This window comes from Escherichia marmotae (genome assembly GCF_002900365.1).
GTDB classification, from domain to species: Bacteria; Pseudomonadota; Gammaproteobacteria; order Enterobacterales; family Enterobacteriaceae; genus Escherichia; species Escherichia marmotae.
The window spans coordinates 2,468,430-2,583,772 of the sequence record NZ_CP025979.1 but is presented as its reverse complement, the minus strand read 5'-3'; the positions used below and the strand labels follow the sequence as shown (position 1 = coordinate 2,583,772).

General features: G+C 51.6%; 102 protein-coding genes, 3 tRNA genes, 4 pseudogenes and 1 other annotated feature (2 of these 110 cut by a window edge). Of the genes and pseudogenes, 61 read left to right on the top strand and 48 right to left on the bottom strand.

From position 1 onward, the window contains the following. The 3 genes and pseudogenes from C1192_RS13275 to hsdR form a co-directional block, all read right to left on the bottom strand. On the bottom strand, window positions 1–431 hold the beginning of the coding sequence (locus C1192_RS13275; protein ID WP_038354907.1) for a restriction endonuclease subunit S. The gene continues 982 nt to the left of window position 1, outside the view; the window shows 431 of its 1,413 coding nt (coding positions 1–431); its start codon is at window positions 429–431; the stop codon falls past the left edge of the window. Then, window positions 428–2,017: a type I restriction-modification system methyltransferase gene (hsdM, locus tag C1192_RS13270; protein WP_038354908.1), complete on the bottom strand. Its 1,590-nt coding sequence runs from the start codon at window positions 2,015–2,017 to the stop codon at window positions 428–430. Before hsdM ends, C1192_RS13275 begins: the two co-directional genes overlap by 4 nt. Before the next feature lie 200 nt (window positions 2,018–2,217). Beyond that, a pseudogene (gene hsdR, locus C1192_RS13260) lies at window positions 2,218–5,705 on the bottom strand (type I restriction-modification system endonuclease). A 187-nt stretch (window positions 5,706–5,892) separates the two neighbouring features. On the opposite strand from hsdR, the gene mrr reads away from it, so the two are divergent. Next, on the top strand, window positions 5,893–6,807 hold the full coding sequence (gene mrr / locus C1192_RS13255; protein WP_001517695.1) for an adenine/cytosine-specific restriction endonuclease Mrr: 915 nt from the start codon (window positions 5,893–5,895) through the stop codon (window positions 6,805–6,807). Between the two features lie 43 nt (window positions 6,808–6,850). On the opposite strand, the gene yjiA is transcribed toward mrr, so the two are convergent. From yjiA to btsT, 3 genes are all read right to left on the bottom strand, one after another. Further along, on the bottom strand, window positions 6,851–7,807 hold the full coding sequence (gene yjiA / locus C1192_RS13250; protein WP_001297640.1) for a GTPase: 957 nt from the start codon (window positions 7,805–7,807) through the stop codon (window positions 6,851–6,853). Window positions 7,808–7,817: 10 nt separating this feature from the next. Beyond that, entirely contained in the window at window positions 7,818–8,021 is a 204-nt protein-coding gene (locus C1192_RS13245) for a YbdD/YjiX family protein (protein WP_038354909.1), read from the bottom strand. A gap of 131 nt (window positions 8,022–8,152) precedes the next feature. Then, window positions 8,153–10,303 (bottom strand): pyruvate/proton symporter BtsT, encoded by a 2,151-nt coding sequence (gene btsT, locus C1192_RS13240; RefSeq protein WP_019841686.1) that lies wholly within the window; start codon window positions 10,301–10,303, stop codon window positions 8,153–8,155. Window positions 10,304–10,863: 560 nt separating this feature from the next. Here btsT and tsr point away from each other — a divergent pair. Beyond that, window positions 10,864–12,525: a methyl-accepting chemotaxis protein gene (gene tsr, locus C1192_RS13230; protein ID WP_038354910.1), complete on the top strand. Its 1,662-nt coding sequence runs from the start codon at window positions 10,864–10,866 to the stop codon at window positions 12,523–12,525. A 42-nt stretch (window positions 12,526–12,567) separates the two neighbouring features. Here the strand turns inward: tsr and C1192_RS13225 are convergent, their stop codons facing one another. The 3 genes from C1192_RS13225 to C1192_RS13215 all read right to left on the bottom strand — a co-directional run bounded on the left by C1192_RS13225 (window position 12,568) and on the right by C1192_RS13215 (window position 15,337). Next, the gene (locus C1192_RS13225) at window positions 12,568–13,833 is read right to left on the bottom strand and encodes a TRAP transporter large permease (protein ID WP_038354911.1); all 1,266 of its coding nucleotides are present in this window, start codon (window positions 13,831–13,833) and stop codon (window positions 12,568–12,570) included. Continuing rightward, a complete protein-coding gene (locus C1192_RS13220; protein ID WP_001210260.1) occupies window positions 13,830–14,303 on the bottom strand; it encodes a TRAP transporter small permease in 474 nt (157 codons plus the stop codon). The genes C1192_RS13225 and C1192_RS13220 overlap by 4 nt, the downstream gene beginning before the upstream one ends. A 62-nt stretch (window positions 14,304–14,365) precedes the next feature. Beyond that, on the bottom strand, window positions 14,366–15,337 hold the full coding sequence (locus C1192_RS13215; RefSeq protein ID WP_038354912.1) for a C4-dicarboxylate TRAP transporter substrate-binding protein: 972 nt from the start codon (window positions 15,335–15,337) through the stop codon (window positions 14,366–14,368). A 730-nt stretch (window positions 15,338–16,067) separates the two neighbouring features. On the opposite strand from C1192_RS13215, the gene C1192_RS13210 reads away from it, so the two are divergent. Further along, complete coding sequence (locus C1192_RS13210; protein WP_001468481.1) at window positions 16,068–17,720, top strand: Na+/H+ antiporter; 1,653 nt, start codon at window positions 16,068–16,070, stop codon at window positions 17,718–17,720. A 122-nt stretch (window positions 17,721–17,842) separates the two neighbouring features. Here the strand turns inward: C1192_RS13210 and C1192_RS13205 are convergent, their stop codons facing one another. After that, window positions 17,843–18,748: a GntR family transcriptional regulator gene (locus tag C1192_RS13205; protein ID WP_038354913.1), complete on the bottom strand. Its 906-nt coding sequence runs from the start codon at window positions 18,746–18,748 to the stop codon at window positions 17,843–17,845. A 138-nt stretch (window positions 18,749–18,886) separates the two neighbouring features. On the opposite strand from C1192_RS13205, the gene C1192_RS13200 reads away from it, so the two are divergent. Continuing rightward, on the top strand, window positions 18,887–19,909 hold the full coding sequence (locus C1192_RS13200; protein WP_052463026.1) for a zinc-binding alcohol dehydrogenase family protein: 1,023 nt from the start codon (window positions 18,887–18,889) through the stop codon (window positions 19,907–19,909). 178 nt (window positions 19,910–20,087) lie between these two features. Here C1192_RS13200 and opgB read toward each other — a convergent pair whose 3' ends face one another. The 6 genes from opgB to C1192_RS13170 all read right to left on the bottom strand — a co-directional run bounded on the left by opgB (window position 20,088) and on the right by C1192_RS13170 (window position 25,802). Next, complete coding sequence (gene opgB, locus C1192_RS13195; protein ID WP_001468482.1) at window positions 20,088–22,379, bottom strand: phosphatidylglycerol--membrane-oligosaccharide glycerophosphotransferase; 2,292 nt, start codon at window positions 22,377–22,379, stop codon at window positions 20,088–20,090. Window positions 22,380–22,638: 259 nt separating this feature from the next. Beyond that, a complete protein-coding gene (gene yjjA, locus C1192_RS13190; protein ID WP_001517700.1) occupies window positions 22,639–23,133 on the bottom strand; it encodes a DUF2501 domain-containing protein YjjA in 495 nt (164 codons plus the stop codon). 48 nt (window positions 23,134–23,181) lie between these two features. Next, window positions 23,182–23,919 carry a replicative helicase loader DnaC gene (gene dnaC, locus C1192_RS13185; protein WP_001468484.1) on the bottom strand — a complete coding sequence of 246 codons (738 nt, stop codon included), beginning with the start codon at window positions 23,917–23,919 and terminating at the stop codon, window positions 23,182–23,184. A 2-nt stretch (window positions 23,920–23,921) separates the two neighbouring features. Next, the gene (dnaT, locus tag C1192_RS13180) at window positions 23,922–24,461 is read right to left on the bottom strand and encodes a primosomal protein DnaT (protein ID WP_001468485.1); all 540 of its coding nucleotides are present in this window, start codon (window positions 24,459–24,461) and stop codon (window positions 23,922–23,924) included. Between the two features lie 106 nt (window positions 24,462–24,567). Then, on the bottom strand, window positions 24,568–25,041 hold the full coding sequence (locus tag C1192_RS13175) for a threonine/serine exporter (protein WP_000538195.1): 474 nt from the start codon (window positions 25,039–25,041) through the stop codon (window positions 24,568–24,570). Then, entirely contained in the window at window positions 25,032–25,802 is a 771-nt protein-coding gene (locus tag C1192_RS13170) for a threonine/serine exporter family protein (RefSeq protein WP_001468486.1), read from the bottom strand. The genes C1192_RS13175 and C1192_RS13170 overlap by 10 nt, the downstream gene beginning before the upstream one ends. A 627-nt stretch (window positions 25,803–26,429) precedes the next feature. On the opposite strand from C1192_RS13170, the gene C1192_RS13165 reads away from it, so the two are divergent. Further along, entirely contained in the window at window positions 26,430–27,155 is a 726-nt protein-coding gene (locus C1192_RS13165; protein WP_000936620.1) for a helix-turn-helix domain-containing protein, read from the top strand. Continuing rightward, window positions 27,113–27,790, top strand: coding sequence for a DNA-binding transcriptional activator BglJ (gene bglJ, locus C1192_RS13160; protein ID WP_038354914.1), 678 nt, complete (start codon window positions 27,113–27,115; stop codon window positions 27,788–27,790). Before C1192_RS13165 ends, bglJ begins: the two co-directional genes overlap by 43 nt. Window positions 27,791–27,826: 36 nt before the next feature. Here bglJ and fhuF read toward each other — a convergent pair whose 3' ends face one another. Continuing rightward, window positions 27,827–28,612 (bottom strand): siderophore-iron reductase FhuF, encoded by a 786-nt coding sequence (gene fhuF / locus C1192_RS13155; RefSeq protein ID WP_016262840.1) that lies wholly within the window; start codon window positions 28,610–28,612, stop codon window positions 27,827–27,829. A gap of 140 nt (window positions 28,613–28,752) precedes the next feature. On the opposite strand from fhuF, the gene C1192_RS13150 reads away from it, so the two are divergent. Continuing rightward, window positions 28,753–28,989, top strand: a complete 237-nt coding sequence (locus tag C1192_RS13150) for a DUF1435 family protein (RefSeq protein ID WP_154663964.1) — start codon at window positions 28,753–28,755, stop codon at window positions 28,987–28,989. Window positions 28,990–29,027: 38 nt separating this feature from the next. Here the strand turns inward: C1192_RS13150 and C1192_RS13145 are convergent. From C1192_RS13145 to rsmC, 4 genes are all read right to left on the bottom strand, one after another. Beyond that, window positions 29,028–29,114: transfer RNA gene (locus C1192_RS13145), tRNA-Leu, on the bottom strand. Between the two features lie 32 nt (window positions 29,115–29,146). After that, window positions 29,147–29,232: transfer RNA gene (locus tag C1192_RS13140), tRNA-Leu, on the bottom strand. Between the two features lie 28 nt (window positions 29,233–29,260). Continuing rightward, window positions 29,261–29,347: transfer RNA gene (locus C1192_RS13135), tRNA-Leu, on the bottom strand. Between the two features lie 311 nt (window positions 29,348–29,658). Further along, window positions 29,659–30,690 (bottom strand): 16S rRNA (guanine(1207)-N(2))-methyltransferase RsmC, encoded by a 1,032-nt coding sequence (gene rsmC / locus C1192_RS13130; RefSeq protein WP_001272304.1) that lies wholly within the window; start codon window positions 30,688–30,690, stop codon window positions 29,659–29,661. 102 nt (window positions 30,691–30,792) lie between these two features. Between rsmC and holD the strand changes: the two genes are divergently transcribed. From holD to C1192_RS13090, 8 genes are all read left to right on the top strand, one after another. Continuing rightward, a complete protein-coding gene (holD, locus tag C1192_RS13125) occupies window positions 30,793–31,206 on the top strand; it encodes a DNA polymerase III subunit psi (protein ID WP_000204034.1) in 414 nt (137 codons plus the stop codon). Beyond that, window positions 31,175–31,621 carry a ribosomal protein S18-alanine N-acetyltransferase gene (gene rimI / locus C1192_RS13120; protein WP_001092453.1) on the top strand — a complete coding sequence of 149 codons (447 nt, stop codon included), beginning with the start codon at window positions 31,175–31,177 and terminating at the stop codon, window positions 31,619–31,621. The genes holD and rimI overlap by 32 nt, the downstream gene beginning before the upstream one ends. Window positions 31,622–31,635: 14 nt before the next feature. Then, window positions 31,636–32,313, top strand: coding sequence for a pyrimidine 5'-nucleotidase (gene yjjG, locus C1192_RS13115; protein ID WP_038354916.1), 678 nt, complete (start codon window positions 31,636–31,638; stop codon window positions 32,311–32,313). Between the two features lie 90 nt (window positions 32,314–32,403). Then, on the top strand, window positions 32,404–33,993 hold the full coding sequence (gene prfC, locus C1192_RS13110) for a peptide chain release factor 3 (protein WP_038354917.1): 1,590 nt from the start codon (window positions 32,404–32,406) through the stop codon (window positions 33,991–33,993). 401 nt (window positions 33,994–34,394) lie between these two features. Then, a complete protein-coding gene (gene osmY / locus C1192_RS13105; protein ID WP_000178899.1) occupies window positions 34,395–35,000 on the top strand; it encodes a molecular chaperone OsmY in 606 nt (201 codons plus the stop codon). Between the two features lie 126 nt (window positions 35,001–35,126). Beyond that, entirely contained in the window at window positions 35,127–35,288 is a 162-nt protein-coding gene (locus tag C1192_RS13100; RefSeq protein WP_000490275.1) for a DUF1328 domain-containing protein, read from the top strand. A 123-nt stretch (window positions 35,289–35,411) separates the two neighbouring features. Further along, window positions 35,412–36,485: a patatin-like phospholipase family protein gene (locus C1192_RS13095; protein ID WP_000531526.1), complete on the top strand. Its 1,074-nt coding sequence runs from the start codon at window positions 35,412–35,414 to the stop codon at window positions 36,483–36,485. Beyond that, on the top strand, window positions 36,482–37,261 hold the full coding sequence (locus tag C1192_RS13090) for a metal-dependent hydrolase (RefSeq protein WP_038354918.1): 780 nt from the start codon (window positions 36,482–36,484) through the stop codon (window positions 37,259–37,261). The genes C1192_RS13095 and C1192_RS13090 overlap by 4 nt, the downstream gene beginning before the upstream one ends. Window positions 37,262–37,361: 100 nt before the next feature. Here the strand turns inward: C1192_RS13090 and C1192_RS13085 are convergent, their stop codons facing one another. Together C1192_RS13085 and C1192_RS13080 are read right to left on the bottom strand one after the other, a co-directional pair. Next, window positions 37,362–38,225, bottom strand: a complete 864-nt coding sequence (locus C1192_RS13085) for a YjjW family glycine radical enzyme activase (RefSeq protein ID WP_001088424.1) — start codon at window positions 38,223–38,225, stop codon at window positions 37,362–37,364. Continuing rightward, on the bottom strand, window positions 38,197–39,747 hold the full coding sequence (locus C1192_RS13080; protein WP_001143195.1) for a YjjI family glycine radical enzyme: 1,551 nt from the start codon (window positions 39,745–39,747) through the stop codon (window positions 38,197–38,199). The genes C1192_RS13085 and C1192_RS13080 overlap by 29 nt, the downstream gene beginning before the upstream one ends. 257 nt (window positions 39,748–40,004) lie before the next feature. Here C1192_RS13080 and deoC point away from each other — a divergent pair, with 257 nt between their 5' ends. The 4 genes from deoC (at window position 40,005) to deoD (ending at window position 44,384) form a co-directional block, all read left to right on the top strand. Beyond that, window positions 40,005–40,784, top strand: a complete 780-nt coding sequence (deoC, locus tag C1192_RS13075) for a deoxyribose-phosphate aldolase (RefSeq protein WP_038354919.1) — start codon at window positions 40,005–40,007, stop codon at window positions 40,782–40,784. A gap of 225 nt (window positions 40,785–41,009) precedes the next feature. Then, on the top strand, window positions 41,010–42,332 hold the full coding sequence (gene deoA, locus C1192_RS13070) for a thymidine phosphorylase (protein WP_000477830.1): 1,323 nt from the start codon (window positions 41,010–41,012) through the stop codon (window positions 42,330–42,332). Between the two features lie 51 nt (window positions 42,333–42,383). Next, the gene (gene deoB / locus C1192_RS13065; protein WP_038354920.1) at window positions 42,384–43,607 is read left to right on the top strand and encodes a phosphopentomutase; all 1,224 of its coding nucleotides are present in this window, start codon (window positions 42,384–42,386) and stop codon (window positions 43,605–43,607) included. A gap of 57 nt (window positions 43,608–43,664) precedes the next feature. Beyond that, on the top strand, window positions 43,665–44,384 hold the full coding sequence (gene deoD, locus C1192_RS13060) for a purine-nucleoside phosphorylase (protein WP_000224873.1): 720 nt from the start codon (window positions 43,665–43,667) through the stop codon (window positions 44,382–44,384). 160 nt (window positions 44,385–44,544) lie between these two features. Here the strand turns inward: deoD and C1192_RS13055 are convergent, their stop codons facing one another. From C1192_RS13055 to C1192_RS13045, 3 genes are read right to left on the bottom strand one after another with little or no spacing between them, the layout of a single operon-like run. Further along, window positions 44,545–44,808, bottom strand: coding sequence for a helix-turn-helix domain-containing protein (locus C1192_RS13055; RefSeq protein ID WP_000566145.1), 264 nt, complete (start codon window positions 44,806–44,808; stop codon window positions 44,545–44,547). Between the two features lie 31 nt (window positions 44,809–44,839). Continuing rightward, complete coding sequence (gene lplA / locus C1192_RS13050) at window positions 44,840–45,856, bottom strand: lipoate--protein ligase (protein WP_001094692.1); 1,017 nt, start codon at window positions 45,854–45,856, stop codon at window positions 44,840–44,842. Window positions 45,857–45,883: 27 nt separating this feature from the next. Beyond that, window positions 45,884–46,528, bottom strand: a complete 645-nt coding sequence (locus C1192_RS13045) for a YtjB family periplasmic protein (RefSeq protein ID WP_000124620.1) — start codon at window positions 46,526–46,528, stop codon at window positions 45,884–45,886. 105 nt (window positions 46,529–46,633) lie between these two features. On the opposite strand from C1192_RS13045, the gene serB reads away from it, so the two are divergent. Genes serB through nadR form a run of 3 tightly spaced genes read left to right on the top strand, consistent with a single transcriptional unit; the run spans window position 46,634 to window position 50,286 of the window. Then, window positions 46,634–47,602, top strand: a complete 969-nt coding sequence (gene serB / locus C1192_RS13040; RefSeq protein WP_001132950.1) for a phosphoserine phosphatase — start codon at window positions 46,634–46,636, stop codon at window positions 47,600–47,602. A 48-nt stretch (window positions 47,603–47,650) separates the two neighbouring features. After that, a complete protein-coding gene (gene radA, locus C1192_RS13035; protein ID WP_038354921.1) occupies window positions 47,651–49,033 on the top strand; it encodes a DNA repair protein RadA in 1,383 nt (460 codons plus the stop codon). Between the two features lie 20 nt (window positions 49,034–49,053). Beyond that, complete coding sequence (gene nadR / locus C1192_RS13030) at window positions 49,054–50,286, top strand: multifunctional transcriptional regulator/nicotinamide-nucleotide adenylyltransferase/ribosylnicotinamide kinase NadR (protein ID WP_000093824.1); 1,233 nt, start codon at window positions 49,054–49,056, stop codon at window positions 50,284–50,286. Window positions 50,287–50,406: 120 nt separating this feature from the next. Here the strand turns inward: nadR and ettA are convergent, their stop codons facing one another. Beyond that, window positions 50,407–52,074 carry an energy-dependent translational throttle protein EttA gene (gene ettA / locus C1192_RS13025; protein WP_000046765.1) on the bottom strand — a complete coding sequence of 556 codons (1,668 nt, stop codon included), beginning with the start codon at window positions 52,072–52,074 and terminating at the stop codon, window positions 50,407–50,409. 210 nt (window positions 52,075–52,284) lie between these two features. Between ettA and sltY the strand changes: the two genes are divergently transcribed. Further along, a complete protein-coding gene (gene sltY, locus C1192_RS13015) occupies window positions 52,285–54,222 on the top strand; it encodes a murein transglycosylase (protein ID WP_038354922.1) in 1,938 nt (645 codons plus the stop codon). 94 nt (window positions 54,223–54,316) lie between these two features. Then, on the top strand, window positions 54,317–54,643 hold the full coding sequence (gene trpR / locus C1192_RS13010; RefSeq protein WP_000068671.1) for a trp operon repressor: 327 nt from the start codon (window positions 54,317–54,319) through the stop codon (window positions 54,641–54,643). Window positions 54,644–54,718: 75 nt separating this feature from the next. On the opposite strand, the gene yjjX is transcribed toward trpR, so the two are convergent. Then, window positions 54,719–55,249, bottom strand: coding sequence for an inosine/xanthosine triphosphatase (gene yjjX, locus C1192_RS13005; protein ID WP_000546619.1), 531 nt, complete (start codon window positions 55,247–55,249; stop codon window positions 54,719–54,721). 51 nt (window positions 55,250–55,300) lie between these two features. Here yjjX and gpmB point away from each other — a divergent pair, with 51 nt between their 5' ends. Further along, window positions 55,301–55,948: a 2,3-diphosphoglycerate-dependent phosphoglycerate mutase GpmB gene (gene gpmB, locus C1192_RS13000; RefSeq protein ID WP_016249587.1), complete on the top strand. Its 648-nt coding sequence runs from the start codon at window positions 55,301–55,303 to the stop codon at window positions 55,946–55,948. On the opposite strand, the gene robA is transcribed toward gpmB, so the two are convergent. Next, on the bottom strand, window positions 55,945–56,814 hold the full coding sequence (gene robA, locus C1192_RS12995; RefSeq protein WP_000371670.1) for an MDR efflux pump AcrAB transcriptional activator RobA: 870 nt from the start codon (window positions 56,812–56,814) through the stop codon (window positions 55,945–55,947). The two genes, gpmB and robA, sit on opposite strands and share 4 nt — an antisense overlap. Before the next feature lie 211 nt (window positions 56,815–57,025). On the opposite strand from robA, the gene creA reads away from it, so the two are divergent. The 4 genes from creA to creD are packed head-to-tail and all read left to right on the top strand — an operon-like array spanning window position 57,026 to window position 61,035. Next, complete coding sequence (creA, locus tag C1192_RS12990; protein WP_000875488.1) at window positions 57,026–57,499, top strand: protein CreA; 474 nt, start codon at window positions 57,026–57,028, stop codon at window positions 57,497–57,499. Window positions 57,500–57,511: 12 nt separating this feature from the next. Then, complete coding sequence (gene creB, locus C1192_RS12985) at window positions 57,512–58,201, top strand: two-component system response regulator CreB (RefSeq protein WP_038354923.1); 690 nt, start codon at window positions 57,512–57,514, stop codon at window positions 58,199–58,201. Then, window positions 58,201–59,625, top strand: a complete 1,425-nt coding sequence (creC, locus tag C1192_RS12980) for a two-component system sensor histidine kinase CreC (protein ID WP_016249588.1) — start codon at window positions 58,201–58,203, stop codon at window positions 59,623–59,625. Before creB ends, creC begins: the two co-directional genes overlap by 1 nt. A gap of 57 nt (window positions 59,626–59,682) precedes the next feature. Beyond that, entirely contained in the window at window positions 59,683–61,035 is a 1,353-nt protein-coding gene (gene creD / locus C1192_RS12975; protein WP_038354924.1) for a cell envelope integrity protein CreD, read from the top strand. A gap of 58 nt (window positions 61,036–61,093) precedes the next feature. Here creD and arcA read toward each other — a convergent pair whose 3' ends face one another. After that, a complete protein-coding gene (gene arcA, locus C1192_RS12970; protein ID WP_001194358.1) occupies window positions 61,094–61,810 on the bottom strand; it encodes a two-component system response regulator ArcA in 717 nt (238 codons plus the stop codon). Window positions 61,811–61,905: 95 nt separating this feature from the next. Between arcA and yjjY the strand changes: the two genes are divergently transcribed. From yjjY to C1192_RS12935, 7 genes are all read left to right on the top strand, one after another. After that, window positions 61,906–62,046, top strand: coding sequence for a YjjY family protein (gene yjjY, locus C1192_RS12965; protein WP_001303782.1), 141 nt, complete (start codon window positions 61,906–61,908; stop codon window positions 62,044–62,046). A 399-nt stretch (window positions 62,047–62,445) separates the two neighbouring features. Next, the gene (locus C1192_RS12960) at window positions 62,446–63,159 is read left to right on the top strand and encodes a tRNA/rRNA methyltransferase (RefSeq protein WP_052463027.1); all 714 of its coding nucleotides are present in this window, start codon (window positions 62,446–62,448) and stop codon (window positions 63,157–63,159) included. 187 nt (window positions 63,160–63,346) lie between these two features. Beyond that, complete coding sequence (gene thrL, locus C1192_RS12955) at window positions 63,347–63,412, top strand: thr operon leader peptide (protein ID WP_001386572.1); 66 nt, start codon at window positions 63,347–63,349, stop codon at window positions 63,410–63,412. Continuing rightward, window positions 63,348–63,467, top strand: a sequence feature (Thr leader region). Its footprint overlaps the gene before it by 65 nt. Before the next feature lie 25 nt (window positions 63,468–63,492). Then, on the top strand, window positions 63,493–65,955 hold the full coding sequence (gene thrA / locus C1192_RS12950; RefSeq protein WP_038354985.1) for a bifunctional aspartate kinase/homoserine dehydrogenase I: 2,463 nt from the start codon (window positions 63,493–63,495) through the stop codon (window positions 65,953–65,955). A gap of 1 nt (window position 65,956) precedes the next feature. Beyond that, window positions 65,957–66,889, top strand: coding sequence for a homoserine kinase (thrB, locus tag C1192_RS12945; protein WP_016249590.1), 933 nt, complete (start codon window positions 65,957–65,959; stop codon window positions 66,887–66,889). Beyond that, on the top strand, window positions 66,890–68,176 hold the full coding sequence (thrC, locus tag C1192_RS12940) for a threonine synthase (protein ID WP_000781035.1): 1,287 nt from the start codon (window positions 66,890–66,892) through the stop codon (window positions 68,174–68,176). 212 nt (window positions 68,177–68,388) lie between these two features. Further along, on the top strand, window positions 68,389–68,691 hold the full coding sequence (locus C1192_RS12935; RefSeq protein WP_052463029.1) for a DUF2502 domain-containing protein: 303 nt from the start codon (window positions 68,389–68,391) through the stop codon (window positions 68,689–68,691). 164 nt (window positions 68,692–68,855) lie between these two features. On the opposite strand, the gene yaaA is transcribed toward C1192_RS12935, so the two are convergent. Both yaaA and C1192_RS12925 read right to left on the bottom strand, forming a co-directional pair. Then, window positions 68,856–69,632, bottom strand: a complete 777-nt coding sequence (gene yaaA, locus C1192_RS12930; RefSeq protein WP_038354926.1) for a peroxide stress protein YaaA — start codon at window positions 69,630–69,632, stop codon at window positions 68,856–68,858. 69 nt (window positions 69,633–69,701) lie between these two features. Further along, window positions 69,702–71,132, bottom strand: a complete 1,431-nt coding sequence (locus C1192_RS12925) for an alanine/glycine:cation symporter family protein (RefSeq protein ID WP_038354927.1) — start codon at window positions 71,130–71,132, stop codon at window positions 69,702–69,704. 279 nt (window positions 71,133–71,411) lie between these two features. On the opposite strand from C1192_RS12925, the gene tal reads away from it, so the two are divergent. Beyond that, entirely contained in the window at window positions 71,412–72,365 is a 954-nt protein-coding gene (gene tal, locus C1192_RS12920) for a transaldolase (protein ID WP_000130186.1), read from the top strand. Between the two features lie 114 nt (window positions 72,366–72,479). Next, on the top strand, window positions 72,480–73,067 hold the full coding sequence (gene mog, locus C1192_RS12915; protein WP_001517716.1) for a molybdopterin adenylyltransferase: 588 nt from the start codon (window positions 72,480–72,482) through the stop codon (window positions 73,065–73,067). A gap of 194 nt (window positions 73,068–73,261) precedes the next feature. On the opposite strand, the gene satP is transcribed toward mog, so the two are convergent. From satP to C1192_RS12905, 3 genes and pseudogenes are all read right to left on the bottom strand, one after another. Further along, complete coding sequence (satP, locus tag C1192_RS12910) at window positions 73,262–73,828, bottom strand: acetate uptake transporter (RefSeq protein ID WP_000528538.1); 567 nt, start codon at window positions 73,826–73,828, stop codon at window positions 73,262–73,264. Window positions 73,829–73,976: 148 nt separating this feature from the next. Next, a pseudogene (locus C1192_RS25695) lies at window positions 73,977–74,090 on the bottom strand (hypothetical protein); the annotation flags it as partial. Window positions 74,091–74,119: 29 nt separating this feature from the next. Further along, window positions 74,120–74,320, bottom strand: a pseudogene (locus C1192_RS12905) (DUF2541 family protein); the annotation flags it as partial. 376 nt (window positions 74,321–74,696) lie between these two features. On the opposite strand from C1192_RS12905, the gene dnaK reads away from it, so the two are divergent. Next, on the top strand, window positions 74,697–76,613 hold the full coding sequence (dnaK, locus tag C1192_RS12900; protein WP_000516135.1) for a molecular chaperone DnaK: 1,917 nt from the start codon (window positions 74,697–74,699) through the stop codon (window positions 76,611–76,613). 88 nt (window positions 76,614–76,701) lie between these two features. Continuing rightward, a complete protein-coding gene (gene dnaJ, locus C1192_RS12895) occupies window positions 76,702–77,832 on the top strand; it encodes a molecular chaperone DnaJ (protein ID WP_038354928.1) in 1,131 nt (376 codons plus the stop codon). A 104-nt stretch (window positions 77,833–77,936) separates the two neighbouring features. Here dnaJ and mokC read toward each other — a convergent pair whose 3' ends face one another. Next, window positions 77,937–78,089, bottom strand: coding sequence for a type I toxin-antitoxin system toxin MokC (gene mokC / locus C1192_RS12890; protein ID WP_042348928.1), 153 nt, complete (start codon window positions 78,087–78,089; stop codon window positions 77,937–77,939). A 583-nt stretch (window positions 78,090–78,672) separates the two neighbouring features. On the opposite strand from mokC, the gene nhaA reads away from it, so the two are divergent. Both nhaA and nhaR read left to right on the top strand, forming a co-directional pair. After that, window positions 78,673–79,839 (top strand): Na+/H+ antiporter NhaA, encoded by a 1,167-nt coding sequence (gene nhaA / locus C1192_RS12880; protein WP_000681378.1) that lies wholly within the window; start codon window positions 78,673–78,675, stop codon window positions 79,837–79,839. Between the two features lie 59 nt (window positions 79,840–79,898). After that, complete coding sequence (nhaR, locus tag C1192_RS12875) at window positions 79,899–80,804, top strand: transcriptional activator NhaR (protein WP_000062876.1); 906 nt, start codon at window positions 79,899–79,901, stop codon at window positions 80,802–80,804. 102 nt (window positions 80,805–80,906) lie between these two features. Here the strand turns inward: nhaR and rpsT are convergent, their stop codons facing one another. Continuing rightward, a complete protein-coding gene (gene rpsT / locus C1192_RS12870) occupies window positions 80,907–81,170 on the bottom strand; it encodes a 30S ribosomal protein S20 (RefSeq protein WP_001274018.1) in 264 nt (87 codons plus the stop codon). Window positions 81,171–81,272: 102 nt separating this feature from the next. Between rpsT and C1192_RS12865 the strand changes: the two are divergent. The 11 genes and pseudogenes from C1192_RS12865 to caiF all read left to right on the top strand — a co-directional run bounded on the left by C1192_RS12865 (window position 81,273) and on the right by caiF (window position 94,766). Further along, a pseudogene (locus C1192_RS12865) lies at window positions 81,273–81,491 on the top strand (DUF2575 domain-containing protein). Between the two features lie 7 nt (window positions 81,492–81,498). Next, window positions 81,499–82,440 (top strand): bifunctional riboflavin kinase/FAD synthetase, encoded by a 942-nt coding sequence (ribF, locus tag C1192_RS12860; RefSeq protein ID WP_000767344.1) that lies wholly within the window; start codon window positions 81,499–81,501, stop codon window positions 82,438–82,440. 42 nt (window positions 82,441–82,482) lie between these two features. Further along, the gene (ileS, locus tag C1192_RS12855) at window positions 82,483–85,299 is read left to right on the top strand and encodes an isoleucine--tRNA ligase (protein ID WP_038354929.1); all 2,817 of its coding nucleotides are present in this window, start codon (window positions 82,483–82,485) and stop codon (window positions 85,297–85,299) included. Continuing rightward, window positions 85,299–85,793 (top strand): signal peptidase II, encoded by a 495-nt coding sequence (lspA, locus tag C1192_RS12850; protein WP_038354930.1) that lies wholly within the window; start codon window positions 85,299–85,301, stop codon window positions 85,791–85,793. The genes ileS and lspA overlap by 1 nt, the downstream gene beginning before the upstream one ends. Before the next feature lie 107 nt (window positions 85,794–85,900). After that, window positions 85,901–86,350: an FKBP-type peptidyl-prolyl cis-trans isomerase gene (gene fkpB, locus C1192_RS12845; RefSeq protein ID WP_000004655.1), complete on the top strand. Its 450-nt coding sequence runs from the start codon at window positions 85,901–85,903 to the stop codon at window positions 86,348–86,350. Window position 86,351: 1 nt separating this feature from the next. Then, entirely contained in the window at window positions 86,352–87,302 is a 951-nt protein-coding gene (ispH, locus tag C1192_RS12840; protein ID WP_038354931.1) for a 4-hydroxy-3-methylbut-2-enyl diphosphate reductase, read from the top strand. Window positions 87,303–87,367: 65 nt separating this feature from the next. Further along, window positions 87,368–88,282 (top strand): ribonucleoside hydrolase RihC, encoded by a 915-nt coding sequence (gene rihC, locus C1192_RS12835; RefSeq protein WP_038354932.1) that lies wholly within the window; start codon window positions 87,368–87,370, stop codon window positions 88,280–88,282. Window positions 88,283–88,448: 166 nt separating this feature from the next. Next, on the top strand, window positions 88,449–89,270 hold the full coding sequence (gene dapB, locus C1192_RS12830) for a 4-hydroxy-tetrahydrodipicolinate reductase (protein WP_000543592.1): 822 nt from the start codon (window positions 88,449–88,451) through the stop codon (window positions 89,268–89,270). Window positions 89,271–89,726: 456 nt separating this feature from the next. Then, complete coding sequence (carA, locus tag C1192_RS12825; protein WP_001517722.1) at window positions 89,727–90,875, top strand: glutamine-hydrolyzing carbamoyl-phosphate synthase small subunit; 1,149 nt, start codon at window positions 89,727–89,729, stop codon at window positions 90,873–90,875. 17 nt (window positions 90,876–90,892) lie between these two features. Continuing rightward, window positions 90,893–94,111, top strand: coding sequence for a carbamoyl-phosphate synthase large subunit (gene carB, locus C1192_RS12820; protein WP_038354933.1), 3,219 nt, complete (start codon window positions 90,893–90,895; stop codon window positions 94,109–94,111). 259 nt (window positions 94,112–94,370) lie between these two features. Then, on the top strand, window positions 94,371–94,766 hold the full coding sequence (gene caiF / locus C1192_RS12810) for a carnitine metabolism transcriptional regulator CaiF (protein ID WP_000333133.1): 396 nt from the start codon (window positions 94,371–94,373) through the stop codon (window positions 94,764–94,766). Between the two features lie 118 nt (window positions 94,767–94,884). Here the strand turns inward: caiF and caiE are convergent, their stop codons facing one another. From caiE to caiT, 6 genes are all read right to left on the bottom strand, one after another. After that, complete coding sequence (caiE, locus tag C1192_RS12805) at window positions 94,885–95,475, bottom strand: carnitine operon protein CaiE (protein ID WP_038354934.1); 591 nt, start codon at window positions 95,473–95,475, stop codon at window positions 94,885–94,887. Between the two features lie 5 nt (window positions 95,476–95,480). Next, window positions 95,481–96,266: a crotonobetainyl-CoA hydratase gene (gene caiD / locus C1192_RS12800; RefSeq protein ID WP_016249597.1), complete on the bottom strand. Its 786-nt coding sequence runs from the start codon at window positions 96,264–96,266 to the stop codon at window positions 95,481–95,483. Between the two features lie 106 nt (window positions 96,267–96,372). Further along, a complete protein-coding gene (gene caiC / locus C1192_RS12795) occupies window positions 96,373–97,926 on the bottom strand; it encodes a crotonobetaine/carnitine-CoA ligase (protein ID WP_038354935.1) in 1,554 nt (517 codons plus the stop codon). Window positions 97,927–97,998: 72 nt separating this feature from the next. After that, entirely contained in the window at window positions 97,999–99,216 is a 1,218-nt protein-coding gene (gene caiB, locus C1192_RS12790; RefSeq protein ID WP_000349948.1) for an L-carnitine CoA-transferase, read from the bottom strand. Window positions 99,217–100,180: 964 nt separating this feature from the next. Beyond that, the gene (gene caiA, locus C1192_RS12780) at window positions 100,181–101,323 is read right to left on the bottom strand and encodes a crotonobetainyl-CoA dehydrogenase (RefSeq protein WP_038354936.1); all 1,143 of its coding nucleotides are present in this window, start codon (window positions 101,321–101,323) and stop codon (window positions 100,181–100,183) included. A gap of 28 nt (window positions 101,324–101,351) precedes the next feature. Further along, window positions 101,352–102,866 carry an L-carnitine/gamma-butyrobetaine antiporter gene (gene caiT, locus C1192_RS12775; protein ID WP_038354937.1) on the bottom strand — a complete coding sequence of 505 codons (1,515 nt, stop codon included), beginning with the start codon at window positions 102,864–102,866 and terminating at the stop codon, window positions 101,352–101,354. A gap of 472 nt (window positions 102,867–103,338) precedes the next feature. On the opposite strand from caiT, the gene C1192_RS12770 reads away from it, so the two are divergent. The 8 genes from C1192_RS12770 (at window position 103,339) to folA (ending at window position 111,237) form a co-directional block, all read left to right on the top strand. Next, a complete protein-coding gene (locus C1192_RS12770) occupies window positions 103,339–104,109 on the top strand; it encodes an electron transfer flavoprotein FixA (protein WP_038354938.1) in 771 nt (256 codons plus the stop codon). Window positions 104,110–104,123: 14 nt separating this feature from the next. Next, on the top strand, window positions 104,124–105,065 hold the full coding sequence (locus C1192_RS12765) for an electron transfer flavoprotein subunit alpha/FixB family protein (protein WP_001091475.1): 942 nt from the start codon (window positions 104,124–104,126) through the stop codon (window positions 105,063–105,065). A 49-nt stretch (window positions 105,066–105,114) separates the two neighbouring features. Next, window positions 105,115–106,401, top strand: a complete 1,287-nt coding sequence (locus tag C1192_RS12760) for an FAD-dependent oxidoreductase (RefSeq protein ID WP_038354939.1) — start codon at window positions 105,115–105,117, stop codon at window positions 106,399–106,401. Then, window positions 106,398–106,685: a ferredoxin-like protein FixX gene (gene fixX / locus C1192_RS12755; protein ID WP_000203750.1), complete on the top strand. Its 288-nt coding sequence runs from the start codon at window positions 106,398–106,400 to the stop codon at window positions 106,683–106,685. The genes C1192_RS12760 and fixX overlap by 4 nt, the downstream gene beginning before the upstream one ends. Before the next feature lie 58 nt (window positions 106,686–106,743). Then, entirely contained in the window at window positions 106,744–108,075 is a 1,332-nt protein-coding gene (locus C1192_RS12750) for an MFS transporter (RefSeq protein ID WP_001183182.1), read from the top strand. Between the two features lie 106 nt (window positions 108,076–108,181). Next, window positions 108,182–108,712, top strand: coding sequence for a glutathione-regulated potassium-efflux system oxidoreductase KefF (kefF, locus tag C1192_RS12745; RefSeq protein WP_000600731.1), 531 nt, complete (start codon window positions 108,182–108,184; stop codon window positions 108,710–108,712). Continuing rightward, window positions 108,705–110,564: a glutathione-regulated potassium-efflux system protein KefC gene (kefC, locus tag C1192_RS12740; RefSeq protein ID WP_001517728.1), complete on the top strand. Its 1,860-nt coding sequence runs from the start codon at window positions 108,705–108,707 to the stop codon at window positions 110,562–110,564. The genes kefF and kefC overlap by 8 nt, the downstream gene beginning before the upstream one ends. Before the next feature lie 193 nt (window positions 110,565–110,757). Next, on the top strand, window positions 110,758–111,237 hold the full coding sequence (gene folA / locus C1192_RS12730) for a type 3 dihydrofolate reductase (RefSeq protein ID WP_000624377.1): 480 nt from the start codon (window positions 110,758–110,760) through the stop codon (window positions 111,235–111,237). Between the two features lie 77 nt (window positions 111,238–111,314). On the opposite strand, the gene apaH is transcribed toward folA, so the two are convergent. The 5 genes in view from apaH to surA are tightly spaced (at most 6 nt apart) and all read right to left on the bottom strand, a layout consistent with a single transcriptional unit that may run on beyond the window. Then, complete coding sequence (gene apaH / locus C1192_RS12725) at window positions 111,315–112,157, bottom strand: bis(5'-nucleosyl)-tetraphosphatase (symmetrical) ApaH (RefSeq protein WP_038354941.1); 843 nt, start codon at window positions 112,155–112,157, stop codon at window positions 111,315–111,317. A 6-nt stretch (window positions 112,158–112,163) separates the two neighbouring features. Further along, window positions 112,164–112,541 carry a Co2+/Mg2+ efflux facilitator ApaG/CorD gene (apaG, locus tag C1192_RS12720; protein ID WP_000610905.1) on the bottom strand — a complete coding sequence of 126 codons (378 nt, stop codon included), beginning with the start codon at window positions 112,539–112,541 and terminating at the stop codon, window positions 112,164–112,166. 2 nt (window positions 112,542–112,543) lie between these two features. Next, complete coding sequence (gene rsmA, locus C1192_RS12715) at window positions 112,544–113,365, bottom strand: 16S rRNA (adenine(1518)-N(6)/adenine(1519)-N(6))-dimethyltransferase RsmA (RefSeq protein WP_001042778.1); 822 nt, start codon at window positions 113,363–113,365, stop codon at window positions 112,544–112,546. After that, window positions 113,362–114,351, bottom strand: coding sequence for a 4-hydroxythreonine-4-phosphate dehydrogenase PdxA (gene pdxA, locus C1192_RS12710; RefSeq protein ID WP_016262859.1), 990 nt, complete (start codon window positions 114,349–114,351; stop codon window positions 113,362–113,364). The genes rsmA and pdxA overlap by 4 nt, the downstream gene beginning before the upstream one ends. After that, window positions 114,351–115,343 carry the 3' portion of a peptidylprolyl isomerase SurA gene (gene surA / locus C1192_RS12705; RefSeq protein ID WP_000800488.1) on the bottom strand. The gene runs 294 nt beyond the window's last position, so 993 of the gene's 1,287 nt are visible here — the last part of the coding sequence; its start codon lies off the right edge, out of view; it ends in the stop codon at window positions 114,351–114,353. Before surA ends, pdxA begins: the two co-directional genes overlap by 1 nt.

Genomic DNA, 115,343 nt, shown 5'->3' with positions numbered 1-115,343 from the left:
TCGAGTTTTTCTGCGATGATTTTTTGTTCGGCAAGTGGCGGGATGGCAATATTAAGATTATATGCATCCTCTCTGTTTAGGCCTGGAATTGCGGTAGAACGATTTAATTTAGTTAACGGTAAAAAGGTTAAGTAATAGTACCAATAATCAATGGGTTGATTGTATAAATCATCGATATAGTAGGTGGTATCTATAGGAAAAAATGGCCCTGTTGATTTTTGCACAACACCATATGAACCTTTTCTTCCAACTATTAAACCCGCACCATTTATTAATGGGGCTGAATGCATTCCCACTATGCCGTTGGAACCATAAACAGGGAAATCTTTTCCATCGCGAGATGGTGCAGCTAATGATTTTCCATATTTGAGTTCAATGATTTTCCCAAGCTGAGTTTCAACCCACCCCTCCGGCAATTTCTCCGAACTCATTCCTTCACCCCACCAAACGCTTCTTCCAGCAACTGACGCTGCGCATCCGCCTCATCGCTCGCCCCCAGTTCACGCATCAGCGCATCCAGTTCGCCCAGCGCCTGCACCAGCTCACCCATCGCTTCTGCCGCTAACACATCCGGCTCCGGTAGGTTGTCGGCATCAATGCTGTCTTTATCTTTCAGCCAGGAGATATCCAACGAATCGGATTTCGCGGTGCGGATCCACTCGCGGCTGAATTTGCGCCAGCGGCTGGTGGCCAGATGCTGATCGGTGTTTTTGTTCTCTTCGCTGTCGGCAATTTCACTTTTTTCTGCGTCGAATTCCCAGTCGCCTTCGCTACGCGGGCTTAAACCGTGCGGGTCTTCGCCATACACGCGCTCAAACGGCTGCAAATGCTCGTCGGTAAACGGCGTGCGTTTACCAAAGCTCGGCATATTGGTACGCAGGTCGTACACCCACACGTCATCGGTGCAGTTCTTATCCTGATGTGGGTTCGCCACCGTGCCTTTGGTGAAGAACAGCACGTTGGTCTTCACGCCCTGCGCGTAAAAAATACCGGTCGGCAGGCGCAGAATGGTGTGCAGATGACACTTATCCATCAGGTCACGACGAATGTCGGTGCCTTTGCCGCCTTCAAACAGCACGTTATCCGGCACCACCACCGCCGCACGACCGCCGGGGTGCAGCGTTTCGATAATATGCTGCATAAAGCACAACTGTTTGTTACTGGTCGGGTGAACAAAGGTGCGGGTAATGTTGGTGCCTGCGGCGCTGCCAAACGGCGGGTTAGTGGCGACAATATGCGCCTTCGGCAGGTTTTCACCGTCGCTACCCAGAGTGTTGCCCAGACGGATTGCGCCGCCGTGGTCGAGGTTGCCTTCAATATCGTGCAGCAGGCAGTTCATCAGTGCCAGACGACGGGTGCCGGGCACCAGTTCGAGGCCGATAAACGCGCGGTGGATCTGGAAATCCTGCGTGTCGCCATCAAGGTCGTCCAGATCATTGGTTTGCGACTTAACGTAGCGGTCGGCTTCAATCAAAAAGCCCGCCGTACCTGCTGCCGGATCCTGCACCACTTCACGCGGCTGCGGTTTCAGCAGATGAATAATGGTTTTAATCAGCGGACGCGGGGTGAAGTACTGGCCTGCGCCAGACTTGGTTTCATTCGCGTTCTTCTGCAACAGCCCTTCGTACATATCGCCGAAGTCATCGCGCGACTTACCGTGCGCACCGTTGTACCAGTCCAGTGAATCCATATTGCTGACCAGCTCGGTCAACTGTTTTGGCTGGGTAATGGTTGTGTTGACGTTCTGGAATACCGCCTGCACCAGCTTTTGATTGTCGGCGCCCAGATGTACCAGCAGGTTACGGTAGAACTGCAACTGCTCCTGGCCGATGCGCGATTTCAGGTCATCCCAGCGGTAGCCTTCCGGCAGGTAATCGGCTTCCTGTCCGGTCTCTTTACACATTTTCAAAAACAGCAGCGAGGCGAGTTCATTGACGTAGTTTTGATAGGAAACGCCGCCATCGCGCAGGTTGTCGCACAGCTTCCACAGCTTGGCGACCAGATCGTTATTGTTCATTGTGAGTTCCGTAAATTAAGCAGCGGCCCGCATGTTCGGGGCCGCAGAAAAAGAAATTGCCGGGGGTAATATACACAAAATCATTCAGGTTGCATCAAGGTGGCAAGCGAGTGAATCCCCAGGAGCGTACAGAAGTACGTGACCGGGGTGAACGAGCGCAGCCAACGCAGAGGCAGCCTGAAGGATGAAGTGTATACGTGTCAGGCGAGTTCATCCCAAATATAATCGCTGAATTTATCGAGCAGGCTGTCGAGATTATCGTCGAAGGTTCTTTGCAGCATTGCCTTCCCGCCGCGACGGTGGAAGTTGCCGGTTTTGAACACATCGTCGTCGAGCACCACTTTCTCTTTCAGCGCCTGCGCTAAACGATCGAGCCAGCTTAATTGCTCGCTGCTCCAGTCGTTTTCGCCCTTAATGCGCGTCAGCGCGTGATCGACACGTTCCTCAAACGGTTTCAGCGCATCGCCCACCGCCGCGCGGCGATATCTTCATTGCGCGTCTCTTTCCACGCTTTGCGCAGGGAAGATTCCTCAAAGTGCTGGCGGTCAAACCACTCCTGTAGCTCGACCAGTCCTTTACGGGTGAGATCGCGCGGGCGATTGATCACCGCCTGCAATGCCGGTTGCGCGTTCGGGGAACGTTGCACCAGCGAGTCAAAGGCTTCGAGGAAATCCTGCGGCGTGTCGTAATCACCGTACAGCGATTTTACGCTCACCACTTCATCGTCAATATCGAGGAAGATCGGCGCATTATTCAGGTTGTTGATGTCGGTTTTCAGCTTTTCCAGACGGGCGATAAAGCCAGGCAGTTTGTTAAAGACTTCGGCGCTCCAGTGCGGCCCTTTTTCCCGCAGGCGCGAGGCGAAGCCGTTAAAGTTCACGCCCGCCGCGTCCTGGCATAGCTCATCCAGACGACGCACCTGTTTGTCTATCGTTTCGCTGCGGTTACGGTTAAACGTGGCCAGGCCGATGATGCGCTGGAGCTTCGCCACCAGTTGTTCATGGCTGTGCTCGGCAAAGCTACGGCCGTCCGCTTCGGTGATTTTATAGGTTCCTGAATCGGTAATTTCGTTGACCAGGGTTTGCAGTTCCACCTTCGGACGCACCACCACCGGACGCATGGTGTCGACGCTCTCCAGCGTGCTGTAGATATCGACGCAGTCGAAAATCTTAAAGCTGGTTTTATTCACGTCCGGGCATAAGCGCGTGGCGCGGCCTTTCATCTGCTCGTACAGAATACGGCTGCGTACTTTACGCAGGAACACGATGTTACATATCGACGGAATATCGACGCCGGTTGTCAGCAGGTCGACGGTCACCACGATATTGGGCAGCCGCTCTTTATTGAAGCGGGTGATCATGGTCTGCACTTTGCGCGCGTCTTTATCGGCATCACCGGTGATCTTGATGATCGCGTCGTGCTCCAGTTGCGGATACTTTTTCTTGAACGCGGTACGCAGCTCTTCCACCACCATATCGGCATGGGCATTGGTGACGCAGAAGACCAGCGTTTTTTGTGACCCGGTCGGGTCAAGGTAGTTGGTGAGTTCGTTACAGACGGCGCGGTTAAACGCCGGGATCACCAAACCACGGTTAAAGTCGGCGACCTCAAAATCCTGATCGTCTTCCAGGGTGTCGTTGATCACTTCCCCCTGCGGGCTGATGCGCTCTACCTGTTCGCCTTTGGAGAGATAAACTCCCTCCTGTGCGTTGCGGGTGGTGATCTGAATCGGCGGATCCTGGTCGATCAGAAAACCGTCGATAACCGCGGTACGGTAGGTGTAACGCTAAACCGGCTCGCCGAAAATCTGCACCGTATGCAGCGCCGGGGTGGCGGTGAGGGCGATTTTTACCGCATCGAAGTGATCGAGAACGCGACGATAGGCAGAAACGTAATCCAGTTGGCTGCGGAACTGCAGTTCGCCTTCGGTCTGCTCTTTATCGAGAATGTAGCCGCGATGCGCTTCGTCAACGACGATACAGTCGTAACGGGCCACCGGCATTGGTTCATCTGATTGCAGGGTGCGTTTCACCAGCGACTGTACGGTGGCTACGTGAATTTTGGTGCTGTCTTCCGGGAATTTATCCGTCAGCCCTTTAATGTCGAAAATGCTGTTGAAAGTGTCGCCGTTAATACGTGTATCTTCAAACGCGCCCAGCGCCTGTTCGCCAAGAGAACGGCGGTCAACGAGGAAGAGAATGCGTTTAAAACGCTGGGACTGGATCAGGCGGAACATCATGGCGATCGCCGTACGGGTTTTACCTGTACCGGTCGCCATTGCCAGCAGGATCTCTTGTTGACCGTTGACGATTGCCTTTTCAACCGCGCGGACAGCATCTTCCTGATAATAACGCAGGCCCAGCTCGCTCATGCCAGGGTTATTGGCAAACCACTGATTCTGTTTTTGCGGTTCGCTGGCGAGCATTTCCAGCAGCTCTTCCGGGCGATGCCACTCGGGTAGGGCTTTCGACATATTGCGGGTATCACGCACGTCGCGATACCAGATGCCACTTTTAGTCTTCATCGCTGCGCGGTATTCGCGCCCGTTGGTCGAGTAGCAGAAAGGGATTTTAAACCGTTGTTGGCCGCTGGTGTCCTGCCAACTGGTTTCATACTCCGGCACCGCTTCATGCACTTCATCCGGTGAATAGTGCTCAAGCAAGGTTTCCCGCAGGAAGCCATTATCGAAACATTTACTGTAGCGATACGACTCATTGAGCCTGGCAGGAACGTCGATATTGTTACGTTTCGCCTCTACCACCGCGATGGGTTTGAGGCCGACAAACAGCACATAATCCGCAAAGCCCTGTTTACCCGTTTCATCTTTCCCGGTCGGCCATTCAGCAATGGCTTTATTGACGCCGGGTTCAGGGCGTGCGCCTTTGGAGAAGCGCAGGGTTTTACTGTCGGCCTGCCAGCCTGCTTTACGCAGTTGGGCATCAATAAGAAAACGGCTCTCTTCTTCGCTAAGGTTGAGCGTGCGCTTGATAGCCTGATCGGTAATTTCTTTGTGGTAAGCCTTACGTTCCTGTTCAGTCTGTTTGGCCAGCTCCGCGTTCTTCTCGGCGAGCTGCGCTTCCAGTGCAGCAAGGCGAGCCCGGGTTTGCGCTTCGGTTTCCTGCTGTTTGCCTTCCAGAATGGCGATATAGCCGTTCAGAGCAACCAGCTTCTGCTGTTGCGCTTCGACTTCTGCCTGAGTCTGCGCTTTTTCTCGCGCCTGCTGTTCAAGCTGTTGTTTTAGCGTCAGCACTTCCTGGTGATAGAGGTTCTCGCCACGTTCTGGCAATACAAACACAGGCACCGGGAAGTCATAATCTTTAGTGACCAGACGGTAGTACCAGACCGCCAGGCGGAACCCGAGTCGCAGGCACATCTGGGCATCGTCGAGATCGTTATGATATTCGTGCACCGCCTGGTTACCAATGCGGCGTAATTTGTGGAATACAGAGAGAATGTTGTCATCAACGAAGGCGATTTTGCCAAGTTCGCGCAGGAGATCGTGTTGGTTCTCACAAGGGGGGATGTTGAGTAACAGACCAAGATGTTTCGGTGTGGCTTCGCCAAACATACGCATTTTAATCAGCGTCGTGTTGGGATCATCCGGGTAGTTATTTTCCGCCGCACAGGCGATGGCATAAGTGAAGTCGTTGACGCCTTTCAGGAATTCAAAATTGGATTTATTCATCATTGTTATTAATCCATTGCTGTGTGGGCCTGTCCAAATATTTAAGGCCCATAACATCTCATCTTAGCTTTCTGTACCTTTCCGGGCAATGACCGCGGTCACAGCAACTGACTCATTTCTAACGTGTTCGTCTATTTTTGTAGTGCTATAGTAGCCGAAAAACATCTACCTGATTCTGCAAGGATGTACTATGACGGTTCCTACCTATGACAAATTTATTGAACCTGTTCTGCGTTATCTGGCGACAAAACCGGAAGGTGCAGCCGCGCGTGATGTCCATGAGGCTGCCGCGGATGCATTAGGGCTGGATGACAGCCAGCGAGCGAAAGTCATTACCAGCGGACAACTTGTTTATAAAAATCGTGCAGGCTGGGCGCATGACCGTTTAAAACGTGCCGGGTTATCGCAGAGTTTGTCGCGTGGCAAATGGTGCCTAACCCCCGCTGGTTTTGACTGGGTTGCGTCTCATCCCCAGCCAATGACGGAGCAGGAGACGAACCATCTGGCCTTCGATTTTACGAATGTCAAACTCAAGTCACAGCCGGATGCCGTCGATTTAGAGCCAAAAGCCGACACTCCCGATCATGAAGAACTGGCAAAGAGCAGCCCGGACGATCGGTTAGATCAGGCGCTAAAGGAACTTCGTGATGCGGTGGCTGATGAGGTTCTGGAAAACTTATTGCAGGTTTCTCCTTCGCGCTTTGAAGTCATTGTTCTGGATGTTTTGCATCGCCTGGGGTATGGCGGCCACCGTGATGATTTGCAGCGTGTTGGCGGTACTGGAGATGGTGGTATTGATGGCGTAATCTCGCTTGATAAACTGGGCCTGGAGAAAGTTTATGTTCAGGCAAAACGTTGGCAGAACACTGTAGGCAGGCCAGAATTACAGGCGTTTTATGGCGCACTGGCCGGGCAAAAAGCGAAACGTGGAGTTTTTATTACCACTTCTGGATTTACGTCTCAGGCGCGTGACTTTGCCCAATCCGTCGAGGGGATGGTGTTGGTTGATGGGGAACGCCTGGTGCACTTAATGATCGAAAACGAAGTAGGGGTTTCTTCACGTTTGTTGAAGGTGCCGAAACTGGATATGGACTATTTTGAGTGAAAAACCTGGCCGGATGCGCTGTGCTTATCCGGCCTACCAGCCCTTACTTCCTCAACCCCGCAAACGCTGCCCTTATCTCTTCCTCCGGCAACTGGATCCCAATAAACACCATCGTGCTATGCGGTTTTTCATCGCCCCACGGTCGATCCCAGTCGGCGCTGTAGAGGCGCTGGACGCCCTGGAACAGCAGGCGGTTAGGTTCGCCGTCAATCCATAGCATCCCTTTGTAACGCAGCAGCTTATCTGCCGATTCCAGCAGCAGGTTTTCCATCACCCGGGAAACTTCGCTGATATCTACCGGGTAATCCAGTTCCACCACAATCGACGAAATATCGTTTTGTTTATCCGCGATAAAGTGGAAACGCGGTTTGGTGCTGACAACGTTCTCTTCCAGCATAAAACCGTTGGTGTTGAACAGCAGACCCAGGTCGATGTCGCCGTGGGTGACGGTGTAGACCGGCGCGCGGGCGTTGATGCGCGCCAGACGTTCACGCAGTTTTTCTGCTTCGCCTGCGACGTCGGTTTTGGTCAGCAGAATACGGTCGGCGTAGCCAACCTGTGACTGGGCGATAGTGAACTGGTTCATCTGCTCATCGGCATGTACCGCATCTACCAGCGCAATCACGCCGTCCAGCAGGTAACGCTGGCATAAAATCTCATGGGAGAAAAAGGTCTGAATAATCGGGCCGGGATCGGCCATGCCGGTGCATTCAATCACCAGACGGTCGAACTGAATATTGCCCTTGTCGAGATTATCCAGCAGGTCGAGCAGCGCATCTTCCAGTTCGTTGGAGCGGGAACAGCAGATGCAGCCGTTGGTCAGCGTTTTGATCTGCGTGGCGCGGTCGCCAATCAGTTGATCATCGACGGAGACTTCGCCAAATTCGTTTTCAATCACGGCAATCTTATAGCCGTGCTGTTCGTTAAGAATATGGCGTAGCAGGGTGGTTTTGCCCGCGCCTAAAAAACCGGTGAGTAGGGTGACTGCAATCGGGTTCATGCTCTCTCCATTAACAACAGCGCATACCGCCTTTACCATCGCCGCCGTAGCGCGCGTTCTGGCGTTCGCGGAAGAATTCTTCATAGCTCATGTACGGCTTGTCGGGATGGTTGGTCTTCATATGCTCGACGTAGTTGTCGTAGTCTGGAATGCCAATCAACATCTTCGCCACCTGGCCGAGATATTTTTTTGCCTGTCCTAAGTTACCAAACATTTTGCCTTCCAGATATGCGTAAAGCCCGGAAGAGCCGGGCCGGGGATTTGCCGGATGCGGCGTAAAACGCCTTATCCGGCCTACGATAGACACTTTGTAGGCCGGATACGCGCAGCGCATCCGGCAACCGGTTAGTGATGCGAAGAGATCTTCACGCCGCCTTCCGGGATTGGAACGTACGGCGTTTCTTTGTCAGTACGTTTGTCACTGTTACGCACCTTCAGCCAGGTTTTGAAACCGTAGAAGATGATGCTGTACACCACAATCAGGAACAGAATACTCAGGCCTGCGTTGGTGTAGTTGTTCACAACGATGTGGTTCATGTTGGCAATCTGCTGTGCCGTCAGGTCAGTACCGTTAGCAATCTTCTCTTTGTACTGGCTTGCCATGTAGAAGAAGCCTTCCATCTGCGGGTTGTTGCTGAACAGTTTCAGACCCAGCGCCCAGGTAGTGCAGATAAGCAGCCATACTGCCGGGATAACGGTAACCCAGATGTATTTAGTGCGCTTCATCTTAATCAGCACCACAGTGCTCAGTACCAGCGCCACGGCTGCCAGCATCTGGTTAGAGATACCGAACAGCGGCCACAGGCTCTTAACGCCGCCCAGCGGATCGACCACACCCTGATACAGCAGGTAGCCCCACAGACCCACACAGCCCGCAGTACCGATGATACCGGCAACCAGAGAGTCGGTTTTTTTCAGGAACGGGATGAAGTTGCCCAGCAGGTCTTGCAGCATAAAGCGGCCAGAACGCGTACCGGCATCCAGCGCGGTCAGGATGAACAGTGCTTCGAACAGAATACCGAAGTGATACCAGAAGCCCATGTCAGCCATCGGCAGCACTTTGTGGAACACGTGAGCGATACCTACCGCCAGCGTCGGCGCGCCACCCGCACGGTTCAGGACAGAGGGTTCACCAATGTCTTTCGCAGTTTGCAGGATCTGTTCCGGCGAAATCACGAAGCCCCAGGAACTGACAGTTGCCGCCGCGTGTGCGGTAACGTCTTTCAGTTGTGCCATGATGACAGGCGCGTTCTCGCCACCCATTTCATGCAGGTTAGGCATGGTGATGCCGAGACCCGCTGGCGGGGTGTTCATCGCGAAGTAAAGACCCGGTTCGATGATGGACGCAGCAACCAGCGCCATAATCGCCACGAAGGACTCCATCAGCATTGCGCCGTAGCCAATGAAACGCGCGTCGGTTTCGTTAGCCAGCAGTTTCGGCGTCGTACCGGAAGAGATCAGCGCGTGGAAGCCAGATACCGCACCACAGGCGATGGTGATGAACAGGAACGGGAACAGAGCGCCTTTCCACAGCGGGCCAGTACCATCAATGTACTGAGTCATCGCAGGCATTTTCAGTTCCGGGTTCAGCACCACGATACCCAGCGCCAGGCCGACGATAACGCCGATTTTCAGGAAGGTTGCCAGATAGTCGCGCGGTGCGAGGATCAACCACACCGGCAGCAGCGCGGAAACAAACGCATAGCCAATCAGCGCGAAGGTAATGGTGGTGTCTTTAAAGGTCAGTGCCGGACCCCAGTAAGGGTCGTGAGCAATCACGCCGCCGAAGTAGATAGAGGCAACCAGCAGCACAATACCAATGACAGAGACTTCACCTACACGCCCCGGACGAATAAAGCGCATGTAGATACCCATAAACAGCGCAATCGGTACGGTTGAGCAAACGGTGAAGACACCCCACGGACTTTCGGCCAGGGCTTTAACCACGATCAGCGCCAGTACCGCCAGGATGATGATCATGATTAAGAAACAGCCAAACAGCGCGATAGTCCCAGGTACTGGCCCCATCTCTTCTTTGATCATCTCACCGAGAGATGCGCCGTTACGGCGAGAAGAGATAAACAGCACCATAAAGTCCTGAACCGCACCGGCCAGCACCACGCCTGCCAGCAGCCACAGCGTGCCCGGCAGGTAGCCCATTTGCGCGGCGAGAACCGGCCCCACCAGCGGACCAGCACCGGCGATAGCGGCGAAGTGGTGACCAAACAACACGTAACGGTTGGTCGGAACGTAGTTCAGACCGTCGTTGTTAATAACCGCAGGCGTCGCGCGCGTGGGGTCGAGTTTCATCACCTTCTGGGCGATGTACAGACTGTAGTAGCGATACGCCACCAGATACACCGACACAGAGGCGACCACGATCCACAGGGCACTGACGTGCTCCCCCCGACGTAATGCAACTACCGCGAGGCAGAATGCACCGATGATTCCGAGAATCACCCAGGGTATGTGCTTGAATATCTTTTTAGTATCCATAGTAAAACCTGGCATGTATTGATTAATAGTTGGCCGAAGCCGTTCTAGGTTTGCGTTGCGTTTGAGGAGGTAAATAGACCGCTATCCTGCAGTGATGTTGCCAGAGTTACGCGCGCGTAAAGTAAGGTAAATAACTGAGCGGTTATATTAGGGATGTAAGCGGTCAGTTTTGCAGTTGAGCGGTATTGGGCGAGGTTTACGAAGGTTATTTATGTGATGATGATCACACCCAGAGCGAGTTTTATCTCCCGGTTGTGTTACTCATATAAAAATTATATTTATTCTATATATATTAAATAACAATATAAAACCACACTTCCCAACCGGTAATATTGTTTTGGCCAATAATATTAAACTATTGGCAAATATTCTCATGTTCAAAATAGATACAATTAGTGTGAAAAAAATAAGAAAAGAAAATGTACCAATGCGTGGCTATTGTATTTTTGAACAAAAATAAAAAAAGTGAGGTAAATTTAGCCAGTTTAAAGCCGCTACCTATAAAGTTTTCTCATTCCAGGCCGAAAATCCTGCTATCGGTCAACAGGAAAAGAGAAACCATGCTAAAACGTATCAGGATCGTGACCAGTGTACTACTGGTTTTGGCCATTTTCGGCCTTTTACAACTAACATCAGGCGGTCTGTTCTTTAATACCTTAAAGAAGGACAAAGAATACTTCTCCGTTTTACAAACCATTCGCCAGCAGCAATCTACGCTGAATAGCAGTTGGGTTGAGTTGTTGCAGACGCGTAACACCCTCAACCGCGCGGGTATCCGCTACATGATGGATCAGAACAATATTGGCAGTGGTTCAACTGTTGCCGAGCTGATGCAGAGTGCCACTCTTTCACTGAAACAAGCGGAAAAAAACTGGGCAGATTACGAGGCACTACCGCGTAACTCGCGTCAGAGCACAGCGGCTGCTACTGAGATCAAACGCAATTACGATATCTATCACAATGCACTGGCGGAGCTGATCCAGTTGTTAAGTGCGGGCAAAATCAATGCGTTTTTTGACCAACCTACCCAGGGATATCAGGACGGGTTCGAAAAGCAGTATATGGCGTATATGCAGCAAAACGATCGTCTCTATGACATCGCCGTCACCGATAATAATGCTTCCTATAACCAGGCAATGTGGGTGCTGGCGTGCGTGCTGATCGTCGTACTGGCGGTGATTTTCGCCGTTTGGTTTGGTATTAAAACGTCGCTGGTGGCACCGATGAATCGCCTGATCGACAGCATTCGCCATATTGCTGGCGGTGATCTGGTGAAATCGATTGAGGTGGACGGTTCCAATGAAGTGGGTCAACTGGCAGAGAGTTTGCGTCATATGCAAAGTGAGCTGGTACGTACCGTAGGCGATGTGCGTAACGGCGCGAATGCCATCTATAGCGGGGCCAGCGAAATCGCCACCGGCAACAATGACCTCTCTTCGCGCACCGAGCAACAGGCTGCTTCGCTGGAAGAGACGGCAGCCAGCATGGAGCAACTGACCGCGACAGTGAAACAAAATGCCGAGAACGCGCGGCAGGCCAGCCATCTGGCATTAAGTGCTTCTGAAACAGCACAACGCGGCGGAAATGTGGTGGATAGCGTGGTACAGACCATGCGTGATATTTCTACCAGTTCGCAGAAAATTGCCGACATTATCAGTGTTATCGACGGCATTGCTTTCCAGACTAATATTCTGGCCTTGAATGCGGCGGTCGAAGCGGCACGCGCGGGTGAACAAGGTCGCGGTTTTGCGGTAGTTGCGGGAGAAGTGCGTAATCTGGCTCAGCGTAGCGCTCAGGCGGCGCGTGAAATTAAGACTCTGATTGAAGACTCGGTTGGCAAAGTGGATGTTGGCTCTACGCTGGTCGAAAGTGCCGGGGAAACGATGGCGGAGATTGTCAGCGCCGTGACCCGCGTGACCGATATTATGGGTGAAATTGCCTCTGCTTCTGATGAGCAGAGTCGTGGTATCGATCAGGTTGGTTTAGCGGTTGTCGAGATGGATCGGGTAACGCAACAGAACGCTGCGCTGGTGGAAGAGTCTGCCGCCGCTGCCGCCGCGCTGGAAGAGCAGGCCAGCCGCCTGACTGAAGCTGTGGCTGTATTTCGTATTCAGCAAGAGCAACAGCGTCAGCGCGACGCGTTGGCAGTAAACAGTGTGGCACCGGTTGCGCCGCGCAAAATTGCCGTTGCCGATAGCGGGGATAACTGGGAGACGTTTTAACACAATGACGCCGGATGAGTGCTTCATCCGGCGTTTTTATCGTTATACCAGGAACAGCGAAATTGCCGGGATATATGTGACCAGCATCAGCAGCAGGGCTACCAGCAGTGGCAGAGATTGCTTAAAGAAATTACCTACAGAAACTTGCGTGATATTACACACCAGCAGCATCACGGTGCCCACCGGCGGCGTGAACGCGCCAATCGACAGGTTGAAGATCATGATGATACCGAAATGTACCGGATCGATACCAAAGTGTTCGACCACCGGTTTCAGTAGCGGCACCAGGATCAACAGAATGGCGTTTCCTTCCAGAAACATCCCCAACGTCAAAAGCAATACGTTGATAATCAAAAGGAACATATATTTGTTTTCAGTCAGCGAGGTGACGAAATTCGCCACCGCGACGCCAGCATGTTCCATTGAGAAAATCCAACCCAGGGCGGCGCTGGCCATAATCACCAGCATCACCGACGCCGTGGCGCGTGCGGTTTCACCGAGAGCTTTAACTACGTGGGAAACTTTCATTTCACGGTAGATGAAAAAGCCAATCGCCAGAACGATTAATACCGCTGCGGCACCTGCTTCCGTCGGGGTGAAGATATTCGCCCGAATGCCGCCGACTACGGCAAAAATCAGAAACAGCGCTGGCCACGCCTGACCGAGAGAGAACACCACTTCTTTGCCCGTTGGCCAGCTTTCACGCGAGGGTTTGGCGTTTGTTCTGCGGGCGACGAGGTAGACGGTAAACATCAGCACGACCGCACACAGCAAACCAGGCACCAGTCCGGCGATAAACATTTTGCCGATAGAGACATCCGCAACCAGACCGTAAATAATCAGGGCAATTCCCGGCGGTATGATTGGCGTGACTAACGAACCGCCAGCGGTAATGGCGGCGGCAAAGGCACGGTTGTAACCTTTGCGTTCCATTTCCGGCACCATCATGCGCGATAACATTGCTGCATCTGCAAGGTTAGAGGCACTGACACCGCCCATCATGGTGCTGACGAGAATATTCGCTACGCCCAGACCACCGCGCATTTTCCCCACCAGGACGTTGGCAATTTGTAAAATGCGTTCTGCAATGCCGGTGTAGCTCATTAGCGTACCCAGCAAAATAAAAAACGGAATAGCCAGTAGTGAAGGACTTTGCGTCGGGGCGATTAGCCTCTGGACGGCAATTTCGATCGGCACGCTGGAGAAGAATAAAAAGTAAGCGATGATGCCAATAAACATCGCCAGATAGACCCGAATGTTAAGAAATAAACAGACGATCATTAGCGGGATAATCAATAACCAACTCATTGTTTTTCGTCTCCGCTATGGGGTTGCTTTATATCGGTGATTAACCAGTAAAGGGTATAGAGAGCAGTTGCCAGCGCGCCGACAGGGACCGCCAGATCGATCCAGAACCAGGAAACTTTCAGTATTTGTGTCACTTTAAACTGCGCCATTTCCGCCAGCCGGTAGCCCAGCCAGGCCATATAAAGCAACACGCAGAGGGAGAGAAGGGCGACCAGAACAGCAATCACTCGTCTGATGGTGGCTGGCAGCATATCCATTACAAAAGGGATGGTCAGATGTGCCCGGTCGCGCTCTGCCACGATACCACCTAGCATCACCACCCAAATCATCAGCATCCCGGACATCTCTTCTGTCCACTGAATCGGTTGGCCGATGAAATAGCGCATAAATACTGCTCCAATTGTCATCACAACCAGAACAAACAGCGCAAAGGCAGCGCTAAACTCTGCCAGTTTGCCGAAAAAACGCATGAAACCTCCTGTAAGGGCTTGTCCTGCTTTTGTGAAAAAAGCAGGACGATTAGCATCGATACTTATTTCAGTTGTTGTTGAATGGTTTCATAGAGGCCAGGTGTCCACTCCGGGAACTGTGAGTAAACTTCGCGGGCTTTCTTACGGAATGGTTCGGTATCAGGATAGATAACCTCTACACCTTCAGCTTGCATGGCTTTCAGCATTTCAGCATCGCGCTCAAGAGTGAGCTTCTGGCTATAGAGCCCAGCTTCATAACCAGTCTGGTGAATCATTTCCAGTTGTTCCGGGGAGAGGGTGCTAAAGAAAGCTTCGCCACCAATCCAGATGGAGGTGTTGGTAAGGTAATTCACCATCGTCAGGTATTTCGCCTGCTCATAGAGTTTTTGTCCTTGCAGAACAGAAATCGGGTTTTCCACTCCGTCAATAACGCCCTGGGTTAACGCAGGATAAACTTCACCTAATGGCATTGGCGTTGGGGTTGCTCCCATCGCCTGAATAGCTTTTATCTGCATGACATTATTAGGCACACGGATTTTTAATCCCGCGAGGTCTTCAACTGTGCGGATAGGTTTTTTAGAAATGATCTGCCGGGTGCCATAAAGATAATTATTCATAACCACATGAATACCTTTTTTCTTCAGGCTTTCATTTTTCTGCTTGAACCAGTCACTTTCATATATTTTGAACAGTTTTTGCGGATCGTCGGTTAAATAGGGGCCAAACAGAATGCCCAAATCTGGTTCATAATCAGCGAGGAATGCGACATCACTCAGGGTAATAACATTCATCCCCATCATGGCTTGTTCAGTCACATCCTGTTTTGATCCCAATTGGGAACTGGGGTAAAGCGCCAGTGTTATTTCACCACCACTTTTTTTATTCAACAGATCCGCCCAGTGGCGCATGACAACATCCAGTGGTTCGCCGGGGTTATTTTCATAGGCAACTTTTATCGAAATCGGTTTTGCCTGAATTATTGTCGGCAGAAAAAGGGTGCTGACAGTAATTAGCATTGCTATTATTTTACTCATCTTCCACGTACTCCATGTTATAGAATAAATAACTCCAACATTACTATCTGGAGAGAAACATCATGAAAAAGTTGTCGTCTGTGCGAAAATAATCAGCGAATAGACTGACTGCTGCAAATGTTTCGTGAATTCGTGCTCCTGGTATGACTTTGCTGCTTTTAATCGGTTTTTAATATGATTTTTATTGTATATCCTTAAGTTATGCAATGTCTGATGAGTAATGGTCTGTTTTCAGATAGATAAGCATTTTTTTAGTATGCGTGTAGTTAGCGTATTTGTTGCGATTTTATAAGGCGGCGACAGGCTATTTCACATAAGGAGTGATTGTTTTTATTTTATAATCTACTGATAATTATTTAAATTGATAATATAAACCGAATAAATTTTCGGTTGACGGTGTATAGCGATATCATTTAAATTTGTTAAATGCTGAATTGATTCATTTTTGTCAGTTATGTTATCGCCGGGTATTAAAAATGAGAGGTTATTCATATCTGGTTGAAATGTTTGAGTAAAAAAGTTTTTCTGTTGCGTATGCATGAGGAGGGTAGATCATAACCATTCACACTATGAATAAGCAAAAGAAAAATAATAAGTTGCATTTCTTAATATACTCTCGTGAGTAAATGTTGCGATTAACGATTAATTGTAAGTAATAGATTGGATGTTATTCTTATGAAGTTAGGTTAGTTATATCCATTATTTATGTATGAGGATGCGGAGTAATTATATGGAAATACTTTTAACGATTTTAATTCTTACTCTGGTTGTTTCATTAACCAGTGTGCTGACACGTCTGTCTCCCATCCAGATTCCACTTCCTTTAATCCAGATTGCTGCCGGTGCATTACTGGCTCAGCCCATTTTTGGTTTACATGTGGAATTTAATCCTGAACTTTTCCTGTTATTGTTTATTCCACCGTTGTTGTTTGCTGAAAGTTCAAAAATACAACCTAAAGAGTTGATCAAACACAGTCGGGAAATCGTAGGTCTGGCGCTGATCCTGGTCTTAATCACTATTTTTGCCGTCGGCTACGTTATTCATTTACTGTTACCGAATGTTCCGCTTATTGCGGCGTTTGCATTGGCTGCGGTGTTGTCGCCAACGGATGCTGTCGCATTGTTGGGGATCGTCGGTAAAGGACGAATCAACAAAAGCATTCAGGAAGTGCTTGAAGGCGAAGCATTAATGAATGATGCCTCCGGTTTGGTGGCGTTGAAGTTTGCTGTCGCAGTGACTATGGGGACGATGGAATTTAGCGTGTATGGTGCGACTATCGCCTTTTTTGTCGTGGCAGTGGGCGGTATTGCCGTTGGGATCGCCGTTACCTGGTTATATGGTAAAGGACTGTTGTTGATCAGCCGTTACGCTCACGATGAGCCTTCAATCCAGATCGTGTTGATGTTGCTGCTGCCGTTTATTGTTTATCTGGTGGCGGAGCATTTTGGTTTATCCGGCATCCTCGCCGCTGTTGCCGCAGGGCTAACGACCAGCCGTATTGGCGTCGTGCATCATGCGCCTATACGACTGAGAATTAAGGCGAAAAGCTCCTGGTCAATGCTGGAATATGTCTTCAACGGCATGGTATTTTTGATTCTGGGCTTGCAGCTTCCGGCCATCATTTCGGAATCACTGACCCGCGCACAACACGATCCATTAGTGCAAACCTGGTCGCTGGTGCTGGATATTGTGTGGATCTACCTTGCATTGATGGTTATGCGCTTTGGTTGGCTATGGTTGATGCGTCTGTACAGCCGCAGGCGGAAAAGTAATCATCCAATGCTGTTTGCCGGATACAAAACACGCCACTTGTTGTTAGCGACTTTTGCTGGCGTTCGTGGGGCTATAACTCTTGCGGGGGTGCTTTCTATACCGTTATTACTGCCTGATGGTGAACCGTTCCCTGGGCGCTATTTGCTGGTGTTTCTCGCTACCGGGGTGATCCTCTTTTCGTTGCTGTGCGGCATTATCATTCTGCCGCTGTTATTGGGGAAAAATGTTAGCCTGTTTAGCGATAACCGGCAGAAAGAAGAGATCGCCGCCGATTTGTTTATGTCTAAAATGGCTATCCTGAGCGTGCAAAAAACTCAGCAACGTTTGCTTGGTGCCAGCACGGAAAACCTCGATAATGAATTAATTATGGAAACCGGGGCCAGAATTATCGATTATATGCGGCGTAATGATGATGATATGTCGGCAAACGATAATTCGTTGCATATGCAACGGACAAAACTGGAAAGAACATTTAATCTGGCGGCGCTGAATGCCAAACGTGCAGCTATTTATCAAATGCGAGCAAGGCAAGAAGTGTGTGATGAAACACTGGCTAAAATTGTCAGTGAATTAGATGTACTGGAAGCATTAATTATGGACAGCCAATAATTTTATTGTTGTTTAATCAATAAATGATGGCTGAGTGTTGTTAACTCAGCATCGTTTATTATTGGCTTGATTTTTATGCCGTGATATAAACTCGGAATAGTAGTTTTTAATCTGTACTTAATTTAACGATGATGCTGTTTGACTGAGCGAATCATCGATTGCCTGGCGGTATCGAGATGATTACGCAGCGCGAGTACGGCATCTAAATCACTGCGGCAAATTAGCGCGCTAAGAATCGTCATATGCTCATCAATGGCAATAATATTACGTTGTTTCAGATCGCTTTCATCCCACTGATAATGACAGTGAAAAATCACCGATATAATTTCAAGTGTTTGATTAAAAAAGATGTTGTCAGCAGCAGATAGCAGCATGGCATGAAAATCGCGGTCTAACTGCGAAAACATACGAAAATTACTGCCAATGCTGTCACGCAGTGTCCGGTGGCGTTCGAGCAGTGTTTTTGCCTGTAACCAGCGTGAATCATCATCTGGCAAATTCAGAAAGTGCTGTAACGCGTGTGTTTCCAGCATCTCCCGCAGTTCAAACAGTTGTTCGGCATAAGACTGATCGAACTGCTTCATGCTCCACTGCCCGCGTTTTTCGCTCTGAATCAGACCATAGCGGCCAAATTTTAAAAGGTATTCTCGTACTACGACCGGGCTGACGCCTGCCGTCCGCGCCAGTTGCAGCTCGGAAAAACTCTCTCCGGCGCGTAGCTGACGCTGGTTAATCATGGTGAAAAATGCCTGCTCGAAAATGTAGTTTTGCTCTGTCAGCGAGACTGTGATGCAATCGAAACCATCGTTCTGTTCGGGTTTGCGGGCGACAACATAATCCTTTCCCACCTGGGTGAGCACGCCGCATGCGCTTAAATGCTGGAGTATGTGGCGTACCGTGGTGCGGCTAATGTTATACATTTCTGCCAGCCCACTTTGTGAAGGGAGTGGGGATGGAATATTTCCCCGCGCCATATCTTCAATCATCTGGTTTATGACGTTATGACGTAAATTCTGTGAACGACTCATTGTTCCCTCCAGTACGGCATTAAAAACCGATTTAAAACATTTTTATGCGTGATCATCCGCATATTTCATGGGCAAATTCAGTCGCTCTTATAAATTCGACGATATCTGGGAGTAATAAAATAAAAGGAGCAGTGAATCATGTCTACAATGAAAGTCTTAATTTGTCAGAAAATAAAGAGTTTAGTCTGGAAAATCCGGGAAAGGCCGGTGGCAGGCGACGATGAAGCATTAATTAAAATTAAAACTGTCGGAATTTGTGGTACAGATATTCATGCCTGGGCGGGTAATCAGCCATTTTTTAGCTACCCACGTGTTTTAGGTCATGAAATATGTGGGGAGATTATTGATGCAGGGAAAAATATTCACAATTTTAATATTGGGCAGCAAGTTGCAGTAATTCCGTATATCTCTTGTCAGCAGTGTCCTGCGTGTAAAAGTGGTCGCACCAACTGCTGTGAAAGAATTTCAGTCATTGGTGTGCATCAGGATGGTGGTTTTAGTGAGTATCTGGCAGTGCCTGCGGCTAATTTGCTACCCGCAGACGGCATTGACCCGCAGGCGGCTGCGTTGATTGAACCTTTCGCCATTAGCGCTCATGCGGTACGTCGTGCGGCAGTTGCGCCCGGCGAGCAGGTGCTGGTGGTCGGTGCGGGGCCAATCGGTCTGGGCGCGGCGGCAATCGCTAAAGCTGATGGTGCACAGGTGGTAGTGGCAGATACCAGTCCGACTCGCCGTGAGCATGTAGCAACGCGTCTGGAACTACCGGTGCTGGATCCTTCAGCAGAGGATTTTGATGACCAGTTGCGGGCGCAATTTGGTGGTTCTTTGGCGCAGAAAGTGATCGACGCGACGGGTAATCAACATGCGATGAATAACACAGTTAATCTGATTCGCCACGGCGGCACGGTGGTATTTGTCGTCCTGTTTAAAGGCGAGTTGCAATTCTCTGACCCGGAGTTCCATAAAAAAGAAACCACAATGATGGGTAGCCGCAACGCCACGCCGGAAGATTTCGCGAAAGTCGGGAGATTGATGGCGGAAGGGAAAATCACGGCTGACATGATGTTAACCCATCGCTATCCGTTCGCCACGCTGGCGGAAATCTATGAGCGCGATGTGATTAACAACCCTGAGTTGATTAAGGGCGTTATTACTTTCTGATAATCGGATATTGGTAAAGTTGCCATGCAGCGCTCGGGGACGTGTTGGGCGCTGTTTTTTTACGTTTCAATATTATACCGCAGGACGGATAAGGCGTTAACGGCGCATCCGGCAGTTGTGTGCCGATGCCTGATGCGACGCTTGCGCGTCTTATCCGAACTACAACCAGGCAATATTATTACCCTTCACGCTCAACCACTTTGATTTCCACCATACCAATGCCGAGCTTACGCGGCGAGTGGCCGAGAATGTTCCCTTCGTTGGTTGCGACAGGTTCCGGTGGAACAATCACCAGCGTATCGGCATCGGTTGGGTTATCGAAATGCAGCGTATTGGTGGTCACTTCATTACCCAGCACGATGGTTTGTTCTTCATTGCCTACGCGTACCGGAATGGGGCGGCCGGCGTTATTACCATAGGCTTTGGCGGTGATCACCAGGTCAAATTTCTTCGGCAGCGGATGTTTGTACTCGATTTTCACTTCATCGCCTAACTGCGCGTTTGACCAGCGTCCCCAGGATTCCGGGCGGGAAATTCCACTGAACTGTTTCACCTCTTCCGGCGCACCAGCGACGTTAAAGATGAAACTGTCTGCTTTGTAGCGAATATCGTTATCGACAATTTTCAGCGTATCAACATTCTCTTTGTAGCGTTTCATGTCGATGACCGTGTCTTTAAACGCTGTTTTGCCTTTCCATTCAGGCTTATCAACATGCTGCACAATTTGTTGTCCGCCAAGTTGACCTTGTGAGACGCACCAGTCGGTAGAGAGCGCCAGTTCCGGTGCCCACAGTTGCGCCATCTTGTAACAGCGGTCAACCCAGACGAAATTGTCTCGTGGGGCGAAATCAGCTAACTGGAAACGCAGAGGTGCGGAGTATTCACTTTCTGGCAGAGGCTCCACGCGTTTATCTGACACGCGTAACAGCAGTGGCAGGCGGAAGTGGCTTCCTGAGAATGCGATCATGTTTTTGTTCTGATCAATGGTGAACGTTTTCATCTCGGTAGGGAATTTCCACAAGCGGATGATATCCGGCTTCCACGCCAGCACTTTCTCTTTAATGTTGAGGAACACTTCTGATATTGACTGACCAGACAGGCTGCTGCGTCCGAGACCGAGGAAGTTATCGCCTCCGAGAATATCCAGCACGGTAGCGCCGTTATCCATCGTGTTACGCTTCACTGCCAGAGTCTCTTGCTGCGGTTTGTCGCCACGGATGACAAAAAACAGGTTGTTGCGATCCTGTTTGTTCAGGTATTTCCACGCGGTGTTGTTCATCGCCAGATGGTCGGAAGAGACCACTATAACGGTATCTTTAAACCACGGAGAGGCTTTGATTTTGTTGATAAACGCCGCGATGTTCTCCTGGCTGCAACTTACCGCGCTGAATGACTGGTTCGGTTTTCCGTCAAAATCATATTTTTTGCGGTTACAGGTACGTGAGATAAAACCATCCGGGTGATGGGTATCGACCGTCAGAGTAAACAGCGAAAACCGTTGGCCGGAGCGAGACAGTTCTTCAAATTTTTTCCATGCTTCGTCCAGCACCGTATCGTCGTAGAATCCCCAGTCGTTGCGATAATGCGGGTCTGCCACCACGCTTTTCAGTTCTTCCGAACCGTACAAATGGTCGAAGCCGTGTGATTTCAGGAACACATCTTTACCCGCAAAACGCAGGTTGGCTCCCTGCACGAAATAGTTCTGATAACCGGAATTTTTCAGGATATCGCCCAGACAGATGTTCTGTGGGAAGAAGCTGGAAACGGATGCAGAGGCGTTGCCTTCAAACGGGGCAAACAGCGGAATGCCACACTGGGAGGCTACCATGCCAGCAATTGTGTAATCGGTTCCCGGCAGTTGCTGCGTATGGCTGAAATCCAGCCCTTCATTTTTTAGCGCCCCCAGTTCTGGCGTGAGATCCGGGAAAGCGTCGTTGTCAAAATAAGTTCGTTCGAGGCTTTCTCCGTAGATATAAACCAGGTTGAGTTTGGGGGAGGGGATGGTTTTTGACGGCTCTTTATAATAAGCCGCAAAGTCCGGATCGCCGTCGCGCGATTGGGATTTCACCAGTTCCGTTATCTGACGAAATGCCGGGCTGGCATCCACTGAACCCAGCGCCAGCAAGAGTGCCAAAAGGCTGTAACCAAAATGGTGAGGATGATGTCGGCGGCGGCGAAGGATCCATCCCAGCGCGCCGAACACCGCCGTCAGTGCCAGCACAATGCCGATGCCTGGCAGGATATATTTGCTGACGCCTGCACCGGTCAGGCTGTTGGTTAAGGTATAGAGCACCGCGTCGTTAATACCATCGCCAGTAAAATAGTCGCTGGCAAACAGGGTAATATTTAAAACGACAAATAGCCCCAGCACCGTTAACGTGGCTGCAAACCACCAGGTGTTACGTCCCGCTTTCCATGCGTAGATCAGCACAGAGGCGAGAAACAGGGCGAAAGAGAGTAGTTCTGACAACGGGCGATCCTCACTAAACCAGGCCGTGTAGCCGATGTTTAAGATTTTTTGAGAAACACAATGTAATGGCGCTGCCATATTGCTGCAATTCTAGTGTCAAAAAAATGCGATGTTGTTAGGAATTAGTTTATAAACAGGCTTTTTTATTCAAGGCTGCGTCCCGCATAGCGGGGGATGAAAGCGTGAGAAGCGGGAAAAAGAGAAGGGGAGAGCCGCGCCAGCCGATTAACAGTTAAAACGCGGCATTATACAGAACAGATCAGGAGATAAAGTTCAGGCCTTGCTTTAATACCAGATCGCAGGCTTTGGTTTTCACTTTCTCCGCCAGCGGAGTGGTGCCGATGTTATCCAGATTAAGCTGCTGACCATCTTTGGTTTTCAGCAAACCCTGAATGCCATCCAGATAGTTGGTGTCTTCTTTCTGTTCTTCGCTGTTCAGGCCCAGCTTCTCCAGTACCTGATTTTTGATGTTTTCCGCGTCGGTCACTGAAGCCAGCTTTTGTTTCGCGCAATATTGCAGAATACCTGCGGCATTGTTCATATTGTCTGCGCTTAACGCCTGGTTGCCACTGCTAAGCAGACTCGTTAATGAAGAGAGCGACCAACCACCTTCCTGTGTGGTGCTGCTCTGGTTGCTTAACTCGCTGGCGGCGCTGGAAAGCGCATCTTTCCAGGAAGCGGCATGTGTCCCGGCGGAAATGAATGCGGTGGTGACAATTGCACAGCACAGAAGGTGTTTAACAGTTTTCATCATCATTACTCATAATGGAATTTTGTCGCAGTATAACGCCGGAAATGGGGATTAATACTCTTTACCCGTTACCCGACTACGATAACTGTCCCAGTTGAAGATCACCCACAGGCTGTTGCCCAGGCGCATACGATCCATAACGCGTTCGCCCAGCAATTTCGTCATCTCCTCCATATTGCTGTTGGTCAGCATCCCGGTCGGGCGTTTGGAAGAAGAACGACGATCGACGATCTGGTTGATGATCACTTTTTCGTATTTCGATTCGGTCTGTACACCGATCTCGTCGATCACCAGCAGATCAACGTTGCTCAGATCGTTGAGCAGTTGCTCTTCGCTGGTGCCGCTATTTCTGAAAGTATCTTTCATCGCTGACATAATATCGGCAACAGTAATAATCAATACCGATTTGCCGCGTAGCAGTAGTTCGTTGCAGATCGCTGCCGCCAGGTGGTTTTTACCGGTTCCAGGCTTGCCAGAAAAGATAAAGCTGGCGATGTTGCCGTCGAACTCGTCGACATACTGGCGCGCTTTGCTCAACGCATTCATCTGCCCTTCGCATTCAACACGATAGTTCTCAAAGGAGCAGTTCTGATGCAGCGGACGAATGCCGGAGCGGTTAAAGGTGCGCTGCATTTTCATTGCCCGGTTCTCGCGCTCCAGAGCGGCGGCGCGGAGCGCTCCTTGTTCTTTCTGCCACGCCAGAAGCTCTTCACCCGTTTTGAAGGCGGGTTTGATATGGGCAGGCATCATTTTTTGCAGACGTTGCATCAGGTCGCCAACGTTTTTCATCGTTACCCTCTGAATCCCGGTGGAATTTGGCTGTCAGGTTCGCTGACTGTGTTCACATCTCGTTTCGGCAGTCCGCCATTGCTGGCACGACCAATTTGCAGACTGCGCGCCAGTTTTTGTTGCCATTGCACATGATGAAAGACTTTGCCTTCCGCCTGCCAGTAGGCAATGAATGAGGCCAGTTCTTCGGCGGTGGCGGGTTCTCTTAGCGCCACGCCCCATAATGCGGCCAGGCGAGTAAAATCAGCATCTGGCCGCCAGTCCGGGTACATGGCGAATTTTCCCATCGGTACGGCAACGGGGGGAGTTTGCGGTTCCTGATAGAGTTGATCGTCCAGAGCGACATCGCTTCCTGGACGTGTCAGCTTTTCTTCCAGCGCCAGCAGTTCAGCAAGACGTGAGGGCGTGACGGCATAAAACGCCGGAGCGTTGTTAGCAAATACGGCAACCATACCGCCTTCAGCTTTTGCCAGAACGGTCTGGTGATCGTGTACCAGGGCGTCAATACCAACGACGTCCGGGGTCAAAACTCTGGAAGACATACTGTTTCTCAATATGGAACGATGAACGAGAAGGGAGATTACTTTTATAGTAACACACGGATGAAAGGAGGCTGTCTCTCATCCGTGTGCTTTAAGCGAGGCAATTTTATACGCGAGGGCGCTTGCGGTACAACCATAATCCAGGAATGGAAAGGCCGATGGATAACGCGCCAACAATTGATGATGCCGTAAGAAAGTTGGTTAACAGGGTAATCATCAACGGCTCGCTGTAACCTAACTGGCTGATTTTTACGGCTGAAATCATTGCTGTATAAGCAGAGATACCGGGAAACATAGGGATAACGGCTGCCACGGTAAAGACTTTCGGATGCGCCAGATACCAGCGTGACCATTGAATACCAATGGTGCCGACCAGCATGGATGCCATAAAGGTTGACCATTCAATATTCAGCCCGGTATTCATTAAGATCATTCGAGAGCCATGACCAATCGCGCCAAGCAGTGCACACCAGCGTAACGCCCGAACCGGCACATTGAATACCATCGCAAAGCCGACTGCAGGAATTGCCGCGAGGATCATATCCTGCACTAGTGCTAAGAGAAATTCGATCACACCCATCCGCGTAGTCCCCAAATCGTGAGTGCCATCACCACGCCAACGCAGGTAGCCAACGTCAATAGGCTGGCAATCGCCCAGCGTGCCAGCCCGGTATTGATGTGCCCTTTAAACATATCAGCGACGGCATTAATCAACGGAAAGCCCGGCACCAGCAGCAGAACGCTGGCAGCCATCGCGATTGTTGGCGTATTGCTGAAGGCAGGGAGTTGTAAAAGCAAACCAGAAATCGTGGTGGCGGCAAATGCGGTGATGCAAAAGTTTATCTGAGGGTGGAGATGACGTTGCGCCAGTAGCTGACGGATATACATTGCGACCGTGCTGGCAAAGAAGGTGATGACGGCACCATCCCAGCCACCTTTATTGAGCTTACAGAAACAGGCGCATGACAGACCAACCATCAAGGCGACCAGCCATCTCGGGTAACGTAAGGGTTGAATCTGGCTAAAACGTTTCTCCACGCCTTTGTAATCCAGCAGGTGATGCTCCGCCAGAATCACAATATGCTGAACTTCCGTCACTACATGCATATTAATGCCGCGATCGTGATTTTTGCGCGTAGATGTCAGGCATTGCCCATCTTTAATGGTAGTAAGCACAATGGCGTTCGAAGAAATAGAACTTTCGACGCAGTCCATTCCCAACGCCCGACCCAGTCGCGAGGAAAGCTCATCAACTAACGCGCTTTCCGCTCCATGTTGCAAAAGAAATAATCCACACTGGATACAAAGCCGTGTTACGGCCCGCTGTTGCTCAGTCTGCATAACTCGTCCTTTGTCATAGACGTGCTGCGTATTGTTCAAATAATGAGACCTCATTTGTATCATGAAGAGCGGTTGTTTTGGGGTAGGTTAAGATCAAAATTGCGCTGATTAGTCCTGGTTGGCGGGTGAAGTTCAGTGGCGAAAAGCGAATTTTTTATCGCTGCAAAAAAATTATCATATGAATATTATAATTATAATGAATTTATAATTTGTCTCTTACGGATTAGAGTAATGGATGGCCGTTCGTGCTTTTGAATTTTAAACAGATAAAATCATCAGATTTTACTGATTTTTTTTGTGCAAATGCTGGCGAGATGTTTTTTGTTCGATGGGAAGGCGGTATTTTAATTATATCTTAAACTAATGGAATTCCAGGGGTTCCATTAAGTATTTCTAACAAGTTAATTTAGTTATTTTAAATGTCTCCAGGCTATTTCACCAGGTTATCATTTGATGCTAACCTTCTGACACATGCCGTGGAGTTATTGTGCAGCAGGAGTATGCTGATATGAAAGTGAATGCTAAGGATAATTTATTCGCTTAATCTATTAATTTGCTGGAAGCATTTAAGGAATGAATATCCTGAATAAACCATCATGATTTTTAGACAGTGGATGTGGAGGAAATATGTTGCCAGGATGCTGCAAAAATGGAATTGTTATCAGTAAAATACCGGTTATGCAAGCAGGGTTAAAAGAGGTCATGAGGACTCACTTCCCTGAATATGAAATAATATCCAGAGCCTCCGCGGAGGATCTTACCTTATTACAATTACGTCGCTCCGGATTAGTCATTGCCGATTTAACCGGCGAAAATGACAATCCACATTCCGTTTGTGAACATTATTATTCATTGATCTCACAATACAGGGAAATTCATTGGGTTTTCATGGTTTCGCGTGCCTGGTACTCTCAGGCGGTAGAACTGCTTATGTGCCCGGCAGCGACGTTACTGTCCGATATCGAACCCATTGAGAATCTGGTTAAGACGGTTCGTTCCGGTAATGCGCATGCAGAGCGTATCAGCGCCATGCTGACCTCCCCGGCAATGACTGAAACTCAGGATTTTAGCTATCGCACCGTCATTCTGACACTTTCAGAGCGCAAGGTACTGCGGTTGTTAGGCAAAGGATGGGGCATCAACCAGATAGCTTCATTGCTTAAGAAAAGCAATAAAACCATCAGCGCACAAAAAAACAGTGCGATGCGTCGGCTGGCAATTCACAGCAACGCTGAGATGTATGCATGGATAAATAGCGCGCAGGGAGCAAGAGAACTTAACTTGCCTTCGGTTTATGGAGATGCCGCAGAATGGAACACAGCCGAATTAAGAAGAGAAATGTCGCACTCATAGAGAAGTGCGTCATGAGTAGTATCGGTATTGAAAGCTTATTCAGAAAGTTTGCGGGTAACCCTTATACACTCCATATCTATAGCAGCCAGGAGGCGTTTCAGGATGCGATGTCGCGGGTCTCATTTGCGGCGGTTATTTTTTCTTTTTCTGCCATGAGAAGTGAGCGCAGAGAGGGATTATCTTATTTGACTGAGCTGGCTATTAAATTTCCGCGTACCCGGCGTTTAGTTATTGCGGATGATGATATTGAAGCACGATTAATCGGATCATTATCGCCATCACCGTTGGACGGTGTATTAAGTAAAGCATCGACGCTGGACATTTTTTATCAGGAGCTGTTTCTGTCATTAAATGGCGTGCGTCAGGCTACCGATCGCCTGAACAATCAGTGGTACATTAATCAAAGCCGGACGCTAAGCCCAACGGAGAGAGAAATATTGCGTTTTATGTCGCGTGGCTACTCAATGACACAAATTGCCGAGCAGCTTAAACGAAATATTAAAACGATCCGCGCGCATAAATTTAATGTGATGTCGAAACTGGGCGTCAGTTCCGATGCTGGGTTGTTGGAGGCTGCAGACATTCTGTTATGTATGCGGGTTTCAGAAACAAGCAATGTGTTGCATTCCTTTTAATACGCTAATGCCGGGTTATCACCCCGGCAGAGTTTTTCATTTCAGCGTACAGTCGCCGCATTGCTGTACATCCGGCAAGCGATAACGTTGGCAGCAGGTACGGCGCACCAACAGGCCGTCGCGCAGCACCACCGTACGCCAAAGAGGATTATCTTCACCCGTGGAGAGTGTTTTCTCAAAAAAGAGAGCATGGCGAAGTGATTCAACTGTCGCATCACCAAGTAACTGCTTCATCTCAGTCAAATACCAGTTGATCAGATAGCCGGTATTACTCCAGATAAGTTTGCCATTGATTTCGCCGGTGGCTTCTAATGCCTGCACAACCGGGGCGATCGCCTGACTGATTAACTTTTCCATTCGCTGCTGTGGCAAATGCGGAGCGTTCTTGTCCTCACACACGTCGATCCAGAAACAGGCGGCACGCCCGGTTTCGTGAAACTCAACGTGAAAATGTTCCGGGGAAAGATCTAACGCTTTTTCCTGTGTTAACAGCGCCAGCATTAATGGCGGCATCATCAGACCGATATACCATTGCGCCCACAGTGAGATCAGCGGCTTATTCTCGCGGAGCATCAATGGTTGATTGCGGTAGATATGATCGGAATAAACAGCCAACAGGGAACGCAGGGCCGTTGGAGAAGACCATTGCGCCAGCGTCAGGGCGCTAAGTGGGGCGGGTTCATCCAGACGGATAAACTCCAGCAAATGTTCACGATGTTCTGCGATCGTCGCACGTACTGTTTCCGCAAGTGTTGGATCTTGCGGCTGGAGATGCGTTCGCCAGATAACATCTTCAAGAAGCGGTGCGGAACGATAGGCCATAATCGTGATAGTAATCTAAATGATAATGATTGCTAATCCTAGCGATAGGTTTAAACGATAGCAAGGAATTTTGCTAGCTTGCAAACGATAAAAATTATCATATGATATTACTTATCATTATCAATAAAAGAGATGAAACCATGTTGCAACGTACACTGGGCAGTGGTTGGGGAGTGTTGCTGCTGGGATTGCTGATTGCAGGACTGACGTATGTGGATTTATCGCCGGAACTGTGGCGGATTGTCATGCTGATGGGATTATTGGTGACACCGCTGATGCTGTATCACAAACAGTTACGGCATTATGTTTTGTTGCCATCGTGCCTGGCGCTAATTGCGAGCGTCATACTGATGATAACGAGCTGGGATCAAGGATGATAAAACAGGGAAGAAACAAGAAAGGAAGTAAAGATAATTGGTGCGAGGGGGGGGACTTGAACCCCCACGTCCGTAAGGACACTAACACCTGAAGCTAGCGCGTCTACCAATTCCGCCACCTTCGCACAGTCATCTTACTTTTTTGATATCGCCTCGTTGGTGCGAGGGGGGGACTTGAACCCCCACGTCCGTAAGAACACTAACACCTGAAGCTAGCGCGTCTACCAATTCCGCCACCTTCGCCCAGTGCGAGCAATATCAACGTGGTTTTTGGTGCGAGGGGGGGGACTTGAACCCCCACGTCCGTAAGGACACTAACACCTGAAGCTAGCGCGTCTACCAATTCCGCCACCTTCGCATACCATCAATTCTTAAAAAAGAATTGCTACCACGGAGGCGCATTCTAGTGGTTTTCAGTTTTTCGTCAATAGTTAATTGTCGCCTGATGTGTGATTGCTGGAAAAATGGCCATCAGTGGATTGTGGATAATTCGTTTGTCGGTCAGATCAGGCGTTCACGTCGCATCCGACATGGCTTGTGGCTGTATATGCCAGATGCGACGCTGACGCGTCTTATCTGGCCTACGGAGGGCTAACGTACAGGTTTTGTTGGTTGGATAAGGCGTTTACGCCGCATCCGACACGGCATGCGGCGACAGGTGCCAGAGACTTAACCTTTCTTCGCCTGGCGGGTCATAATGGCGCGATACACCTTGAAACGCCCGGTTTGTGCGATGACTTCATGGAAGCCAAATGTTTCATCCAGCAGATCCGGATAAGGCAGGAACGCATTCGCTACAATCCGCAACTCGCCGCCGCTATTAAGATGACGTACCGCGCCGCGAATCAACGTTTGCGCAGCATCAAGGCTGGTTTGCATTCCATCGTGGAACGGTGGGTTGGAGATAATCATGTCAAAACGACCTTTCACCTCGGAAAAGACGTTGCTGGCAAAGACTTCACCTTCAACACCGTTAGCGGAAAGTGTCGCGCGACTGGCTTCTACTGCCGGTGCGGAGACATCGCACAAGGTGAGGCGAATTTTCGGTGAATGGTGCGCAAAAGCAACCGAAAGCACGCCTGCACCGCAGCCGACATCCAGCACTTTGCCTTTCGTGTGCGGAGTAAATGTCGAAAGCAGCAACTGGCTACCGACATCCAGGCCGTCACGACTAAACACGCCCGGCAACGTTTTGACCGTCAGGCCATCAACGTTGTATTCGCCCCAGAATTTATCAGCATCAAACTCCGGCTGCTTTTCCAGACGACCAAAATAGAGGCCGCAGCGGCGGGCGCTGTCTACCTTATTCAGTGGTGCGTAGTCCGCCAACATCTGCTCGGCGCTGCGCACACCGCTGCGGTTTTCGCCCACGACGAAAATATCTGTCCCTACCGGCAGCAGTGACAGTAGGTTCATCAGTTGGAATTGCGCTTCTGGTTTGTTCTTCGGCCAGTAGTAGATCAGCGTATCGCAATCTGCGACGTCGTCCGCCGTAGCGATCAGGCTAAAACGGGCGTTATCACCCATCTGGCGACTTAACACCTGCCAATGGTGGAATTGCTGGGTATGAGCACGACTGGCCGCGGTATCTAAACGCGCGGGCAGGTCATCCTGTAAGTCACCGGCAAACAGAATACGGCTTTGTTCGAAATCATCACTGTGGCGCAGCAAGACTTCACTTGCCGGGGTAAATGCAGACATGGAATGCTCCTCAATTGATACTGGCGGCGATTATAGCCATATGTTGGCGCGGTATCGACGAATTTGCTATATTTGCGCCCCTGACAACAGGAGCGATTCGCTATGACATCCCGACGAGACTGGCAGTTACAGCAACTGGGCATTACCCAGTGGTCGCTGCGTCGCCCTGGCGCGTTGCAGGGAGAGGTAGCCATTGCGATCCCGGCACACGTTCGTCTGGTGATGGTGGCAAACGATATTCCCGCCCTGACCGATCCGCTGGTGAGTGACGTTTTGCGCGCATTAACCGTTAGCCCCGAGCAGGTACTGCAATTGACGCCCGAAAGGATCGCGATGCTACCGCAAGGTAGTCGCTGCAACAGTTGGCGGCTGGGCACTGATGAACCGCTGTCACTGGAAGGTGCCCAGATAGCATCCCCGACGCTCACTGAATTACGGGCAAACCCAACGGCACGCGCCGCGTTATGGCAACAAATTTGCACATATGAACACGATTTCTTCCCTCGAAACGACTGATTTACCAGCGGCTTTTAACATTGAACAACGCGCCCACGCCTTTCCGTGGAGCGAAAAAACCTTTGCCAGCAACCAGGGCGAACGCTATCTCAACTTTCAGTTAACGCAAAACGGCAAAATGGCGGCGTTTGCGATTACGCAAGTGGTGCTGGATGAAGCTACATTGTTCAATATTGCTGTCGATCCCGACTATCAGCGTCAGGGATTGGGAAGGGCGCTACTGGAGCATCTGATCGACGAACTGGAAAAACGCGGCGTGGCAACGCTATGGCTGGAGGTCCGCGCCTCAAACGCTGCCGCCATTGCCCTGTATGAAAGTTTAGGTTTTAACGAGGCGACGATTCGCCGCAATTACTACCCCACCACGGACGGTCGCGAAGACGCCATCATCATGGCGTTGCCAATCAGTATGTAAGACAAGGTGGAATAATGAAGTGGGACTGGATTTTCTTTGATGCCGATGAAACGCTGTTTACTTTTGACTCGTTCACCGGCCTGCAGCGGATGTTTCTTGACTACAGCGTCACCTTTACCGCTGAAGATTTTCAGGACTATCAGGCCGTTAACAAGCCACTGTGGGTGGATTATCAAAACGGCGCGATCACTTCATTACAGCTTCAGCACGGGCGTTTTGAAAGCTGGGCCGAACGACTGAACGTCGAGCCAGGTAAACTCAACGAGGCCTTTATAAATGCGATGGCGGAAATCTGCACGCCGCTGCCGGGCGCGGTTTCCCTGCTTAACGCCATTCGCGGCAACGCCAAAATCGGCATCATCACCAACGGCCTTAGCGCCTTGCAGCAGGTGCGTCTGGAACGCACGGGCCTGCGTGATTATTTCGATTTGCTAGTGATTTCCGAAGAAGTTGGTGTCGCCAAGCCGAATAAGAAAATTTTCGATTATGCCCTGGAACAGGCGGGCAATCCTGACCGTTCACGAGTGCTGATGGTCGGTGATACTGCTGAGTCCGATATTCTCGGTGGTATCAATGCCGGGCTTGCGACCTGCTGGCTGAATGCGCACAACCGTGAGCAACCAGAAGGTATCGCACCCACCTGGACCGTTTCATCGTTGCATGAACTGGAGCAACTCCTGTGTAAACACTGATTGCCTCCCCCCCGTTGATGGGTAAAATAGCCGCAATTTTTCGTTTTCAACAAGCGCGGCGCGATGCCGCTTACTCAAGAAGAAAGAATTATGACGTTGTCTCCTTATTTGCAAGAGGTGGCGAAGCGCCGCACTTTTGCCATTATTTCTCACCCGGACGCAGGTAAGACCACTATTACCGAGAAGGTGTTGCTGTTCGGACAGGCCATTCAGACCGCCGGTACAGTAAAAGGCCGTGGCTCTAACCAGCACGCGAAGTCGGACTGGATGGAGATGGAAAAGCAGCGTGGTATCTCTATTACCACTTCTGTGATGCAGTTCCCTTATAAGGATTGCTTGGTTAACCTGCTCGACACCCCGGGGCACGAAGACTTCTCGGAAGATACCTATCGTACACTGACTGCAGTGGACTGCTGCCTGATGGTGATCGACGCCGCAAAAGGTGTAGAAGATCGTACCCGCAAGCTGATGGAAGTTACCCGTCTGCGCGATACGCCGATCCTCACCTTTATGAACAAACTTGACCGTGATATCCGCGACCCGATGGAATTGCTCGATGAAGTTGAAAACGAGCTGAAAATCGGTTGTGCGCCGATCACCTGGCCGATTGGCTGCGGCAAGCTGTTTAAAGGCGTTTACCATCTTTATAAAGATGAAACGTATCTCTATCAGAGCGGTAAAGGTCACACCATTCAGGAAGTGCGCATTGTTAAAGGGCTGAACAACCCGGATCTCGATGCTGCTGTTGGTGAAGATCTGGCGCAACAACTGCGTGATGAACTGGAACTGGTGAAAGGCGCATCTAACGAGTTCGACAAAGAGCTGTTCCTTGCAGGTGAAATCACCCCGGTATTTTTTGGTACTGCGCTGGGTAACTTCGGCGTGGATCATATGCTGGACGGGCTGGTGGAGTGGGCGCCTGCGCCGATGTCGCGTCAGACAGATACTCGCACTGTAGAGGCGAGCGAAGACAAATTTACCGGCTTCGTATTTAAAATTCAGGCCAACATGGACCCGAAACACCGAGACCGCGTGGCGTTTATGCGAGTCGTGTCCGGTAAATATGAAAAAGGCATGAAACTGCGCCAGGTGCGTACCGCGAAAGACGTGGTGATTTCCGACGCATTGACCTTTATGGCGGGCGACCGTTCGCACGTTGAAGAAGCTTATCCGGGCGATATCCTTGGTCTGCACAACCACGGCACTATTCAGATTGGCGACACCTTTACCCAGGGCGAGATGATGAAGTTCACCGGTATTCCGAACTTCGCACCAGAACTGTTCCGCCGTATCCGCCTGAAAGATCCGCTGAAGCAAAAACAACTGCTCAAAGGGCTGGTACAGCTTTCCGAAGAGGGCGCGGTACAGGTGTTCCGTCCGCTCTCCAACAACGACCTGATCGTAGGTGCGGTTGGTGTGCTGCAGTTTGATGTGGTGGTATCGCGCCTGAAGAGCGAATACAACGTTGAAGCCGTGTACGAGTCGGTCAACGTTGCCACCGCCCTTTGGGTAGAATGTGCGGACGCGAAGAAATTCGAAGAGTTCAAGCGTAAGAACGAAAGCCAACTGGCGCTTGATGGCGGCGACAACCTCGCTTACATCGCTACCAGCATGGTGAACTTGCGCTTAGCGCAAGAGCGTTACCCGGATGTTCAGTTCCACCAGACTCGCGAACATTAATTCTTGCCTCAAGGGCGCGGCAACCGCTGCGCCCTGTCACTTTCCCTTCCTTATTAGCCGCTTGCGGAATGTTCTTAAAACATTCGCTTTTGCTTATGTTTGCGCATTTTTTAGCCGATGCGGCGAGCGGTTTCAAAATTGTGATCTATATTTAACAAAGTGATGACATTTGTGACGGCTTTAAATACCGTTCAATTCGTGGATATCAGTATTTAAAACCGTTAAATGTCATTCGATTGATATTAATAACTGATCCAGAGGCTGTGATGGTCGTTATTCATCACTCATCGCTTTTGTGATGGCGACCATTGACTTCTGTACAGGGTGAAGTCTCTCCCTTTCAGCAATGCAACCACGTGTTGCCAGGCTCAAATTATGAGCAAACATACAGGAATACATCGATGACTATGACAAAACTGAAGATTTCGAAAACGCTGCTGGCCGTAATGTTGACCTCTGCCGTGGCGACAGGCTCTGCTTTTGCGGAAAACAACGCGCAGACCACCAACGAAACCGCAGGGCAAAAAGTCGATAGCTCTATGAATAAAGTCGGTAATTTCATGGATGACAGCGCCATCACTGCGAAAGTGAAGGCGGCTCTGGTGGATCATGACAACATCAAAAGCACCGATATCTCTGTTAAAACCGATCAAAAAGTCGTGACTCTGAGCGGATTTGTTGAAAGCCAGGCACAGGCTGAAGAGGCCGTGAAAGTGGCTAAAGGAGTTGAGGGTGTGACCTCTGTCAGCGACAAACTGCACGTTCGCGACGCTAAAGAAGGCTCTGTGAAGGGTTACGCAGGTGATACCGCCACCACCAGTGAAATCAAAGCCAAACTGCTGGCAGACGATATCGTCCCTTCCCGTCATGTGAAAGTTGAAACCACCGACGGCGTGGTTCAGCTCTCCGGTACTGTTGATTCCCAGGCACAAAGCGACCGTGCTGAAAGTATCGCTAAAGCGGTAGATGGTGTGAAAAGCGTTAAAAATGATCTGAAAACTAAGTAATTCGTCGTAATTCGTCCTCCCGAACTTTGTCGGGAGGCGCGATGTGCACCACACTAAAAATATCGCATTGAGTGATTTGCACGCTCATATCAAGCGGTGACATTAACTATGGTAAAGGAGACGCTTATGTTTCGTTGGGGCATCATATTTCTGGTTATCGCGTTAATCGCCGCCGCACTTGGGTTTGGTGGTCTGGCCGGTACTGCTGCCGGTGCAGCAAAAATTGTCTTTGTCGTCGGGATTATTCTGTTCCTGGTGAGTTTGTTCATGGGCCGAAAACGACCCTAGATTTCAGACCATTAAGAAAATTTTATACAAAGCCAGTCCAGCGGACTGGCTTTTACGGTTTTAGCGAATAATAAATTGCGTTACTTTGTCAGTCTTTCACATTAAAAAAACAGGAAGGCAGAGGTGGGGCAGCGAATACCTGTAACGCTTGGTAATATTGCGCCGTTGTCGCTAAGGCCGTTCCAGCCCGGGCGTATTGCGCTGGTGTGCGAAGGCGGTGGGCAACGCGGAATCTTCACGGCTGGCGTGCTGGATGAGTTTATGCGCGCGCAGTTTAATCCTTTCGATCTTTATTTTGGCACGTCTGCCGGGGCGCAGAACCTTTCGGCGTATATTTGTAACCAGCCTGGTTACGCCCGCAAAGTCATCATGCGCTATACCACAAAACGCGAATTTTTCGATCCAGTGCGTTTTGTGCGTGGCGGAAATCTTATCGATCTGGACTGGCTGATAGAGGCGACGGCCAGCCAGATGCCGTTGCAGATGGATACCGCCGCGCGGCTGTTTGAGAGCGGCAAATCGTTTTATATGTGTGCCTGTCGTCAGGACGATTACACGCCGAACTACTTTTTGCCGACCAAACAAAACTGGCTGGATTTGATTCGCGCCTCAAGTGCGATTCCTGGTTTTTATCGCACCGGAGTTTCACTTGATGGAATTAACTATTTTGATGGTGGCGTCAGCGATGCGATCCCGGTTAAGGAAGCGGCAAGACAAGGAGCGAAAACGCTGGTGGTGATCCGCACTGTGCCGTCGCAAATGTATTACACACCGCAGTGGTTTAAACGCATGGAACGCTGGCTGGGCGACAGTAGCCTGCAACCGCTGGTGAATTTGGTGCAGCACCATGAAACCAGTTATCGTGACATCCAGCAATTTATTGAAAAACCACCGGGCAAGCTGCGGATATTCGAAATTTATCCGCCGAAGCCGCTGCATAGTATCGCCCTGGGAAGTCGGCTTCCGGCGCTGCGCGATGACTATAAACTCGGGCGTTTATGCGGTCGTTATTTTCTGGCAACCGTCGGTAAAATGCTAACCGAAAAAGCGCCGCTTACCCGCCATCTGGTGCCCGCGGCGACGCCTGAATCGATCGTCATTCCGCCTGCGCCAGTCGCCAACGATACGCTGGTTGCCGGGGTGAGTGACGCTCCGCAGGCGAATGACCCGACATTTAATAATGAGGATCTGGCTTGATTTGCCGTTTTATCGATACCCACTGTCATTTTGATTTTCCGCCGTTTCGTGGCGATGAAGAGTCCAGCCTGCAACGCGCGGCACAAGCGGGCGTAGGTAAGATCATTGTTCCGGCAACCGAGGCGGCAAACTTTGCCCGCGTGTTGGCGCTGGCGGAAAATTATCAACCGCTGTACGCCGCGTTAGGGCTACACCCAGGGATGTTGGATCAACACACCGATGAGTCGCTGGAACAGTTACAGCAGGCGCTGGAAAGACGTCCCGCAAAGGTGGTGGCAGTGGGGGAGATCGGTCTGGATCTCTTTGGCGATGATCCACAATTCGATCACCAACAGTGGTTGCTCGACGAACAACTGAAACTGGCGAAACGCTATGATCTGCCGGTGATCCTCCATTCGCGCCGTACTCATGACAAACTGGCGATGCACCTTAAACGCCACGATTTGCCACGCACTGGCGTAGTCCACGGTTTTTCCGGCAGCCTGCAACAGGCCGAACGGTTTGTACAATTGAACTACAAAATCGGTGTAGGCGGCACCATCACTTATCCACGCGCCAGTAAAACTCGCGATGTAATAGCGAAACTGCCACTGGCGTCGTTGTTACTGGAAACCGACGCGCCGGATATGCCGCTCAACGGTTTTCAGGGGCAGCCCAACCGCCCGGAACAGGCCGCCCGGGTGTTTGCCGTGCTGTGCGAGTTACGTCCGGAAGCAGAAGATGAGATTGCTGAAGTGTTGCGTAATAACACATATGCGATGTTTAACGTGCCGTAGGACGGGTAAGGCGTTCACGCCGTATCTGGCAGTTGGCGCACAATGCCGGATGCGACGCTGACGCGTCTTGTCATGCCTACTGGCCTGTGCCACCGGCATGTCACAAATACAGCGCCGGAAATATCAATCGACTCACCTCACGCTCCTTTAACGCGCCAGCCAACTGCTCAACATCTTCCGGCGTGGCGCTCGGCCAGTTTTGCGCTTCTCCATACACACCGTGCGCATGAAACGCGTTCAGCCGTACAGGAACGTCACCAAGTTGCCTGATAAACGCTGCCAATTCATCAATATGCTGCAAATAATCCACCTGATTGGGGATTACCAGCAAACGCAGTTCCGCCAGTTTACCGCGCTCTGCAAGCAAACAGATGCTGTGCTTAATCTGTTGATTATCGCGTCCGGTTAACTGTTGATGGCAGGCGCTATCCCACGCTTTAAGATCGAGCATCGCGCCGTCGCACACCGGGAGTAATTTTTCCCAGCCGGTTTCGCTCAACATGCCGTTGCTGTCCACCAGACAGGTAAGGTGGTGCAGTTGTGGATCGCTTTTGATGGCAGTAAACAGTGCCACCACAAACGGGAGCTGGGTCGTGGCTTCGCCGCCGCTCACCGTTATCCCTTCGATAAACAGCACCACTTTGCGGATATGACTAAGCACTTCGTCCACACTCATCGATTGTGCCATCGGCGTGGCGTGTTGTGGGCACATCTTCAGGCAGGTATCGCACTGCTCACAGACCGCAACGCTCCACACCACTTTGCTGTCGACAATCTGCAACGCCTGATGTGGACACTGCGGCACGCACTCCCCGCAATCATTACAGCGCCCCATCGTCCACGGATTGTGGCAATTTTTGCAGCGCAGATTACAGCCCTGTAAAAACAGAGCCAGACGACTGCCTGGCCCGTCAACGCAGGAGAAGGGGATGATCTTACTGACTAAAGCGCATCTGCTGTTCATGGCTTATCACGCGCGGTTGGCGTTCCAGAATACGAGTGTTACGTGCAGCTTCTTCGCCCAGCCATGTGGTGTTGGTACGTGAGCCTTCGGCGCGATATTTTTCTAAATCTGACAAACGCACCATATAACCGGTAACACGAACCAAATCGTTACCGCTGACGTTGGCAGTAAATTCGCGCATTCCGGCTTTAAAGGCACCGAGGCAAAGCTGCACCAGTGCCTGCGGATTACGCTTGATGGTTTCGTCGAGCGTCAGAATGTCGCTGATCCCGGAGTAGTAATATGCATGATGTGGAGCGACGGTTTGCAGATGGGTGATCGGATCTGGCTCATCGCCATACGGCAAGCGCGCCCCCGGTGTGGTGCCAACATCAGAACTGATCCCCGACTGTGCGTGTAACATGGCGCGTTTTTGCCAGCCATATTTTACGGGAGTATTGGCGACAAACTCCGCCAGTTGCGCGCTGATGCGATAACCCACTTCATTTGCGGCGGCTTCTTTACCGTAGCGCGCGGCAATCCCTTCTTTCTCGCACAGCAAGTTAACCGCTTCTGCCAGCCCGTACATGCCAAACATCGGCACAAAACGTTCAGGATCAATCAACCCTTCTTTCACCAGGAAGCTATTCTCAAAGAAGTGTGATTGTTGATAGAGGAATTCACACCGCGCATCGATGATGGCGATCTGCTGCTGGCAGTAGTGCGGTAGAGTGCGCGTAAAAAAGTCATCCAGCGACTCACTACGTTCAGCAATGGCCTTCAGGTTAAGGCGCACCAGCGTGCTGCCACCACCGGCCAGCGGCAGTGAGTTGTAGCAGCTCACAATCCCGTAGCCCCCTTTTGTGAAAATTTTATCATGTACCGGACCGTTGGCGATGTGCGGTTTGCTACATTCACAGATGTTCTTCGCCACTTCCAGCAGCAGGTCATCAGGAGTGATTTCGGGATCGTAGATAAAGGTCAGATTCGGTGAAACCTGCTTCAACTCGGCATCTGCGCGCAGTATTGCACGAGTGATGGGGGAATCGAACGGGCCGATATTGGCGTGCATAAAGGCGTCTGGCAGGGTTCTGTCGAGATAACGCCAGAAACGTTTTATTCGAATATCAATCTCGTCCTGTGTTAGAATTTTCACATATGGTTGCAACAACGCATCCAATTGCCCAAGGTAGACCGGCATCGATGTGACTGACGGGACATGGTGATAAAGAATGGTCAGCAGGGAGAGCGCATCATCAAGATCTTTGGCGCCTTCCAGCTCCAGCCATTCAGAACCGTTGGCCAGAAAACGGGCGTAATCGGGTAAGACATAGCGCGGTTTGTACGGCGCATGACCTTCAAACATATCGCAGATTATACCTTCATCCAGCGCACGGCGGGCTTCGGCAGGCAGCTCCGGGTAAGGCAGATTGTTTTCTGCTTCCAGCGCCAGAAAATGGCGCTTCTGCTCCGGGCTAAGTACCGGGCTGGTGACAATTTGCTGGCAACGTTGTTGCAGTGCAATTTCATGAGAAGTGGGCATCTTCTTTTCCTTTTATGCCGAAGGTGATGCGCCATTGTAAGAAGTTTCGTGATGTTCACTTTGATCCTGATGCGTTTGCCGCCACTGACGCATTCATTTGAAAGTGAATTATTTGAACCAGATCGCATTACCGTAATGCAAATTTGTAAGTAGATTTTCTTAATTGTGATGTATATCGAAGTGCGTTGCGAAGTCGATGTTAGAATACTAACAAACTCGCAAGGTGAATTTTATTGGCGACAAGCCAGGAGAATGAAATGACTGATCTGAAAGCAAGCAGCCTGCGTGCACTGAAATTGATGGACCTGACTACCCTGAATGACGACGACACCGACGAGAAAGTGATCGCCCTGTGTCATCAGGCCAAAACTCCGGTCGGCAATACCGCCGCTATCTGTATCTATCCTCGCTTTATCCCAATTGCTCGCAAAACGCTGAAAGAGCAGGGTACCCCGGAAATCCGTATTGCTACGGTAACCAACTTCCCACACGGTAACGACGGCATCGAAATCGCACTGGCAGAAACCCGTGCGGCAATTGCTTACGGTGCCGATGAAGTTGACGTGGTGTTCCCGTACCGCGCGCTGATGGCGGGTAACGAGCAGGTTGGTTTTGACCTGGTGAAAGCCTGTAAAGAGGCTTGCGCAGCGGCGAATGTGCTGCTGAAAGTGATCATCGAAACCGGTGAACTGAAAGACGAAGCGCTGATCCGCAAAGCGTCTGAAATCTCCATTAAAGCGGGTGCTGACTTCATCAAAACCTCTACCGGTAAAGTGGCAGTGAACGCGACGCCGGAAAGCGCGCGCATCATGATGGAAGTGATCCGTGATATGGGCGTAGAGAAAACCGTTGGTTTCAAACCGGCGGGCGGCGTGCGTACTGCGGAAGATGCGCAGAAATATCTCGCGATTGCCGATGAACTGTTCGGTGCTGACTGGGCAGATGCGCGTCACTATCGCTTTGGCGCTTCCAGCCTGCTGGCAAGCCTGCTGAAAGCGCTGGGTCACGGCGACGGTAAGAGCGCCAGCAGCTACTAAGCTGCCTTGTGCCAGAGGGTGGATGCCGGATGCCCCTGTAGGCCTGATAAGACGCGTCAGCGTCGCATCAGGCTGTCAGCAGTGATGCCGGATGCGGCGTGAACGCCTTATCCGGCCTACGGGGCGAGTGCCATGCAGGCTTGATAAGAAGCTGCCAGCATCAGGCAATAACAACATCCGCCATCTGGCAACAACGCCTTCAAACTTATTCCACGGGAGGTTACCTTGTTTCTCGCACAAGAAATTATTCGTAAAAAACGTGATGGTCATGCGCTGAGCGATGAAGAAATTCGTTTCTTTATCAACGGCATTCGCGACAACACTATCTCCGAAGGGCAGATTGCCGCCCTCGCGATGACCATTTTCTTCCACGATATGACAATGCCGGAGCGTGTCTCGCTGACCATGGCGATGCGAGATTCAGGAACCGTTCTCGACTGGAAAAGCCTGCATCTGAATGGCCCGATTGTTGATAAACACTCCACCGGTGGCGTCGGTGATGTCACTTCGCTGATGCTTGGGCCAATGGTCGCTGCCTGCGGCGGCTACATTCCGATGATCTCCGGTCGCGGCCTCGGTCATACTGGCGGCACGCTCGACAAACTGGAGTCAATCCCTGGCTTCGATATCTTCCCGGATGACAACCGTTTCCGCGAAATCATTAAAGATGTTGGCGTAGCAATTATCGGCCAGACCAGCTCACTGGCTCCGGCGGATAAACGTTTCTACGCGACCCGCGACATTACCGCTACTGTTGACTCAATCCCGCTGATCACTGCCTCGATCCTGGCGAAGAAACTGGCGGAAGGTCTGGACGCACTGGTGATGGACGTGAAAGTGGGTAGCGGCGCGTTTATGCCGACCTATGAACTCTCTGAAGCCCTTGCCGAAGCGATTGTTGGCGTGGCAAATGGCGCAGGCGTACGCACCACCGCGCTGCTGACCGACATGAACCAGGTGCTGGCATCCAGCGCTGGTAACGCGGTCGAAGTGCGTGAAGCGGTACAGTTCCTGACAGGTGAATACCGTAACCCGCGACTGTTTGACGTCACAATGGCGCTGTGCGTGGAGATGCTTACCTCCGGCAAACTGGCGAAAGATGATGCCGAAGCGCGCGCGAAATTGCAGGCTGTGCTGGACAACGGTAAAGCGGCAGAAGTCTTCGGACGTATGGTAGCGGCACAAAAAGGCCCGACCGACTTCGTTGAGAACTACGCGAAGTATCTGCCGACAGCGATGCTGACGAAAGCAGTCTATGCTGATACCGAAGGTTTTGTCAGTGAAATGGATACTCGTGCGCTGGGGATGGCAGTGGTTGCGATGGGCGGTGGTCGCCGTCAGGCATCTGACACCATTGATTACAGCGTCGGCTTTACTGATATGGCGCGTCTGGGCGACCAGGTTGACGGTCAGCGCCCACTGGCGGTGATCCACGCGAAAGACGAAACCACCTGGCAGGAAGCGGCGAAAGCGGTGAAAGCGGCAATTAAACTTGCCGATAAAGCCCCGGAAAGCACTCCAACTGTCTATCGTCGTATCAGTGAATAACGGTATACTGATCTGATCATTTAAATTTGAAGCACTGAGTACGGAGAACATATGAAACGTGCATTTATTATGGTGCTGGACTCATTCGGCATCGGCGCTACAGAAGATGCAGAACGCTTTGGTGACGTCGGGGCTGACACCCTGGGTCATATCGCAGAAGCTTGTGCCAAAGGCGAAGCTGACCACGGTCGTAAAGGTCCGCTCAATCTGCCAAATCTGACCCGTCTGGGGCTGGCGAAAGCACACGAAGGTTCTACCGGTTTCATTCCGGCAGGAATGGACGGCAACGCTGAAGTTATTGGCGCGTATGCATGGGCGCACGAAATGTCATCCGGTAAAGATACCCCGTCGGGGCACTGGGAAATCGCCGGTGTACCGGTTCTGTTTGAGTGGGGATACTTCTCCGATCACGAAAACTGCTTCCCGCAAGAACTGCTGGATAAACTGGTTGAACGTGCTAACCTGCCGGGTTACCTCGGTAACTGCCACTCTTCTGGTACGGTCATTCTGGATCAACTGGGCGAAGAGCACATGAAAACCGGCAAGCCGATTTTCTATACCTCCGCTGACTCAGTGTTCCAGATTGCCTGCCACGAAGAAACGTTTGGTCTGGATAAACTCTACGAACTGTGCGAAATCGCCCGTGAAGAGCTGACCAACGGCGGCTACAACATCGGTCGCGTTATTGCCCGTCCGTTTATCGGTGACAAAGCCGGTAACTTCCAGCGTACTGGTAACCGCCACGACCTGGCAGTTGAACCGCCAGCACCGACCGTGCTGCAAAAACTGGTTGATGAAAAACACGGCCAGGTTGTTTCTGTGGGTAAAATTGCTGACATCTACGCTAACTGCGGTATCACCAAGAAAGTGAAAGCGACCGGCCTGGATGCGCTGTTTGACGCCACCATCAAAGAGATGAAGGAAGCGGGTGATAACACCATCGTCTTCACCAACTTTGTTGACTTTGACTCTTCCTGGGGCCACCGTCGCGACGTCGCAGGCTATGCCGCGGGTCTGGAACTGTTCGACCGCCGTCTGCCGGAACTGATGTCTCTGCTGCGCGACGACGACATCCTGATCCTCACCGCCGACCACGGTTGTGACCCGACCTGGACTGGTACTGACCACACGCGTGAACACATTCCGGTACTGGTTTACGGCCCGAAAGTGAAACCGGGTTCGCTGGGGCACCGCGAAACCTTCGCAGATATCGGTCAGACTCTGGCAAAATATTTTGGTACTTCTGATATGGAATATGGCAAAGCCATGTTCTGATGGATTTGGGCGGAGCAGCGGCTCCGCCCTTGATATTGTCACAAAAAGGATAAAACAATGGCTACCCCACACATTAATGCAGAAATGGGCGATTTCGCTGACGTAGTTTTGATGCCAGGCGACCCACTGCGTGCGAAGTATATTGCTGAAAATTTCCTTGAAGATGTCCGTGAAGTGAACAACGTTCGCGGCATGCTGGGCTTCACCGGTACTTACAAAGGCCGCAAAATTTCCGTAATGGGTCATGGTATGGGTATCCCGTCCTGCTCCATCTACACCAAAGAACTGATCACCGATTTCGGCGTGAAGAAAATTATCCGCGTAGGTTCCTGTGGTGCAGTTCTGCCGCACGTAAAACTGCGTGATGTAGTTATCGGTATGGGTGCCTGCACCGATTCCAAAGTTAACCGCATCCGTTTTAAAGACCATGATTTTGCAGCTATCGCTGATTTCGACATGGTGCGTAACGCAGTAGACGCAGCTAAAGCACTGGGCGTTGATGCACGTGTTGGTAACCTGTTCTCCGCTGACCTGTTCTACTCTCCGGACGGCGAAATGTTCGATGTGATGGAAAAATACGGCATCCTCGGCGTGGAAATGGAAGCGGCAGGTATCTACGGTGTGGCTGCAGAATTTGGTGCGAAAGCACTGGCTATCTGCACCGTGTCTGACCACATCCGCACTCACGAGCAGACCACTGCCGAAGAGCGTCAGACCACCTTCAACGACATGATCAAAATCGCACTGGAATCTGTTCTTCTGGGCGATAAAGAGTAATGGTGTTTCGCTGAAAGGCGATTGTCATGTTAAGCCGGAACGGGAGACCGCTCCGGTTTTTTAGTATCTATTTATCAATAGCAACTGATTTATAGATTTACTATTATTTTTCATATGGATAGAAAATAAAATCCATTCAAGTATCAATTCACGAATCTATTCATTTATGTTCAGCCGTCATCCAGGAAGGGCATATCAGCAACTCTGGTGGACAACCATAAATTCCTGCCATTTTGCTTTTGATGTTTGAACTAAGCCGTTCCGTCTTTTCGATCTGTTTTAGAGAATTAATGGAGATACCTAACATTTTACTTACTTCAGCAAGTGATAGTTTATGCCTGATACGCACGGCGGTTAGCCAGGATATACCTTGGCTGAACATTAAATTGATAATCTCCCGTTCCTGGTTTTCCAGATCGATCATATTTCCTTCCCTGGATATTTTAATCAGCGAGTTACCTTACCGCCCCTGCCATCCACGCTGACAACTCCCGTAGCTCTTTTTCCTGTTCCGGGAAGTCAACCAGCAGCGCTTCGCACTCCTGTTGCAGCATATCCGCGCGGTACAGACAGCCTTGCAGTCGCCCGGCGAGGGCTTCCAGCGGCGCGGGGTTGAGGCTGTCGGTAAACACCTGGGCGCGGGTGATATGGCCTTTTTCAACGTCGAAATGCAGTTCCACGCCGCCCCAGGTAAAGCGTTCATCCAGCAGATGCGAGAATGCCGGAGCCTGACCGAAGTTCCACTCCCAGCTACTCTGGCGGGCAAAGGTTTCGATGAAGTTTGGCAAGTCTGGCGTTTTGTCCGGGGAGATGATTTCCGCTGCTACGCGCTCGCCATAATGGGCGAAAAAGGCCTCGGTTATGGCCTCGCAAACATGCTCATGGGTAATTCCCGGTAGCAATTCGGTCAGATTGGTCACGCGGGAACGTACCGATGTGATGCCTTTCGCCGCCAGTTTCTTTTTATCCGGGTTGAGGTAGTTTGCCAGGCGACTCAGGTCGGCATTGAGCAGCAAAGTGCCGTGGTGGAAGCCGCGATCTTTGGTTTCGCGATAGGCCGAGCCAGAGACTTTACGGTCTCCCTCGGTTGTTTTCACCACCAGATCGTTACGTCCGGAGGCTTCGGCGCTGACGCCGAGCGCGTTCAGTGCATTGAGTACAATTGACGTAGAGATGGTTTTATCGTACTCCGGCTTGCCAGCCATAAAGGTAAAGCAGGTATTACCGAGATCGTGGAACACCGCGCCGCCGCCACTACTGCGCCGCGCCAGGCGGACATTATCTTCTTCCATCCGCCGGGTATTACACTCTTTCCACGGGTTTTGTGCGCGGCCAATCACTACCGTGTCGGCGTTACGCCAGAGAAACAGAACGCGCTGCGTGGCGGGCATCTGGCGAAAAATACACTCTTCCACCGCCAGGTTAAACCACGGGTCGTAAGAGTCAGAGATAAGCAGGCGTAATGTATTCATAACGATTTCCTTTCTTGTTGTAATGGGTCACTCTTTTTTCTCGCCTTCTTCCTCTTCCGGCACCGGTTTGCTGGCGGTTAGCAGGAAGGGCGATTGTTGCCAGCGGGTGCGTTTACCCTGTAATAGCGTGCGGGTCAGCACCACGCCGATTGCCAGCGAGAGCAGCAGCATCAGGCGTAAAATGTTGGTGGTGTTATCCACCTGTTTGGCTTCGGTGGCGAGTGTGTGGGTGTCGAGCGTCAGGCGCAGATAGCCGAGCGGACCATTTTTCCCCGCAATGGGTTCGACAATTTGCTGGTTAAAATAGCCACCTGCTTTTTTACCGTCGAGTGCCAGACGGTCGCGTACTTCTACGCTTTCGCCTGCGCGGGCAATAAGATCGCCTTGTTCGTCATATACGCCTGCGTCAAGGATGCGGCTTTCATCTGTTAACTGGTTGAGTATTGACTGAATGCGCTTTTCATCCGGCGAGTCGGTACGCATCAGCGGCGCAACGTTCAGCGTCACCTGACGTGCCAGGGTGCGGGCCAGCTCTTCAAGCTGCGGATTACGCTGGCGCTGGTGGTTTTGACTGAACCAGGAAGCACCTTGCATCAACGCGACCAACAAAGCGAGACAGAACAGGACAATCACTGCCCGATGCAGCCGGAATTTTAGTTTTGTGCGAGCCATATTCCACCCGTTGAAAATTTGAGACTTAATGTTGCCAGAAGCAATGGATACAAGGTAGCCTCATGCGTTATTTTCCCTGCTTCGAACGATTTTACAGGAGCCTTAATGCCTAACATTACCTGGTGCGACCTGCCTGAAGATGTCTCTTTATGGCCAGGTCTGCCTCTTTCATTAAGTGGTGATGAAGTGATGCCACTGGATTACCACGCAGGTCGTAGCGGCTGGCTGCTGTATGGTCGTGGGCTGGATAAACAACGACTGACCCAGTATCAGAGCAAACTGGGCGCGGCGATGGTGATTGTTGCCGCCTGGTGCGTGGAAGATTATCAGGTGATTCGTCTGGCAGGTTCGCTCACCGCGCGTGCTACGCGCCTGGCCCATGAAGCACAACTGGATGTCGCGCCACTGGGGAAAATTCCACATTTGCGTACGCCGGGGCTGCTGGTAATGGACATGGACTCTACAGCCATCCAGATTGAATGTATTGATGAGATCGCCAAACTGGCCGGGACAGGTGAGATGGTGGCGGAAGTGACCGAACGGGCGATGCGCGGAGAACTCGATTTTACCGCCAGCCTGCGTAGCCGCGTGGCGACGCTGAAAGGCGCTGATGCGAACATTTTGCTTCAGGTACGGGAAAATCTGCCGTTGATGCCAGGCTTAACGCAACTGGTGCTGAAGCTGGAAACGCTGGGCTGGAAAGTGGCGATTGCCTCCGGTGGCTTTACCTTCTTTGCCGAATATCTGCGTGACAAACTGCGACTCACTGCCGTGGTAGCCAATGAACTGGAGATCATGGACGGTAAATTTACCGGCAATGTGATCGGTGACATCGTCGATGCACAGTACAAAGCGAAAACCCTGACCCGTCTGGCGCAGGAGTATGAAATCCCACTGGCGCAGACCGTGGCGATTGGCGATGGTGCCAACGACCTGCCGATGATCAAAGCGGCAGGGCTGGGGATTGCCTACCATGCCAAACCAAAAGTGAATGAAAAGACGGAAGTCACCATCCGTCACGCTGATCTGATGGGAGTGTTCTGCATCCTCTCTGGCAGCCTGAATCAGAAGTAATTGCCCGCCCGTCATCCTGCGGGCGGCACAGCATTAACGAGGTACACCGTGGCAAAAGCTCCAAAACGCGCCTTTGTTTGTAATGAATGCGGGGCCGATTATCCGCGCTGGCAGGGGCAGTGCAGTGCCTGTCATGCCTGGAACACCATCACCGAGGTGCGTCTTGCTGCGTCGCCAACGGTGGCGCGTAACGAGCGTCTCAGTGGCTATGCCGGTAGCGCCGGGGTGGCAAAGGTCCAGAAACTCTCCGATATCAGCCTTGAAGAGCTGCCGCGTTTTTCAACCGGATTTAAAGAGTTTGACCGCGTATTAGGCGGCGGCGTGGTGCCGGGAAGCGCCATTCTGATTGGCGGTAACCCAGGTGCCGGGAAATCCACGCTGTTGCTGCAAACGCTGTGCAAACTGGCCCAGCAGATGAAAACGCTGTATGTCACCGGCGAAGAGTCGCTGCAACAGGTGGCAATGCGCGCTCATCGCCTTGGCCTGCCGACTGACAATCTCAATATGTTGTCGGAAACCAGCATCGAGCAGATCTGCCTGATTGCCGAAGAAGAGCAACCGAAGCTGATGGTAATTGACTCCATCCAGGTGATGCATATGGCGGATGTACAGTCATCGCCTGGCAGCGTGGCGCAGGTGCGTGAAACGGCAGCTTACCTGACGCGCTTCGCCAAAACGCGCGGGGTGGCAATCGTCATGGTTGGTCACGTAACCAAAGATGGTTCGCTGGCTGGCCCTAAAGTGCTGGAACACTGTATTGACTGTTCGGTGCTGCTGGACGGCGATGCTGATTCCCGTTTTCGCACCTTACGCAGCCATAAAAACCGCTTCGGCGCGGTAAATGAGCTGGGCGTATTCGCGATGACTGAACAGGGGCTACGCGAAGTCAGCAACCCTTCAGCAATCTTCTTAAGTCGTGGCGATGAAGTGACGTCCGGCAGTTCAGTGATGGTTGTGTGGGAAGGAACGCGTCCGCTGCTGGTGGAGATTCAGGCGCTGGTCGATCACTCGATGATGGCGAATCCACGCCGCGTGGCGGTGGGGCTGGAACAAAACCGTCTGGCAATCCTGCTGGCGGTGCTGCACCGTCACGGTGGTCTGCAAATGGCCGATCAGGATGTGTTTGTAAACGTGGTCGGCGGCGTGAAGGTGACTGAAACCAGCGCCGACTTAGCGTTACTGCTGGCGATGGTTTCCAGCCTGCGTGACAGACCGCTGCCGCAGGATCTGGTTGTGTTTGGTGAAGTTGGGCTGGCAGGAGAGATCCGCCCGGTGCCCAGCGGTCAGGAGCGAATTTCAGAAGCGGCGAAACACGGCTTTCGGCGGGCGATTGTACCGGCGGCCAACGTACCGAAAAAAGTGCCGGAAGGGATGCAGATTTTTGGCGTTAAAAAACTCTCCGACGCGCTTAGAGTGTTCGACGACTTATAATGAGAGATACGGAGGGAGATATGTCGTCATTTGATTACCTGAAAACTGCCATCAAGCAACAGGGCTGCACGCTACAGCAGGTGGCCGATGCCAGCGGTATGACCAAAGGGTATTTAAGCCAGTTACTGAATGCCAAAATTAAAAGCCCCAGCGCGCAAAAGCTGGAGGCGTTGCACCGTTTCCTCGGGCTGGAATTTCCCCGGCAGAAGAAAACCATCGGTGTCGTATTCGGTAAATTTTATCCGCTACATACCGGACATATCTATCTTATCCAGCGTGCCTGTAGTCAGGTTGATGAGCTGCATATCATTATGGGGTTTGACGACACCCGTGACCGCGCGTTGTTTGAAGATAGCGCCATGTCGCAGCAACCAACGGTGCCGGATCGTCTGCGCTGGTTATTGCAAACTTTTAAATATCAGAAAAATATCCGCATTCATTCCTTCAATGAAGAGGGCATGGAACCGTATCCGCACGGATGGGATGTGTGGAGCAACGGCATCAAAAAGTTTATGGCCGAAAAGGGCATTCAGCCGGATCTGATCTACACCTCGGAAGAAGCCGACGCGCCGCAGTATATGGAACATCTGGGGATCGAAACGGTGCTGATCGATCCGAAACGCACCTTTATGAGTATCAGTGGTGCGCAGATCCGCGAAAACCCGTTCCGCTACTGGGAATATATTCCTACCGAAGTGAAGCCGTTCTTTGTGCGTACTGTAGCGATCCTCGGTGGCGAGTCGAGCGGTAAATCCACTCTGGTAAATAAACTCGCTAACATTTTCAACACCACCAGTGCGTGGGAGTTTGGTCGTGATTATGTTTTTTCGCATCTTGGCGGTGACGAGATTGCGTTACAGTATTCTGACTACGATAAAATCGCGCTGGGACACGCACAATATATTGATTTTGCAGTGAAATACGCCAATAAAGTGGCGTTTATCGACACCGATTTTGTCACTACTCAGGCGTTCTGCAAAAAGTACGAAGGGCGTGAGCATCCGTTCGTGCAGGCGCTGATTGATGAATACCGTTTTGATCTGGTGATCCTGCTTGAGAATAACACCCCGTGGGTGGCGGATGGTTTACGTAGCCTTGGCAGTTCGGTGGATCGCAAAGAGTTCCAGAACCTGCTGGTGGAGATGCTCGAAGAGAACAATATCGAATTCGTGCGGGTCGAAGAGGACGATTACGACAGCCGTTTCCTGCGTTGTGTGGAGCTGGTGCGGGAGATGATGGGGGAGCAGGGATAAGACCCAATGCCTGATGAGACGCTTACCGCGTCTTATCAGGCCTGGAGTTTCACAACGTATTGAAATCGCTGTGTTTGTAGGCCGGATAAGGCGTTCACGCCGCACCCGGCATTTTACGCATTACTTCGCAATACGCTTGTACTTGATACGCTTCGGCTCCAGCGCGTCTGCGCCCAGCGTGCGTTTCTTGTACTCTTCGTACTCGGTAAAGTTACCTTCGAAGAACTCAACCTTACCTTCATCCTGGTAATCCAGAATGTGCGTGGCAATACGGTCGAGGAACCAACGGTCGTGCGAGATAACCATCGCGCAGCCAGGGAACTCCAGCAGGGCGTTTTCCAGCGCGCGCAGGGTTTCGATATCCAGATCGTTGGTCGGTTCGTCGAGCAGCAACATGTTGCCGCCAACCTGCAGCAGCTTCGCCAGATGCAGACGACCACGCTCACCGCCGGAGAGTTCGCCAACACGTTTACCCTGATCAACCCCTTTAAAGTTAAAGCGGCCAACGTAGGCGCGGCTTGGCATCTCGGTGTTACCGATCTTCATGATATCCAGCCCGCCGGAAACTTCTTCCCAAACGGTTTTGCTGTTATCCATTGAGTCACGGAACTGATCAACTGACGCCAGTTTCACCGTTTCACCTAAAGTGATGGTGCCGCTGTCCGGCTGTTCCTGACCGGAGATCATGCGGAACAGGGTCGATTTACCCGCGCCGTTCGGCCCGATGATCCCGACGATCGCCCCTTTCGGGATCGAGAAGGTCAGATCATCAATCAGCAGGCGATCGCCGTAGGATTTACGCAGATTGCTGACTTCCAACACTTTATCGCCCAGACGTGGTCCAGGTGGAATAAACAGTTCGTTGGTTTCGTTACGTTTCTGGTATTCGGTGCTGTTCAGCTCTTCAAAGCGTGCCAGACGTGCTTTACCTTTCGACTGACGGCCTTTCGTGCCCTGACGTACCCACTCCAGCTCTTTTTCAATCGACTTACGACGCGCCGCTTCTTGCGAAGCTTCCTGCGCCAGACGCTGATCTTTTTGCTCCAGCCAGGAGGAGTAGTTACCTTCCCACGGAATACCTTCACCGCGGTCAAGTTCGAGGATCCAGCCCGCGACGTTATCGAGGAAGTAACGGTCGTGGGTAATCGCCACAACGGTCCCTTCGAAGTCATGCAGGAAGCGTTCCAGCCACGCTACGGATTCCGCATCCAGGTGGTTGGTCGGTTCGTCGAGCAGCAGCATGTCTGGTTTTTCCAGCAGCAGGCGGCACAACGCTACGCGACGACGCTCACCACCGGAGAGGTTAGCAATTTTCGCGTCCCAGTCCGGCAGACGCAGCGCATCCGCCGCACGCTCCAACTGAACATTCAGGTTGTGACCGTCGTGAGCCTGGATGATCTCTTCCAGACGGCCTTGCTCTGCGGCCAGCTTGTCAAAGTCTGCATCTGGATCGGCGTACAGCGCATACACTTCGTCCAGACGTTTCAGGGCATTAACTACTTCGGAAACCGCTTCTTCAACGGACTCACGTACAGTGTGTTCCGGGTTTAGCTGCGGTTCCTGCGGCAGATAGCCAATCTTGATATCTGGTTGTGGACGCGCTTCACCTTCGATGTCTTTATCAATGCCCGCCATAATGCGTAGCAGGGTAGACTTACCCGCGCCGTTCAGACCCAGAACGCCGATTTTTGCCCCGGGGAAGAAACTCAGAGAGATGTTTTTCAAAATATGACGTTTCGGCGGAACAACTTTGCCGACACGATGCATGGTATAAACGAATTGAGCCACGTTGGACTTCGCCTCTATGTTTATCGTGATGATGAGTTTTCAAAGGCGAAGTGTAGCCTGTTTCCCTGCCTAATCCCAGCCGGTCGATCACCCTCGCAGTAAAAGTAAAAAAGTGTCCATAACGTGGCGGAAACGGCAATGACTGGTTAGCATAAATCTATTACGCGGCATGACGCTGCATTGATGTATTTACTCTTAGAGGAAGCGCTTGTGGAAAAAGCCAAACACGTTACCTGGCGGCTGTTGGCTGCCGGTGTCTGTCTGCTGACGGTCAGCAGCGTGGCGCGAGCCGACTCACTGGATGAGCAGCGTAGCCGCTACGCGCAAATCAAGCAGGCCTGGGATAATCGACAAATGGATGTGGTTGAGCAGATGATGCCATCCCTGAAGGATTATCCTCTTTATCCCTACCTGGAATACCGCCAGATTACCGATGACCTGATGAATCAACCGGCGGTCACGGTCACTAACTTTGTTCGCGCTAACCCCACGCTTCCTCCGGCTCGCACGCTGCAATCTCGTTTCGTCAATGAACTGGCGCGACGTGAAGACTGGCGCGGCCTGTTAGCTTTTAGTCCGGAAAAGCCAGGCACAACCGAAGCGCAATGTAATTACTACTATGCAAAATGGAATACCGGACAGAGCGAAGAAGCCTGGCAGGGGGCGAAAGAGCTGTGGCTGACAGGAAAGAGCCAGCCTAACGCTTGTGACAAGTTATTTAGCGTCTGGCGCGCGTCTGGCAAACAAGATCCGCGGGCGTATTTAGAGCGTATCCGCCTGGCGATGAAGGCGGGTAATACCGGCCTGGTGACGGTGCTGGCAGGGCAGATGCCCGCCGATTACCAGACTATTTCTACGGCAATTATTTCACTGGCAAACAATCCCAATACGGTGCTGACTTTTGCACGAACGACCGGCGCGACTGATTTTACCCGTCAGATGGCCGTGGTGGCGTTTGCCAGTGTGGCGCGGCAGGATGTAGAAAACGCACGACTGATGATCCCTTCACTTGCCCAGGCACAACAGCTTAATGAAGATCAGATTCAGGAGCTACGTGATATCGTTGCCTGGCGTTTGATGGGCAACGATGTCACCGACGAACAGGCGAAGTGGCGTGATGATGCAATTATGCGTTCGCAATCCAGGTCGTTGATTGAACGCCGTATAAGGATGGCGCTTGGCACCGGCGACCGTTCGGGGCTGAATACATGGCTGGCGCGCTTGCCGATGGAAGCGAAAGAGAAAGATGAATGGCGCTACTGGCAGGCGGATTTGCTGCTGGAACGTGGGCGTGAAGCTGAAGCAAAAGAGATTTTGCATCAACTCATGCAACAGCGTGGCTTCTACCCAATGGTTGCTGCGCAGCGCATAGGCGAAGAGTATCAACTGAAGATTGATAAAGTACCACAGAACGTCGATAGCGCCCTGACTCAGGGGGCGGAAATGGCTCGCGTGCGCGAGTTGATGTACTGGAACCTCGATAATACCGCCCGTAGCGAGTGGGCCAATCTGGTGAAGAGCAAGTCGAAAGCAGAGCAAGCGCAACTGGCGCGTTATGCTTTTAACAACCACTGGTGGGATCTCAGCGTTCAGGCGACGATTGCCGGGAAACTTTGGGATCATCTGGAAGAACGATTCCCACTGGCCTATAACGATCTCTTCGCACGTTACACTAACGACAAAGATATCCCGCAAAGCTATGCAATGGCGATTGCCCGTCAGGAGAGTGCCTGGAATCCGAAAGTGAAATCACCGGTAGGGGCCAGCGGGCTGATGCAGATTATGCCTGGTACGGCGACTCATACGGTGAAGATGTTCTCTATTCCTGGTTACAGCAGCCCGGCACAATTGCTTGATCCGGAAACGAACATCAACATTGGCACCAGCTATCTGCAATATGTTTATCAACAGTTCGGCAATAACCGTATTTTCTCATCCGCAGCATACAACGCCGGGCCGGGGCGGGTGCGCACCTGGCTTGGTAACAGCGCCGGGCGTATCGATGCGGTGGCATTTGTCGAGAGTATCCCATTCTCCGAGACGCGTGGTTATGTGAAGAACGTATTGGCTTATGACGCGTACTATCGCTATTTCATGGGTGATAAACCGACGTTGATGAGCGCCACGGAATGGGGGCGTCGTTACTGAACTGATCTGCACGTTTATGATATGCTATCGTACTCTTTAGCGAGTACAACCGGGGGAGGCATCAGGCTTCCCCCGCTAACAATGGCGACACACTATGGCCCAACAATCACCCTATTCAGCAGCGATGGCAGAACAGCGTCACCAGGAGTGGTTACGTTTTGTCGACCTGCTTAAGAATGCCTACGAAAACGATCTCCATTTACCGTTGTTAAACCTGATGCTGACGCCGGATGAGCGCGAAGCGTTAGGGACTCGTGTGCGTATTGTCGAAGAGTTATTGCGCGGTGAAATGAGTCAGCGCGAGTTAAAAAATGAACTCGGTGCGGGCATCGCGACGATTACGCGTGGATCTAACAGCCTGAAAGCGGCACCCGTCGAGCTACGTCAGTGGCTGGAAGGCGTGTTGCTGAAAAGCGATTGATTTTGTAGGCCTGATAAGACGCATCAGCGTCGCATCAGGCATCGTGCACCGAATGCCGGATGCGGCGTGAACGCCTTATCCGTCCTGCAATGGCTGATACACGGCATTATGAAACGGACTTAGCGCCAGGATCACCGCCTGGTGATAGACACTGGCGCGGGTGAGTTTCCCAGCGGTAAACACGCCGATCGCCCCTTCTTTACGACCAATCTCATCAATGCCGGTATAGCGCGACATTACTGGCCCAAGCGCCTCGCCCTCACGCACTTTTTCCAGAATCACCTCAGGCAACGGCAAGGTTGCCGAACGTGCTTCACCACGCTGGCTGGCGTTTTCAATTACCACCCAACTGAAGGTGCTGTCACCATCTATACCCGCTTCAATGGCCACCCAAAAATCAGCCTCTGGACGTAAACGGCGGGCATTTGCTACCCGATTTCGTGCGCCAGCGCGCGTTTCCTCACTACCAAAAGGCTGTTCCGGTACGCCGCTCTCGACGACAACGGATTCAATATGGCAGGATCCTTCGTCGAAGATCTCGTGAAATGCCTGCAAAATGGCCTGAATCTTAGCGGGGTTAGTGGTCGCACAGACAACATGGTGCATAATCAGGATTACTCAAAAAATTAACGTTAAAGCAGTATACGGAAAAAAAGCATGTTACAGGTATACCTTGTCCGCCACGGCGAAACGCAGTGGAACGCCGAGCGGCGTATTCAGGGCCAGTCTGACAGCCCGCTAACCGCAAAAGGTGAGCAACAGGCAATGCAGGTGGCGAACCGTGCCAAAGAACTTGGCATCACCCACATTATCAGTAGCGATTTAGGTCGCACCCGGCGTACAGCGGAAATCATCGCCCAGGCTTGCGGTTGTGACATCATCCTTGATCCCCGCCTGCGTGAGTTAAATATGGGGGTGCTGGAAAAAAGACATATTGATTCTCTGACCGAAGAAGAAGAGAACTGGCGTCGCCAGTTAGTGAATGGCACCGTTGACGGGCGTATTCCTGAAGGCGAGTCAATGCAGGAACTGAGCGATCGCGTCAATGCCGCACTGGAATCTTGTCGGGATTTACCGCAGGGAAGTCGACCGCTGCTGGTGAGTCACGGTATCGCGCTGGGGTGTCTGGTGAGTACCATTCTGGGCTTACCGGCGTGGGCAGAACGCCGTTTACGCCTGCGTAACTGTTCTATTTCGCGCGTGGATTATCAGGAAAGCCTGTGGCTGGCGTCTGGCTGGGTTGTTGAAACTGCAGGGGACATCTCGCATCTGGACGCCCCTGCATTAGATGAGTTACAGCGTTAACGACGCACTGGAATCAGCAGTTCGCAGCGCAGATTAATTGGGCGATCTCCCGCTTTGGCATCTTCTGCCGGGTAGTATCGCTCAATATCCTGACCTTTACGGCGTGTCAGGTTGAGCATTGGCATGCATGTTCCGTATACCGTCAGGATAAACTCCTGCACGCCTGTTCCCAGACCTTCGTAGGTAAACATCACATATTCGCCGCCTTGCAACATCACTGGATGCCCGGTTAATACATAGCCGTCAGCCTGATCCTGGGCTAACGCAGTGGTGTAGAACACCTCTTGTTCGTCGTCTTTATCCTGGCTTGGGCGCGTTTCATTCAGACCGTAAAGTACTGGCGGAATAGAAGGCGAGTTGCCGAGAAAATCATGCCAGAACTGGTAGCGCATTTCGTGGCGGAAATCAGAGATTTGCTCCAGCGAGCAGGAGTAGCTCTGGGTAACACCAATCAGCGGCGTATCTTCCAGGGTGACAAATTTGTGTTCTGGCATAGTGAATTCACCCAGACGTAGCGGTGGGCGAATGCCAAAAGCACTCCATTCCGGGGAACGACGGTACAGCGCAGGTGTTTGAGCAAATTGCTTTTTAAATGCGCGGGTAAATGTCTGTTGAGAGTCGAAGCGGTACTGCAGCGCAATATCCAGAATCGGGCGCGCGGTCAGGCGTAGTGCTACCGCTGATTTCGACAAACGACGAGCACGAATATACGCGCCAATAGCATGGCCAGTGACATCTTTAAACATTCTCTGTAAGTGCCACTTGGAATAACCTGCTTTCGCCGCTACATTGTCGAGCGACAGGGGCTGATCCAGATGACCTTCCAGCCAGATTAAAAGGTCGCGAATAATGCCGGCCTGATCCATAAAATTTCCTCATCCTTTCAACAACGAGCACCTGACATCAGGTAATTGGATAATAGCATTTTTTGTTGTTTTAGCATTCAGTGTTTTTTTCTTAGTAGAGTATGTTTCAGGTCTTTACGGGAATAAAAGTATTGAGATTTTGTTCTTAATCAATATGTTATTTACCGTGACGAACTAATTGCTTAATGTAACTTATAAAAATGGTAACAATATGAAATACAAGCATTTGATCCTATCTTTAAGCCTGATAATGCTGGGGCCGTTGGCACATGCGGAAGAAATTGGTTCGGTTGATACCGTATTTAAAATGATCGGCCCGGATCACAAAATTGTCGTAGAAGCCTTCGACGATCCCGATGTAAAAAATGTCACCTGCTATGTGAGCCGGGCGAAAACGGGCGGTATTAAAGGCGGATTGGGGCTGGCGGAAGATACTTCCGACGCGGCTATTTCCTGCCAGCAAGTCGGACCGATTGAACTGTCAGAACGCATTAAAAACGGCAAAGCCCAGGGCGAAGTGGTATTCAAGAAACGTACATCGCTGGTCTTTAAGTCGTTACAGGTCGTGCGCTTCTATGATGCCAAACGCAATGCGCTCGCCTATCTGGCTTACTCCGACAAAGTTGTCGATGGTTCACCGAAAAATGCCATCAGCGCCGTCCCTGTCATGCCGTGGCGACAATAACAGAGGCGATTTATGCAACGGGAAACGGTCTGGTTAGTAGAAGACGAGCAAGGGATAGCCGACACGCTGGTCTACATGTTGCAGCAGGAAGGTTTTGCCGTCGACGTTTTTGAGCGGGGCTTGCCGGTGCTCGATAAAGCGCGCCAGCGGGTTCCCGACGTTATTATTCTCGATGTTGGTCTGCCTGATATCAGCGGTTTTGAATTATGCCGCCAGTTGCTGGCGATCCATCCGGCGTTGTCTGTGCTGTTCCTGACGGCCCGTAGTGAAGAGGTCGATCGTCTGCTTGGGCTGGAAATTGGTGCTGACGACTACGTGGCTAAACCGTTTTCACCTCGCGAAGTGTGCGCCAGAGTGCGCACCTTGCTGCGTCGGGTGAAGAAATTTTCTACGCCGCCTCCCGTCATCCGTATTGGTCATTTTGAACTGAATGAACCTGCGGCGCAGATAAGCTGGTTTGACACGCCATTAACGCTGACGCGATACGAGTTTTTATTGCTGAAAACGTTACTCAAGTCGCCAGGCCGCGTCTGGTCACGCCAGCAATTGATGGATAGTGTCTGGGAAGACGCGCAGGACACTTACGATCGCACCGTCGATACCCACATTAAAACGCTGCGTGCCAAGCTGCGCTGCATCAATCCCGAGCTTTCACCGATTAATACCCACCGCGGCATGGGATACAGCCTGAGGAGTCTGTAATGCGCATCGGCATGCGACTGTTGCTGGGCTATTTTTTACTGGTAGCAGTGGCTGCCTGGTTCGTGCTGGCTATTTTTGTCAAAGAAGTTAAACCGGGCGTGCGAAGGGCGACGGAAGGGACGTTGATCGACACCGCAACGTTGCTGGCGGAGCTGGCGCGCCCTGATTTGCTCTCTGGCGATCCTGCGCATGGGCAATTGGCACAGGCGTTTGACCAACTACAAAATCGCCCGTTTCGCGCCAATATCGGCGGCATTCACAAAGTGCGCAACGAATACCATGTTTATATGACTGATGCACAGGGCAAAGTTTTGTTCGACTCGGCAAATAAAGCCGTTGGGCAGGATTACTCACGCTGGAATGATGTCTGGCTAACGTTGCGCGGTCAGTATGGCGCGCGCAGTACGTTGCAAAATCCCGCCGATCCCGAAAGTTCTGTGATGTATGTTGCTGCCCCCATTATGGACGGCTCGCGGCTTATTGGTGTTTTGAGCGTAGGCAAACCGAACGCGGCGATGGCACCGGTGATTAAACGCAGCGAGCGGCGAATATTATGGGCGAGCGGCATTTTGCTGGGAATTGCACTGGTGATTGGTGCCGGAATGGTTTGGTGGATCAACCGCTCCATTGCCCGACTCACCCGTTATGCTGATTCCGTCACCGATAATAAACCCGTTCCGCTCCCTGATCTTGGCAGCAGCGAGTTGCGTAAGTTAGCGCAGGCGTTGGAAAGTATGCGCGTGAAGCTGGAAGGGAAAAACTATATTGAGCAGTATGTCTACGCGTTAACCCATGAGCTGAAAAGTCCGTTGGCGGCAATTCGTGGCGCGGCGGAAATCTTACGCGAAGGACCGCCACCGGAAGTGGTAGCCCGTTTTACCGACAATATTTTGACACAAAACGCGAGAATGCAGGCGCTGGTTGAAACGCTACTACGCCAGGCAAGACTGGAAAATCGTCAGGAGGTCGTTCTTTCTGCGGTTGATGTGGCGGCATTATTTCTCCGCGTCAGCGAAGCGCGCACCGTACAGTTGGCAGAAAAAAATATCACTCTGAATGTTATGCCCATCGAGGTTAACGTTGTTGCTGAACCGGCGTTGCTGGAACAGGCGCTGGGGAATTTACTGGATAACGCCATCGATTTTACCCCCGAGCATGGCTGTATAACGCTTAGTGCTGAGGTGGATCAGGAGCAAGTTACGCTTAACGTGCAGGATACCGGTAGCGGCATTCCTGACTACGCGCTGTCGCGTATTTTTGAACGCTTTTACTCTTTGCCGCGCGAGAATGGACAAAAAAGCAGTGGGTTGGGACTGGCGTTTGTCAGCGAAGTTGCCCGTTTGCTTAATGGTGAAGTCACACTGCGCAACGTGCCGCAAGGCGGCGTGCTGGCCTCGCTCCGACTTCACCTGCACTTCACATAACTTCAAATTCTTCCCACATAGTCTTCATACACTGCAGCCATTGCAAAGGAGAAGACTATGTTGAAATCCCCCCTGTTCTGGAAAATGGCCACTTTGTTTGGTGCCGTGTTGCTGCTGTTAATTCCATTAATGTTGATTCGGCAGGTGATTGTCGAACGTGCCGATTACCGTAGTGATGTTGAGGATGCAATTCGTCAAAGCACCAGTGGGTCGCAAAAGTTGGTCGGGCCGCTCATCGCTATCCCTGTAACTGAGCTTTATACGGTGCAGGAAGAAGAAAAAACCGTGGAGCGGAAACGAAGTTTTATCCATTTCTGGTTACCTGAGTCGTTGATGGTTGATGGCAATCAGAACGTGGAAGAACGGAAGATAGGCATTTATACCGGTCAGGTCTGGCACAGTGATTTAACGCTAAAAGCCGATTTTGACGTTTCGCGTCTTAGCGAACTCAACGCGCCCAATATCACCTTAGGCAAGCCGTTTATTGTGATTAGTGTAGGTGATGCGCGTGGCATTGGGGTGGTGAAAGCACCTGAACTTAACGGAACGACGCTGACCATTGAACCCGGAACAGGGTTAGAGCAAGGCGGGCAGGGCGTGCATATTCCTTTAACCGAAGGGAACTGGCTGAAGCAGAACCTGAAGCTGAATATGGCGCTGAATTTAAGCGGAACAAGGAGCCTTTCCGTGGTGCCGACGGGGCGTAATAGCGAATTGACCTTAACCAGTAACTGGCCGCACCCCAGTTTTTTAGGTGATTTTTTGCCCGCAAAACGGGAGGTCAGCGAGACCGGTTTTCAGGCGCAATGGCAAAGTAGTTGGTTTGCCAATAACCTCGGTGAGCGTTTTGCTTCAGGCAATAATACCCGTTGGGACAATTTCCCGGCGTTTAGCGTCGCAGCCACTACGCCAGCCGATCAGTATCAATTAACGGACCGGGCGACCAAATACGCCATTTTGCTCATTGCGCTGACTTTTATGGCCTTCTTTGTTTTTGAAATGCTAACCGCACAACGTTTACACCCAATGCAATATTTGCTGGTGGGGCTGTCATTGGTGATGTTTTATTTACTCTTGCTGGCGTTTTCTGAACATACCGGTTTTACCGTGGCCTGGATAATCGCCAGCCTGATAGGGGCGTTAATGAACGGTGTTTACTTGCAGGCGGTATTAAAAGGTTGGCGCAACAGCATGTTGTTTACCCTGGCTTTGTTGTTGCTGGATGGCGTGATGTGGGGACTGCTGAATTCTGCCGATAGCGCGCTGTTGTTGGGGACGAGTGTGTTGGTGGTGGCGCTGGCAGGTATGATGTTTGTGACTCGCAATATCGACTGGTATGCGTTTTCAATGCCGAAAATGAAAATCAGTAAAGAAGTCACAACGGACGATGAGTTACGTATCTGGAAATAATGTTGGCTAATAAAAACGGCGCTAAAAAGCGCCGTTTTTTTGACGGTGGTAAAGCCGATTAATCTTCCAGATCACCGCAGAAGCGATAACCTTCACCGTGAATGGTGGCGATGATTTCCGGCGTATCCGGCGTAGATTCGAAATGTTTACGAATACGACGGATCGTCACGTCTACAGTACGGTCGTGTGGTTTCAGCTCACGGCCGGTCATTTTCTTCAGCAGTTCAGCACGGGACTGAATTTTGCCAGGGTTTTCACAGAAGTGAAGCATGGCGCGGAACTCGCTGCGCGGCAGTTTGTACTGCTCGCCATCAGGGCCGATCAACGAACGGCTGTTGATGTCCAGTTCCCAACCATTGAACTTGTAGCTTTCAACGCTACGGCGTTCTTCGCTGACAGTACCCAGATTCATGGTACGAGACAGCAGGTTGCGTGCACGGATAGTCAGTTCACGCGGGTTAAACGGTTTGGTGATGTAGTCATCTGCACCGATTTCGAGGCCGAGAATTTTATCGACTTCGTTGTCACGGCCAGTCAGGAACATCAACGCAACATTCGCCTGCTCGCGCAGTTCACGCGCTAACAGAAGACCGTTCTTACCCGGCAGATTGATATCCATGATCACCAGGTTGATGTCATATTCAGAGAGGATCTGATGCATTTCCGCGCCATCTGTCGCTTCGAAAACATCATAGCCTTCCGCTTCGAAAATACTTTTCAACGTGTTGCGTGTTACCAACTCGTCTTCAACGATAAGAATGTGCGGGGTCTGCATGTTTGCTACCTAAATTGCCAACTAAATCGAAACAGGAAGTACAAAAGTCCCTGACCTGCCTGATACATGCTGCAAATTAACATGATCGGCGTAACATGACTAAAGTACGTAATTGCGTTCTTGATGCACTTTCCATCAACGTCAACAACATCATTAGCTTGGTCGTGGGTACTTTCCCTCAGGACCCGACAGTGTCAAAAACGGCTGTCATCCTAACCATTTTAACAGCGACATAACAGGCTAAGACGTGCCGGACACCCAATAAAACTACGCTTCGTTGACATATATCAAGTTCAATTGTAGCACGTTAACAGTTTGATGAAATCATCGTATCCAAATGCTAGCTTTCGTCACATTATTTTAATAATCCAACTAGTTGCATCATACAACTAATAAACGTGGTGAATCCAATTGTCGAGATTTATTTTTTATAAAATTATCCTAAGTAAACAGAAAGATATGTAGCGTTTTTTAACAATTAAATGGTTAGTACAGTCAGGAAATAGTTTAGCTTTTTTTAAGTTAAGTAAAGGGCTTTTTCTGCGACTTGCGTTAATATTTTGTAAATTCTCTCCGCGCAGTAAGTTGACATTCATCACCCTGTTCGCGGTTATTTGGTCAAGAAGAGTAGCAACATGCGTATAACGATTATTCTGGTCGCACCCGCCAGAGCAGAAAATATAGGTGCAGCGGCGCGGGCAATGAAAACAATGGGATTTAGCGAACTGCGCATTGTCGATAGCCAGGCCCATCTGGAGCCAGCCACCCGCTGGGTTGCACATGGCTCCGGTGATATTATTGATAATATTAAAGTTTTTCCAACACTGGCTGAATCTTTACACGATGTCGACTTTACTGTCGCCACCACTGCGCGTAGCCGGGCGAAATATCATTACTATGCGACGCCGGTGGAACTGGTGCCGTTGTTGGAGGAAAAATCGACGTGGATGAATCATGTGGCGTTGGTATTTGGCCGGGAAGATTCCGGTCTGACAAACGAAGAACTGGCGCTGGCTGATATTCTTACTGGCGTGCCGATGGTGGCAGATTACCCTTCGCTTAATCTGGGGCAGGCGGTGATGGTTTATTGCTATCAATTAGCAACATTAATACAACAACCGACGAAAAGTGACGCAACGGCAGACCAACATCAACTGCGTGCTTTACGCGAACGAGTCATGTCATTGTTAACGACGTTAGCGGTGGCAGATGACACAAAACTGATCGACTGGTTACAACAACGCCTGGGACTTTTAGAGCAACGAGACACCGCAATGTTGCACCGTTTGCTGCATGATATTGAAAAAAAATATCACCAAATAAAAAACTGTAGGGAATGTTATCTTTAGGTTTTAATTCTGACTGCAACGGGAAATATGTCTCAGTGTGGATTAAAAAAAGAGCACTTGCCAGCAGCTTATGGACGGGTAGCCTTCCGTGAGTAAATTAAAATTTTATTGACTTAGGTCACTAAATACTTTAACCAATATAGGCATAGCGCACAGACAGATAAAAATTACAGAGTACACAACATCCATGAAACGCATCAGCACCACCATTACCACCACCATCACCATTACCACAGGTAACGGTGCGGGCTGACGCGTACAGGAAACACAGAAAAAAGCCCGCACCTGACAGTGCGGGCTTTTTTTTCGACCAAAGGTAACGAGGTAACAACCATGCGAGTGTTGAAGTTCGGCGGTACATCAGTGGCAAATGCAGAACGTTTTCTGCGGGTTGCCGATATTCTGGAGAGCAATGCCAGGCAGGGGCAGGTGGCTACCGTCCTCTCTGCCCCCGCCAAAATTACCAACCATCTGGTGGCGATGATTGAAAAAACCATTAGCGGCCAGGATGCTTTACCCAATATCAGCGATGCCGAACGTATTTTTGCCGAACTTCTGACTGGACTCGCCGCCGCCCAGCCGGGATTCCCGCTGGCGCAACTGAAAACGTTTGTCGATCAAGAATTTGCCCAAATTAAGCATGTCCTGCACGGTATTAGCCTGCTGGGACAATGTCCGGACAGCATCAACGCTGCGCTTATCTGCCGTGGTGAAAAAATGTCGATCGCTATTATGGCCGGTGTACTGGAAGCGCGCGGTCACAACGTTACCGTTATCGATCCGGTCGAAAAACTGCTGGCAGTCGGTCATTACCTCGAATCTACCGTCGATATTGCCGAATCTACCCGCCGTATTGCTGCAAGCCGCATTCCGGCTGACCACATGGTGCTGATGGCTGGTTTCACCGCCGGTAATGAAAAAGGCGAACTGGTGGTGCTGGGGCGCAATGGTTCCGACTACTCCGCTGCGGTACTGGCTGCTTGTTTACGCGCCGATTGCTGCGAGATCTGGACGGACGTTGACGGTGTTTATACCTGCGACCCGCGTCAGGTGCCCGATGCGAGGTTGTTGAAGTCGATGTCCTATCAGGAAGCGATGGAGCTTTCTTACTTCGGCGCTAAAGTTCTTCATCCTCGCACCATTACCCCTATCGCCCAGTTCCAGATCCCTTGCCTGATTAAAAACACCGGAAACCCACAAGCGCCCGGTACGCTTATTGGCGCCAGCCGTGACGAAGACGAACTACCGGTAAAAGGGATTTCCAATCTGAATAATATGGCGATGTTCAGCGTTTCCGGTCCAGGAATGAAGGGGATGGTTGGCATGGCGGCGCGTGTGTTTGCTGCAATGTCACGTGCCAGAATTTCGGTGGTGCTGATTACCCAATCGTCTTCCGAATACAGTATCAGTTTCTGCGTTCCACAAAGCGACTGTGCACGCGCTGAACGGGCGATGCAGGAAGAGTTCTACCTTGAACTAAAAGAAGGTTTACTGGAGCCGCTGGCGGTCACTGAACGACTGGCAATAATTTCGGTGGTGGGTGATGGTATGCGCACTTTGCGCGGGATCTCAGCGAAATTCTTTGCCGCGCTGGCTCGCGCCAATATCAATATTGTCGCCATTGCCCAAGGGTCTTCTGAACGCTCAATCTCCGTGGTGGTAAATAACGATGACGCGACGACGGGGGGGCGTGTAACCCACCAGATGCTGTTCAATACCGATCAGGTTATCGAAGTCTTTGTGATTGGCGTCGGTGGCGTTGGCGGTGCGCTGCTGGAGCAACTGAAGCGTCAGCAAAGCTGGCTGAAGAACAAACATATCGACTTACGTGTCTGCGGCGTTGCCAACTCGAAGGCGTTGCTGACCAATGTGCATGGCCTTAACCTGGAAAACTGGCAGGAAGAACTGGCGCAAGCCAAAGAGCCGTTTAATCTCGGGCGTTTAATTCGCCTGGTGAAAGAATATCATCTGTTGAACCCGGTGATTGTCGACTGCACCTCCAGCCAGGCGGTGGCGGATCAATATGCCGACTTCCTGCGTGAAGGTTTCCACGTGGTGACGCCGAATAAAAAGGCCAACACCTCGTCGATGGATTACTACCATCAGTTGCGTTACGCGGCGGAAAAATCACGGCGTAAATTCCTCTACGACACCAATGTCGGTGCGGGATTGCCGGTTATTGAGAACCTGCAAAACTTGCTCAGCGCTGGCGATGAATTGATGAAATTCTCCGGCATTCTTTCTGGCTCGCTCTCGTTTATCTTCGGCAAGTTAGATGAAGGTATGAGCTTCTCTGAAGCGACCACGCTGGCGCGGGAAATGGGTTATACCGAACCGGATCCGCGAGATGACCTGTCCGGTATGGATGTGGCGCGTAAGCTGTTGATTCTCGCCCGTGAAACCGGGCGTGAACTGGAACTGGCGGATATTGAAATCGAACCTGTGCTGCCAGCCGGGTTTAACGCTGAGGGTGATGTTGCGGCTTTTATGGCGAACCTGTCACAGCTTGACGATCTCTTTGCCGCACGCGTGGCGAAGGCTCGTGATGAAGGCAAAGTTTTGCGCTATGTTGGCAACATTGATGAAGATGGTGTCTGCCGCGTGAAGATTGCTGAAGTGGATGGTAACGATCCGCTGTTCAAAGTGAAAAACGGCGAAAACGCATTAGCCTTCTATAGCCACTATTATCAGCCGCTGCCGCTGGTTTTGCGCGGTTACGGCGCGGGCAATGATGTTACGGCTGCCGGTGTCTTTGCCGATCTGCTACGCACCCTCTCATGGAAGTTAGGAGTCTGAAATGGTTAAAGTTTATGCTCCGGCTTCCAGTGCCAATATGAGCGTCGGGTTTGATGTACTCGGCGCGGCGGTAACGCCTGTTGATGGCGAATTGCTTGGGGATGTGGTGACGGTTGAGGCGGCAGAGGCATTCAGTCTCAACAACCTCGGACAGTTTGCCGACAAACTACCGTCAGAACCGCGAGAAAATATCGTTTATCAGTGCTGGGAGCGTTTTTGTCAGGAACTGGGCAAGCAAATTCCAGTGGCGATGACCCTGGAAAAGAATATGCCGATCGGTTCTGGCTTAGGTTCCAGCGCCTGTTCAGTGGTCGCGGCACTGGTCGCGATGAATGAGCACTGTGGCAAGCCGCTCAACGATACCCGCCTGTTGGCCTTGATGGGCGAGCTGGAAGGGCGTATTTCTGGCAGCATTCATTACGACAATGTGGCTCCGTGCTTTCTTGGCGGTATGCAGTTGATGATCGAAGAAAACGGCATCATCAGCCAGCAGGTGCCGGGGTTTGATGAGTGGTTGTGGGTGCTGGCGTATCCGGGGATTAAAGTCTCGACGGCAGAAGCTCGGGCTATTTTACCGGCGCAGTACCGCCGTCAGGATTGCATTGCTCACGGGCGGCATCTGGCGGGCTTCATTCACGCCTGCTATTCCCGTCAGCCTGAGCTTGCCGCGAAGCTGATGAAAGATGTTATCGCTGAACCCTACCGTGAACGTTTACTGCCGGGCTTCAGGCAGGCACGGCAGGCGGTAGCGGAAATCGGCGCAGTAGCGAGCGGTATCTCCGGCTCTGGCCCGACCTTGTTCGCTCTGTGTGACAAGCCGGATACCGCCCAACGCGTTGCTGACTGGTTGGGTAAGAACTACCTGCAAAATCAGGAAGGTTTTGTTCATATTTGCCGGCTGGATACGGCGGGCGCACGAGTACTGGAAAACTAAATGAAACTCTACAATCTGAAAGATCACAACGAACAGGTCAGCTTTGCGCAAGCCGTAACGCAGGGGTTGGGTAAAAATCAGGGGCTATTTTTTCCGCACGATCTACCGGAATTTAGTCTGACCGAAATTGATGAGATGCTGAAGCTGGATTTCGTTACCCGCAGCGCGAAGATCCTCTCAGCGTTTATTGGTGATGAGATCCCGCAGGACGCACTGGAAGAGCGCGTGCGTGCAGCGTTTGCATTCCCGGCTCCGGTTGCCAAAGTTACAAGCGATGTCGGTTGCCTGGAACTGTTCCACGGGCCAACGCTGGCATTTAAAGATTTCGGCGGTCGCTTTATGGCGCAAATGCTGACTCATATTGCGGGCGATAAACCGGTGACTATTCTGACCGCGACCTCCGGCGATACCGGGGCGGCAGTGGCTCACGCGTTCTATGGTTTACCGAATGTAAAAGTGGTTATCCTCTATCCGCGCGGCAAAATCAGCCCACTGCAAGAAAAACTGTTCTGTACATTAGGTGGCAACATTGAAACTGTCGCTATCGACGGCGATTTCGATGCCTGTCAGGCACTGGTGAAGCAGGCGTTTGATGATGAAGAGCTGAAAGTGGCGCTTGGGCTGAACTCAGCTAACTCCATTAATATCAGCCGGTTGCTGGCGCAGATTTGCTACTACTTTGAGGCTGTGGCGCAGTTGCCGCAGGAGGCGCGGAACCAGTTGGTTGTCTCGGTGCCAAGCGGTAACTTCGGTGATTTAACTGCAGGCCTGCTGGCAAAATCTCTCGGTCTGCCGGTGAAGCGTTTTATCGCTGCCACTAACGTTAACGATACAGTGCCGCGTTTCCTGCACGACGGGCAGTGGTCGCCAAAAGCCACCCAGGCGACATTATCCAATGCGATGGATGTTAGCCAGCCGAATAACTGGCCGCGTGTGGAAGAGTTGTTCCGCCGCAAAATTTGGCAATTGAAGGAGTTGGGCTATGCGGCGGTGGATGATGAATCGACCCGGCAGACGATGCGCGAATTAAAAGATCTGGGATATACCTCAGAACCGCATGCTGCCGTGGCTTACCGTGCGCTGCGTGACCAGCTTCACCCAGGCGAATATGGTCTGTTCCTCGGCACCGCGCATCCGGCGAAATTTAAAGAGAGCGTGGAGGTAATTCTTGGTGAAACGCTGGAGCTGCCAAAAGAGCTGGCAGAACGTGCTGATTTACCGCTGCTTTCTCATAATCTGCCCGCTGATTTTGCCGCGCTGCGCAAGCTGATGATGAATCATAAGTAGTATCCATTAATTTCCTGAAAATGGCCGGGCTTGCGTTTATGCAGTTCGGCTTTTTTGTGGAGAAAATATGAGAAAAATCGACAGAAAAAAAGAGAAATTTTTAATAAATTCGGTAACTTAGCTCTTTTAATTGTAAAGAATGACAACGGGGATTCTTTTACCGTAAGCTCCGGATATCGGCCCATAACTGGCAATGATAAAAGGAGTCACCTGTGAAAAAGATGCAATCTATCCTGCTCGCACTTTCCCTGATTCTGGTCGCTCCTATGGCAGCGCAGGCAGAGGAAATAATGCTAGTACCATCAGTGAAATTACAGATTGGCGATCGCGATCATCGCGGTTACTACTGGGATGGCGGTTACTGGCGTGACCATAACTGGTGGTATAGAAATTACGAATGGCGAGATAATCGCTGGCACCCACACGGATCGCAGCCGCACCATAATTGGTATAATGATCATCGAAACGATCACGGCGGCGAGCATCGTCCAGGTCCGGACAGACACCATCGGTAAACATAACTGCCGGATGACCTCCGGCATTTGAGCCTGATGGCAAACGCAAAATTGCCTGATGCGCTACACTTATCAGGCCTACGTGATCTCTACAATATATTGAATCTGCATGCTTTTGTAGGCCGGGTAAGGCGTTTACGCCGTATCCGGCATTTACCGCAAACTTAACGCAGCTCGTAGCGTTTAAACACCAGTTCGCTATTGCTGGAGGTGGCTTCATCAAAGAAGTAACCTTCACGATTAAAGCCAGTCAGTTGTTCTGGTTTGGTCAGGCGATTCTCAATAATAAAACGACTCATCAGGCCGCGCGCTTTCTTAGCGTAGAAACTAATAACCTTAAACTTGCCGTTCTTCTCATCGAGGAACACCGGCTTGATAATCTCAGCATTCAGTTTCTTCGGTTTCACTGATTTAAAATACTCATCTGACGCCAGGTTAATTACTACCTGATCGCCTTGCGCTTCGAGCGCCTCGTTCAGCTTGTTGGTGATCACATCACCCCAGAATTGGTACAGATCTTTGCCCCGGGCGTTCTCAAGACGGATCCCCATTTCCAGACGGTATGGCTGCATTAAATCGAGTGGACGCAGTACGCCATACAAACCGGAAAGCATACGCAGATGCTGCTGGGCAAAAGCGAAATCTTCTTCGCTGAAGGTTTCGGCCTGCAAACCGGTATAGACATCGCCTTTGAACGCCAGAATCGCCTGCCGGGCATTCTCCGGCGTGAAATCTGGCTGCCAGTCATGAAAGCGAGCGGCGTTGATACCCGCCAGTTTGTCGCTGATATGCATCAGCGTGCTAATCTGCGGGGGGGGCAGCTTCCGCGCTTCGTGAATAAGCTGCTGTGAGTGATCTAACAGCTCCGGCAACGTATAGCGCGTGGTAGCCAACGGGCTTTGATAATCAAGCGTTTTCGCAGGTGAAATCAGAATCAGCATATCCAGTCCTTGCAGGAAATTTACAGCGACTGTAGCAAAAAATGCGGATGAATTGATCGATAGTTGTGATTAGTCCTGCGAAACATCATCCCACGTATCAGGTGCGAGTTGCTGGCCGATGTCCGGGTAGCGCAGCGGATCAAACATCGGGCGTATGCCGAGTTTACGCTGGCGCAGATAATCACTGGCAATGGTATGCACTACCGGAGAGAGCAGCAAAATAGCGGTCAGATTAGTGATCGCCATACACGCCATAATAATATCAGCCAGTTGCCACATCATGGGGAGGCTAAGTAGCGTGCCACCAATCACGGTGGCAAAGATGCAGATACGCAGACACCAGATCGCTTTAGTGTTGTTCATACGTAAAAAGAAAAGGTTATTTTCCGCATAAATGTAATTGGCGACGATAGAGCTGAAGGCAAACAGAATCACCACTATTGTGACAAACTCTGCCCCCCAGGAACCCATTAGTGCTCGCATCGCTTTCTGGAGAAGCTGAATACCCTCCAGCGGCATATAGGTTGTACCGTTTCCGGCCAGCAATATTAGCATGGCGCTTGCCGTGCAGATGACCAGGGTGTCGATAAAAATGCCGATCATCTGAACAATACCTTGTGCTGCCGGATGCGGCGGCCAGGATGCTGCTGCCGCCGCTGCATTTGGTGTCGACCCCATTCCCGCCTCATTAGAAAACATACTGCGCTGAAAGCCGTTCGTAACTGCCTGGCTCAGGGTGTAACCCGCGGTGCCGCCTACCGCTTCCTGCCAGCCAAAGGCGCTGTCAAAAATAGACCAAATGATGTGAGGAAGTTGCTCGATATTCATCGCACAAATAATCAGACTGGCGAGTACCCAAATTAATGCCATTACAGGGACAAACCATTGCATCAGTCGGGCGACACCATAAATACCGTGGGTTATCGCCAACAGGGCAAAGACAGCGAGTATGATGCCCGTTACTAATGGTGGAACATCAAACGCAAAATGCATCGCGTGGGCGACGGCGTTTGCCTGAACACCGCTGAAAATCAATCCGTAGGCGATGAGCAAAAAGATAGCGAATAGCACGCCCATCCAGCGCATCCCCAATCCACGCGCCATATACCATGCCGGACCACCGCGAAACTGCCCATTAGCGTCACGTTCTTTATAAAGTTGGGCAAGGGAACATTCGGCAAAAGAGGTCGCCATGCCGATAAACGCGGCAATCCACATCCAGAAGATGGCACCGGGTCCACCGGCAGTAATGGCCAGCGCAACACCGGCGAGGTTACCGCTGCCGACGCGCGCGGCAAGACTGGTACACAGTGACTGAAAAGACGTTAAGCCCCCCGGTTGTGGATGAACGCTATTTTTGAGACTTTTGCCAAACTGGCGAATGTAGCGAAACTGAACGAATCTGGTGCGAAAAGTGAACCAGCAACCTGCGCCGAAGAGCAGGTAGATCATCACTGATCCCCATAGAACACTGTTAATAAAAGAGAAAAAGTCAGGCATTCGTATCCCTCTTGTCGCCGGCACGCGGTTACATTCCTGTGTAAACGTTACCAATTGATTAAGAATTATATACGATGTGCATTGGTAGATAACGCTTGTGTAGCATACTTGAGTTTTTGCTTAAAAATGGCGAGCGATATCAACGCAGTGTCAGAAAACCTAAACAGTCTCGCCTGGCGATAACCCTCTCGTCTGCGGTTGCGCTGTCGTTGCGTCGTGATATCATCAGGGCAGACCGGTTACATCCCCCTAACAAGCTGTTTAAAGAGAAATACTATCATGACGGACAAATTGACCTCCCTTCGTCAGTACACCACTGTAGTGGCCGACACTGGGGACATCGCGGCAATGAAGCTGTATCAACCGCAGGATGCCACAACCAACCCTTCTCTCATTCTTAACGCAGCGCAGATTCCGGAATACCGCAAGTTGATTGATGATGCTGTCGCATGGGCGAAACAGCAGAGCAACGATCGCGCACAGCAAATCGTGGACGCGACTGACAAACTGGCAGTAAACATTGGTCTGGAAATCCTGAAACTGGTTCCTGGCCGTATCTCAACTGAAGTTGATGCACGTCTTTCCTATGACACCGAAGCGTCAATTGCAAAAGCAAAACGTCTGATCAAGCTCTACAACGATGCGGGTATCAGCAACGATCGTATTCTGATCAAACTGGCGTCTACCTGGCAGGGTATCCGTGCTGCTGAACAGCTAGAAAAAGAAGGTATCAACTGTAACCTGACTCTGCTGTTTTCCTTCGCCCAGGCGCGTGCTTGTGCAGAAGCTGGCGTATTCCTGATCTCTCCGTTTGTTGGCCGTATTCTTGACTGGTACAAAGCCAATACCGACAAGAAAGAGTACGCTCCGGCAGAAGATCCTGGCGTGGTTTCTGTATCGGAAATCTACCAGTACTACAAAGAGCATGGTTATGAAACCGTGGTTATGGGCGCAAGCTTCCGTAACATCGGTGAAATTCTGGAACTGGCAGGTTGCGACCGCCTGACCATTGCTCCGGCACTGCTGAAAGAACTGGCAGAGAGCGAAGGGGCTATTGAACGTAAACTGTCCTACACTGGCGAAGTGAAAGCGCGTCCGGCACGTATCACTGAGTCCGAGTTCCTGTGGCAGCACAACCAGGATCCAATGGCTGTAGATAAACTGGCGGAAGGTATCCGTAAGTTTGCTGTTGACCAGGAAAAACTGGAAAAAATGATCGGCGCTCTGCTGTAATCATTCTTAGCGTGGCCGGGAAGTCGGTCACGCTACCTCTTCTGAAGCCTGTCTGTCACTCCCTTCGCAGTGTATCATTCTGTTTAACGAGACTGTTTAAACGGAAAAATCTTGATGAATACTTTACGTATCGGCTTAGTTTCCATTTCTGATCGCGCGTCCAGCGGCGTTTATCAGGATAAAGGCATTCCTGCACTGGAAGAGTGGCTGGCATCGGCGCTGACGACGCCATTTGAGCTGGAAACCCGTTTAATCCCTGATGAGCAGGCGATCATTGAGCAAACCTTGTGTGAGCTGGTGGACGAAATGAGTTGCCATCTGGTGCTGACAACCGGCGGTACTGGCCCCGCGCGCCGTGACGTGACACCCGATGCAACGTTGGCAGTAGCCGATCGCGAGATGCCGGGTTTTGGCGAACAGATGCGCCAGATTAGCCTGCATTTTGTACCAACCGCGATCCTTTCGCGGCAGGTGGGCGTGATTCGTAAACAGGCATTGATTCTTAATTTGCCCGGTCAGCCGAAGTCCATCAAAGAGACGCTGGAAGGCGTGAAGGATGGCGAGGGCAATGTCGTGGTGCACGGTATTTTTGCCAGTGTGCCGTACTGCATTCAGTTGCTGGAAGGACCATACGTTGAAACGGCACCTGAAGTGGTAGCGGCATTCAGACCGAAGAGTGCAAGACGTGAAGTTAGCGAATAAAAAAATCCCCCCAGGCGGGGGGATCAGACTGATGACAAACGCAAAACTGCCTGATGCGCTACGCTTATCAGGCTTACGATCTTCCTGCAATATATTGAATTTGCATGATTATGTAGGCCGGATAAGGCGTTCACGCCGCATCCGGCATGAATAAAGCGCACGCTGATATCCCCCGTGCGGGGGATATCAAGCAATTAGTGGGATTCACCAATTGGCAGAACGGTGCGACCAAACTGCTCGTTCAGCACTTCACCCATTGCCAGGTAGATCGCGCTGGCACCGCAGATCAGACCTATCCAGCCTGCGAAGTGGATGATCGCAGCGTTACCGGCAATGTTACCAATAGCCAGTAGGGCAAACAGCACGGTCAGGCTGAAGAAAACGAATTGCAGAACGCGTGCACCTTTCAGCGTGCCGAAGAACATAAACAGCGTAAACACGCCCCACAGCCCCAGATAAACACCGAGGAACTGCGCATTCGGCGCGTCGGTCAGACCCAGTTTCGGCATCAGCAGAATCGCAACCAGCGTCAGCCAAAAAGAGCCGTAAGAAGTGAAGGCAGTTAAGCCGAAAGTGTTGCCTTTTTTATACTCCAGCAGACCGGCAAAAATTTGCGCGATACCGCCGTAGAAGATGCCCATGGCGAGAATAATACCGTCCAGAGCGAAATAACCCACGTTGTGCAGGTTAAGCAGAATGGTGGTCATGCCGAAGCCCATCAGGCCCAGCGGTGCCGGGTTAGCCAACTTAGTGTTGCCCATAATTCCTCAAAAATCATCATCGAATGAATGGTGAAATAATTTCCCTGAATAACTGTAGTGTTTTCGGGGCGCGGCATAATAATCAGCCAGTGGGGCAGTGTCTATGATCTTTTGATGGGAAAATGAAAATTTTCCCCGGTATCAGGTATCACACTTGAGTGGTGTTAACTATTCGCCGCAGGAAGGCGATTTGTAGTAGTGCCGGGATCGTGACGCGAAGGACGCTACCGCTGACGGCTTTAACCCCATTTAATGCTGCGCCACAGGCCTCCCTGACTCGCTTTAAAAGTCGCTTAACTGTAAATCGCCATGATCGGCGGTGAGTTGTATGTGTTTTACAACGCGGCAAACGGGGCATTGCAGTGCGGGATCGTTAGTTTCATTACGCGTCATGGCAATGACGTCGAGGATTTTATGGTCGTTAGCCTGCGCGGCACAGCACAACATAAGGCCAATAGCCAGGCTGACAGAAATCGTAAAAACAGATTTCATAAGGATTCTCCTTGTGGGGAGCACCAGGAGGACAAATAGCGACTGGTTTGTTGGCAGAGAAAACATGACGCATGAACGTAATATGTTATTTTTATTACAATTTTTTGGTGATAATTTTGTGTTGAATTCATCCTTTATAGGAATTAAATTCCAGTCCGTTTCTCGTCTTCTTCCGCCATATCGCGAAATTTCTGCGCAAAAGCACAAAAAATTTTTGCATCTCCCCCTTGATGACGTGGGTTACGACCCCATTTAGTAGTCAACCGCAGTGAGTGAGTCTGCAAAAAAATGAAATTGGGCAGTTGAAACCAGACGTTTCGCCCCTATTACAGACTCACAACCACATGATGACCGAATATATAGTGGAGACGTTTAGATGGGTAAAATAATTGGTATCGACTTGGGTACTACCAACTCTTGTGTAGCGATTATGGATGGCACCACTCCTCGTGTGCTGGAGAACGCCGAAGGCGATCGCACCACGCCTTCTATCATTGCCTATACCCAGGATGGTGAAACTCTGGTTGGTCAGCCGGCTAAACGTCAGGCAGTGACGAACCCGCAAAACACCCTGTTTGCGATTAAACGCCTGATTGGCCGCCGTTTCCAGGACGAAGAAGTACAGCGTGATGTTTCCATCATGCCGTTCAAAATTATTGCTGCTGATAACGGCGACGCATGGGTCGAAGTTAAAGGCCAGAAAATGGCACCGCCGCAGATTTCTGCCGAAGTGCTGAAAAAAATGAAGAAAACTGCAGAAGATTACCTGGGTGAACCGGTAACTGAAGCAGTTATCACCGTACCGGCATACTTTAACGATGCTCAGCGTCAGGCAACCAAAGACGCAGGCCGTATCGCTGGTCTGGAAGTAAAACGTATCATCAACGAACCGACCGCTGCTGCACTGGCTTACGGTCTGGACAAAGGTACAGGCAACCGTACTATCGCTGTTTATGACCTTGGTGGTGGTACTTTCGATATTTCCATTATCGAAATCGACGAAGTTGACGGTGAAAAAACCTTCGAAGTTCTGGCAACCAACGGTGATACCCACCTGGGTGGTGAAGACTTCGACAGCCGCCTGATCAACTACCTGGTTGAAGAATTCAAGAAAGATCAGGGCATTGACCTGCGTAACGATCCGCTGGCAATGCAGCGTCTGAAAGAAGCGGCAGAAAAAGCGAAAATCGAGCTGTCTTCTGCTCAGCAGACCGACGTTAACCTGCCGTACATCACTGCAGACGCGACCGGTCCGAAACACATGAACATCAAAGTGACTCGTGCAAAACTGGAAAGCTTGGTAGAAGACCTGGTGAACCGTTCCATCGAGCCGCTGAAAGTTGCTCTGCAGGACGCGGGCCTGTCCGTATCTGATATCGACGATGTTATCCTCGTTGGTGGTCAGACTCGTATGCCAATGGTTCAGAAGAAAGTTGCTGAATTCTTTGGTAAAGAGCCGCGTAAAGACGTTAACCCGGACGAAGCTGTGGCAATCGGTGCTGCCGTTCAGGGTGGTGTACTGACTGGCGACGTGAAAGACGTACTGCTGCTGGACGTTACCCCGCTGTCTCTGGGTATCGAAACCATGGGCGGTGTGATGACGACGCTGATCGCGAAAAACACCACTATCCCGACCAAGCACAGCCAGGTGTTCTCTACCGCTGAAGACAACCAGTCTGCAGTAACCATCCACGTGCTGCAGGGTGAACGTAAACGTGCGGCTGATAACAAATCTCTGGGTCAGTTCAACCTGGATGGTATCAACCCGGCACCGCGCGGTATGCCGCAGATCGAAGTTACCTTCGATATCGATGCTGACGGTATCCTGCACGTTTCTGCGAAAGACAAAAACAGCGGTAAAGAGCAGAAGATCACCATTAAGGCTTCTTCTGGTCTGAACGAAGATGAAATCCAGAAAATGGTACGCGACGCTGAAGCTAACGCCGAAGCAGACCGTAAGTTTGAAGAGCTGGTACAGACTCGCAACCAGGGCGACCATCTGCTGCACAGCACCCGTAAGCAGGTTGAAGAAGCAGGCGACAAACTGCCGGCTGACGACAAAACTGCCATCGAGTCTGCGCTGACTGCGCTGGAAACTGCTCTGAAAGGTGAAGACAAAGCCGCTATCGAAGCGAAAATGCAGGAACTGGCACAGGTTTCCCAGAAACTGATGGAAATCGCCCAGCAGCAACATGCCCAGCAGCAGACTGCCGGTGCTGATGCTTCTGCAAACAACGCGAAAGATGACGATGTTGTCGACGCTGAATTCGAAGAAGTCAAAGACAAAAAATAATCGCCCTATAAACGGGTAATTATACTGACACGGGCGAAGGGGATTTTCCTCTCCGCCCGTGCATTCATCTAGGGGCAAATTAAAAAAGATGGCTAAGCAAGATTATTACGAGATTTTAGGCGTTTCCAAAACTGCGGAAGAGCGTGAAATCAAAAAGGCCTATAAACGCCTGGCCATGAAATATCACCCGGACCGTAACCAGGGTGACAAAGAGGCCGAGGCGAAATTTAAAGAGATCAAGGAAGCTTATGAAGTTCTGACCGATTCGCAAAAACGTGCGGCATACGATCAGTATGGTCATGCGGCGTTTGAGCAAGGCGGCATGGGCGGCGGCGGTTTTGGCGGCGGCGCAGACTTCAGCGATATTTTTGGTGACGTTTTTGGCGATATTTTTGGCGGCGGACGTGGTCGTCAACGTGCGGCGCGTGGTGCTGATTTACGCTATAACATGGAGCTCACCCTCGAAGAAGCTGTACGTGGCGTGACCAAAGAGATCCGCATTCCGACTCTGGAAGAGTGTGACGTTTGCCACGGTAGCGGTGCAAAACCGGGTACGCAACCGCAGACCTGTCCGACCTGTCATGGTTCTGGTCAAGTGCAGATGCGCCAGGGGTTCTTTGCCGTGCAGCAGACCTGTCCATACTGTCAGGGCCGAGGTACGCTGATCAAAGATCCGTGCAACAAATGTCATGGTCATGGTCGTGTTGAGCGTAGCAAAACGCTGTCCGTTAAAATCCCGGCAGGGGTGGACACTGGAGACCGCATCCGTCTTGCGGGCGAAGGTGAAGCGGGCGAGCACGGCGCACCAGCAGGCGATCTGTACGTTCAGGTTCAGGTTAAACAGCACCCGATTTTCGAACGTGAAGGTAACAACCTGTATTGCGAAGTGCCGATCAACTTCGCGATGGCCGCACTTGGTGGTGAAATCGAAGTGCCGACCCTCGATGGTCGCGTCAAACTGAAAGTGCCTGGAGAAACCCAGACCGGTAAGCTGTTCCGCATGCGTGGTAAAGGCGTGAAGTCTGTCCGCGGCGGTGCGCAGGGGGATTTACTGTGCCGCGTCGTGGTCGAAACACCGGTAGGTCTGAACGAGAAGCAGAAACAACTGCTGCAAGATCTGCAAGAAAGCTTCGGAGGCCCAACCGGCGAGCACAACAGCCCGCGTTCGAAGAGTTTCTTCGACGGCGTGAAGAAGTTTTTTGACGACCTGACTCGCTAATTTCCTGAAAAGCCTACCCGTGGGCAGGCTTGGGTAAAAACAAGGGTGCGTTGAAGATATGCGAGCACCTGTAAAGTGGCGGGGATTACTCCCCGCCGTTGCTCTTACTCGGATTCGTAAGCCGTGAAAACAGCAACCTCCGTCTGGCCAGTTCGGATGTGAACCTCACAGAGGTCTTTTCTCGTTACCAGCGCCGCCACTACGGCGGTGATACAGATGACGATCAGGGCGGCAATCATCGCCTTATGCTGCTTCATTGCTCTCTTCTCCTTGACCTTACGGTCAGTAAGAGGCACTCTACATGTGTTCAGCATATAGGGGGCCTCGGGTTGATGGTAAAATATCACTCGGGGCTTTTCTCTATCTGCCATCCAGCTAATGCCTGAGACAGACAGCCTCAAGCACCCGCCGCTATTATACTATTCACTTTAATCCATTTGATTATATCAACCCCAATCCTGAAGACGCCTCGCATTTTTATGGCGTAATTTTTTAAGGATTCAATTAGTTAACGTTGATTTGTCCCTTTATTGCAATTATTGAGGACAAGTTGGATATATTTGAAATATCGCCCTAACAAACAGCTCTGGCTTACCACAAATTAATTATTACTTTTCCGAATAAATCCTTCAGAAATCGTGACCTTAAGCTATGATTATTGAGTTTTGAGGTCATCAGCCACCGCTTTCGGGCGTCAAAAAATCTTCCTCCGCTGGTGACGCAACCTCCTTTATAGATCGTAAAAAGCGAACTATTCCTACATTATAATCTGATTTTAACGATGATTCTTGCGGGGTAAAATAGTAAAAACGATCTATTCACCTGAAAGAGAAATAAAAAGTGAAACATCTGCATCGATTCTTTAGTAGTGATGCCTCGGGAGGCATTATTCTCATTATTGCCGCTGTTCTGGCGATGATTATGGCCAACAGCGGCGCAACCAGTGGATGGTATCACGACTTTCTTGAAACGCCGGTTCAGCTTCGGGTTGGTTCACTTGAGATCAACAAAAACATGCTGTTATGGATAAATGACGCACTGATGGCGATATTTTTCCTGTTAGTTGGTCTGGAAGTTAAACGCGAACTGATGCAAGGATCGCTGGCCAGCCTGCGGCAGGCTGCGTTTCCGGTCATTGCCGCTATCGGCGGGATGATTGTCCCGGCATTGCTCTATCTGGCTTTTAACTATGCTGATCCTATCACTCGTGAAGGGTGGGCGATCCCGGCGGCTACTGACATTGCCTTTGCGCTTGGTGTACTGGCGTTATTGGGAAGCCGTGTGCCGTTAGCGCTGAAGATCTTTTTGATGGCGCTGGCTATTATCGATGATCTTGGTGCCATCATTATCATCGCCTTGTTTTACACCAATGACTTGTCGATGGCTTCTCTTGGCGTTGCTGCAGTGGCGATTGCTGTACTCGCTGTGTTGAACATGTGTGGCGTGCGCCGTACAGGGGTTTATATTCTGGTTGGTGTGGTGCTGTGGACGGCCGTGCTGAAATCAGGCGTCCATGCAACGCTGGCTGGGGTTATTGTTGGCTTCTTTATTCCGTTAAAAGAGAAACATGGGCGTTCTCCGGCGAAGCGCCTGGAGCATGTATTGCATCCGTGGGTGGCTTATCTGATCTTGCCGCTATTTGCTTTTGCCAATGCTGGTGTTTCTCTGCAAGGCGTGACGCTGGATGGCCTGACCTCCATTCTGCCATTAGGGATCATCGCCGGTTTGCTGATTGGCAAGCCGCTGGGTATTAGTCTGTTCTGCTGGCTGGCGCTGCGTTTGAAGCTGGCACATCTGCCAGAGGGAACGACTTATCAGCAAATTATGGCTGTTGGGATCCTGTGCGGTATCGGTTTTACTATGTCTATTTTTATCGCCAGCCTGGCCTTTGGTAGCGTAGATCCAGAACTGATTAACTGGGCGAAATTAGGCATTCTGGTCGGTTCAATCTCTTCGGCGGTAATTGGATATAGCTGGCTACGCATTCGTCTACGTCCATCTGTTTGATCGGGCGATGTACCGGGGAGCCATAAATGGCTCCCTTTTCATTGTTATCAGGGAGAGAAATGAGCATGTCTCATATCAATTACAACCACTTGTATTACTTCTGGCATGTCTACAAAGAAGGTTCTGTGGTTGGCGCAGCGGAGGCGCTTTATTTAACACCACAAACGATTACCGGGCAGATCAGGGCGCTGGAAGAGCGTCTGCAAGGGAAACTATTTAAGCGCAAAGGACGTGGCCTGGAACCCAGTGAACTGGGGGAACTGGTTTATCGCTATGCCGATAAAATGTTCACGTTAAGCCAGGAAATGCTGGATATCGTCAACTATCGCAAAGAGTCTAACTTATTGTTTGATGTTGGCGTTGCAGATGCACTTTCGAAACGCCTGGTCAGCAGTGTTCTGGATGCCGCAGTTGTAGAAGACGAGCAGATCCATCTACGCTGCTTTGAATCGACGCACGAGATGCTGTTGGAGCAACTGAGTCAGCATAAGTTGGATATGATCATCTCTGACTGTCCGATCGACTCCACCCAGCAGGAGGGGCTATTTTCCATAAAAATTGGCGAGTGTGGTGTCAGTTTCTGGTGCACTAACCCGCTGCCAGAAAAACCGTTTCCAGCCTGTCTGGAGCAACGTCGCTTACTTATACCGGGGCGGCGCTCAATGTTGGGACGCAAGCTATTAAACTGGTTTAACTCCCAGGGATTGAATGTTGAAATTCTGGGGGAGTTTGATGATGCGGCGTTGATGAAAGCCTTTGGTGCGACGCACAATGCTATTTTTGTTGCCCCTTCACTTTACGCCAATGATTTTTATACCGATAACTCGGTTGTGGAGATTGGTCGCGTTGAGAACGTCATGGAAGAGTACCATGCGATTTTTGCCGAAAGAATGATCCAGCACCCTGCGGTACAGCGTATTTGCAATACAGATTACTCTGCGCTGTTTACTTCAGCCGCGAAATAGCCATTCGTACTTTGCAGGCTACAGTGTTGGCCTGCTTTTGCTCGTTGGCATAAAAAAACCCGCTTGCGCGGGTTTTTTTACAAAGCTGACAACAAAAGGCGATTAAGCCAGTTTGTTGATCTGTGCAGCCAGGTTAGCCTTATGACGTGCAGCTTTGTTTTTGTGGATCAGACCTTTAGCAGCCTGACGGTCCACGATCGGTTGCATTTCGTTAAATGCTTTCAGTGCAGCAGCTTTGTCGCCAGCTTCGATAGCTGCGTATACTTTCTTGATGAAAGTACGCATCATAGAGCGACGGCTTGCGTTGTGCTTACGAGCCTTTTCAGACTGAATGGCGCGCTTCTTAGCTGATTTGATATTAGCCAAGGTCCAACTCCCAAATGTGTTCTATATGGACAATTCAAAGGCCGAGGAATATGCCCTTTTAGCCTTCTTTTGTCAATGGATTTGTGCAAATAAGCGCCGTTAATATGGCAGCGCTCGTTGCGTAGTGATGGCGCAGGATTCTACCAGCTTGCAGGGTGTGAATACAGCTTTTCCGCGAGAAAAATTGCAGCAGGCCGTTAGTTTCTTACCGTGATTTGCGCCATGGCAATGAAAAGCCACTTCTTTCTAATTTCAGTACTCAATCGCCGGTTAACCTTGACCGCTGTACAAGGTATACTCGGACGATTTTCACTGTTTTGAGCCAGACATGAAGCTGATACGCGGCATACATAATCTCAGCCAGGCCCCGCAAGAAGGGTGTGTGCTGACTATTGGTAATTTCGACGGCGTGCATCGCGGTCATCGCGCGCTGTTGCAGGGCTTGCAGGAAGAAGGGCGCAGGCGCAACTTACCGGTGATGGTGATGATTTTTGAGCCTCAACCACTGGAACTGTTTGCCACCGACAAAGCCCCGGCACGCCTGACCCGGCTGCGGGAAAAACTGCGTTATCTTGCCGAGTGCGGCGTAGATTACGTGCTGTGCGTGCGTTTTGACAGGCGCTTTGCGGCGCTGACGGCGCAAAATTTTATCAGCGATCTACTGGTGAAGCAGTTGCGGGTAAAATTTCTTGCTGTGGGTGATGATTTCCGCTTTGGCGCTGGTCGTGAAGGCGATTTCTTGTTATTACAGAAAGCTGGCGCAGAATACGGCTTCGACATCACCAGTACGCAAACTTTCTGTGAAGGTGGCGTGCGTATCAGTAGTACTGCCGTGCGTCAGGCCCTGGCGGATGACAACCTGGCTCTGGCTGAAAGTTTACTGGGGCACCCGTTTGCCATCTCCGGGCGTGTTGTCCACGGTGATGAGTTAGGGCGCACTATTGGTTTCCCGACGGCGAATGTACCGCTGCGTCGTCAGGTTTCCCCGGTGAAAGGGGTTTATGCGGTGGAAGTGCTGGGCCTCGGTGAAAAACCGTTGCCTGGCGTCGCGAACATCGGCACGCGCCCAACGGTAGCAGGCATTCGCCAGCAACTGGAAGTGCATGTTCTGGATGTTGCAATGGACCTTTACGGTCGCCATATACAAGTAGTGCTGCGTAAAAAAATACGCAGTGAGCAGCGATTTGCGTCGCTGGACGAACTGAAAGCGCAGATTGCGCGTGATGAATTAACCGCCCGCGAATTTTTTGGGCTAACAAAACCGGCTTAAGCCTGTTATGTAATCAAACCGAAATACGGAACCGAGAATCTGATGAGTGACTATAAATCAACCCTGAATTTGCCGGAAACAGGGTTCCCGATGCGTGGCGACCTCGCCAAGCGCGAACCGGGAATGCTGGCGCGTTGGACTGATGATGATCTGTACGGCATCATCCGTGCGGCTAAAAAAGGCAAAAAAACCTTCATTCTGCATGATGGCCCTCCTTATGCGAATGGCAGCATTCATATTGGTCACTCGGTTAACAAGATTCTGAAAGACATAATCATCAAGTCCAAAGGGCTTTCTGGATATGACTCGCCGTATGTGCCTGGTTGGGACTGTCACGGTCTGCCGATCGAGCTGAAAGTAGAGCAAGAGTTCGGTAAGCCGGGTGAGAAATTCACCGCAGCCGAGTTTCGCGCCAAGTGTCGCGAATATGCAGCGACCCAGGTTGATGGTCAGCGCAAAGACTTTATCCGTCTGGGGGTGCTGGGCGACTGGTCACATCCGTACCTGACTATGGACTTCAAAACCGAAGCCAACATCATCCGTGCGCTGGGCAAAATTATCGGCAACGGCCATCTGCACAAAGGCGCTAAACCGGTGCACTGGTGCGTAGACTGTCGTTCCGCGCTGGCGGAAGCGGAAGTTGAGTATTACGACAAAACCTCCCCGTCCATCGACGTCGCGTTCCACGCCGCCGATCAGGATGCGCTGAAAGCGAAATTTGGCGTTTCTGACGTTAATGGCCCGATCTCTCTGGTTATCTGGACCACAACGCCGTGGACCCTGCCTGCGAACCGCGCAATCTCTATTGCACCGGATTTCGACTATGCGCTGGTGCAGATCGACGGTCAGGCCGTGATCCTTGCGAAAGATTTGGTTGAAAGTGTGATGCAGCGTATCGGCGTTACCGAATACACCATCCTCGGCACGGTGAAAGGTGCGGAGCTGGAACTGCTGCGCTTTACCCATCCGTTTATGGGCTTCGATGTTCCGGCAATTCTTGGCGATCACGTCACGCTGGATGCCGGTACTGGTGCTGTTCACACCGCGCCTGGCCACGGCCCTGACGACTATGTTATCGGTCAGAAATACGGTCTGGAAACCGCTAACCCGGTTGGCCCGGACGGTACTTATCTGCAGGGAACTTACCCGACGTTAGACGGTGTGAACGTCTTCAAAGCGAATGATATTGTCGTTGCACTGTTGCAGGAAAAAGGCGCGCTGCTGCATGTTGAGAAGCTGCAGCACAGCTATCCGTGCTGCTGGCGTCACAAAACCCCAATCATCTTCCGTGCGACGCCACAGTGGTTCGTCAGCATGGATCAGAAAGGTCTGCGTGCGCAGTCACTGAAAGAGATCAAAGGCGTGCAGTGGATCCCGGACTGGGGCCAGGCGCGTATTGAGTCGATGGTCGCTAACCGTCCTGACTGGTGTATCTCCCGTCAGCGTACCTGGGGCGTACCGATGTCACTGTTCGTGCACAAAGACACTGAAGAGCTGCATCCGCGTACCCTTGAACTGATGGAAGAAGTGGCAAAACGCGTTGAAGTTGACGGCATCCAGGCGTGGTGGGATCTCGATGCAAAAGAGATCCTCGGTGACGACGCTGACCAGTACGTGAAAGTGCCGGATACGCTGGACGTATGGTTTGACTCCGGATCTACGCACTCTTCCGTTGTTGACGTGCGTCCGGAATTTGCCGGTCACGCTGCGGACATGTATCTGGAAGGTTCTGACCAACATCGTGGTTGGTTCATGTCTTCCCTGATGATCTCCACTGCGATGAAAGGCAAAGCGCCATATCGTCAGGTACTGACTCACGGCTTTACCGTGGATGGTCAGGGTCGCAAGATGTCTAAATCCATCGGCAACACCGTTTCGCCGCAGGATGTGATGAACAAGCTTGGCGCGGATATTCTGCGTCTGTGGGTGGCATCAACTGACTACACCGGCGAAATGGCCGTTTCTGACGAGATCCTGAAACGTGCTGCTGACAGCTATCGTCGTATCCGTAACACCGCACGCTTCCTGCTGGCAAACCTCAATGGTTTCGATCCGGCAAAAGATATGGTGAAACCGGAAGAGATGGTGGTACTGGACAGATGGGCCGTGGGTTGTGCGAAAGCGGCTCAGGAAGACATCATCAAGGCTTACGAAGCATACGATTTCCACGAAGTGGTACAGCGTCTGATGCGCTTCTGCTCCGTTGAGATGGGCTCTTTCTACCTCGACATCATCAAAGACCGTCAGTACACCGCCAAAGCAGATAGCGTGGCGCGTCGTAGCTGCCAGACTGCGCTGTATCACATCGCAGAAGCGCAGGTTCGCTGGATGGCACCGATCCTCTCCTTCACCGCGGATGAAGTGTGGGGTTACCTGCCGGGCGAACGTGAAAAATACGTCTTTACCGGTGAGTGGTACGAAGGTCTGTTTGGTCTGGCTGACAGCGAAGCGATGAACGATGCGTTCTGGGACGAGTTGCTGCAAGTGCGTGGCGAAGTGAACAAAGTCATTGAGCAAGCGCGTGCTGACAAGAAAGTGGGTGGCTCGCTGGAAGCGGCAGTAACCTTGTACGCAGAACCGGAACTGGCAGCGAAACTGAACGCGTTGGGCGATGAATTACGATTTGTCCTGTTGACCTCCGGCGCTACCGTTGTAGACTATAACAACGCACCTGCTGATGCTCAGCAGAGCGAAGTACTCAAAGGGCTGAAAGTCGCGTTGAGTAAAGCCGAAGGTGAGAAGTGCCCACGCTGCTGGCACTACACCCAGGATGTCGGCAAGGTGGCGGAGCATGCAGAAATCTGCGGCCGCTGTGTCAGCAACGTCGCCGGTGACGGTGAAAAACGTAAGTTTGCCTGATGAGTCAATCGATCTGTTCAACAGGGCTACGCTGGCTGTGGCTGGTAGTAGTCGTGCTGATTATCGATCTGGGCAGCAAATACCTTATCCTCCAGAATTTTGCTCTGGGGGATACGGTTCCGCTGTTCCCGTCGCTTAATCTGCATTATGCGCGTAACTATGGCGCGGCGTTTAGTTTCCTTGCCGATAGCGGCGGCTGGCAGCGTTGGTTCTTTGCCGGTATTGCAATTGGTATTAGCGTGATCCTGACGGTGATGATGTATCGCTCGAAGGCCACGCAGAAACTGAACAACATTGCTTACGCGCTGATTATTGGCGGTGCGCTGGGCAACCTGTTCGACCGCCTGTGGCACGGCTTTGTGGTCGATATGATCGACTTCTACGTTGGCGACTGGCAGTTCGCCACCTTCAACCTCGCTGATACTGCCATCTGTGTCGGTGCGGCACTGATTGTGCTGGAAGGTTTTTTGCCTTCGAAAGCGAAAAAACAATAATAAACCCTGCCGGATGCGATGCTGACGCATCTTATCCGGCCTACAGATTGCTGCGAAATCGTAGGCCGCATCCGGCAAACATCCTCAAAATACAAGAGCAAACCTGCATGTCTGAATCTGTACAGAGCAATAGCGCCGTCCTGGTGCACTTCACGCTAAAACTCGACGATGGCACCACCGCTGAGTCTACCCGCAACAACGGTAAACCGGCGCTGTTCCGCCTTGGCGACGCTTCTCTTTCCGAAGGGCTGGAGCAACACCTGCTGGGGCTGAAAGTGGGCGATAAAACCACCTTCTCGCTGGAGCCTGATGCGGCGTTTGGCGTACCGTCACCGGACCTGATTCAGTACTTCTCCCGCCGTGAGTTTATGGATGCAGGCGAGCCAGAAATTGGCGCAATAATGCTTTTTACCGCAATGGATGGCAGTGAGATGCCTGGCGTGATCCGCGAGATTAACGGCGACTCTATTACCGTTGATTTCAACCATCCGCTGGCCGGGCAGACCGTTCATTTTGATATTGAAGTGCTGGAAATCGATCCGGCACTGGAGGCGTAACATGCAGATCCTGTTGGCCAACCCACGTGGTTTTTGTGCCGGGGTAGACCGCGCTATCAGCATTGTTGAAAACGCGCTGGCCATTTACGGCGCACCGATTTATGTCCGCCACGAAGTGGTGCATAACCGCTACGTGGTCGATAGCCTGCGCGAGCGTGGCGCTATCTTTATTGAGCAGATCAGCGAAGTGCCGGATGGCGCAATCCTGATTTTCTCCGCGCACGGTGTTTCCCAGGCTGTACGCAACGAAGCGAAAAGCCGCGATCTGACGGTATTCGACGCAACTTGTCCGCTGGTGACCAAAGTGCATATGGAAGTCGCCCGCGCCAGCCGTCGTGGCGAAGAATCTATTCTCATTGGCCATGCCGGGCACCCGGAAGTGGAAGGTACGATGGGGCAGTACAGTAACCCGGAAGGGGGAATGTATCTGGTCGAGTCACCGGACGACGTGTGGAAACTGACGGTCAAAAACGAAGATAAACTCTCCTTTATGACCCAGACCACGCTGTCGGTGGATGACACTTCGGATGTTATCGATGCGCTGCGTAAACGTTTTCCGAAGATTGTCGGGCCGCGCAAAGATGACATCTGTTACGCCACCACCAACCGCCAGGAAGCGGTACGCGCTCTGGCAGAGCAGGCGGAAGTGGTACTGGTCGTTGGTTCGAAAAACTCATCCAACTCCAATCGTCTGGCGGAACTGGCACAGCGTATGGGCAAACGCGCGTTTTTGATTGATGATGCGACAGATATCCAGGAAGAGTGGGTGAAAGACGTTAAATGTGTCGGCGTGACTGCGGGGGCATCGGCTCCGGATATTTTGGTGCAGAATGTGGTTGCACGTTTACAGCAGCTTGGCGGCGGCGAAGCCATTCCGCTGGAAGGCCGCGAAGAAAACATTGTTTTCGAAGTGCCGAAAGAGTTGCGTGTGGATATTCGTAAAGTTGATTAAGTCATTAGCAGCCTAAGTTATGCGAAAATGCCGGTCTTGTTACCGGCATTTTTTATGGAGAAAACATGCGATTACCTATTTTCCTCGATACTGATCCCGGCATCGATGATGCCGTTGCCATTGCCGCCGCGATTTTTGCTCCCGAACTCGACCTGCAACTGATGACCACCGTTGCGGGTAATGTCTCAGTTGAGAAAACCACGCGTAACGCCCTGCAACTGCTGCATTTCTGGAATGTGGATATTCCGCTCGCCCAGGGCGCTGCTGTACCGCTGGTACGCGCGCCGCGTAATGCGGCATCTGTGCACGGCGAATCGGGAATGGCTGGCTACGACTTTGTTGAACACAACAGAAGCCCGCTGGATAAACCGGCATTTCTGGCTATTCGTGATGCTCTGATACGTGCGCCAGAACCCGTTACTCTGGTGGCTATCGGCCCGTTGACCAATATCGCGCTGTTACTTTCACAATGCCCGGAATGCAAACCGCATATTCGCCGTCTGGTGATCATGGGCGGTTCCGCCGGACGCGGCAACTGTACGCCAAACGCCGAGTTTAATATCGCAGCCGATCCGGAAGCAGCGGCATGTGTCTTCCGTAGTGACATTGAAATTGTCATGTGTGGTCTGGATGTCACCAATCAGGCGATATTAACCCCAGACTATCTCGCCACGTTGCCGGAGTTGAATCGTACCGGGAAAATGCTTCACGCCCTGTTTAGCCACTATCGCAGCGGCAGTATGCAAAGTGGTCTGCGTATGCACGATCTCTGCGCTATCGCCTGGCTGGTGCGTCCGGATTTGTTCACCCTCAAACCCTGTTTTGTGGCGGTGGAAACTCAGGGGGAATTTACTTCGGGCACTACGGTCGTTGATATTGACGGTTGCCTGGGTAAACCTGCCAATGTACAGGTGGCGCTGGATCTGGATATGAAAGGTTTCCAACAGTGGGTGGCTGAGGTGCTGACCCTGGCACCATAACCTGTCACATATTATCGGCATGTAGTCATTTACTGACTCATGCCTTTCACTGATATCCCTCCCTGTTTATCATTAATTTCTAATTATCGGCGTTTTTGGCTGGCGGCGTAGCGATGCGCTGGTTACTCTGAAAACGGTCTATGCAAATTAACAAAAGAGAATAGCTATGCATGATGCAAACATCCGCGTTGCCATCGCGGGAGCCGGTGGGCGTATGGGCCGCCAGTTGATTCAGGCGGCGCTGGCGTTAGAGGGCGTGCAGCTTGGCGCGGCGCTGGAGCGTGAAGGATCTTCTTTACTGGGCAGTGACGCCGGTGAACTGGCTGGAGCCGGAAAAACCGGCGTTACCGTACAAAGCAGCCTGGATGCGGTAAAAGATGATTTTGATGTGTTTATTGATTTTACCCGTCCGGAAGGCACGCTGAACCATCTGGCATTTTGTCGCCAGCATGGCAAAGGGATGGTGATTGGCACGACGGGTTTTGATGACGCAGGCAAGCAGGCGATTCGTGATGCCGCCGGGGATATTGCGATTGTCTTTGCCGCCAACTTTAGTGTCGGCGTTAATGTGATGCTTAAGCTGCTGGAGAAAGCCGCTCAGGTAATGGGTGACTACACGGATATCGAGATTATTGAAGCACATCACAGGCATAAAGTGGATGCGCCGTCGGGCACTGCGCTGGCGATGGGAGAGGCGATTGCCCATGCACTGAACAAAGATCTGAAAGATTGCGCAGTTTACAGCCGTGAAGGTCATACCGGTGAACGAGTGCCAGGCACCATTGGTTTTGCCACCGTCCGTGCCGGCGACATCGTTGGCGAACATACCGCCATGTTTGCCGATATTGGCGAACGTCTGGAGATTACGCATAAGGCTTCCAGCCGCATGACCTTTGCTAACGGCGCGGTAAGATCGGCTTTGTGGCTGAATGGCAAAGAAAGTGGGCTTTTTGACATGCGAGATGTGCTTAATCTCAATGCGTTATAACAACAAAACATTAGAGTTGATGCAAAAATAACACATCTAACTTTATAATTATAAAGGGCTTTAAATTTTAGCCCTTTTGTTTTGATTGTTCTTATTGTTAATTTGTGTGAGTTGCTAAAAATATCATGTTTTGTTGATGATTTTTGTTGTTTTAATGTAAATTTTGACCGTTTGGTCCGCTTTTTATCTGACGAAATTGGTTTTATACATTCTTCTCTCTGCGCAAGCGTTTTCCAGACTATGTTAGATGATATTTTTGCCGCTTAATGCCATCAAAATATGTGTGATGCATAAAATCATATAATAAATACCGCGATTGAGTTGACTTTTAGCTTCCATATCTCCAGAATGCCGCCGTTTGCCAGAAATTCGTCGGTAAGCAGATTTGCATTGATTCATGTCATCATTGTTAATTAATATGCAAATAAAGTGAGTGAATATTCTCTGGAGGGTGTTTTGATTAAGTCAGCGCTATTGGTTCTGGAAGACGGAACCCAGTTTCACGGTCGGGCCATAGGGGCAACAGGTTCGGCGGTTGGGGAAGTCGTTTTCAATACTTCAATGACCGGTTATCAAGAAATCCTCACTGATCCTTCCTATTCTCGCCAAATCGTTACTCTTACTTATCCCCATATTGGTAATGTCGGCACTAATGACGCCGATGAAGAATCCTCCCAGGTACATGCACAAGGTCTGGTGATTCGCGATCTGCCGCTGATTGCCAGCAACTTTCGTAATACCGAAGACCTCTCTTCTTACCTGAAACGCCATAACATTGTGGCGATTGCCGATATCGATACCCGTAAGTTGACGCGTTTACTGCGTGAGAAAGGCGCACAGAATGGTTGCATCATCGCGGGCGATAACCCGGATGCGGCGCTGGCGTTAGAAAAAGCCCGCGCGTTCCCTGGGCTGAACGGCATGGATCTGGCAAAAGAAGTGACTACTGCTGAAGCCTATAGCTGGACACAAGGGAGCTGGACGCTGGCTGGCGGCCTGCCGGAAGCGAAAAAAGAAGACGAGCTGCCGTTCCATGTGGTGGCCTACGATTTCGGTGCTAAGCGCAACATCCTGCGGATGCTGGTGGACAGAGGCTGCCGCCTGACTATCGTTCCGGCGCAAACGTCTGCTGAAGACGTGCTGAAAATGAATCCGGACGGCATCTTCCTCTCGAACGGTCCTGGCGACCCGGCTCCATGCGATTACGCGATTACCGCCATCCAGAAATTCCTCGAAACTGACATCCCGGTATTTGGCATCTGCCTCGGTCATCAGTTGCTGGCGCTGGCCAGTGGCGCGAAGACGGTCAAAATGAAATTTGGTCATCATGGCGGCAACCATCCGGTTAAAGATATTGAGAAAAATGTGGTGATGATTACCGCCCAGAACCACGGTTTTGCGGTGGACGAAGCAACATTACCTGCAAATCTGCGCGTGACGCATAAATCCCTGTTCGACGGTACGTTACAGGGCATTCATCGCACCGATAAACCGGCATTCAGCTTCCAGGGGCACCCTGAAGCCAGCCCGGGGCCGCACGACGCAGCTATGTTGTTCGACCACTTTATCGAGTTAATTGAGCAGTACCGTAAAACCGCTAAGTAATCAGGAGTAAAAGAGCCATGCCAAAACGTACAGATATAAAAAGTATCCTGATTCTGGGTGCTGGCCCGATTGTTATCGGCCAGGCGTGTGAGTTTGACTACTCTGGCGCGCAAGCATGTAAAGCCCTGCGTGAAGAGGGTTACCGCGTCATTCTGGTGAACTCCAACCCGGCGACCATTATGACCGATCCGGAAATGGCCGATGCGACCTACATTGAGCCGATTCACTGGGAAGTAGTACGCAAAATTATCGAAAAAGAGCGCCCGGATGCAGTTCTGCCAACGATGGGCGGCCAGACAGCGCTGAACTGTGCACTGGAACTGGAGCGCCAGGGCGTACTGGAAGAGTTCGGCGTAACCATGATTGGTGCCACCGCCGACGCGATTGATAAAGCAGAAGACCGTCGCCGTTTCGACGTGGCGATGAAGAAAATCGGTCTGGAAACCGCGCGTTCCGGTATCGCGCACTCAATGGAAGAAGCACTGGCGGTTGCTGCTGACGTGGGCTTCCCGTGCATCATTCGCCCCAGCTTCACTATGGGCGGTAGTGGTGGCGGTATCGCTTATAACCGCGAAGAGTTTGAAGAAATTTGCGCTCGCGGTCTGGATCTCTCCCCAACCAAAGAGCTGCTGATTGACGAGTCGCTGATTGGCTGGAAAGAGTACGAGATGGAAGTGGTGCGTGATAAAAACGACAACTGCATCATCGTCTGCTCTATCGAAAACTTCGATGCGATGGGCATCCACACCGGTGACTCCATTACCGTAGCGCCAGCCCAGACGCTGACCGACAAAGAATATCAAATCATGCGTAACGCCTCGATGGCGGTACTGCGTGAAATCGGTGTTGAAACGGGCGGTTCCAACGTCCAGTTTGCGGTTAACCCGAAAAACGGTCGTCTGATTGTTATCGAAATGAACCCGCGTGTATCCCGCTCTTCGGCGCTGGCGTCGAAAGCCACTGGCTTCCCGATTGCCAAAGTGGCGGCGAAACTGGCGGTCGGTTACACCCTCGACGAACTGATGAACGACATCACCGGCGGTCGTACTCCGGCCTCTTTCGAGCCGTCCATTGACTACGTGGTCACCAAAATTCCTCGCTTTAACTTCGAGAAATTTGCCGGGGCTAACGACCGTCTGACCACCCAGATGAAATCGGTTGGTGAAGTGATGGCGATTGGTCGCACGCAGCAGGAATCGCTGCAAAAAGCCCTGCGCGGCCTGGAAGTGGGCGCGACCGGTTTCGATCCGAAAGTGAGCCTCGATGATCCGGAAGCCCTGACTAAAATCCGCCGTGAACTGAAAGATGCAGGCGCAGAGCGTATCTGGTACATCGCAGATGCCTTCCGTGCGGGCCTGTCTGTAGACGGCGTCTTTAACCTGACCAACATTGACCGCTGGTTCCTGGTACAAATTGAAGAGCTGGTGCGTCTGGAAGAGAAAGTGGCAGAAGTGGGTATCACTGGCCTGAACGCTGACTTCCTGCGCCAGTTGAAACGCAAAGGTTTTGCCGATGCGCGTCTGGCTAAACTGGCAGGTGTGCGCGAAGCGGAAATCCGCAAACTGCGCGACCAGTACAACCTGCACCCGGTCTACAAACGCGTTGATACCTGTGCCGCAGAATTTGCGACTGACACTGCGTACATGTACTCCACCTATGAAGATGAGTGCGAAGCGAATCCGTCCACGCGTGACAAAATCATGGTGCTCGGCGGCGGCCCGAACCGTATCGGCCAGGGTATCGAGTTTGACTACTGCTGCGTACACGCCTCGCTGGCGCTACGCGAAGACGGTTTTGAGACCATTATGGTTAACTGTAACCCGGAAACCGTCTCCACCGACTACGACACTTCCGACCGTCTCTATTTTGAGCCGGTAACCCTGGAAGATGTGCTGGAAATTGTGCGCATCGAGAAACCGAAAGGCGTTATCGTCCAGTACGGCGGTCAGACTCCGCTGAAACTGGCGCGCGCGCTGGAAGCCGCTGGTGTACCGGTTATTGGCACCAGTCCGGATGCCATCGACCGTGCGGAAGACCGTGAACGCTTCCAGCACGCGGTTGACCGTCTGAAACTGAAGCAACCGGCGAACGCCACCGTTACTGCTATTGAGATGGCAGTTGAGAAGGCGAAAGAGATTGGTTACCCGCTGGTGGTGCGTCCGTCTTATGTTCTTGGCGGTCGGGCGATGGAGATCGTCTACGACGAAGCCGACCTGCGTCGTTACTTCCAGACCGCGGTGAGCGTGTCCAATGATGCCCCCGTGCTGCTGGATCACTTCCTCGATGATGCGGTAGAAGTCGATGTGGACGCTATCTGCGACGGCGAAATGGTGCTGATTGGCGGCATTATGGAACATATTGAGCAGGCTGGTGTGCACTCTGGTGACTCAGCGTGTTCTCTGCCTGCATACACGTTAAGTCAGGAAATTCAGGATGTAATGCGCCAGCAGGTGCAGAAACTGGCCTTCGAATTGCAGGTGCGCGGCCTGATGAACGTGCAGTTTGCAGTGAAAAACAACGAAGTCTACCTGATTGAAGTTAACCCGCGTGCGGCGCGTACCGTTCCGTTCGTCTCCAAAGCCACCGGTGTTCCGTTGGCGAAAGTGGCGGCACGCGTGATGGCAGGTAAATCGCTGGCTGAGCAGGGCGTGACTAAAGAAGTTATCCCGCCGTACTACTCGGTGAAAGAAGTGGTACTGCCGTTCAACAAATTCCCGGGCGTTGACCCGCTGTTAGGGCCAGAAATGCGCTCTACCGGGGAAGTGATGGGTGTTGGTCGCACCTTCGCTGAAGCGTTTGCTAAAGCACAGTTGGGCAGCAACTCCACGATGAAGAAACAGGGCCGTGCGCTGCTCTCCGTGCGCGAAGGCGACAAAGAGCGTGTAGTGGACCTGGCAGCAAAACTGCTGAAGCAGGGCTTCGAGCTGGATGCAACCCACGGTACAGCGATTGTGCTGGGTGAAGCGGGCATCAACCCGCGTCTGGTTAACAAGGTGCATGAAGGTCGTCCGCACATTCAGAATCGTATTAAGAATGGCGAATATACCTATATCATCAACACCACTTCAGGCCGTCGCGCGATTGAAGACTCCCGCGTGATTCGTCGCAGTGCGCTGCAATATAAAGTGCATTACGACACCACCCTGAATGGCGGTTTCGCTACCGCAATGGCGCTGAATGCCGATGCGACCGAAAAAGTGATTTCGGTACAGGAAATGCACGCGCAGATCAAATAATGGAGTGTCATGGAGGATATGTTTTATCCGCCATTTTGATCAAATATCTAATACGGTTCTCTGATGAGAACCGTTTTTTTTACCAATAAGGAAAATCTTTCCTGAAATCTATATTTTTGATGATGTAAGCAGGATTTAGCTCACACTTATCAACAGTGAAGTTGCATATTATCGATATAACTACAATTTTAATATGGCCTTGTTTAATTGCTTAAAACGAGTCATAGCCAGATTTTTAATTTGTGAAACTGGAGTTTGTATGTGTGAAGGATATGTTGAAAAACCACTCTATTTGTTAATTGCCGAATGGATGATGGTTGAAAACCGGTGGGTGACGGCAAGAGAGATCTCTATTCATTTCGATATTGAACACAGCAAGGCGATTAATACCCTGACTTATATTCTGTCGGAGGTCGCAGAAATAAGCTGCGAAGTTAAGATGATCCCTAATAAGCTGGAAGGGCGGGGATGTCAGTGTCAGCGGTTAGTAAAAGTGGTTGAGATTGATGCACAAATTTATGCGCGTCTGCGGAATAATAGCCGGGAAAAATTAGTCGGCGTAAGAAAGACGCCGCGTATTCCGACCGTTCCGCTCACGGAGCTTAACCGCGAGCAGAAGTGGCAGATGATGTTATCAAAGAGTATGCGTCGTTAATTTAATCTTGTGGATATCGCGAGACCTGGTTGCCGGATGCGATGCTGGTGCATCTTATCTGGCCTACGGGGGCTCTCCGGCCAGGTCGGATAAGGCATTTACGCCACGTCCGACGATGTTACCGCTTTGGCGTCACATTCGTCGTCCCCTGTAAACGGGGGCGATTTTCCTCCATTTGCCTCAACGGTTGTGTTTCTCGTAACGATGCATGGCAGCGCCCGACCAAATCCTGATATTCTTTGGTATTCAACCGCTTCCAGTGCAACTCTTCATCGCTGACGCTGCGCACCGCACGGGCTGGCGTGCCCATCAACAACTGACGTTTCTCGCCGCTAAAGCCCGCTTTGACAAAACTCATGGCGGCAACAATGCTTTCTTCGTCAATGACCGCGCCATCCATAATCACACTGTTCATCCCGACCAGGGCATCACGGCCAATCATACAGCCATGCAGGATAGCACCATGACCGATATGACCGTTTTCCCCCACAATGGTGTCAGTGTCGCAGTAGCCGTGCATGATGCAGCCATCCTGAATATTGGCTCCTGCTTGTACAATCAGCCGTCCGTAATCACCGCGTAGCGAGGAGAGGGGGCCGATGTAAACGCCGGCTTCCACAATTACATCGCCAATCAATACTGCACTGGGATGAACAAACGCCGTCGGGTGAACCACCGGAATTAACCCTTCAAAGGCGTAATAGCTCACGGTTGTTAACGCCCTTTCCACACTGGATCGCGCTTCTCAGCAAACGCCAGTGGCCCTTCAATGGCATCTTCCGAATGCAGCACTGCAGGGTAATGTTGCAACACGCCGCTGCGAATAAAACGATACGCCTCTTCGACCGGCATTTCGCTGGTGGTGCGGTAGATCTCTTTTAGCGCCGCAATCGCCAGCGGGGCGCTATTAACCAGTTGCTGTGCCAGTTCGCGGGCGTTATCCATTAGCTCCGCCTGGCTAACCACGCGGTTGACAATCCCCCAACGCAGCGCCTCTTCTGCGCCCATCCGTCTGCCAGTCATCACCATTTCATTGACGATAGCAGGCGGCAGGATCTTCGGCAGACGCAGCACGCCGCCGCTGTCCGGAACGATGCCCAGTTTAGCTTCCGGTAGGGCAAAACTGGCGTTATTGGCACAAACAATAAAATCTGCTGCCAGCGCCAGTTCAAAGCCACCGCCAAAGGCGTAGCCGTTCACGGCTGCGATGACCGGTTTATCGAGATTGAAAATTTCAGTTAATCCGGCAAAACCGCCTGGGCCGAAGTCAGCATCTGGTGCTTCGCCTTCTGCTGCCGCTTTTAAATCCCAGCCAGCGGAAAAGAATTTTTCTCCGGCACCGGTAATAATGGCGACGCGTAATTGCGGATCGTCACGGAAATTAAGAAATGCTTCGCCCATTTCAAAGCTGGTTTTAGCATCAATTGCATTAGCTTTTGGGCGGTCAAGGGTAATTTCCAGAATTGATCCATTGCGGGTCAGATGTAATGATTCACTCATTCCTTTTCTCCATTTTTGCTTTTTCAGGGACGACAATGCCCTGCAAAAAATGCATATTATTTTATGGTGTGATTATTAGCTGGCGAGATAATTCCCGCGGTTTCATTTATTTAAGAGTCTTTCTGATTATTTTCCCCGAACAGTTACGCGGCAGATCTTTTCTGATTTCCAGATAAGATGGCACTTTAAATTTCGCCATATTCTGCTCACAGAAGAAGAAAAATTCTTCTTCGCTCAATGTTTCGCCTTCATTCAGCACCACAAACGCTTTGATGGCTTCATCACGAATAGAATCTTTAATACCAACGACCACAATGTCCTGAATTTTTGGATGCGCGGAGATAATATTTTCCAGCTCTACACAAGAGACATTCTCGCCACCGCGTTTGATCATATTGCAGCGACGATCGACGAAGTAAAAAAAGCCCTCTTCGTCGCGGTATCCCGTATCGCCGGTATGCAACCAGCCATCGGCTTCCAGGACTCTGGCGGTGGCCTGCGGATTGAGAAAATATTCTTTGAAGATGGTTTTCCCTGGTTCGCCTTTAATGCAGATTTCGCCAATCTCCCCCGCGGGGAGTGGGCGATTGTGATCGTCGCGGATCTCCGCTTCGTAGCAAAATCCTGCACGACCAATCGACGGCCAGCGACGCTTATCGCCGGGGCGATCGCCGATAATGCCGACGATGGTTTCTGTCATCCCGTAAGACGTCAGCAAGCGGACGCCGAAGCGTTCACAAAACGCGTCTTTTTCCTGCTCTGACAGGTTGAGGTAAAACATCACTTCCCGCAGGCAGTGTTGCCTATCGTTCGCAGAAGGTGGTTGTACCATCAGGGTGCGGATCATCATCGGAATACATTCGGTGACGGTGGCGCGATACTTTTGTACTTGCCCCCAGAAGGCGCGGGCGCTGTATTTTTCCACCAGCACAAAGGTCGCACCCGCCGAAAATGCCGCCATCGCCGCAGTACACTGGCAATCGATATGAAACGCAGGCATCACCGTCAGGTAGACATCATCGTCACGCACTGCACATTGCCAGGCGGAGTAATATCCGGCGAAGCGCAGATTGTAATGGGTAATTACCACCCCTTTCGGGCGGGAGGTTGTACCGGAGGTAAAAAGAATTTCCGCCGTATCGTCGGTCGATAACGGCGGGGCATAGCACAAGGTTGCAGGTTGCTGAGTTTTTAGTTGTGCAAACGAACTGGCACCATCACCAGCGGGAAGCGCCACATCGGTCAGGCAAATATGCCGTAGTTGCGTGGCATCTTCCTGCTGAATCTGCCGATACATAGGATAAAATTGTGCACTGGTCACCAACAGACACGCCTGGCTGTTTTGCAGGATCCACGCGCTCTCTTCACGCAGCAGTCGGGCATTAATCGGCACCATAATCGCGCCAATTTTTGCCAACCCGAACCAGCAAAAGATAAATTCCGGGCAGTTGTCGAGATGCAGCGCGACCTTGTCGCCTTTGCGAATTCCCAACGTATAAAACAGGTTTGCCGTGCGGTTAATTTCTTGATTTAACTCAAGATAACTATACCGGTTGACGTTCCCGCCGCTGGATTCACAAATTAGCGCCGTTTTATGACCGTAAACGTCCGCCAGATCGTCCCACATTTGACGTAGATGTTGTCCGCCAATGATATCCATTGCACCTCTATCCATTTTGTTCGTTTGTTATTGGGCGGGTGCTAGTCAGGCAAGCCAACTAGCACCACGCGTTTAGTCCTCAACTTTGGCCAGACCTTTGCTGACCAACTCCTGAATGTCGTTTTCGCTGTAGCCGATGGTTTTCAAAATGGCAGCGGTGTCCATGCCGTGCGACGGCATTCCGCGCCAGATTTGGCCAGGGTTATTTTTGAATTTCGGCATAACGTTCGGCCCTTTGCAGGTACGGCCATCCATCGTTTGCCACTGGGTGATTGATTCGCGGGCAACGTACTGTGGATTGCTTTCCAGCTCCGGCACGGTCAGCACTTTGGCGCAGGCGATATTCAGTTCGGCAAAGCGTTCTTTTACTTCTGCTATCGTGTGTGCCGCCAGCCAGGCATCGAGTTTCTCTTCTACCAGAGGGCCGTAAGGGCATTCGATACGGTGGATAAGCTGAGTGCCTTGCGGAATTTCCGGCGTACCGAGCAGATGCTCGAGGCCAATATCTTTAAAGCACTCTGCAATCTGGGTAATGCCCACCAGTTCCATCACGATGTAGCCATCGGCACATTTGTACAGACCGCAACCGGCGTAGTAGGGATCTTTCCCTTTGGTCATGCGCGGGCACATTTCGCCGCCGTTGAAGTAGTCCATCATGAAGTACTGACCCATGCGCAGCATCACTTCATACATGGCGATGTCGATGCTTTCGCCTTTGCCGGTTTCGCGCACTTTATGCAGTGCTGCCAGCGCCGCGGTGGTGGCGGTCAGGCCGGAGAAGTAGTCAGCGGTGTACGGGAAAGCAGGCATTGGCTGGTCAACATCGCCGTTCTGAATCAGGTAGCCACTGAAGGCCTGTGCAATGGTGTTATAGGCTGGAAGATTGGTGTACTCCTCGGTGCCATACTGACCAAAACCGGACAGGTGAGCGATAACCAGTTTCGGGTTGTGCTGCCATAGCACTTCATCAGTAATGCCACGGCGAGCAAAGGCCGGGCCTTTACTGGCTTCGATGAAGATATCGGTGGTTTCCATTAATTTCAGAAACGCTTCGCGGCCTTCATCTTTGAAGATATTTAACGACAGCGCGTGCAAATTGCGGCGGGAAAGCTGCGGGTAATTTGGTTGAACGCGGATGGTGTCGGCCCAGGCGACGTTTTCGATCCAGATAACTTCTGCGCCCCATTCTGCGAACATTTGTCCGGCGAACGGCCCGGCGATTTCGATACCGGAGAAGACAACCCGTAATCCGGCCAGCGGCCCGAATTTCGGCATCGGTAGATGATCCATTATTAGCTCCTGAAAAATGTGTGTAGCCTTTGTAAGCCTGATAAGCGAAGCACATCAGGCATCGCCGCACGGTTGCCGGATGCGGCGTAACCGCCTTATCCGGCCTACAATTTGTGCTCTTGTAGGCCTGATAAGCGAAGCGCATCAGGCATCGCCGCACGGTTGCCGGATGCGGCGTAACCGCCTTATCCGGCCTGCATTTGTGCTCCCGTAGGCCTGATAAGCGAAGCACATCAGGCATCGCCGCACGGTTGCCGGATGCGGCGTAACCGCCTTATCCGGCCTACAATTTGTGCTCTTGTAGGCCTGATAAGCAAAGCGCATCAGGCATCGCCGCACGGTTGCCGGATGCGGCGTGAACGCCTTATCCGGCCTGCATTTGTGCTCCCGTAGGCCTGATAAGCAAAGCGCATCAGGCATCGCCGCACGGTTGCCGGATGCGGCGTAACCGCCTTATCCGGCCTGCATTTGTGCTCTTGTAGGCCTGATAAGCGAAGCGCATCAGGCATCGCCGCACGGTTGCCGGATGCGGCGTAACCGCCTTATCCGGCCTACAATTTGTGCTCTTGTAGGGCTGATAAGCAAAGCGCATCAGGCATCGCCGCACGGTTGCCGGATGCGGCGTAACCGCCTTATCCGGCCTGCATTTGTGCTCCTGTAGGCCTGATAAGCAAAGCGCATCAGGCATCGCCGCACGGTTGCCGGATGCGGCGTAACCGCCTTATCCGGCCTGCATTTGTGCTCTTGTAGGCCTGATAAGCGAAGCGCATCAGGCATCGCCGCACGGTTGCCGGATGCGGCGTAACCGCCTTATCCGGCCTGCATTTGTGCTCTTGTAGGTCTGATAAGCGAAGCGCATCAGGCATCGCCGCACGGTTGCCGGATGCGGCGTAACCGCCTTATCCGGCCTACATTTGTGCTCCTGTAGGCCTGATAAGCGAAGCGCATCAGGCAGCGCACGGATTTAGCGGTATTGCTTCAGCACCGCACGACCCAGCGTCAGGATCTGCATTTCGTCAGATCCTCCGGAGACGCGGTCTACACGCAGGTCACGCCAGAAGCGGCTGATGCGGTGGTTGCCCGCAATCCCGACACCGCCCAGCACCTGCATTGCGCTGTCCACCACTTCAAATGCCGCATTGGCGCAGAAGTATTTGCACATTGCCGCATCGCCAGAAGTAATGGTGCCGTTATCCGCTTTCCACGCTGCTTCATAGAGCATGTTTTTCATGGAGTTTAATTTGATCGCCATATGGGCGAATTTTTCCTGAATCAACTGAAAACGACCGATCGCTTCACCAAACTGCACGCGCTGGTTGGCGTAGCGCGCCGCATCTTCAAAGGCGCACATCGCAGTACCGTAGTTGGTGAGGGCTACCAGGAAACGTTCGTGGTCGAACTCTTCTTTTACGCGGTTAAAGCCGTTACCTTCGCGACCGAACATGTCTCTCTCGTCCAGTTCCACATCGTCAAAGGTGATTTCACAGCAGCTATCCATACGCAGACCGAGCTTCTCAAGTTTGGTCACTTTGATTCCTGGTTTGCTCATATCGACAAACCATTCGGTGTAGACAGGTTTGTCCGGAGAAGCGCCGTCGCGCGCCATCACCACGATATATGGGGTGTAGGCGCTACTGGTAATAAAACACTTACTACCATTAAGATAAATCTTACCATCTCTACGGGTATAAGTCGTTTTCAGGCTACCCACATCGGAACCAGCGCCCGGTTCGGTAATCGCTGAGTTCCACATCTGCTTACCGGTGCCGCGGAAAGCCATGATCTTGTCGATCTGCTCCTGTGTACCTTCACGCAGGAAAGTGTTGAACCCGCCCGGCAACTGGTACAGCACATAAGTTGGTGCCCCCAAACGACCCAGTTCCATCCACACTGCGGCGAGGGTAACGAATCCCGCGTCCAGACCACCGTGCTCTTCCGGGAGCAGCAGACTGTCGATACCCATATCCGCCAGGGCTTTGACAAAACGCTCCGGGTAGACGCTGTCACGGTCACACTGGGCAAAATAGGCTTCCCAGTTTTCGCTGGCCATCAGTTCTCGGATACCGGCGACAAACAGTTCCTGCTCATCATTTAAATTAAAATCCATCTTTCAACCTCTTGATATTTTGGGGTAATTAATCTTTCCAGTTCTGTTTCGCGTCTTTAATAAAGGAGAGCGTCACCATAATGTTGACGAAGAACAGCGGGCATCCTCCGGCGATAATGGCGGTTTGAATCGGTTTCAGGCCGCCGAGCGCCAGCAGAACAATGCCGATAATGCCAACCAGAATTGACCAGCCAATGCGCACCAGCAGCGGTGGTTCTTCGCCGTCGCGCACTTCACGACAGGTGGACATCGCCAGGGTGTAAGAGCAGGCGTTAATCAGGGTGACAGTGGCAATAAAGCAGAGAATAAAGAAGTCCCACATGGTGGCGGTGCTGAGAGGCAGAGCGGCCCAGGTTTCGATGATGGCGCGCGCCACGCCGTACTGTTCGATCAGATTCGGAATGTTGATGATGTTTTTATCCATCAACAGCAGAGTATTACTACCGAGTACAGTCCACAGGATCCAGGTGGATGCTGTCAGCCCCATCACCATACCGAAGCACAGTTCACGCACGGTTCGACCACGGGAGATACGCGCCAGGAAGATGCTCATCTGGATGGCGTAAATCACCCACCATGCCCAGTAGAATACGGTCCATCCCTGCGGGAAGCCGCCTTTGCCAACGGCATCGGTATAGAACAGCATGCGCGGCAGATACATCAGCAACATCCCCACCGAGTCGGTGAAGTAGTTCATGATGAAGCTGGCACCGCTGACGATGAACACCCAGCCGAGCATCAGGAAACTCAAATAGCTGCGCACATCGCTGGCGATTTTTACCCCTTTTTGCAGACCACAGGCCACGCAGATAGCGTTGAGGATGATCCAGCAGGTAATGATAATGGCATCCAGTTGCAGGGTATGCGGAATACCAAACAGATACTGCATACACTCGGTCACCAGCGGTGTGGCAAGGCCGAGACTGGTGCCCATTGCGAAGATCAGCGCCACCAGGTAGAAGTTATCGACGATAGTACCAAACAACCCTTTGGCGTGTTTTTCACCCACCAGCGGCACCAGGGTGGAACTGGGGCGAATCACATCCATTTTGCGAACGAAGAAGAAGTACGCGAAGGCGACGGAAAGGAAACTGTAAGTCGCCCACGGTAACGGCCCCCAGTGGAACAAACTGTAGGCCAGCCCCAGCTCTTTCGCGCCAGTGGAGTTTGGCTCTAAAGCAAATGGCGGCGTGGAGATGTAGTAGTAGATCTCAATCGATCTCCAGAACAGCACGGCGGCTGACGTACAGGAGGCGAACATCATAAAGATCCAACTGGCGGTACTGAACTCGGGTGGTTCGTTACCTAAACGCTTTTTGGCATAAGGGCCAAACACCAGCCAGAACCAGCCGAAAAGCATGACCACCATATACCATTCAAATGCCCATCCCCATACATTGGTGACGTAACTGAATACGGCATTAATAACGACATTCGCCGCATCCAAATCTCTGACTGTAAGCCAGCAAAGTATGCCAACGATTATTAACGGCGGAAAGAATACCTTCGGTTCTATTCCCGTTTTTCTTTTTTCATCTTTCATGAGTTAATTCCACTGTAAAAATAAATATTTATTTCACGTTCCCGTTTGTTTTATTTTTGTTAACATTTAATATAATTATTATTAACCTCGTGAACGCGTTAATGACTAACTCATAATGGGTATTCAATTGGCTGTATTCTGTGATGGTAATCACAGGTTTTTATCGGATAAAAACAGAGTGTTTTAATTTAAATATTCGTTATTAATCAACCAAATGAGTTTGGTTTTGAGTGAAAATCCAGCATCTGACTTTCAATATTGGTGATCCATAAAACAATATTGAAAATTTCTTCTTTCAACACCGTGTTTTCAATATTGGTGAGGCGCTTAGCAATATTGAAAGTTGGATTTATCTACGTGTGACATTTTCAATATTGGTGATTAAAGTTTTATTCCAGAATTAAATGACGTGATATCTGTAATTAACACCACCGATATGAACGACGTTTCCTTCATGATTTCTGGAGATGCAATGAAGATTATTACTTGCTATAAGTGCGTGCCTGATGAACAGGATATTGCGATCAATAATGCTGATGGTTCATTAGATCTCAGCAAAGCCGATGCGAAAATAAGCCAATATGATCTGAACGCTATTGAAGCGGCTTGCCAGTTAAAACAGCAGGCGACTGAGGCGCAGGTGACGGCTTTAAGTGTGGGCGGCAAAGCCCTGACTAACGCCAAAGGACGTAAAGATGTGCTGTCTCGCGGCCCGGATGAACTGATTGTGGTGATTGATGACCAGTTCGAGCAGGCACTGCCGCAACAAACTGCGACTGCACTGGCTGCCGCGGCGCAGAAAGCAGGCTTTGATCTGATCCTCTGTGGTGACGGTTCTTCCGACCTTTATGCCCAGCAGGTTGGTCTGCTGGTGGGTGAAATCCTCAACATTCCGGCAGTTAACGGTGTCAGCAAAATCCTCTCCCTGACGGCAGATACCCTCACCGTTGAGCGCGAACTGGAAGATGAAACAGAAACTTTAAGCATCCCGCTGCCTGCGGTCGTTGCTGTTTCCACTGATATCAATGCCCCACAAATTCCTTCGATGAAAGCCATTCTTGGCGCGGCGAAAAAGCCAGTTCAGGTGTGGTCGGCGGCGGATATCGGTTTTAACGCACAGGCAGTCTGGTCTGAACAACAGGTTGCCGCACCGAAACAGCGCGAGCGTCAGCGCATCGTGATTGAAGGCGACGGCGAAGAACAGATCGCCGCATTTGCTGAAAATCTTCGCAAAGTCATTTAATTACAGGGGATGCTATGAACACGTTTTCTCAAGTCTGGGTATTCAGCGATACCCCTTCTCGTCTGCCGGAACTGATGAACGGCGCGCAGGCTTTAGCTCATCAAATCAATGCGTTTGTTCTGAGTGACGACGACGGCGCACAGGCAATCCAGTTTGGTGCTAATCATGTCTGGAAATTAAGCGGCAAACCGGACGATCGGATGATCGAAGATTACGCCGGAGTGATGGCAGACACCATTCGCCAGCACGGCACAGACGGCCTGGTACTACTGCCGAACACCCGTCGCGGCAAATTACTGGCGGCGAAACTGGGTTATCGCCTGAAAGCGGCGGTTTCTAACGATGCCAGCGCCGTCAGCGTGCAGGATGGTAAAGCAACGGTGAAACACATGGTTTACGGCGGCCTGGCGATTGGCGAAGAACGCATTGCCACGCCGTATGCGGTACTGACCATCAGCAGCGGCACGTTCGATGCGGCTCAGCCGGACACGTCAAGTACAGGTGAAACGCACACCGTGGAGTGGCAGTCTCCGGCTGTGGCGGTTACCCGCACGGCAACGCAGGCGCGCCAGAGCAACAGTGTCGATCTCGACAAAGCCCGTCTGGTGGTTAGCGTCGGTCGCGGCATTGGCTGCAAAGAGAACATTGCGTTGGCAGAGCAACTTTGCCAGGTGATTGGCGCGGAGTTGGCCTGTTCTCGTCCGGTGGCGGAAAACGAAAAATGGATGGAGCACGAGCGCTATGTTGGTATCTCCAACCTGATGCTGAAACCTGAACTGTACCTGGCCGTGGGGATCTCCGGGCAGATCCAGCACATGGTTGGCGCTAATGCGTCACAAACCATTTTCGCTATCAACAAAGATAAAAATGCGCCGATCTTCCAGTACGCGGATTACGGCATTGTTGGCGACGCCGTGAAGATCCTTCCGGCGCTGACGGCGGCTTTAGCGCGTTGATCTACTCTGGCAGGGCTGCTTTCGGCCCTGCCGCTGACAGGGAGTTCTTATGTCCGAAGATATCTTTGATGCCATCATCGTTGGTGCAGGGCTGGCCGGTTCGGTTGCCGCGCTGGTGCTCGCCCGCGAAGGGGCACAAGTGTTAGTTATCGAGCGTGGCAATTCCGCTGGCGCTAAGAATGTTACCGGTGGGCGTCTCTATGCCCACAGTCTGGAACACATCATTCCTGGTTTTGCCGAAAGCGCCCCCATTGAACGCCTGATCACTCATGAAAAACTTGCGTTTATGACCGAAAAGTCAGCGATGACTATGGACTACTGCAATGGCGACGAAACCTCGCCATCCCAGCGCTCTTACTCCGTTTTACGCAGCAAATTTGATGCCTGGCTGATGGAGCAGGCCGAAGAAGCGGGCGCGCAGTTAATTACCGGAATTCGCGTCGATAACCTTGTGCAGCGCGATGGCAAAGTTGTCGGCGTAGAAGCCGATGGCGATGTGATTGAAGCGAAAACGGTGATCCTCGCTGATGGTGTGAACTCCATTCTTGCCGAAAAGCTGGGAATGGCGAAACGCGTCAAACCGACGGATGTGGCGGTTGGCGTGAAGGAATTGATCGAGTTACCGAAGTTGGTTCTCGAAGACCGTTTTCAGTTGCAGGGTAATCAGGGCGCGGCCTGCCTGTTTGCGGGTGCACCCACCGATGGCCTGATGGGCGGTGGCTTCCTTTATACCAATGAAAACACCCTGTCACTGGGACTGGTTTGCGGCCTGCATCATCTGCATAACGCGAAGAAATCGGTGCCACAAATGCTGGAAGATTTCAAACAGCATCCGGCGGTTGCACCGCTGATCGCGGGTGGCAAGCTGGTGGAATACTCTGCTCACGTAGTGCCAGAAGCGGGTATCAACATGTTGCCGGAACTGGTTGGTGACGGCGTGCTGATTGCCGGTGATGCCGCCGGAATGTGTATGAATCTCGGCTTTACCATTCGTGGTATGGATCTGGCGATTGCCGCCGGAGAAGCAGCAGCGAAAACCGTGCTTTCAGCGATGAAAAACGACGATTTCAGTAAGCAGAAACTGGCGGAGTATCGTCAGCATCTGGAGAGTGGCCCGCTGCGCGATATGCGTATGTACCAGAAGCTACCGGCTTTTCTTGATAACCCACGTATGTTTAGCGGCTATCCGGAACTGGCGGTGGGTGTGGCGCGTGACCTGTTCACCATTGATGGCAGTGCGCCGGAACTGATGCGCAAGAAAATCCTCCGCCACAGCAAGAAAGTGGGTTTCATCAATCTGATCAAGGATGGCATGAAAGGAGTGACCGTTTTATGACTTCTCCCGTCAATGTGGACGTCAAACTGGGCGTCAATAAATTCAATGTTGATGAAGAGCATCCGCACATTGTTGTGAAGTCTGATGCCGATAAACAGGCGTTGGAACTGCTGGTGAAAGCGTGCCCGGCGGGTCTGTACAAAAAACAGGATGACGGCAGCGTACGCTTCGATTACGCCGGATGTCTGGAGTGTGGAACCTGCCGCATTCTTGGGCTGGGGTCGGCGCTGGAGCAGTGGGAATACCCGCGCGGCACCTTTGGCGTGGAGTTTCGTTACGGCTGATGTTGGTCTGATACGTAACGCCGTACTGACCCCCATTGCTAAAAAACAGGATCAACCCATGCAACCGTCCAGAAACTTTGACGATCTCAAATTCTCCTCTATTCACCGCCGTATTTTGCTGTGGGGAAGCGGTGGCCCGTTTCTGGATGGCTATGTGCTGGTAATGATCGGCGTGGCGCTGGAGCAACTGACTCCGGCGCTAAAACTGGACGCTGACTGGATCGGCCTGCTGGGCGCGGGAACCCTCGCCGGGCTGTTCGTTGGCACATCGCTGTTTGGCTATATCTCCGATAAAGTCGGACGACGCAAAATGTTTCTCATCGATATCATTGCTATCGGGGGGATTTCTGTTGCGACGATGTTTGTCTCATCACCTGTCGAACTGCTGGTGATGCGGGTGCTCATCGGCATTGTTATCGGCGCGGATTATCCCATCGCCACCTCGATGATCACCGAGTTCTCCAGCACCCGTCAGCGGGCGTTCTCCATCAGCTTTATCGCCGCTATGTGGTATGTCGGCGCGACCTGTGCCGATCTGGTCGGCTACTGGCTTTATGATGTGGAAGGCGGCTGGCGCTGGATGCTGGGCAGTGCGGCGATCCCGTGTTTGTTGATTTTGATTGGTCGATTCGAACTGCCCGAATCTCCCCGCTGGCTGTTGCGCAAAGGGCGAGTGAAAGAGTGCGAAGAGATGATGATCAAATTGTTTGGCGAACCGGTGGTTTTCGATGAAGAGCAGCCGCAACAAACTCGTTTTCGCGATCTGTTTAACCGCCGCCATTTTCCTTTTGTCCTGTTTGTGGCCGCCATCTGGACCTGCCAAGTGATCCCGATGTTCGCCATTTACACCTTTGGCCCACAAATCGTCGGTCTTCTGGGGTTAGGCGTCGGCAAAAACGCGGCGCTGGGAAACGTGGTGATTAGCCTGTTCTTTATGCTCGGCTGTATTCCCCCGATGCTCTGGCTGAACACTGCTGGACGACGTCCATTGTTGATCGGCAGCTTTGCCATGATGACGCTGGCATTGGCGGTTTTGGGGCTGATCCCGGATATGGGGATCTGGCTGGTGGTCATGGCGTTTGCGGTGTACGCGTTTTTCTCCGGCGGGCCAGGCAATTTGCAGTGGCTTTATCCTAATGAACTCTTCCCGACGGATATTCGCGCCTCAGCCGTGGGCGTCATTATGTCTCTGAGTCGTATCGGTACAATTATCTCAACCTGGGCGCTGCCGATCTTTATTAATAATTACGGTATCAGCAATACTATGCTGATGGGGGCGGGGATCTCGCTGTTTGGCCTGCTGATTTCTGTGGCGTTTGCTCCGGAGACGCGTGGGATGTCGTTGGCGCAGACCAGTAATATGACAATTCGCAGGCAGCGTGCAGGATAACTTATTCAGATTTCTCTCTTTTTTGAATCAATATTATTGACTATAAGCCGCGTGAATATGTGACTACACTTTGTGGAAAACAAAGGTGTAAACGCGCAGGCTAACTATGATTCTAATCATTTATGCGCATCCGTATCCGCATCATTCCCATGCGAATAAACGGATGCTTGAACAGGCAAGGACGCTGGAAGGCGTCGAAATCCGCTCTCTTTATCAACTCTATCCTGACTTCAATATCGATATAGCGGCCGAGCAGGAGGCGCTCTCTCGTGCCGATCTGATCGTCTGGCAGCACCCAATGCAGTGGTACAGCATTCCGCCGTTGCTCAAATTGTGGATCGATAAAGTCTTCTCACACGGCTGGGCTTACGGACACGGCGGTACGGCGTTGCATGGCAAACATTTGCTGTGGGCGGTGACGACTGGCGGTGGGGAAAGTCATTTTGAGATTGGTACTCATCCGGGCTTTGATGTGTTGTCGCAGCCGCTACAGGCGACGGCAATCTACTGCGGGCTGAAATGGCTGCCGCCGTTTGCCATGCACTGTACCTTTATTTGTGACGACGAAACTCTCGAAGGGCAGGCGCGCCACTATAAGCAACGTCTGCTGGAATGGCAGGAGGCACATCATGGATAGTCATACGCTGATTCAGGCGCTGATTTATCTCGGTTCGGCGGCGCTGATTGTGCCGATTGCAGTACGTCTCGGTCTTGGTTCGGTACTTGGCTACCTGATTGCAGGTTGCATTATTGGCCCGTGGGGGCTGCGGCTGGTGACCGATGCTGAATCTATTCTGCACTTTGCCGAAATCGGCGTGGTGCTGATGCTGTTTATCATCGGTCTCGAACTCGACCCACAAAGGCTGTGGAAGCTGCGGGCGGCAGTATTCGGCGGTGGCGCATTGCAGATGGTGGTTTGCGGCGGCCTGCTGGGGCTGTTCTGCATGTTACTCGGTATGCGCTGGCAGGTGGCAGAACTGATTGGCATGACGCTGGCGCTCTCATCAACGGCGATTGCCATGCAGGCGATGAATGAACGCAACCTGACGGTGACGCAAATGGGGCGCAGTGCCTTTGCGGTGCTGCTGTTCCAGGATATCGCGGCGATCCCGCTGGTGGCGATGATCCCCTTGCTGGCGGCGAGCAGTGCCTCGACCACGCTAGGTGCATTTGCCTTGTCAGCGTTAAAAGTGGCGGGCGCGCTGGTGCTGGTGGTATTACTGGGGCGCTATGTCACGCGTCCGGCGCTGCGTTTTGTTGCCCGCTCTGGCTTGCGGGAAGTGTTTAGTGCAGTGGCTTTATTCCTCGTGTTTGGCTTCGGTTTGCTGCTGGAAGAGGTTGGTCTGTCGATGGCGATGGGCGCGTTTCTGGCGGGCGTGCTGCTGGCAAGCTCGGAATATCGTCATGCGCTGGAAAGCGATATCGAACCGTTCAAAGGCTTGTTGTTAGGGTTGTTTTTTATCGGCGTTGGGATGTCGATAGACTTTGGCACGCTGATTGAAAACCCGTTGCGCATTGTCATTCTGCTGTTCGGTTTCCTCATCATCAAGATTGCCATGCTGTGGCTGATTGCCAGACCGTTGCAGGTGCCGAATAAACAGCGTCGCTGGTTTGCGGTGCTGTTAGGGCAGGGCAGTGAGTTTGCCTTTGTGGTGTTTGGCGCGGCGCAAATGGCGAATGTGCTGGAGCCGGAGTGGGCGAAATCATTGACCCTGGCGGTGGCGCTGTCGATGGCAGCAACGCCGATTTTGCTGGTGATCCTCAACCGTCTTGAGCAATCCGGCACTGAAGAGGCGCGCGAAGCTGATGAGATCGACGAAGAACAGCCGCGGGTGATTGTTGCCGGATTCGGGCGTTTTGGTCAGATCACCGGACGTTTGCTGCTCTCCAGCGGAGTGAAAATGGTTGTGCTCGATCATGATCCTGACCATATAGAAACGTTGCGCAAATTTGGCATGAAGGTGTTTTACGGCGATGCCACGCGGATGGATTTGCTGGAATCTGCCGGAGCGGCGAAAGCGGAAGTGCTGATTAATGCCATTGACGATCCGCAAACCAACCTGCAACTGACGGAGATGGTGAAAGAACATTTTCCGCACTTGCAAATTATTGCCCGCGCCCGTGATGTCGATCACTACATTCGTTTGCGCCAGGCTGGCGTGGAAAGGCCAGAGCGTGAAACCTTTGAGGGAGCGCTCAAAACCGGGCGTCTGGCGCTGGAAAGTTTAGGCCTAGGGCCATATGAAGCGCGAGAACGTGCTGATGTGTTCCGCCGCTTTAATATTCAAATGGTGGAAGAGATGGCGATGGGCGAAAACGACACCAAAGCCCGCGCGGCAGTCTATAAACGCACCAGCGCGATGTTAAGCGAAATCATTACTGAAGACCGGGAACATCTGTCATTAATTCAACGGCATGGCTGGCAGGGAACCGAAGAAGGGAAACATACCGGCAACATGGCGGATGAGCCAGAAACTAAGCCGTTGTAATCAAAAAGTGTGATGTGTCGCATGCTTTACAACTAACTGTTTGTTTTTGCGCAACTGTAATGCGGCGAGTCCAGGGACATAGCGTGGACTCGCCAGCAAAATAAAAATTTTCCTCAACATCATCCTCTCGCCAGTCGACGAAGGTTTACGCTTTACGTATAGTGACGACAATTTTTTTTATCGGGAAATCTCAATGATCAGTTTGATTGCGGCGCTAGCGGTAGATCGCGTTATCGGCATGGAAAACGCCATGCCGTGGAATCTGCCTGCCGATCTCGCCTGGTTTAAACGTAACACCTTAAATAAACCTGTGATTATGGGTCGCCATACCTGGGAATCCATTGGTCGCCCGTTACCTGGACGCAAGAATATTGTCATTAGCAGCCAGCCGGGTACGGATGATCGCGTAATGTGGGTGAAATCGGTTGATGAAGCCATCGCTGCCTGTGGTGACGTACCGGAGATTATGGTGATTGGCGGCGGTCGCGTATACGAGCAGTTTCTGCCGAAAGCGCAAAAACTGTATCTGACGCATATCGATGCGGAAGTAGAAGGCGACACCCATTTCCCGGATTACGAGCCGGATGACTGGGAATCGGTGTTCAGCGAGTTCCACGACGCCGATGCGCAGAACTCTCACAGCTATTGCTTTGAGATTCTGGAACGGCGGTAAGTTTGTATAGAATTGACGGCTAGTGCCGGATGCGACGCCGGTCGCGTCTTATCCGGCCTTCCTGTATCAGGCTGTGTTTAAGACGCCGCCGCTTCCCCCATATCCTTGTGCCGGTTCGACGGCTGGACAAAATACTGCTTATCTTCCCAGCGCAGGCAGGTTAATGAACCGCCCCAGCAGCAACCGGTATCCAGCGCGTAAATGCCTTCCGGTGTGCCTTTTCCTTCCAGCGATGCCCAGTGACCAAACACAATGCTGTACTCTTCGCTAACTGGCCCAGGAATGGTAAACCACGGTTTCAACGGTGCAGGTGCGTCTTCCGGCGACTCTTTGCTGTACATATCCAGTTGACCGTTCGGGAAGCAAAAACGCATCCGGGTAAACGCGTTGGTGATAAAACGCAGTCGCGCCAGACCACGTAACTCTGGCGTCCAGTTGTTCGGCATGTCGCCGTACATGGCGTCAAGGAAGAAAGGATAGGAGTCACTCGACAACACCGCTTCTACGTCGTGAGCACACTCTTTGGCGGTCTCTAAGTCCCATTGCGGCGTGATCCCCGCATGGGCCATCACCAGTTTTTTCTCTTCGTCGATTTGCAGTAAAGGCTGACGGCGTAGCCAGTTAAGTAACTCGTCGGCGTCAGGTGCTTCCAGTAAAGGAGTCAGGCGATCTTTCGGCTTGTTGCGGCTGATTCCGGCGAATACCGCCAGAAGGTGTAAATCGTGATTGCCCAGTACCAGACGCACGCTGTCACCTAATGATTTCACGTAGCGCAGGACATCCAGCGAACCAGGGCCGCGCGCGACCAGGTCGCCCGTCAGCCAGAGGGTATCTTTCCCAGGGGTAAATTCTATTTTGTGTAGCAATGCGATCAGTTCATCGTAACAGCCATGAACATCGCCAATAAGGTATGTCGCCATATTATTTTAATGAATGAGTATTGGAACGGAGAGTCGGAATACGGGAATATCGATGCTGAACGGAACGCCGTTTTCATCGATCATTTCGTAGTGACCCTGCATGGTGCCCATCGGTGTTTCGATAATTGCACCGCTGGTGTACTGGTACTCTTCGCCAGGGGCGATATGTGGCTGGACGCCCACCACACCTTCGCCCTGGACTTCGGTTTCACGGCCATTGCCGTTAGTGATCAGCCAGTAACGTCCCAACAACTGCACTGGCGCTCGCCCCAGGTTGCGTATGGTTACAGTATAAGAAAAAACGTAACGCTCATTATCAGGTGAAGACTGCGCTTCAATGTAAACACTTTGAACCTGAATACACACTCGGGGCGAATTGATCATCGTTAACTCTCCTGCAAAGGCGCGTTCTCCGCCAGATAGTTCGCCATCTGGCAATATTGCGCGACAGAGATGTTTTCCGCTCGCATCGCCGGGTCGATGCCCATTCCTGTTAACACCTCGACGCTAAACAGATTGCCGAGACTGTTACGAATGGTTTTACGACGCTGGTTAAAGGCTTCGGTGGTGATACGGCTTAACACGCGAACATCTTTAACCGGGTAAGGCATCGTTGCATGAGGAACCAGGCGCACGACGGCGGAATCCACTTTTGGTGGTGGTGTAAAGGCTGATGGCGGTACTTCCAGCACCGGGATCACGTTGCAATAATATTGCGCCATGACGCTTAATCGACCATACGCTTTGCTGTTCGGTCCTGCAACCAGACGATTCACCACCTCTTTTTGCAACATAAAGTGCATGTCGGCAATGGCATCAGTATAGCTAAACAGATGGAACATCAACGGTGTGGAGATGTTATATGGCAGGTTACCGAAAACACGTAGCGGCTGACCCATTTTCTCGGCCAGTTCACCGAAGTTAAAGGTCATTGCATCCTGCTGATAAATCGTCAGTTTCGGGCCTAAGAACGGATGCGTTTGCAGACGTGCCGCCAGATCGCGGTCAAGTTCGATGACCGTCAGTTGATCCAGACGCTCACCGACAGGCTCGGTCAACGCTGCCAGACCGGGGCCGATTTCGACCATCGCCTGACCCTTCTGCGGGTTAATGGCAGAAACAATGCTGTCGATCACGAACTGATCGTTGAGAAAGTTTTGCCCGAAGCGTTTACGGGCTAAGTGGCCCTGGTGGACTCGTTTATTCATTGGGTATTAACAATCATTTTGATGGCGAGATTAAGCGCCGTAATAAAACTGCCGACATCAGCTTTGCCACGTCCCGCCAGTTCCAGCGCGGTGCCGTGGTCAACAGATGTGCGAATAAAGGGCAGGCCCAGCGTAATGTTCACACCGCGCCCGAAGCCCTGGTATTTTAGCACGGGAAGACCCTGATCGTGGTACATCGCCAGCACCGCGTCGGCGTTGTCGAGATATTTAGGCTGAAACAGGGTATCGGCAGGCAGCGGCCCGTTGAGTTTCATCCCCTGCGCCCGTAACTCGTCGAGCACTGGAATGATGGTGTCTATCTCTTCCGTGCCCATATGACCGCCTTCGCCCGCGTGCGGATTCAGGCCACAGACCAGAATCTGCGGTTCGGCAATGCCAAATTTCGTACGCAAATCGTGATGTAAAATAGCAATCACTTCGTGCAGAAGTTGTGGGGTGATGGCGTCAGCAATATCGCGCAGCGGTAAATGCGTGGTTGCCAGCGCGACGCGAAGTTCTTCGGTCGCCAGCATCATCACCACTTTTTTCGCCTGCGAGCGTTCTTCGAAAAACTCGGTATGACCGGTAAACGGAATACCGGCGTCGTTAATGACGCCTTTATGCACCGGCCCGGTGATCAGCGCGGCAAATTCACCGTTCAGGCAGCCATCGCACGCTCGCGCCAGCGTCTCCACCACATAATGCCCATTTTCAACCGCTAATTGACCCACAGTTACAGATGCACGTAGCGCGACAGGAAGCAGCGTTAATGTGCCCGCAGTTTGCGGTTGCGCAGGGGAGTTGGGGGAATAAGGGCGGAGGGTAAGCGGCAAACCGAGCATCGCTGCCCGGTCGGTAAGGAGAGTGGTATCGGCACAAACAACCAGTTCGACCGGCCACTCACGTTGTGCAAGCTGGACAACTAAGTCCGGGCCAATCCCGGCTGGCTCGCCGGGAGTGATCACAACACGTTGGGTTTTAACCATTAGTTGCTCAAAATTTTCACATAGGCGCTGGCGCGTTGTTCCTGCATCCAGCTTGCTGCTTCTTCCGAGAACTTACGGTTCATCAGCATCCGGTAAGCACGATCTTTCTGCGCCGCATCGGTTTTATCAACATTACGGGTATCCAGCAGTTCGATTAAATGCCAGCCGAATGAAGAGTGAACCGGTGCGCTCATTTGACCTTTGTTCAGACGGGTCAGCGCGTCACGGAAGGCCGGATCAAAAATATCTGGCGTAGCCCAGCCGAGATCGCCGCCCTGGTTAGCAGAGCCGGGATCCTGGGAGAACTCTTTCGCCGCAGCGGCAAACGTGGTTTTGCCACTCTTGATATCGGCAGCAATCTGTTCCAGTTTCACGCGGGCCTGTTCGTCAGTCATGATCGGAGATGGTTTCAGCAGAATATGGCGAGCGTGTACTTCGGTCACCGAGATATTTTTGCTTTCGCCGCGCAGGTCGTTAACTTTCAGAATGTGGAAGCCGACGCCGGAACGAATCGGACCAACAATATCGCCTTTCTTCGCGGTACTTAATGCCTGGGCGAAAATCCCTGGCAGTTCCTGAATGCGTCCCCAGCCCATCTGGCCACCGTTCAGCGCCTGCTGATCGGCAGAGTGAGCGATCGCCAGCTTACCGAAATCAGCGCCGTTACGAGCCTGATCGACAATGGCGCGCGCCTGCGTTTCCGCTTCGTTCACCTGCTCAGAAGACGGATTTTCCGGCAGCGGGATCAGGATGTGGCTCAAGTTCAGTTCAGTGCTGGCATCATTCTGATTACCGACCTGCTGCGCCAGAGCTTCAACTTCCTGCGGCAGGATAGTGATGCGACGACGTACTTCGTTGTTACGCACTTCAGAGATAATCATCTCTTTGCGGATCTGGTTACGATAGGTGTTGTAGTTCAGTCCATCGTAGGCCAGACGGCTGCGCATCTGATCCAGCGTCATGTTGTTCTGTTTGGCAATGTTAGCAATCGC

Bases quoted from the DNA above. Each gene is read 5' to 3' on its own strand.
- hsdM (WP_038354908.1), bottom strand. From the start codon at position 2,017: ATGAACAATAACGATCTGGTCGCCAAGCTGTGGAAGCTGTGCGACAAC.
- mrr (WP_001517695.1), top strand. From the start codon at position 5,893: ATGACGGTTCCTACCTATGACAAATTTATTGAACCTGTTCTGCGTTAT.
- yjiA (WP_001297640.1), bottom strand. From the start codon at position 7,807: ATGAACCCGATTGCAGTCACCCTACTCACCGGTTTTTTAGGCGCGGGC.
- C1192_RS13245 (WP_038354909.1), bottom strand. From the start codon at position 8,021: ATGTTTGGTAACTTAGGACAGGCAAAAAAATATCTCGGCCAGGTGGCG.
- btsT (WP_019841686.1), bottom strand. From the start codon at position 10,303: ATGGATACTAAAAAGATATTCAAGCACATACCCTGGGTGATTCTCGGA.
- tsr (WP_038354910.1), top strand. From the start codon at position 10,864: ATGCTAAAACGTATCAGGATCGTGACCAGTGTACTACTGGTTTTGGCC.
- C1192_RS13225 (WP_038354911.1), bottom strand. From the start codon at position 13,833: ATGAGTTGGTTATTGATTATCCCGCTAATGATCGTCTGTTTATTTCTT.
- C1192_RS13220 (WP_001210260.1), bottom strand. From the start codon at position 14,303: ATGCGTTTTTTCGGCAAACTGGCAGAGTTTAGCGCTGCCTTTGCGCTG.
- C1192_RS13215 (WP_038354912.1), bottom strand. From the start codon at position 15,337: ATGAGTAAAATAATAGCAATGCTAATTACTGTCAGCACCCTTTTTCTG.
- C1192_RS13210 (WP_001468481.1), top strand. From the start codon at position 16,068: ATGGAAATACTTTTAACGATTTTAATTCTTACTCTGGTTGTTTCATTA.
- C1192_RS13205 (WP_038354913.1), bottom strand. From the start codon at position 18,748: ATGAGTCGTTCACAGAATTTACGTCATAACGTCATAAACCAGATGATT.
- C1192_RS13200 (WP_052463026.1), top strand. From the start codon at position 18,887: ATGTCTACAATGAAAGTCTTAATTTGTCAGAAAATAAAGAGTTTAGTC.
- yjjA (WP_001517700.1), bottom strand. From the start codon at position 23,133: ATGATGAAAACTGTTAAACACCTTCTGTGCTGTGCAATTGTCACCACC.
- dnaC (WP_001468484.1), bottom strand. From the start codon at position 23,919: ATGAAAAACGTTGGCGACCTGATGCAACGTCTGCAAAAAATGATGCCT.
- dnaT (WP_001468485.1), bottom strand. From the start codon at position 24,461: ATGTCTTCCAGAGTTTTGACCCCGGACGTCGTTGGTATTGACGCCCTG.
- C1192_RS13175 (WP_000538195.1), bottom strand. From the start codon at position 25,041: ATGGGTGTGATCGAATTTCTCTTAGCACTAGTGCAGGATATGATCCTC.
- C1192_RS13170 (WP_001468486.1), bottom strand. From the start codon at position 25,802: ATGCAGACTGAGCAACAGCGGGCCGTAACACGGCTTTGTATCCAGTGT.
- C1192_RS13165 (WP_000936620.1), top strand. From the start codon at position 26,430: ATGTTGCCAGGATGCTGCAAAAATGGAATTGTTATCAGTAAAATACCG.
- bglJ (WP_038354914.1), top strand. From the start codon at position 27,113: ATGGAACACAGCCGAATTAAGAAGAGAAATGTCGCACTCATAGAGAAG.
- fhuF (WP_016262840.1), bottom strand. From the start codon at position 28,612: ATGGCCTATCGTTCCGCACCGCTTCTTGAAGATGTTATCTGGCGAACG.
- C1192_RS13150 (WP_154663964.1), top strand. From the start codon at position 28,753: ATGTTGCAACGTACACTGGGCAGTGGTTGGGGAGTGTTGCTGCTGGGA.
- rsmC (WP_001272304.1), bottom strand. From the start codon at position 30,690: ATGTCTGCATTTACCCCGGCAAGTGAAGTCTTGCTGCGCCACAGTGAT.
- holD (WP_000204034.1), top strand. From the start codon at position 30,793: ATGACATCCCGACGAGACTGGCAGTTACAGCAACTGGGCATTACCCAG.
- rimI (WP_001092453.1), top strand. From the start codon at position 31,175: ATGAACACGATTTCTTCCCTCGAAACGACTGATTTACCAGCGGCTTTT.
- yjjG (WP_038354916.1), top strand. From the start codon at position 31,636: ATGAAGTGGGACTGGATTTTCTTTGATGCCGATGAAACGCTGTTTACT.
- prfC (WP_038354917.1), top strand. From the start codon at position 32,404: ATGACGTTGTCTCCTTATTTGCAAGAGGTGGCGAAGCGCCGCACTTTT.
- osmY (WP_000178899.1), top strand. From the start codon at position 34,395: ATGACTATGACAAAACTGAAGATTTCGAAAACGCTGCTGGCCGTAATG.
- C1192_RS13100 (WP_000490275.1), top strand. From the start codon at position 35,127: ATGTTTCGTTGGGGCATCATATTTCTGGTTATCGCGTTAATCGCCGCC.
- C1192_RS13085 (WP_001088424.1), bottom strand. From the start codon at position 38,225: ATGAACAGCAGATGCGCTTTAGTCAGTAAGATCATCCCCTTCTCCTGC.
- C1192_RS13080 (WP_001143195.1), bottom strand. From the start codon at position 39,747: ATGCCCACTTCTCATGAAATTGCACTGCAACAACGTTGCCAGCAAATT.
- deoC (WP_038354919.1), top strand. From the start codon at position 40,005: ATGACTGATCTGAAAGCAAGCAGCCTGCGTGCACTGAAATTGATGGAC.
- deoB (WP_038354920.1), top strand. From the start codon at position 42,384: ATGAAACGTGCATTTATTATGGTGCTGGACTCATTCGGCATCGGCGCT.
- deoD (WP_000224873.1), top strand. From the start codon at position 43,665: ATGGCTACCCCACACATTAATGCAGAAATGGGCGATTTCGCTGACGTA.
- C1192_RS13055 (WP_000566145.1), bottom strand. From the start codon at position 44,808: ATGATCGATCTGGAAAACCAGGAACGGGAGATTATCAATTTAATGTTC.
- lplA (WP_001094692.1), bottom strand. From the start codon at position 45,856: ATGAATACATTACGCCTGCTTATCTCTGACTCTTACGACCCGTGGTTT.
- C1192_RS13045 (WP_000124620.1), bottom strand. From the start codon at position 46,528: ATGGCTCGCACAAAACTAAAATTCCGGCTGCATCGGGCAGTGATTGTC.
- serB (WP_001132950.1), top strand. From the start codon at position 46,634: ATGCCTAACATTACCTGGTGCGACCTGCCTGAAGATGTCTCTTTATGG.
- nadR (WP_000093824.1), top strand. From the start codon at position 49,054: ATGTCGTCATTTGATTACCTGAAAACTGCCATCAAGCAACAGGGCTGC.
- trpR (WP_000068671.1), top strand. From the start codon at position 54,317: ATGGCCCAACAATCACCCTATTCAGCAGCGATGGCAGAACAGCGTCAC.
- yjjX (WP_000546619.1), bottom strand. From the start codon at position 55,249: ATGCACCATGTTGTCTGTGCGACCACTAACCCCGCTAAGATTCAGGCC.
- gpmB (WP_016249587.1), top strand. From the start codon at position 55,301: ATGTTACAGGTATACCTTGTCCGCCACGGCGAAACGCAGTGGAACGCC.
- robA (WP_000371670.1), bottom strand. From the start codon at position 56,814: ATGGATCAGGCCGGCATTATTCGCGACCTTTTAATCTGGCTGGAAGGT.
- creA (WP_000875488.1), top strand. From the start codon at position 57,026: ATGAAATACAAGCATTTGATCCTATCTTTAAGCCTGATAATGCTGGGG.
- creB (WP_038354923.1), top strand. From the start codon at position 57,512: ATGCAACGGGAAACGGTCTGGTTAGTAGAAGACGAGCAAGGGATAGCC.
- creC (WP_016249588.1), top strand. From the start codon at position 58,201: ATGCGCATCGGCATGCGACTGTTGCTGGGCTATTTTTTACTGGTAGCA.
- creD (WP_038354924.1), top strand. From the start codon at position 59,683: ATGTTGAAATCCCCCCTGTTCTGGAAAATGGCCACTTTGTTTGGTGCC.
- arcA (WP_001194358.1), bottom strand. From the start codon at position 61,810: ATGCAGACCCCGCACATTCTTATCGTTGAAGACGAGTTGGTAACACGC.
- yjjY (WP_001303782.1), top strand. From the start codon at position 61,906: ATGACTAAAGTACGTAATTGCGTTCTTGATGCACTTTCCATCAACGTC.
- C1192_RS12960 (WP_052463027.1), top strand. From the start codon at position 62,446: ATGCGTATAACGATTATTCTGGTCGCACCCGCCAGAGCAGAAAATATA.
- thrA (WP_038354985.1), top strand. From the start codon at position 63,493: ATGCGAGTGTTGAAGTTCGGCGGTACATCAGTGGCAAATGCAGAACGT.
- thrB (WP_016249590.1), top strand. From the start codon at position 65,957: ATGGTTAAAGTTTATGCTCCGGCTTCCAGTGCCAATATGAGCGTCGGG.
- thrC (WP_000781035.1), top strand. From the start codon at position 66,890: ATGAAACTCTACAATCTGAAAGATCACAACGAACAGGTCAGCTTTGCG.
- yaaA (WP_038354926.1), bottom strand. From the start codon at position 69,632: ATGCTGATTCTGATTTCACCTGCGAAAACGCTTGATTATCAAAGCCCG.
- C1192_RS12925 (WP_038354927.1), bottom strand. From the start codon at position 71,132: ATGCCTGACTTTTTCTCTTTTATTAACAGTGTTCTATGGGGATCAGTG.
- tal (WP_000130186.1), top strand. From the start codon at position 71,412: ATGACGGACAAATTGACCTCCCTTCGTCAGTACACCACTGTAGTGGCC.
- mog (WP_001517716.1), top strand. From the start codon at position 72,480: ATGAATACTTTACGTATCGGCTTAGTTTCCATTTCTGATCGCGCGTCC.
- satP (WP_000528538.1), bottom strand. From the start codon at position 73,828: ATGGGCAACACTAAGTTGGCTAACCCGGCACCGCTGGGCCTGATGGGC.
- dnaK (WP_000516135.1), top strand. From the start codon at position 74,697: ATGGGTAAAATAATTGGTATCGACTTGGGTACTACCAACTCTTGTGTA.
- dnaJ (WP_038354928.1), top strand. From the start codon at position 76,702: ATGGCTAAGCAAGATTATTACGAGATTTTAGGCGTTTCCAAAACTGCG.
- mokC (WP_042348928.1), bottom strand. From the start codon at position 78,089: ATGAAGCAGCATAAGGCGATGATTGCCGCCCTGATCGTCATCTGTATC.
- nhaR (WP_000062876.1), top strand. From the start codon at position 79,899: ATGAGCATGTCTCATATCAATTACAACCACTTGTATTACTTCTGGCAT.
- ribF (WP_000767344.1), top strand. From the start codon at position 81,499: ATGAAGCTGATACGCGGCATACATAATCTCAGCCAGGCCCCGCAAGAA.
- ileS (WP_038354929.1), top strand. From the start codon at position 82,483: ATGAGTGACTATAAATCAACCCTGAATTTGCCGGAAACAGGGTTCCCG.
- lspA (WP_038354930.1), top strand. From the start codon at position 85,299: ATGAGTCAATCGATCTGTTCAACAGGGCTACGCTGGCTGTGGCTGGTA.
- fkpB (WP_000004655.1), top strand. From the start codon at position 85,901: ATGTCTGAATCTGTACAGAGCAATAGCGCCGTCCTGGTGCACTTCACG.
- ispH (WP_038354931.1), top strand. From the start codon at position 86,352: ATGCAGATCCTGTTGGCCAACCCACGTGGTTTTTGTGCCGGGGTAGAC.
- rihC (WP_038354932.1), top strand. From the start codon at position 87,368: ATGCGATTACCTATTTTCCTCGATACTGATCCCGGCATCGATGATGCC.
- dapB (WP_000543592.1), top strand. From the start codon at position 88,449: ATGCATGATGCAAACATCCGCGTTGCCATCGCGGGAGCCGGTGGGCGT.
- carB (WP_038354933.1), top strand. From the start codon at position 90,893: ATGCCAAAACGTACAGATATAAAAAGTATCCTGATTCTGGGTGCTGGC.
- caiF (WP_000333133.1), top strand. From the start codon at position 94,371: ATGTGTGAAGGATATGTTGAAAAACCACTCTATTTGTTAATTGCCGAA.
- caiD (WP_016249597.1), bottom strand. From the start codon at position 96,266: ATGAGTGAATCATTACATCTGACCCGCAATGGATCAATTCTGGAAATT.
- caiC (WP_038354935.1), bottom strand. From the start codon at position 97,926: ATGGATATCATTGGCGGACAACATCTACGTCAAATGTGGGACGATCTG.
- caiB (WP_000349948.1), bottom strand. From the start codon at position 99,216: ATGGATCATCTACCGATGCCGAAATTCGGGCCGCTGGCCGGATTACGG.
- caiA (WP_038354936.1), bottom strand. From the start codon at position 101,323: ATGGATTTTAATTTAAATGATGAGCAGGAACTGTTTGTCGCCGGTATC.
- caiT (WP_038354937.1), bottom strand. From the start codon at position 102,866: ATGAAAGATGAAAAAAGAAAAACGGGAATAGAACCGAAGGTATTCTTT.
- C1192_RS12770 (WP_038354938.1), top strand. From the start codon at position 103,339: ATGAAGATTATTACTTGCTATAAGTGCGTGCCTGATGAACAGGATATT.
- C1192_RS12765 (WP_001091475.1), top strand. From the start codon at position 104,124: ATGAACACGTTTTCTCAAGTCTGGGTATTCAGCGATACCCCTTCTCGT.
- C1192_RS12760 (WP_038354939.1), top strand. From the start codon at position 105,115: ATGTCCGAAGATATCTTTGATGCCATCATCGTTGGTGCAGGGCTGGCC.
- fixX (WP_000203750.1), top strand. From the start codon at position 106,398: ATGACTTCTCCCGTCAATGTGGACGTCAAACTGGGCGTCAATAAATTC.
- C1192_RS12750 (WP_001183182.1), top strand. From the start codon at position 106,744: ATGCAACCGTCCAGAAACTTTGACGATCTCAAATTCTCCTCTATTCAC.
- kefF (WP_000600731.1), top strand. From the start codon at position 108,182: ATGATTCTAATCATTTATGCGCATCCGTATCCGCATCATTCCCATGCG.
- kefC (WP_001517728.1), top strand. From the start codon at position 108,705: ATGGATAGTCATACGCTGATTCAGGCGCTGATTTATCTCGGTTCGGCG.
- folA (WP_000624377.1), top strand. From the start codon at position 110,758: ATGATCAGTTTGATTGCGGCGCTAGCGGTAGATCGCGTTATCGGCATG.
- apaH (WP_038354941.1), bottom strand. From the start codon at position 112,157: ATGGCGACATACCTTATTGGCGATGTTCATGGCTGTTACGATGAACTG.
- apaG (WP_000610905.1), bottom strand. From the start codon at position 112,541: ATGATCAATTCGCCCCGAGTGTGTATTCAGGTTCAAAGTGTTTACATT.
- rsmA (WP_001042778.1), bottom strand. From the start codon at position 113,365: ATGAATAAACGAGTCCACCAGGGCCACTTAGCCCGTAAACGCTTCGGG.
- pdxA (WP_016262859.1), bottom strand. From the start codon at position 114,351: ATGGTTAAAACCCAACGTGTTGTGATCACTCCCGGCGAGCCAGCCGGG.